General features: G+C 59.5%; 91 protein-coding genes and 8 pseudogenes (2 of these 99 cut by a window edge). 57 read left to right on the top strand and 42 right to left on the bottom strand.

Features of this window, described 5'->3' with window-relative positions; all coding sequences use genetic code 11:
* Both AB3L03_RS04900 and AB3L03_RS04895 read right to left on the bottom strand, forming a co-directional pair.
* Window positions 1-157, bottom strand: the 5' portion of a protein-coding gene (locus AB3L03_RS04900) for a glutathione S-transferase family protein (RefSeq protein ID WP_368508308.1). 521 nt of this gene lie to the left of the window's left edge; only the first 157 of its 678 coding nucleotides appear in the window; its start codon is at window positions 155-157; its stop codon lies beyond the left edge, outside the window.
* A 1-nt stretch (window position 158) separates the two neighbouring features.
* Window positions 159-902: an SDR family NAD(P)-dependent oxidoreductase gene (locus AB3L03_RS04895; protein WP_026233658.1), complete on the bottom strand. Its 744-nt coding sequence runs from the start codon at window positions 900-902 to the stop codon at window positions 159-161.
* A 229-nt stretch (window positions 903-1,131) separates the two neighbouring features.
* Between AB3L03_RS04895 and AB3L03_RS04890 the strand changes: the two genes are divergently transcribed.
* The 7 genes and pseudogenes from AB3L03_RS04890 to AB3L03_RS04860 all read left to right on the top strand — a co-directional run bounded on the left by AB3L03_RS04890 (window position 1,132) and on the right by AB3L03_RS04860 (window position 7,156).
* Window positions 1,132-1,377, top strand: a complete 246-nt coding sequence (locus tag AB3L03_RS04890; protein WP_368508307.1) for a hypothetical protein — start codon at window positions 1,132-1,134, stop codon at window positions 1,375-1,377.
* A 14-nt stretch (window positions 1,378-1,391) separates the two neighbouring features.
* Window positions 1,392-2,129 carry an SDR family oxidoreductase gene (locus AB3L03_RS04885; protein ID WP_018458774.1) on the top strand — a complete coding sequence of 246 codons (738 nt, stop codon included), beginning with the start codon at window positions 1,392-1,394 and terminating at the stop codon, window positions 2,127-2,129.
* 9 nt (window positions 2,130-2,138) lie between these two features.
* A complete protein-coding gene (locus tag AB3L03_RS04880; RefSeq protein ID WP_368508306.1) occupies window positions 2,139-3,320 on the top strand; it encodes an acyl-CoA dehydrogenase family protein in 1,182 nt (393 codons plus the stop codon).
* Between the two features lie 23 nt (window positions 3,321-3,343).
* Window positions 3,344-4,473, top strand: a pseudogene (locus AB3L03_RS04875) (acyl-CoA dehydrogenase family protein).
* 14 nt (window positions 4,474-4,487) lie between these two features.
* Window positions 4,488-5,675, top strand: coding sequence for an acetyl-CoA C-acyltransferase (locus AB3L03_RS04870; protein ID WP_085350862.1), 1,188 nt, complete (start codon window positions 4,488-4,490; stop codon window positions 5,673-5,675).
* Between the two features lie 22 nt (window positions 5,676-5,697).
* Window positions 5,698-6,707: pseudogene (locus AB3L03_RS04865) on the top strand (NAD(P)H-dependent flavin oxidoreductase).
* A gap of 152 nt (window positions 6,708-6,859) precedes the next feature.
* Window positions 6,860-7,156, top strand: coding sequence for a YciI family protein (locus AB3L03_RS04860; protein WP_018458779.1), 297 nt, complete (start codon window positions 6,860-6,862; stop codon window positions 7,154-7,156).
* Window positions 7,157-7,174: 18 nt separating this feature from the next.
* Here the strand turns inward: AB3L03_RS04860 and AB3L03_RS04855 are convergent.
* Window positions 7,175-7,348 (bottom strand): annotated as a pseudogene (locus AB3L03_RS04855) (acetyl-CoA C-acetyltransferase); the annotation flags it as partial.
* A 170-nt stretch (window positions 7,349-7,518) separates the two neighbouring features.
* On the opposite strand from AB3L03_RS04855, the gene AB3L03_RS04850 reads away from it, so the two are divergent.
* The 7 genes and pseudogenes from AB3L03_RS04850 (at window position 7,519) to AB3L03_RS04820 (ending at window position 14,521) form a co-directional block, all read left to right on the top strand.
* Window positions 7,519-8,406: an AraC family transcriptional regulator gene (locus AB3L03_RS04850; protein WP_018458780.1), complete on the top strand. Its 888-nt coding sequence runs from the start codon at window positions 7,519-7,521 to the stop codon at window positions 8,404-8,406.
* A 206-nt stretch (window positions 8,407-8,612) separates the two neighbouring features.
* Window positions 8,613-9,686 (top strand): sugar ABC transporter substrate-binding protein, encoded by a 1,074-nt coding sequence (locus AB3L03_RS04845; RefSeq protein ID WP_026233659.1) that lies wholly within the window; start codon window positions 8,613-8,615, stop codon window positions 9,684-9,686.
* Between the two features lie 60 nt (window positions 9,687-9,746).
* Window positions 9,747-10,571 (top strand): ATP-binding cassette domain-containing protein, encoded by an 825-nt coding sequence (locus AB3L03_RS04840; protein ID WP_018458782.1) that lies wholly within the window; start codon window positions 9,747-9,749, stop codon window positions 10,569-10,571.
* The gene (locus AB3L03_RS04835) at window positions 10,568-11,824 is read left to right on the top strand and encodes a sugar ABC transporter permease (RefSeq protein WP_018458783.1); all 1,257 of its coding nucleotides are present in this window, start codon (window positions 10,568-10,570) and stop codon (window positions 11,822-11,824) included. Before AB3L03_RS04840 ends, AB3L03_RS04835 begins: the two co-directional genes overlap by 4 nt.
* Window positions 11,825-11,851: 27 nt before the next feature.
* Window positions 11,852-12,580, top strand: coding sequence for an SDR family oxidoreductase (locus AB3L03_RS04830; protein ID WP_018458784.1), 729 nt, complete (start codon window positions 11,852-11,854; stop codon window positions 12,578-12,580).
* 24 nt (window positions 12,581-12,604) lie between these two features.
* Window positions 12,605-14,231: pseudogene (locus AB3L03_RS04825) on the top strand (FGGY-family carbohydrate kinase).
* A 113-nt stretch (window positions 14,232-14,344) separates the two neighbouring features.
* Window positions 14,345-14,521: a hypothetical protein gene (locus AB3L03_RS04820; RefSeq protein ID WP_158091523.1), complete on the top strand. Its 177-nt coding sequence runs from the start codon at window positions 14,345-14,347 to the stop codon at window positions 14,519-14,521.
* 23 nt (window positions 14,522-14,544) lie between these two features.
* Here AB3L03_RS04820 and AB3L03_RS04815 read toward each other — a convergent pair whose 3' ends face one another.
* Window positions 14,545-15,138: a hypothetical protein gene (locus AB3L03_RS04815; protein WP_311979540.1), complete on the bottom strand. Its 594-nt coding sequence runs from the start codon at window positions 15,136-15,138 to the stop codon at window positions 14,545-14,547.
* Here AB3L03_RS04815 and AB3L03_RS04810 point away from each other — a divergent pair.
* On the top strand, window positions 15,137-15,817 hold the full coding sequence (locus AB3L03_RS04810) for a hypothetical protein (RefSeq protein WP_311979541.1): 681 nt from the start codon (window positions 15,137-15,139) through the stop codon (window positions 15,815-15,817). The two genes, AB3L03_RS04815 and AB3L03_RS04810, sit on opposite strands and share 2 nt — an antisense overlap.
* Before the next feature lie 179 nt (window positions 15,818-15,996).
* On the opposite strand, the gene AB3L03_RS04805 is transcribed toward AB3L03_RS04810, so the two are convergent.
* Window positions 15,997-16,527: a hypothetical protein gene (locus AB3L03_RS04805; protein ID WP_368508305.1), complete on the bottom strand. Its 531-nt coding sequence runs from the start codon at window positions 16,525-16,527 to the stop codon at window positions 15,997-15,999.
* A gap of 67 nt (window positions 16,528-16,594) precedes the next feature.
* Window positions 16,595-17,017, bottom strand: a complete 423-nt coding sequence (locus tag AB3L03_RS04800; protein ID WP_247366735.1) for a hypothetical protein — start codon at window positions 17,015-17,017, stop codon at window positions 16,595-16,597.
* Between the two features lie 319 nt (window positions 17,018-17,336).
* Between AB3L03_RS04800 and AB3L03_RS04795 the strand changes: the two genes are divergently transcribed.
* Window positions 17,337-17,636, top strand: coding sequence for a hypothetical protein (locus AB3L03_RS04795; protein WP_143273925.1), 300 nt, complete (start codon window positions 17,337-17,339; stop codon window positions 17,634-17,636).
* Between the two features lie 13 nt (window positions 17,637-17,649).
* Here AB3L03_RS04795 and AB3L03_RS04790 read toward each other — a convergent pair whose 3' ends face one another.
* On the bottom strand, window positions 17,650-18,021 hold the full coding sequence (locus AB3L03_RS04790; RefSeq protein ID WP_368509128.1) for a response regulator: 372 nt from the start codon (window positions 18,019-18,021) through the stop codon (window positions 17,650-17,652).
* Window positions 18,022-18,313: 292 nt separating this feature from the next.
* Here AB3L03_RS04790 and AB3L03_RS04785 point away from each other — a divergent pair, with 292 nt between their 5' ends.
* Entirely contained in the window at window positions 18,314-18,619 is a 306-nt protein-coding gene (locus AB3L03_RS04785; RefSeq protein ID WP_085351027.1) for a hypothetical protein, read from the top strand.
* 28 nt (window positions 18,620-18,647) lie between these two features.
* Here the strand turns inward: AB3L03_RS04785 and AB3L03_RS04780 are convergent, their stop codons facing one another.
* Window positions 18,648-18,800 carry a hypothetical protein gene (locus AB3L03_RS04780; RefSeq protein ID WP_157643068.1) on the bottom strand — a complete coding sequence of 51 codons (153 nt, stop codon included), beginning with the start codon at window positions 18,798-18,800 and terminating at the stop codon, window positions 18,648-18,650.
* A 427-nt stretch (window positions 18,801-19,227) separates the two neighbouring features.
* On the opposite strand from AB3L03_RS04780, the pseudogene AB3L03_RS04775 reads away from it, so the two are divergent.
* From AB3L03_RS04775 to AB3L03_RS04765, 3 genes and pseudogenes are all read left to right on the top strand, one after another.
* A pseudogene (locus tag AB3L03_RS04775) lies at window positions 19,228-19,548 on the top strand (MBL fold metallo-hydrolase); the annotation flags it as partial.
* A 551-nt stretch (window positions 19,549-20,099) separates the two neighbouring features.
* Window positions 20,100-21,761: a cytochrome b5 domain-containing protein gene (locus AB3L03_RS04770; RefSeq protein ID WP_368508304.1), complete on the top strand. Its 1,662-nt coding sequence runs from the start codon at window positions 20,100-20,102 to the stop codon at window positions 21,759-21,761.
* Between the two features lie 1,491 nt (window positions 21,762-23,252).
* Window positions 23,253-23,567: a hypothetical protein gene (locus AB3L03_RS04765; RefSeq protein WP_368508303.1), complete on the top strand. Its 315-nt coding sequence runs from the start codon at window positions 23,253-23,255 to the stop codon at window positions 23,565-23,567.
* Between the two features lie 128 nt (window positions 23,568-23,695).
* On the opposite strand, the gene AB3L03_RS04760 is transcribed toward AB3L03_RS04765, so the two are convergent.
* The 4 genes from AB3L03_RS04760 to AB3L03_RS04745 form a co-directional block, all read right to left on the bottom strand.
* The gene (locus AB3L03_RS04760; RefSeq protein WP_085350875.1) at window positions 23,696-24,025 is read right to left on the bottom strand and encodes a GcrA family cell cycle regulator; all 330 of its coding nucleotides are present in this window, start codon (window positions 24,023-24,025) and stop codon (window positions 23,696-23,698) included.
* Between the two features lie 37 nt (window positions 24,026-24,062).
* Window positions 24,063-24,233 carry a hypothetical protein gene (locus tag AB3L03_RS04755; RefSeq protein ID WP_166517563.1) on the bottom strand — a complete coding sequence of 57 codons (171 nt, stop codon included), beginning with the start codon at window positions 24,231-24,233 and terminating at the stop codon, window positions 24,063-24,065.
* Between the two features lie 151 nt (window positions 24,234-24,384).
* Window positions 24,385-24,696 carry a hypothetical protein gene (locus AB3L03_RS04750; RefSeq protein WP_085350876.1) on the bottom strand — a complete coding sequence of 104 codons (312 nt, stop codon included), beginning with the start codon at window positions 24,694-24,696 and terminating at the stop codon, window positions 24,385-24,387.
* Between the two features lie 165 nt (window positions 24,697-24,861).
* A complete protein-coding gene (locus tag AB3L03_RS04745) occupies window positions 24,862-25,227 on the bottom strand; it encodes a dodecin family protein (protein WP_326951669.1) in 366 nt (121 codons plus the stop codon).
* 1,140 nt (window positions 25,228-26,367) lie between these two features.
* On the opposite strand from AB3L03_RS04745, the gene AB3L03_RS04740 reads away from it, so the two are divergent.
* The 3 genes from AB3L03_RS04740 to AB3L03_RS04730 all read left to right on the top strand — a co-directional run bounded on the left by AB3L03_RS04740 (window position 26,368) and on the right by AB3L03_RS04730 (window position 28,725).
* Window positions 26,368-26,736 carry a transposase gene (locus tag AB3L03_RS04740; protein WP_368508302.1) on the top strand — a complete coding sequence of 123 codons (369 nt, stop codon included), beginning with the start codon at window positions 26,368-26,370 and terminating at the stop codon, window positions 26,734-26,736.
* Window positions 26,733-27,080 carry an IS66 family insertion sequence element accessory protein TnpB gene (gene tnpB, locus AB3L03_RS04735; protein ID WP_247333956.1) on the top strand — a complete coding sequence of 116 codons (348 nt, stop codon included), beginning with the start codon at window positions 26,733-26,735 and terminating at the stop codon, window positions 27,078-27,080. Before AB3L03_RS04740 ends, tnpB begins: the two co-directional genes overlap by 4 nt.
* A gap of 73 nt (window positions 27,081-27,153) precedes the next feature.
* Window positions 27,154-28,725: an IS66 family transposase gene (locus tag AB3L03_RS04730; protein ID WP_368509026.1), complete on the top strand. Its 1,572-nt coding sequence runs from the start codon at window positions 27,154-27,156 to the stop codon at window positions 28,723-28,725.
* Window positions 28,726-29,919: 1,194 nt separating this feature from the next.
* Here the strand turns inward: AB3L03_RS04730 and AB3L03_RS04725 are convergent.
* A pseudogene (locus AB3L03_RS04725) lies at window positions 29,920-35,797 on the bottom strand (AAA family ATPase).
* Window positions 35,798-36,935: 1,138 nt separating this feature from the next.
* Between AB3L03_RS04725 and AB3L03_RS04720 the strand changes: the two are divergent.
* A complete protein-coding gene (locus AB3L03_RS04720) occupies window positions 36,936-37,199 on the top strand; it encodes a hypothetical protein (RefSeq protein ID WP_007592736.1) in 264 nt (87 codons plus the stop codon).
* Between the two features lie 248 nt (window positions 37,200-37,447).
* Here AB3L03_RS04720 and AB3L03_RS04715 read toward each other — a convergent pair whose 3' ends face one another.
* From AB3L03_RS04715 to AB3L03_RS04700, 4 genes are all read right to left on the bottom strand, one after another.
* Window positions 37,448-37,639: a hypothetical protein gene (locus AB3L03_RS04715; protein WP_026233663.1), complete on the bottom strand. Its 192-nt coding sequence runs from the start codon at window positions 37,637-37,639 to the stop codon at window positions 37,448-37,450.
* Between the two features lie 408 nt (window positions 37,640-38,047).
* Window positions 38,048-38,788, bottom strand: coding sequence for a Crp/Fnr family transcriptional regulator (locus AB3L03_RS04710; protein WP_204510833.1), 741 nt, complete (start codon window positions 38,786-38,788; stop codon window positions 38,048-38,050).
* Between the two features lie 1,417 nt (window positions 38,789-40,205).
* Window positions 40,206-40,382, bottom strand: coding sequence for a hypothetical protein (locus AB3L03_RS04705; RefSeq protein WP_231188768.1), 177 nt, complete (start codon window positions 40,380-40,382; stop codon window positions 40,206-40,208).
* 1,045 nt (window positions 40,383-41,427) lie between these two features.
* Window positions 41,428-41,766, bottom strand: coding sequence for an H-NS family nucleoid-associated regulatory protein (locus AB3L03_RS04700; protein ID WP_204510834.1), 339 nt, complete (start codon window positions 41,764-41,766; stop codon window positions 41,428-41,430).
* Window positions 41,767-42,394: 628 nt separating this feature from the next.
* Here AB3L03_RS04700 and AB3L03_RS04695 point away from each other — a divergent pair.
* The gene (locus AB3L03_RS04695) at window positions 42,395-42,874 is read left to right on the top strand and encodes a hypothetical protein (protein ID WP_231188667.1); all 480 of its coding nucleotides are present in this window, start codon (window positions 42,395-42,397) and stop codon (window positions 42,872-42,874) included.
* A 1,678-nt stretch (window positions 42,875-44,552) separates the two neighbouring features.
* Here the strand turns inward: AB3L03_RS04695 and AB3L03_RS04690 are convergent.
* Window positions 44,553-44,966: a hypothetical protein gene (locus AB3L03_RS04690; RefSeq protein WP_231188665.1), complete on the bottom strand. Its 414-nt coding sequence runs from the start codon at window positions 44,964-44,966 to the stop codon at window positions 44,553-44,555.
* A gap of 1,029 nt (window positions 44,967-45,995) precedes the next feature.
* Between AB3L03_RS04690 and AB3L03_RS04685 the strand changes: the two genes are divergently transcribed.
* Both AB3L03_RS04685 and AB3L03_RS04680 read left to right on the top strand, forming a co-directional pair.
* The gene (locus AB3L03_RS04685) at window positions 45,996-46,295 is read left to right on the top strand and encodes a hypothetical protein (protein WP_026233247.1); all 300 of its coding nucleotides are present in this window, start codon (window positions 45,996-45,998) and stop codon (window positions 46,293-46,295) included.
* A 395-nt stretch (window positions 46,296-46,690) separates the two neighbouring features.
* Window positions 46,691-46,886 (top strand): annotated as a pseudogene (locus tag AB3L03_RS04680) (cold-shock protein).
* 99 nt (window positions 46,887-46,985) lie between these two features.
* On the opposite strand, the gene AB3L03_RS04675 reads toward AB3L03_RS04680, so the two are convergent.
* From AB3L03_RS04675 to AB3L03_RS04655, 5 genes are all read right to left on the bottom strand, one after another.
* A complete protein-coding gene (locus tag AB3L03_RS04675; protein WP_018456774.1) occupies window positions 46,986-47,198 on the bottom strand; it encodes a hypothetical protein in 213 nt (70 codons plus the stop codon).
* Between the two features lie 893 nt (window positions 47,199-48,091).
* The gene (locus AB3L03_RS04670; RefSeq protein WP_162847236.1) at window positions 48,092-48,265 is read right to left on the bottom strand and encodes a hypothetical protein; all 174 of its coding nucleotides are present in this window, start codon (window positions 48,263-48,265) and stop codon (window positions 48,092-48,094) included.
* A 321-nt stretch (window positions 48,266-48,586) separates the two neighbouring features.
* Window positions 48,587-48,802, bottom strand: a complete 216-nt coding sequence (locus AB3L03_RS04665) for a hypothetical protein (protein WP_204510836.1) — start codon at window positions 48,800-48,802, stop codon at window positions 48,587-48,589.
* Window positions 48,802-49,170, bottom strand: coding sequence for a hypothetical protein (locus AB3L03_RS04660; RefSeq protein WP_143275430.1), 369 nt, complete (start codon window positions 49,168-49,170; stop codon window positions 48,802-48,804). Before AB3L03_RS04660 ends, AB3L03_RS04665 begins: the two co-directional genes overlap by 1 nt.
* 771 nt (window positions 49,171-49,941) lie before the next feature.
* Window positions 49,942-50,367, bottom strand: a complete 426-nt coding sequence (locus tag AB3L03_RS04655; protein WP_157642985.1) for a hypothetical protein — start codon at window positions 50,365-50,367, stop codon at window positions 49,942-49,944.
* Between the two features lie 80 nt (window positions 50,368-50,447).
* On the opposite strand from AB3L03_RS04655, the gene AB3L03_RS04650 reads away from it, so the two are divergent.
* A complete protein-coding gene (locus AB3L03_RS04650) occupies window positions 50,448-50,663 on the top strand; it encodes a hypothetical protein (RefSeq protein WP_018456770.1) in 216 nt (71 codons plus the stop codon).
* 671 nt (window positions 50,664-51,334) lie between these two features.
* Here AB3L03_RS04650 and AB3L03_RS04645 read toward each other — a convergent pair.
* The 8 genes from AB3L03_RS04645 to AB3L03_RS04610 all read right to left on the bottom strand — a co-directional run bounded on the left by AB3L03_RS04645 (window position 51,335) and on the right by AB3L03_RS04610 (window position 59,922).
* Window positions 51,335-51,493, bottom strand: coding sequence for a hypothetical protein (locus tag AB3L03_RS04645; protein ID WP_018456767.1), 159 nt, complete (start codon window positions 51,491-51,493; stop codon window positions 51,335-51,337).
* A gap of 690 nt (window positions 51,494-52,183) precedes the next feature.
* Window positions 52,184-52,426: a hypothetical protein gene (locus AB3L03_RS04640; protein WP_204510837.1), complete on the bottom strand. Its 243-nt coding sequence runs from the start codon at window positions 52,424-52,426 to the stop codon at window positions 52,184-52,186.
* 391 nt (window positions 52,427-52,817) lie between these two features.
* Window positions 52,818-53,114 (bottom strand): hypothetical protein, encoded by a 297-nt coding sequence (locus AB3L03_RS04635; RefSeq protein WP_085358638.1) that lies wholly within the window; start codon window positions 53,112-53,114, stop codon window positions 52,818-52,820.
* Window positions 53,115-53,596: 482 nt separating this feature from the next.
* Window positions 53,597-54,193, bottom strand: coding sequence for a DsrE family protein (locus AB3L03_RS04630; RefSeq protein ID WP_085349057.1), 597 nt, complete (start codon window positions 54,191-54,193; stop codon window positions 53,597-53,599).
* A gap of 34 nt (window positions 54,194-54,227) precedes the next feature.
* On the bottom strand, window positions 54,228-54,779 hold the full coding sequence (locus AB3L03_RS04625) for a hypothetical protein (protein ID WP_231188661.1): 552 nt from the start codon (window positions 54,777-54,779) through the stop codon (window positions 54,228-54,230).
* On the bottom strand, window positions 54,776-55,795 hold the full coding sequence (locus AB3L03_RS04620; RefSeq protein WP_085358640.1) for a TAXI family TRAP transporter solute-binding subunit: 1,020 nt from the start codon (window positions 55,793-55,795) through the stop codon (window positions 54,776-54,778). Before AB3L03_RS04620 ends, AB3L03_RS04625 begins: the two co-directional genes overlap by 4 nt.
* A gap of 119 nt (window positions 55,796-55,914) precedes the next feature.
* Window positions 55,915-57,111, bottom strand: coding sequence for a hypothetical protein (locus AB3L03_RS04615; RefSeq protein WP_368508301.1), 1,197 nt, complete (start codon window positions 57,109-57,111; stop codon window positions 55,915-55,917).
* Window positions 57,112-59,706: 2,595 nt separating this feature from the next.
* Window positions 59,707-59,922, bottom strand: coding sequence for a hypothetical protein (locus tag AB3L03_RS04610; protein ID WP_085349052.1), 216 nt, complete (start codon window positions 59,920-59,922; stop codon window positions 59,707-59,709).
* Between the two features lie 696 nt (window positions 59,923-60,618).
* Here AB3L03_RS04610 and AB3L03_RS04605 point away from each other — a divergent pair.
* The 3 genes from AB3L03_RS04605 (at window position 60,619) to AB3L03_RS04595 (ending at window position 63,254) form a co-directional block, all read left to right on the top strand.
* Window positions 60,619-60,864 carry a hypothetical protein gene (locus AB3L03_RS04605; RefSeq protein ID WP_085358644.1) on the top strand — a complete coding sequence of 82 codons (246 nt, stop codon included), beginning with the start codon at window positions 60,619-60,621 and terminating at the stop codon, window positions 60,862-60,864.
* A gap of 211 nt (window positions 60,865-61,075) precedes the next feature.
* Window positions 61,076-62,191, top strand: coding sequence for a serine/threonine protein kinase (locus tag AB3L03_RS04600; RefSeq protein ID WP_368508300.1), 1,116 nt, complete (start codon window positions 61,076-61,078; stop codon window positions 62,189-62,191).
* Window positions 62,192-62,228: 37 nt separating this feature from the next.
* Entirely contained in the window at window positions 62,229-63,254 is a 1,026-nt protein-coding gene (locus tag AB3L03_RS04595; RefSeq protein WP_231188656.1) for a nucleotidyltransferase family protein, read from the top strand.
* 69 nt (window positions 63,255-63,323) lie between these two features.
* On the opposite strand, the gene AB3L03_RS04590 is transcribed toward AB3L03_RS04595, so the two are convergent.
* Window positions 63,324-63,707 carry an H-NS family nucleoid-associated regulatory protein gene (locus tag AB3L03_RS04590; protein WP_085395796.1) on the bottom strand — a complete coding sequence of 128 codons (384 nt, stop codon included), beginning with the start codon at window positions 63,705-63,707 and terminating at the stop codon, window positions 63,324-63,326.
* Window positions 63,708-64,420: 713 nt separating this feature from the next.
* Between AB3L03_RS04590 and AB3L03_RS04585 the strand changes: the two genes are divergently transcribed.
* A complete protein-coding gene (locus tag AB3L03_RS04585) occupies window positions 64,421-64,789 on the top strand; it encodes an H-NS family nucleoid-associated regulatory protein (RefSeq protein WP_204510843.1) in 369 nt (122 codons plus the stop codon).
* 68 nt (window positions 64,790-64,857) lie between these two features.
* Here the strand turns inward: AB3L03_RS04585 and AB3L03_RS04580 are convergent, their stop codons facing one another.
* From AB3L03_RS04580 to AB3L03_RS04570, 3 genes are all read right to left on the bottom strand, one after another.
* Window positions 64,858-66,162, bottom strand: coding sequence for an exopolysaccharide biosynthesis polyprenyl glycosylphosphotransferase (locus AB3L03_RS04580; protein WP_231190908.1), 1,305 nt, complete (start codon window positions 66,160-66,162; stop codon window positions 64,858-64,860).
* A 327-nt stretch (window positions 66,163-66,489) separates the two neighbouring features.
* The gene (locus tag AB3L03_RS04575; RefSeq protein WP_204510845.1) at window positions 66,490-68,571 is read right to left on the bottom strand and encodes a hypothetical protein; all 2,082 of its coding nucleotides are present in this window, start codon (window positions 68,569-68,571) and stop codon (window positions 66,490-66,492) included.
* A gap of 99 nt (window positions 68,572-68,670) precedes the next feature.
* The gene (locus AB3L03_RS04570; RefSeq protein WP_231188655.1) at window positions 68,671-70,950 is read right to left on the bottom strand and encodes an AAA family ATPase; all 2,280 of its coding nucleotides are present in this window, start codon (window positions 70,948-70,950) and stop codon (window positions 68,671-68,673) included.
* A 348-nt stretch (window positions 70,951-71,298) separates the two neighbouring features.
* On the opposite strand from AB3L03_RS04570, the gene rfbC reads away from it, so the two are divergent.
* From rfbC to AB3L03_RS04525, 9 genes are all read left to right on the top strand, one after another.
* The gene (gene rfbC, locus AB3L03_RS04565; protein WP_231188651.1) at window positions 71,299-71,856 is read left to right on the top strand and encodes a dTDP-4-dehydrorhamnose 3,5-epimerase; all 558 of its coding nucleotides are present in this window, start codon (window positions 71,299-71,301) and stop codon (window positions 71,854-71,856) included.
* A gap of 10 nt (window positions 71,857-71,866) precedes the next feature.
* A complete protein-coding gene (rfbB, locus tag AB3L03_RS04560; RefSeq protein ID WP_204510847.1) occupies window positions 71,867-72,925 on the top strand; it encodes a dTDP-glucose 4,6-dehydratase in 1,059 nt (352 codons plus the stop codon).
* A gap of 8 nt (window positions 72,926-72,933) precedes the next feature.
* Window positions 72,934-73,923: a dTDP-4-dehydrorhamnose reductase gene (rfbD, locus tag AB3L03_RS04555; RefSeq protein ID WP_204510848.1), complete on the top strand. Its 990-nt coding sequence runs from the start codon at window positions 72,934-72,936 to the stop codon at window positions 73,921-73,923.
* Window positions 73,832-74,731: a glucose-1-phosphate thymidylyltransferase RfbA gene (gene rfbA / locus AB3L03_RS04550; RefSeq protein WP_311979544.1), complete on the top strand. Its 900-nt coding sequence runs from the start codon at window positions 73,832-73,834 to the stop codon at window positions 74,729-74,731. Before rfbD ends, rfbA begins: the two co-directional genes overlap by 92 nt.
* 88 nt (window positions 74,732-74,819) lie before the next feature.
* The gene (locus AB3L03_RS04545) at window positions 74,820-81,554 is read left to right on the top strand and encodes a DUF4082 domain-containing protein (protein WP_368508299.1); all 6,735 of its coding nucleotides are present in this window, start codon (window positions 74,820-74,822) and stop codon (window positions 81,552-81,554) included.
* 9 nt (window positions 81,555-81,563) lie between these two features.
* The gene (locus AB3L03_RS04540) at window positions 81,564-81,899 is read left to right on the top strand and encodes a hypothetical protein (protein ID WP_204510850.1); all 336 of its coding nucleotides are present in this window, start codon (window positions 81,564-81,566) and stop codon (window positions 81,897-81,899) included.
* A 49-nt stretch (window positions 81,900-81,948) separates the two neighbouring features.
* Entirely contained in the window at window positions 81,949-84,081 is a 2,133-nt protein-coding gene (locus tag AB3L03_RS04535) for a peptidase domain-containing ABC transporter (protein WP_368509127.1), read from the top strand.
* Complete coding sequence (locus tag AB3L03_RS04530; RefSeq protein WP_204510852.1) at window positions 84,078-85,505, top strand: HlyD family type I secretion periplasmic adaptor subunit; 1,428 nt, start codon at window positions 84,078-84,080, stop codon at window positions 85,503-85,505. Before AB3L03_RS04535 ends, AB3L03_RS04530 begins: the two co-directional genes overlap by 4 nt.
* Before the next feature lie 24 nt (window positions 85,506-85,529).
* On the top strand, window positions 85,530-86,573 hold the full coding sequence (locus tag AB3L03_RS04525; RefSeq protein ID WP_368508298.1) for a hypothetical protein: 1,044 nt from the start codon (window positions 85,530-85,532) through the stop codon (window positions 86,571-86,573).
* A gap of 144 nt (window positions 86,574-86,717) precedes the next feature.
* Here AB3L03_RS04525 and AB3L03_RS04520 read toward each other — a convergent pair whose 3' ends face one another.
* The gene (locus tag AB3L03_RS04520; protein WP_204510853.1) at window positions 86,718-87,605 is read right to left on the bottom strand and encodes a glycosyltransferase family 2 protein; all 888 of its coding nucleotides are present in this window, start codon (window positions 87,603-87,605) and stop codon (window positions 86,718-86,720) included.
* A 190-nt stretch (window positions 87,606-87,795) separates the two neighbouring features.
* On the opposite strand from AB3L03_RS04520, the gene AB3L03_RS04515 reads away from it, so the two are divergent.
* The 9 genes and pseudogenes from AB3L03_RS04515 to AB3L03_RS04475 all read left to right on the top strand — a co-directional run bounded on the left by AB3L03_RS04515 (window position 87,796) and on the right by AB3L03_RS04475 (window position 97,545).
* A complete protein-coding gene (locus AB3L03_RS04515; RefSeq protein ID WP_204510854.1) occupies window positions 87,796-88,590 on the top strand; it encodes a WecB/TagA/CpsF family glycosyltransferase in 795 nt (264 codons plus the stop codon).
* A gap of 3 nt (window positions 88,591-88,593) precedes the next feature.
* The gene (gene wecB, locus AB3L03_RS04510; protein ID WP_204510855.1) at window positions 88,594-89,718 is read left to right on the top strand and encodes a non-hydrolyzing UDP-N-acetylglucosamine 2-epimerase; all 1,125 of its coding nucleotides are present in this window, start codon (window positions 88,594-88,596) and stop codon (window positions 89,716-89,718) included.
* Window positions 89,711-90,973, top strand: coding sequence for a UDP-N-acetyl-D-mannosamine dehydrogenase (gene wecC, locus AB3L03_RS04505; RefSeq protein ID WP_204510856.1), 1,263 nt, complete (start codon window positions 89,711-89,713; stop codon window positions 90,971-90,973). Before wecB ends, wecC begins: the two co-directional genes overlap by 8 nt.
* Before the next feature lie 38 nt (window positions 90,974-91,011).
* The gene (locus AB3L03_RS04500; RefSeq protein ID WP_204510857.1) at window positions 91,012-92,073 is read left to right on the top strand and encodes a Gfo/Idh/MocA family protein; all 1,062 of its coding nucleotides are present in this window, start codon (window positions 91,012-91,014) and stop codon (window positions 92,071-92,073) included.
* Window positions 92,074-92,117: 44 nt separating this feature from the next.
* Window positions 92,118-93,593 (top strand): oligosaccharide flippase family protein, encoded by a 1,476-nt coding sequence (locus AB3L03_RS04495; protein ID WP_368508297.1) that lies wholly within the window; start codon window positions 92,118-92,120, stop codon window positions 93,591-93,593.
* Window positions 93,594-93,619: 26 nt separating this feature from the next.
* Entirely contained in the window at window positions 93,620-94,141 is a 522-nt protein-coding gene (locus tag AB3L03_RS04490) for an acyltransferase (protein ID WP_204510859.1), read from the top strand.
* A 93-nt stretch (window positions 94,142-94,234) separates the two neighbouring features.
* The gene (locus tag AB3L03_RS04485) at window positions 94,235-95,410 is read left to right on the top strand and encodes a DegT/DnrJ/EryC1/StrS aminotransferase family protein (protein ID WP_204510860.1); all 1,176 of its coding nucleotides are present in this window, start codon (window positions 94,235-94,237) and stop codon (window positions 95,408-95,410) included.
* Window positions 95,407-96,408, top strand: a complete 1,002-nt coding sequence (locus AB3L03_RS04480) for an NAD-dependent epimerase/dehydratase family protein (protein ID WP_204510861.1) — start codon at window positions 95,407-95,409, stop codon at window positions 96,406-96,408. Before AB3L03_RS04485 ends, AB3L03_RS04480 begins: the two co-directional genes overlap by 4 nt.
* A pseudogene (locus tag AB3L03_RS04475) lies at window positions 96,348-97,545 on the top strand (DegT/DnrJ/EryC1/StrS family aminotransferase). Before AB3L03_RS04480 ends, AB3L03_RS04475 begins: the two are co-directional and overlap by 61 nt.
* Window positions 97,546-97,570: 25 nt before the next feature.
* Here AB3L03_RS04475 and AB3L03_RS04470 read toward each other — a convergent pair.
* Window positions 97,571-98,905 carry a glycosyltransferase family 4 protein gene (locus AB3L03_RS04470; protein ID WP_368508296.1) on the bottom strand — a complete coding sequence of 445 codons (1,335 nt, stop codon included), beginning with the start codon at window positions 98,903-98,905 and terminating at the stop codon, window positions 97,571-97,573.
* Between the two features lie 192 nt (window positions 98,906-99,097).
* Here AB3L03_RS04470 and AB3L03_RS04465 point away from each other — a divergent pair, with 192 nt between their 5' ends.
* Complete coding sequence (locus tag AB3L03_RS04465; protein ID WP_368508295.1) at window positions 99,098-100,549, top strand: class I SAM-dependent methyltransferase; 1,452 nt, start codon at window positions 99,098-99,100, stop codon at window positions 100,547-100,549.
* A gap of 100 nt (window positions 100,550-100,649) precedes the next feature.
* Complete coding sequence (locus AB3L03_RS04460; protein WP_368508294.1) at window positions 100,650-101,951, top strand: O-antigen ligase family protein; 1,302 nt, start codon at window positions 100,650-100,652, stop codon at window positions 101,949-101,951.
* On the opposite strand, the gene AB3L03_RS04455 is transcribed toward AB3L03_RS04460, so the two are convergent.
* Together AB3L03_RS04455 and AB3L03_RS04450 are read right to left on the bottom strand one after the other, a co-directional pair.
* Entirely contained in the window at window positions 101,948-102,721 is a 774-nt protein-coding gene (locus AB3L03_RS04455; RefSeq protein WP_368508293.1) for an FkbM family methyltransferase, read from the bottom strand. The two genes, AB3L03_RS04460 and AB3L03_RS04455, sit on opposite strands and share 4 nt — an antisense overlap.
* A gap of 309 nt (window positions 102,722-103,030) precedes the next feature.
* Window positions 103,031-103,909 (bottom strand): right-handed parallel beta-helix repeat-containing protein, encoded by an 879-nt coding sequence (locus AB3L03_RS04450; RefSeq protein ID WP_368508292.1) that lies wholly within the window; start codon window positions 103,907-103,909, stop codon window positions 103,031-103,033.
* A gap of 64 nt (window positions 103,910-103,973) precedes the next feature.
* Between AB3L03_RS04450 and AB3L03_RS04445 the strand changes: the two genes are divergently transcribed.
* The 5 genes from AB3L03_RS04445 (at window position 103,974) to AB3L03_RS04425 (ending at window position 112,983) form a co-directional block, all read left to right on the top strand.
* Window positions 103,974-105,131, top strand: coding sequence for a glycosyltransferase family 2 protein (locus tag AB3L03_RS04445; RefSeq protein ID WP_368508291.1), 1,158 nt, complete (start codon window positions 103,974-103,976; stop codon window positions 105,129-105,131).
* A 709-nt stretch (window positions 105,132-105,840) separates the two neighbouring features.
* Complete coding sequence (locus AB3L03_RS04440; protein WP_368508290.1) at window positions 105,841-108,222, top strand: Ig-like domain-containing protein; 2,382 nt, start codon at window positions 105,841-105,843, stop codon at window positions 108,220-108,222.
* Between the two features lie 320 nt (window positions 108,223-108,542).
* Window positions 108,543-110,246, top strand: a complete 1,704-nt coding sequence (locus AB3L03_RS04435) for a type I secretion system permease/ATPase (RefSeq protein WP_368509126.1) — start codon at window positions 108,543-108,545, stop codon at window positions 110,244-110,246.
* Window positions 110,243-111,556 (top strand): HlyD family type I secretion periplasmic adaptor subunit, encoded by a 1,314-nt coding sequence (locus tag AB3L03_RS04430; RefSeq protein ID WP_368508289.1) that lies wholly within the window; start codon window positions 110,243-110,245, stop codon window positions 111,554-111,556. The genes AB3L03_RS04435 and AB3L03_RS04430 overlap by 4 nt, the downstream gene beginning before the upstream one ends.
* 812 nt (window positions 111,557-112,368) lie before the next feature.
* The gene (locus tag AB3L03_RS04425) at window positions 112,369-112,983 is read left to right on the top strand and encodes a transglutaminase-like cysteine peptidase (RefSeq protein WP_368508288.1); all 615 of its coding nucleotides are present in this window, start codon (window positions 112,369-112,371) and stop codon (window positions 112,981-112,983) included.
* 44 nt (window positions 112,984-113,027) lie between these two features.
* Here AB3L03_RS04425 and AB3L03_RS04420 read toward each other — a convergent pair whose 3' ends face one another.
* The 3 genes in view from AB3L03_RS04420 to AB3L03_RS04410 are tightly spaced (at most 1 nt apart) and all read right to left on the bottom strand, a layout consistent with a single transcriptional unit that may run on beyond the window.
* Window positions 113,028-114,029: a methionyl-tRNA formyltransferase gene (locus AB3L03_RS04420; protein WP_368508287.1), complete on the bottom strand. Its 1,002-nt coding sequence runs from the start codon at window positions 114,027-114,029 to the stop codon at window positions 113,028-113,030.
* A 1-nt stretch (window position 114,030) separates the two neighbouring features.
* On the bottom strand, window positions 114,031-115,143 hold the full coding sequence (locus AB3L03_RS04415) for a hypothetical protein (RefSeq protein WP_368508286.1): 1,113 nt from the start codon (window positions 115,141-115,143) through the stop codon (window positions 114,031-114,033).
* A protein-coding gene (locus AB3L03_RS04410) for a 2OG-Fe(II) oxygenase (protein WP_204510873.1) crosses the window boundary here: on the bottom strand, window positions 115,140-115,343 show its 3' portion. Its footprint extends 636 nt past the window's final position; 204 of the gene's 840 nt are visible here — the last part of the coding sequence; its start codon lies beyond the right edge, outside the window; the stop codon is at window positions 115,140-115,142. Before AB3L03_RS04410 ends, AB3L03_RS04415 begins: the two co-directional genes overlap by 4 nt.

Here is a 115,343-nt window from a genome sequence, read left to right as displayed (position 1 = left end):
GATTGAGCCTGGTATATTCGGCGGTCTTGGTCTCGCCGGTCCGTGGGCCGATCGGTTTGATCTCGTAGGCCAGCCCCAGCTCGTGCATCGCCCAGTGCGGCCGAACGGTGCGGCTTGTCCCGACGCCCCACAAAGTGAGGTCTGGATTGTCGCTCATGTCACCATTTCTCTACGGCGGGGCGAAGATCGAGTTCATGGGTCCAGCCGTCGCGGCTTTGCTGATGGGCAAACCAATACGCTTCGGCAATTGAGGAGGTCTTGGTCAGGCTGTCGGGCGGGATCTCACTGGCCTCGATCCCCCTGGCCGCTTTCATGCGCTGATGAATAGCCTCGCTATCGACGCCAGCGTCGATGATGAGATGGACGACGTGAATGTTCTTGGGCCCGAGCTCGCGCGCCATCGCCTGGGCCAGCGCGCGAAGGCCGAATTTTGCCGACGAGAACGCGACAAATCCCTTGCTGCCCCGGATGCTTGCGGTCGCACCGGTAAAAAGAATGGTGCCGCATCGGCGCGGCAGCATGACGCGCGCGGCTTCGCGTCCGACCAGGAAGCCGGCGTAACAGGCCAGCTCCCAGGCCTTGAAGAAGAGCTTTTCGGTAGTCTCCAGCAGGGGCTTGTTGACGTTCGAACCGGCATTGAACAGGCAGATCTCGATCGGACCGATGTCGCGCTCGACGCCCGCGAATAGCTTCTGGACTTCTGCTTCCTGACGGGCGTCGACGCTGAAGGCGTGGATGTTGTGGCCTTTCGCCCTGAGCTCGTCGACAAGCGCCTGAGATTTGGTCGGATCGCGTCTGCAGATGCAAATAGTGTAGCCGCCGCTGGCAAACCGCCGCGCAACGGCAGCGCCGATGGCATCACCCGCGCCGACCAGCATCGCGACCCCGCGACTTTCTCCCATGCTGCCTCTCCCATAAGTTCTTATTTGATACGCTAGGGGTATCGGTTGGAAGTCCGGTTGTAAACGGTGTTCTCAAGAGCGCTGGAACAGGGCAGTAAGCTTGCCGTTTTCTGATCCGATCGTGACAACAAAATAGCGATTGACGAGTTCTAAAAAAGAACGCATGTTTCGCTTCGAGGCGCAATGCTGAAAAAGGCGCCGATGTTTTTCAGTCGGGAGGCGGTTAGTCGTGGCGAAGCTGTCGCAAGCACTCGGTCTCGATCAAACCGCTTTTCGGTTTGCTGGCCGCATCGACCAATCGACAGATCGCCATCTTGCCAAAGCGGTGGGCCAGATCGGGCCGATCGAGGACTGCGCCACGACCATGGTAGCCTCGATCGGCGCGATGGCGAATCCCGATCGTTCTGGTCTCGCTCAAAAAATGTGGTCCACCAGGGCCGATAGAACTGCTTCGCACACAGCGCGCCTAACCTAACTGGGAGAAGTTCCTTGAAAAAGAGAAATGCAACCGTCGCCGTGATCGGCGCGGGCGATTTCATCGGCGGCGAGATCGCCAAGAAATTTGCCTCCGAGGGCTTTACTGTCTTCGCGGGTCGCCGCAACGGCGACAAGCTGGCGCCGCTGGTCAAGGAGATCGAGGCTGCCGGCGGCGAGATCCACGCACGTTCGCTCGACGCGCGCAAGGAGGAGGAGATCGTCTCCTTTCTGAGCGACGCCGACAAGCACGCACCATTGGATGTCTGCATCTTCAATATCGGTGCCAACGTCAACTTCCCGATCCTCGAGACGACCGAGCGCGTGTTCCGCAAGGTCTGGGAGATGGCCTGCTACTCCGGCTTCCTCGCCGGGCGCGAGGCGGCCCGGCTGATGCTGCCGCGCGGCCAGGGCAACATCTTCTTCACCGGTGCGACCGCTTCATTGCGCGGTGGCAGCGGCTATGCCGCCTTTGCCAGCGCCAAATTCGGACTGCGCGCTGTGGCGCAGGCAATGGCGCGCGAACTCGGCCCGAAGAATATCCACGTCGCGCACCTCGTTATCGATTCCGGCGTCGACACCGAATGGGTCCGCCAGCGGCGCCTGGAAGCGCTCGGGCCTAATGCGCTCGACGATCCGGATCTGCTGATGCCGCCGGCCTCGGTCGCGGCGTCCTATTGGCAGCTGTATCAGCAGCCGAAGAGCGCCTGGACCTTTGAGCTGGAAATCCGCCCCTTCGGTGAGAAGTGGTAGGAAGCGCAGATGGAACTCGCACTGTCTCCCGAAGATGCGGCCTTCCGTGATGAGGTGCGCGCTTTCATCGCCGAAAACTATCCGAAGGAAATGCGGGTCCCTAATCCGGAGACCGACCTGACCAAAGAGCAATCGTTGCTCTGGCACCAAATTCTCTACGAGAAGGGCTGGATCGCGCCGCTTTGGCCCAAGGAATTTGGCGGCCCTGGCTGGTCGATCACCCGGCGTTTCATCTTCGAGCAGGAGACCAGCCGGGCCGGGACGCTGCCGCCGTTGGCGTTCAGCGTCACCATGGTTGGTCCGGTCATTTACACCTTCGGCAATGATGCCCAGAAGCAGAAGTTCTTGCCGCGGATACTGTCGGGTGAAGACTGGTGGTGCCAAGGCTATTCCGAGCCGGGCTCAGGCTCAGACCTCGCCACCGTCCGGACCAAGGCTGTGCGCGACGGCGACCATTACATCGTCAACGGTCACAAGACCTGGACAACGTTGGCGCAGCACGCCGACTGGATCTTCTGCCTGGTGCGTACTGATTCGAGCGCCAAGCCTCAGGCGGGCATCTCGTTCCTCCTGATCGACATGAAGTCGCCAGGCGTGACCGTGCGTCCGATCATCACGATCGACGGTTCGCACGAGGTCAATGACGTCTTCCTCGAGGATGTCCGCGTTCCCGTCGAGAACCTGATCGGCGAGGAGAACACGGGCTGGACCTACGCAAAATTCCTGCTGGGCAACGAGCGCACCAGCATGGCCGGGATCGGCCGGTCGACGCGCTACCTCGACCGGTTGAAGAAGATCGTGAAAGCGGAGATCGCAGCGGACGATCCGGCGCATCTCGAATTTCGCAAGGAGATCGGCCGGCTCGAGCTCGATGTGCTCGCGCTCGAGGCCACCGAGCTGCGGGTCGTTGCCCAGATGGCGCGCGGCATCGATCCGGGGCCCGCGGCCTCGCTGTTCAAGATCCGCGGCACCGAGATCTTCCAGGGCATTACCGAGCTCACACATCGTGCCATCGGCAACTATGGCCTGGCGCTTCGCGAGCAACCGTCGGGCGCAAACCAGTTCATGCCGGGTGCCGATTACGGCCACACAGCGTCGGAGAAATACCTGAACGCGCGCAAGCTCAGCATCTACGGTGGATCAAACGAGATCCAGCGCAACATCATCGCCAAAGCGGTGCTCGGTCTCTAGCAACAGCGCAACAAGAGGATCGGATGGATATCCAGTTCACGGAAGAGCAGGAACTGTTGCGCTCCAGCGTACAGCGTATGCTACGCGACCAATACAGCTTCGAGGCGCGCCGCAAGATCGTGGCCAGCGAAGAGGGCTGGAGCCGCAAGCAATGGGGCGCTTTTGCGGAGCTCGGCCTGCTCGCCGCGCCATTCTCCGAGGAGAGCGGCGGACTTGGTGGCGGCCCGCTCTCTACTATGATCGTTGCCCAGGAGTTCGGCCGCCACCTTGTCGTGGAGCCGTACGTGGAGACGGTCGTGCTGGTCGGCGGCTTGATCGAGCAGGCAGGGACGAAAGAGCAGAAGCAGGCCTTCATTCCCGATATCATCGCCGGACACAAGATCTGGGCGCTGGCCTGGACCGAAAAAACTCGCGCTTCGATCTCGCCAATGTCGCGGCCACGGCGCGGCGAGAGGGAAAGGACTACACGCTTAGTGGTGAGAAGACCGCCGTCATAGCGGCGCCTTGGGCCGATTATCTCATCGTCTCCGCCCGGACTGCCGGCAAGCGCGACGATTGTGGCGGCGTCAGCCTGTTCGTCGTCGACGCCCGGGCGGCGAATCTCGAATTGCGGAGCTTCAAGACCATCGACGGCCGCCGTGCCGCGGAGATCACTTTCCGCGATGTTCGCGGCGAGTTGCTCGGCAGCGAGGGCGAAGGCGTCGCCCTGCTGGAAGGCTGCCGCGACAGGGCCATCGGCGCGCTCTGCGCCGAGGCGGTCGGCGCGATGGCCGAACTGAACTCTGCGACGCTGGAATACGCCAAGGCCCGAAAGCAGTTCGGCGTCACCATCGGCAGCTTCCAGGTGTTGCAGCACCGGATGGTCGACATGTTCATCGCGCATCAGGAGGCGCTTTCCCTGATGCAGCATCTCAGTCTCAGCCTCGGTGCCGGCGAAAGTGGCATCTCGCGCCTCGCCTCCGGCGCCAAGTCGAGGGTCGGCTATGCCGGCAAGTTCATCGCCGACCAGGCGGTGCAGCTCCACGGCGGCATGGGCATGACCGACGAATTGAACGTCGGTCACTACTTTAAGCGAATCTCCTCGATCAATATCCAGTTCGGCGATCCCGCTCACCACTTGCTGCGTTATGTGCAGCTCGACGCGGCAGCGTAACCAAAGAGGCAGCCATGACGACAGAGGCAGTTATCGTTTCCACCGCCCGCACCGGCGTCGGCAAGGCCTATCGCGGTGCGCTGAACAACACCGAGGGGCCGACCATGGCTGGCCATGTGATGGCCGAAGCGGTGAGGCGCGCGGGCGTTGAGCCGGACGAGGTCGAAGACGTGGTGATGGGTTGCGCGATGCAGCAGGGCACCATGGTGATGAACGTCGCACGCAAGGGGGCGGTTCGTGCCGGCCTGCCGGTCACCGTCGCCGGCACCACGATCGATCGGCAGTGCGCCTCCGGCCTGCAGGCGATCGCGGTCGCGGCCCGCTCGATCATGCTGGATGGCGTCGAGATCGCGATCGGAGGCGGCATCGAATCGATCAGCCTGGTGCAGAACGACCACATGAACAGGTTCCACGCCGTCGACGACGAGCTGATGGCGATGAAGCCCGAGATGTACATGTCGATGCTCGACACTGCCGAGATTGTCGCCGAGCGCTACAAGATCGGTCGCGACCGGCAGGACGAATACAGCCTCGAATGTCAGCGCCGCATTGGTGCCGCGATGCAGGCCGGTCGCTTCAATGACGAGATCGTCCCGATCACAACGACGATGGCCGTCGTCAACAAGGACACCAGGGAAGTCTCCTATCAGCAGGTGACGCTGTCGAAGGACGAAGGGCCGCGCCCCGAGACCACGGCGGAAGGACTGGCGAAGATCAAGCCGGTATTCGAAGGCAAGACCATCACGGCCGGCAATGCCAGCCAGCTCTCCGACGGAGCATCGGCCTGCGTGCTCATGAGCGACAAGACCGCCGCCAAGAAGGGCCTTAAGCCGCTCGGCATCTTCCGCGGCTTCGTCGCCGCCGGAGTCGAGCCGGACGAAATGGGCATCGGTCCGGTCGCGGCGATCCCGCGCCTTCTCAAGCGCCACGGCCTGAGGATCGATGACATCGATCTTTGGGAGCTGAACGAAGCCTATGCTGTCCAGGTGATCTACTGCCGCGACAAGCTCGGCATCGATCCGGACAAGCTGAACGTCAATGGCGGCTCGATCGCGATCGGCCATCCCTACGGCATGACGGGCAGCCGGCTTGCGGGCCATATCCTGATCGAGGGGCGGCGGCGCAAGGCGAAGTACGGCGTGGTGACCATGTGCATCGGCGGCGGCATGGGCGCGGCCGGCCTATTTGAACTCGTCAACTGATCGGAAAGCGGAGAAAGCGCACGTGAAGACAGCAATCACTGAACTGTTCGGCATCCAGCATCCGATCATCCAGGGCGGCATGCATTATGTCGGCTTTGCCGAGCTTGCCGCCGCGGTCTCGAATGCCGGCGGTCTCGGCATCATCACCGGCCTGACCCAGCGGACGCCGGAGCTGCTGGCGAAGGAAATCGCGCGCTGTCGCGACATGACCGACAAGCCGTTCGGTGTGAACCTGACCTTCCTGCCGAGCTTCACTGCACCGCCTTATCCGGAATATATCGCCGCCATCAAGGAAGGTGGCGTCAAGGCGGTGGAGACCGCCGGCCGCAGCCCGGAAGCGTACATGCCCGCGCTGAAGGCTGCCGGCATTAAGGTGATCCACAAATGCACTTCGGTGCGGCATTCGCTGAAAGCCGAGAAGATCGGATGCGACGCCGTCAGCGTCGACGGCTTCGAATGCGGCGGCCATCCCGGCGAGGACGATATCCCGAACATGATCCTGCTGCCGCGCGCGGCGGATGAACTGAAGATTCCGTTCGTGGCCTCGGGTGGCATGGCGGATGCGCGCAGCCTCGTTGCTGCGCTGTCGATGGGCGCCGCCGGCATGAACATGGGTACCCGCTTCGTCGCAACCAGGGAAGCTCCCGTCCACGCCAACGTCAAGCAGGCCCTCGTCAAAGCCACCGAACTCGATACCGTGCTGGTCATGCGCGCGCTGCGTAACACCGAGCGCGTGCTGAAGAACAAGGGTGTCGATCAATTGCTCGAGGTCGAGCGCGAGAAGGGGGCGAGCCTCAAGATCGAGGACATCCATGAGCAGGTCGCGGGTGTCTACCCCAGGGTGATGGTCGATGGTGACATGGATGCCGGTGCTTGAGCTGCGGCATGGTGGTCGGACTGATCCACGATATCCCGACGGTGAAGGAGCTGATCGACCGCATCATGAGGGAAGCCGAGCAGATCATCCGGCAGCGGCTGACTGGATTTCTTGACGGTACTGTCGCCGATCTGGCCACGCGCGCCGTTGCTTGACAAAGGTTTGCATGCGAGCGCTTCAGTGCCGAGATCAATGCTCGCTGATCGCATTGAGCAGCGGATCGGCGTGACCGATTGATCTCTCAAGTTGGGGGGGCGGGCCAGGCCGACAAGCAAGCTGAAATGTCGTTTTCACCGAGGAGCGGCCAATGAAGTACTATCTCTGCAAGTACATTCCGCCCCGGGCGGATTTCCTGGCGACCATGAGCGCCGCTGAGAAACAATGGATGAAGCAGCACGGTGCGTTCCTGGATGATCTGCTCGCAAAGGGGCAGATCGTCGCGCACGGTCCCGTCACGGACCCGCGTGGCGGTTATGGCGTGTCGCTCTATCAGATCCCAAACGATCTCGACATCGAGGCGGTCACCTCGGAAGATCCTGTCGTGAAGAACGGCGCCGGCCACTATGAGCATTACCCGATGATGCATTTGAAGGCGCGCGGCTGAGATCCTCCCCTGGACCAATTTGGCAGCGTGGGTGGCATGACCTTTGATCTGTGCCAGCACGGGTAGGCCATCGCGATCGGCGAGACAGCGTTTTGCAAGGATGGGAGCCGCGGCGCCGTCGGCATTGGCGGGGGAGGCGGCCGGCGTAATAGTGCCGTTGGTGCGGAACGCTGCCTTCAATCCGGGAACTTGGCCGGACGGCGTGCTGCACGTCAAAAAAGTATCAGTTCACATCTGAAATGGTGGTGGCGTGCCTAGGTACTGGTCGCTACTCTGCCAACGAGAGGAAGCGCTGAACCAATCAGCCGATAAGGGAGCGGAGGCGGATCATTACAAGCCGCACCGGCCTGAAGGGAGGGGACATGGAACCGGACCTGGAAGTTGTCCAGATACGGCGCGGCGAGTCATTCAAGGCGTGGTCGCACGGCTACCCATTCCACACCGTCCGCTGGCATTTCCATCCCGAGTACGAGCTCCATCAGGTCGTGGCCACCAGCGGACGCTATTTCGTCGGTGACTTCATCGGCGACTTCGAACCAGGTAATCTCGTGCTCACCGGCCCCAATTTGCCGCACAATTGGGTGAGCGATCTGCCGGCAGAGTGCGCCATCCCGCTACGCGGACGCATCCTTCAATTCAGCGAAGAATTCATCGGCGACCTGATGAAGGTCATGCCTGAGCTTTCGGGCCTTGCCGCACTGCTGGATTTTTCCCGGCGTGGTGCGCTGTTCACCCGCAGCACGAGCGATGCGCTCGTCCCACTCATGGAGGAGATCGTCACGGCGAACGGCGTGCGCCGGATCGAGCTGTTCTTGATGATCTTGGGGATACTCTGTCGCGCCGCGCGACAGGCGCGTCCGCTGTCCAGCCCAAACTATCTGCCCGATCCGTCTGGCTACATGTCCGTGGGAATGAACAAGGCACTCGCATTCATCCGGAAGAATCTGACGCAACCTTTCGGCGAAGCGGAGCTTGCTGCGATCGCCGGTCAATCGCAAAGCGCATTTTCGCGCTCGTTCCGCCGGCACACGGGCATGTCATTGGTGCAATACGTTAAGCGGCTGCGTATCAATCTCGCTTGTCAGATATTGATGAGCGACGAGCAGGCTTCCATCACCGACATCTGCTTCGAGGTCGGCTTCAACAATCTCTCCAATTTTAACCGGCAGTTCCTGGCCGAGAAAGGCATGCCCCCTTCGCGCTTCAGACGATTGTTGGCGCACAACATCGATGAGGCGCACGCGGCCTAGCCGCATAGGAGCAAAGAAGGAGGATCGTTACGGAAGAATGACGCGGACACGCCGACGGCGGTCCGCGACAGCAATCGTTCGACCAGAATTCTGCGCGGCTCCGAGCACCGGCGCTCATCGTGCCGTCGGAAACGGAAGCAGCGAGGGCCTGACTTCGAAGGATCAACGACGACACCCTGACACCCAGTCTGGAAAGGAAATCTGAAATGAGAAAGTTCTCTGCTAAATATGCGGGCACAATTGGCATAGCCCTCTCGCTGCTCGGCACAACAGCCATTTCTTCGCGGGCCGCAGAGGTGAAGAACGCGACCGTCGCCTTCCTGATGCCGGACCAGGCCTCCACCCGCTATGAACAACATGATTATCCGGGCTTCGTCGCAGAGATGAAGAAGCTGTGCGACAGTTGCAAGGTGATCTACCAGAACGCCAGCGCGGATGCCGCGCGGCAGCAACAGCAATTCAACTCGGTGATTTCGCAGGGCGCCAAGGTAATCGTGCTCGACCCCGTCGACTCCACTGCCGCGGCATCCCTGGTCAAGATGGCACAATCGCAAGGCATCAAGGTCATTGCCTATGACCGGCCGGTCCCCGACGCCAAGGTCGATTTTTACGTGTCCTTCGACAATCAAGCCATCGGCAAGGCTATCTCCGAATCGCTCGTCAAGCATCTTAAGGCCGCCAACGCGACGGCGAAGGAGGGCGAAGGCGTACTCGAAATCAATGGATCGCCGACCGATGCCGCTGCGGGACTCATCAAGAAGGGGATCCACGAGGGGCTTGATAAGAGCGGCTATCCAATTCTGGCCGAATACGACACGCCGGACTGGGCGCCGCCGAAGGCGCAGCAATGGGCGAGTGGCCAGATCACCCGCTTCGGCAAGAAGATCCTCGGCGTCGTAGCTGCCAATGACGGCACGGGCGGTGGCGCAATTGCCGCCTTCAAGGCCGCAGGTATCGAGCCGGTGCCGCCGGTGACGGGCAACGATGCGACGATTGCCGCGCTTCAGCTCGTCATCGCAGGCGATCAGTACAACACGATCTCCAAACCCAGTGAGATCGTGGCAGCTGCTGCGGCGCAAGCGGCGGTGAAATTCCTCTCCGGAGAGATGCCCAAGGCGGAAGCTACGCTATTCAATGCGCCATCGAAGTTGTTCGTGCCGGCCGTCGTCACTCAGGAGAACCTGAAGGCGGAGATTATCGATAAGAAGATCCAGACGGCCGATCAGCTCTGCACGGGCCGATATGCCGCGGGTTGCAAGAAGCTTGGCATCACGCAGTGACGACGTCGGTCCCGGCCGCTTCCGGCGGCCGGGACGAAGGATGAGAGGGCGAATTGGGACATGACCACGATCTCGGATGCCGATGACGCGCAGGGCGGACCGCGCAAGCCGGTCTTGAGTCTTCGCGGAATTTCCAAGCATTTCGGCGCCGTGTCCGCCCTGACCGATGTTGATCTCGATGTGCATGCCGGCGAAGTCGTGGCACTTGTGGGTGATAACGGTGCAGGAAAATCCACGCTGGTGAAGATCCTTGCCGGCGTGCACCAACCCACCTCCGGAACGATCACGTTCGGCGGTGAACATGTTGTCCTGTCCGACCCATCCATGGCACTCGGCCTCGGCATCGCCACCGTTTTCCAGGATTTGGCCCTCTGCGAGAATCTCGACGTGGTCGCAAACATCTTCCTCGGCCGCGAGCTCAACCCGCTGCGGCTCGACGAGGTCTCCATGGAGCTTCGCGCCTGTACCTTGCTCAACGAGCTGTCAGCGCGGATCCCGAGCGTGCGAGAGCCCGTGGCGTCGCTCTCCGGCGGACAGCGCCAGACCGTGGCGATCGCGCGCTCGCTGCTGACTGAGCCGAAACTCATTCTGCTCGACGAGCCGACTGCGGCGCTCGGCGTTGCCCAAACCGCTGAGGTGCTAGACCTCGTCGAACGCGTTCGCGCACGCGGTCTCGGCGTCATCATGATCAGTCACAACATGGAGGACGTCCGCGCGGTTGCCGATCGGATCGTGGTGCTGCGCCTCGGTCGCAACAACGGCGAGTTCGATCCCGACGTGTCCAATCAGGATCTCGTTACGGCGATTACCGGAGCGGACGAAAATTCTGTCTCGCGCCGCGCCAGGCGGCGCCGCGCCCATCAGTCGCCGGAGCTTGGGCGATGACCGACGACACGCAACAGGTTTCGACGGCGCGGTTGCTCGACCGCAGTGACGAACGAGTCAAGCACGCGGACACGCTTGGAAACACGATCGGCGCCTTTGTGGACCGTGTGCGGTCGGGCGATCTCGGATCGCTGCCGGTGGTCGTCGGGCTCATCGTCATCTGCGCGGCGTTCGAGACCCTCAACCCTGTTTTTCTCGCGCCGAACAATCTGGTCAATTTGCTTTTCGATTGCGCGACAGTGGGTGTGATCTCGCTGGGCATCGTCTGTATCCTGATGGTCGGCGAAATCGATCTGTCGGTCGGATCGGTGAGCGGGTTCTCTTCGGCGCTCGTCGGCGTGCTTTGGGTCGCTCAGGATTGGCCGGTCGCCGTGGCGATCGTCACGGCGTTGGTGCTGGGCGCTGCCATCGGCGCGCTCTATGCATTTTTGTTCAATCGTCTGGGTATGCCGAGCTTCGTCTCGACGCTGGCCGGCCTGCTGACGTGGCTCGGCCTGCAGCTGTATCTGCTCGGCTCCTCCGGCTCGATCAACCTTCCGTATGGATCGGCGCTGGTCAATTTCGGACAGATGCTCGTCATGCCGTCGATCGTATCCTACGTGCTGGCGGCGGTCGCGAGCGTGGTTATGTTCGTGACCGGCTACCGAACGGCCGCGCGCCGGCGGGCGGCGGGGCTATCGGCCAGTTCGCTTGGTCGCATGGTGCTGAAGGCGCTGCTGGTCACCATCGTGCTCGAATTCGTTGTCTATTATCTCAATCTCGGGCGCGGCATTCCCTGGATGTTTGGTCTGTTCGTCGGCTTGTGCGTGATCATGAATTACGCATTGACGAGAACCAAATGGGGCCGCTCGATGTCTGCCGTCGGCGGCAATCGCGAGGCGGCCCGTCGGGCTGGCATCAACGTTCGCCGGGTCTATTCGACCGCATTCATGCTGTGCTCCACGCTGGCCGCGGCCGGCGGCATTCTGGCCGCAGCGCGGCTGGCATCTTCCAGCCAGCAGGCCGGGACCGGGGATGTGAACCTCAACGCGATCGCCGCCGCGGTCATCGGTGGCACAAGCCTGTTTGGCGGCCGCGGGAGCGCCTATTCCGCGCTCCTCGGCGTCATCGTCATCCAGTCCATCGCGAGCGGCCTCACGCTGCTCGATCTCTCCTCGTCGCTGCGGTACATGATTACGGGCGCGGTCCTTGCCATTGCAGTCATCGTCGATTCGCTGGCACGGCGCTCGCGCCTTTCCCACGGCCGAGCTTGAACAACTCTCGTAGGAAAAGGACAAGCCTTGGCCCAGGAACTTGCAGAAAAAGTCGCGGCGATCACCGGCGCCGCATCGGGCATCGGTCTCGAATGCGCCAGAACATTGATCGGGGCCGGCGCGCGGGTGGTGCTGATCGATCGGGCGGAAGAGGCGCTGAGCAGCGCCTGCGTTGCGCTGGGCGATCAGGCGATTCCGTTACGTATCGACCTCACCGATCCCCTGAGCATGGAAGCGATGATGCCGCAGGTGCTGGAGAAAGCGGGTCAACTGGACATCTTCCATGCGAATGCTGGTGCCTATGTCGGCGGCGAGGTGCTTGGCGGCGATCCCGACGCGTGGGACCGCATGCTCAATTTGAACGTCAATGCGCTGTTCCGGTCGATCCATGCGGTGCTGCCGCACATGGTTGAGCGCAAGAGCGGCGACATCATCGTCACCAGTTCGATCGCAGGTCTCGTGCCTGTCGTCTGGGAACCGATCTATACCGCGTCCAAGCACGCCGTGCAGGCTTTTGTGCATACTCTGCGCCGGCAGGTCGCGAAACACGGTTTGCGCGTCGGCGCCGTTGCGCCCGGTCCAGTCGTGACCGCGCTCATCAAGGATTGGCCCAAAGAGAAGATCGAGGAGGAAATGGCGGCCGGTGGCTTGATGCAGCCGGTGGAAGTCGCGCAGGCAGTGCTCTTCATGTTGACGCGCCCGAGAAACGTCACCATCCGCGACCTCGTCATTCTGCCGCAGAGCAACGATCTGTAACATCTTCCGATCGGCGATCCTGAGATGAACAAGCAACCCGATAACCGCCATTTCCTTGGCATCGATGTCGGCACCGGCAGCGCACGGGCCGGACTCTTCGACCGCTCTGGCAGGCTCCTGGCGAGTGACAGCGCCCCTGTTGCACTTTGGCGGGAGGCTGGCGACGTCGTCGAGCAGTCGAGCGAGGATATCTGGCGTGCCGTATGCCGCAGCGTGCGTAGCGCGGTGGTGCAGGCGGGTATCGCGGCGGACAGTATCGCCGGCATAGGCTTTGACGCGACCTGCTCGCTGGTGGTGCTTGGCGAGGCGGGTGTGCCGCTGCCCGTCGGGCCGTCCGGCGATCCTGCTCGCAACGTCGTTGTATGGATGGATCACCGCGCTGCGGATCAGGCGCGCCGTATCAACCAGACGGGCGAGAAAGTTCTCGACTATGTCGGCGGAACGATCTCTCCCGAGATGGAGACGCCGAAACTGTTGTGGCTCGCCGAAAACATGCCCGAGACGTTCTCCCATGCGTGGCAGTTTATGGACTTGACTGATTTTCTCACTTGGCGTGCAACAGGGAGTTTGTCCCGCTCCATTTGTACCGTGACGTGCAAGTGGACCTATCTGGGCCACGAAGACCGCTGGGACGATCAATTCTTCCGCAGGATTGGCCTCGGCGTGCTGCCGGATGAGCAGTTCCGCAGGATCGGCACCGAGATCGTGCCCGGCGGGACCAGGCTGGCAGCGGGCCTGACGGCGAAGGCCGCGGCCGATCTCGGACTCGCGATGGGTACGCCGGTCGCCGCCGGCCTCATCGATGCACATGCCGGCGGTGTTGGTACGGTGGGGGCGCGCGGAGCGGCGGGCACGGTGCTCACGCGCATGGCCTATGTATTCGGAACGTCCGCCTGCACCATGTCGACCACACCGGACCCCTTCTTCGTCCCTGGCGTTTGGGGACCTTATTTCTCCGCCATGGTGCCTGGGCTTTGGCTCAATGAAGGCGGACAGTCGGCCGCCGGCGCTGCGATCGAGCATCTGTTGCAGATGCATCCGAATTCCGCGCAAGCGACACAGGCTGCGGGCCAGAAGCAGCAGACGCTTGCCGATTGGCTTGCCTCGGAAATCAGAATCACGCGGCGGTGCCGAAATGCTCCCGGATTTGGTCGGCCAGCTTCATGTCGTCCCCGAATTCCTCGGCAATCGAGCGCCGTTCGCCGATCCCGGCGCGCGCGCACTGATTGCGGGCCTTGATATGCGCTCGGATCTGGAGAGTCTGCTCGCGCTTTATCTTGCAGGGCTTTGCGGCCTCGGCTGCGGGGCCCGGCAGATCGTTCGCGCTCAGCAAGACAAGGGCATTGCGGTCGATACGATCGTGGTCAGCGGCGGTGCCGCAAAGAGCCGCCTCGTGCGGCAGGTCCTCGCCGATATGACGGGTTTGACGGTCGCTGCGCCAGCCTCTCCGGAGGCCGTCCTGCTCGGCTCCGCGATGCTTGGATCAGTTGCCTCGGGCGACCATTCCGACCTCAGTGAGGCGATGCAGGCGATGTCGGTCTTGGGAGACATCCATCAACCCCAGGCCGCTTTGGCAGGCTGGGTTGATCAGCGCATGGGAGCCTTCGAGGCTCTGCAGAAGGTCGGCCGGGCAATTAGAAGAGCTTCTTAGCTCTTGCCAACTGGACCCGGCACCAAGCACGGCATCTGACCGGGCCGAGGCGCGATCCTAGACCATCCGTGGTTCTGAGAGCCCATGGGGCAAGGTCGTTGCGATCGTGAACGGTGAGCGCCAATGAGGCAGGACCGCTGCATCCTGGCACGACGCATCTGGTCGCGGACCTGACGGAGAAGTTCGACGACATCAACTGGCTCGTCGCGGCCAAAGGCGGTCGCCAGCGTCAGGGGGCGGCTGAAGGGATCCTGTGGGCGGGGAGTAACCCGGGTCTCGCCCCGCTGTAGGCGGGGCGAGATGCCTGCTTTTCTCAGATGAGGAAGTCGGTCGGGTGCAGGCTCGCGGCGTGGACACCGTCGAGTGTAATGGTGTCGCTCGCCGATACATGAATCACGGCATCGCCGTCGGCATTGTCGCTGATCAGCTTCGACAGCGCCGTCCAGTCCGCAAAGCCGTAATCGTGCAGGTTGATCAGATCGTGCTCGGTCACGGTGCTGCCGACCGCCTTGTTTCCTTGATCGAAGTCGGTGATGAGGTCGTTGCCGGAGCCGGTGTTGAAGACGAAGGTGTCGCTGTTCCCGCCGCCCGAAAGCTGGTCATTTCCGGCGCCCCCGTTGAGCAAATCCTTGCCGCCGGTGATCGAGCCCGGTGTTGCGGGATCATAGACCTTTGCATCGCCATACAGAAAGTCGGTGGCCGCTCCGCCGGTGAGGATATCGTTGCCGCGATGGGCATTGCCGGACATGGTCGGAGCGTCGCCGAACAGCATATCGCGCGCATCGTCGGTGTACTCGGTGCTGATCTTGACCGTGAGGATGTCGTTGCCACCCTGTGCGTTGTCGGTCAGGGACGTGGAGGAATCTCCCGACAGCGACGCACCGGCCCAGACGTTTTCGCCGCTCATGGTCAAGATGATGTTGTCGTTGCCGCCATGCGCATCGCCGCTGATGGAGCCGATGGCATCGCCGCTGGCTCTCGCTGAACCCTCCCGGGTGTTCAAGCTGATGTCGAGCGTGTCGTTGCCGCACCTGCGCCGTGCCGCTCATGGAGCCACCGGCATCGCCGGCGTACACATTGTCGAAGCCTCGCCAGCCCACAGCGCCCGTGATGGTGTCACTGCCGCCGTGCGAATTGCCGGACATGTCGCCGGCGACATCGCCGAAAGCATGCACGTTGGTGTACATCGAGTGGTCTTGGGTATCGATCGTGTCGTTGCCGCCCCTGGCGTCGTCGGTCATCGCCTGGGCATCGCCGACCACGAGGGCGGCGTTCCAGCCGTAGTTGACGTTGACCGTGAGCGTGTCGTTGCCGCCGTGGGACTGGCCATGCAGCGTCGTGTTGTCGTCGCCAAAGATCGTGACCTCTGCTTCGGGCTGAGTGATGGTTGCGGTCACGGTGTCGTTGCCGCCCCAGGCGTCCGTGGTGGTCGGAAAGTTCGGATCTCCGATGACGGTTTCGATTTGGCCAAATTGGTCGAGCAGGATGTCGATGGTGTCGTTCGGCAGATGCTGCATGGCGTAACTCCCATTTCATTGTCGGAGGCGGGCCTGACATCGGCAAAACTCTTGCGCGACGTGCTGTGACCACGCTTCACGGAGACGAATCTAGCTTTGGTCGATGGCGGAGATTTGCTGGAATTCGGGACAGAGTTTGTTCGCGACAGGTTTCGCTGCGCCGTGCGGCGAAACTGGTCGGTGCGCACTCGCGATTGCGATGTCGCCCCGCGCGTCGGGGTACGACATCGCCGCTTTGATTTATTCCCTCAGATGATGAAGTCGGTCGGATGCAGATTCGCCGCGTGAATCCCGTCCAGCGTGATCGAGTCGTTGCCGGAGAGATGAATCACGGCATCGCCGGAAGCATTGTCGCTGATCAGACTCGACAGCGCCGCCCAGTCCGCGAAGCCGTAATCCTGCACATCGATCAGATCGTGTTCCGCTGCGGTGCTGCCGACGGCCTTGTTGCCCTGATCGAAGTCGGCGATCGTGTCGTTGCCGGAGCCGGTGCTGAAGGCGAAGAAGTCGCTGTTTCCTCCGCCCCACATCCAGTCGTCGCCCGCTCCGCCGTTCAGCGTGTCGCTGCCGCCGGTGATCGAGCCTGGCGTCGCCGGTTCATAGATTCCTGCATCGCCATACATGAAATCCCGGCCGACGCCGCCATTGAGGATATCGTTGCCACCATGAGAATGACCGGCCATGATCGGCGCGTCGCCGCACACTGACGAGACCGCATCCGCGTACTGGCCTTCGATCTTGACGGTCAGGACATCGTCGCCGCCCTCGGTAAGATCCATCAGGGACGTCGACGAGTCCCCGACAAGGTCGCGCCGGCTATGGCGCTGTCGCCGTTCAAGGTGACCGTCATATTGTCATTGCCGCCTTGCGCAAGGCCGCGCAGGGCGCCGATGGCGTCGCCACTGACGGTCGCCACGCCGTCCGTGGTGAGCACGCTGACATCGAGCGTGTCGTTGCCGCCGTGCGAGGTGTCATCATGGAACCGCCGGCATCGCCGGCGAACAGGTTGGCGCCACCGCGCCACGCGATCGAGCCGGTTATCTCGTCATGGCCGCCCTGCGCGTTGCCCGACATGTCCCCCGCGACGTCGCCGAAGGCCGAGACAGTGGTATAGACCGTGCCATGGGCATCCGCGACGATGGTGTCATTGCCGCCCTTGGCGTCGTCGATCATCGATTTGGCATCGCCCACCACGAGAGCGGTGTTCCAGCCGCCGCCGATATCGGCGAACAATGTGTCGTTTCCGCCTTGCGAGTGACCAAGCAGCATCGACTGGTCATCGCCGAAGATCGTGAGCCTCGTATTGAGCTCGGTGACGTTGCCGTCACGGTGTCGTTGCCGCCCGAGACGTCCTTGGCTGCGGGAAATCCGAGATCTCCGTACACGGTCTCGATTTGACCAAACTGGTCAAGGATGACGTCGAAGGTATCGTTCGGCAGATGCTGCATGGCGTAACTCCCATTTCATGTCGGTAGCGGGCCGGACGTGTGCACCAGTCTTGCGACACGCTTGATCGACACGGTTCACCGGAAGCAAATCTGCCCTTGGTAAATGGCAGAGAGTTGCAAGAATTCAGGAGAGAGTTTGATTGCTCGCATCGATCTGCGGTCGCGGCCGCGAGAAAGAGAATGTTGATGGAACTGTCGGCGAGGATCTACCGCCGATTGGCGCGTTCGAGTGCGAGCTTACTTCTCCTCTGGTTGGGATGAAGTGCCGCTTTCGCCGTCGTCATTTCCTCGATCAAGTCGGCGATACCGTCTCTCGCGATCTTGTCAGTGACAAGAGACAACAACCGACTATGGCGCGCGATCTTGTTGTCGATCTCATCGCATTTGCCGCACGTGAGCATACCCTGCGCTATTGCAGGCGGAGCGAACGAGGCAACTGAGACTAAAAAATGTTCATTGCCGAGCTTCGTTCCTGCCGCCATGGACGGCTGGGACGCTGGCTTGCTGTGCGAGCCAGTGACGGCGGCGGTTTTTACTTGTGCGTCGGTGGACCTCATTGAGGAGCTTCGAGACCGCAGTGACAAGCTGGGCCGGTGCAAACGGCTTCTGCAACAGGATGCTATTTGGGACGCCCTGCGAACCCCAATCGTTCGCTGCAGCGCCCGTCATGTAGACCACGGGAAACGTCGGCTCTCGTTGTCTGAGCTGTCTGGCCAATTCCCAGCCGCTGAGCGTGCCCTTGAGGTTCACATCCGCGACGACCGCCCGGTACTCCTTCATGCCGCTTCTGAAGAGAGTCAGGGCTTCCTCGGCAGACGAGAGAATGTCAGTCGCGAAGCCTGCCTCCAGCAGGGCTTCCTCGACACCGCCTGCAATGGGTATTCATCCTCCACCACCAAGATGAGAGGCGACGGCGCTGTCATGTTCACTCCGTCTCGGAACGCTGAACCTACTATGTTGCGGCGCTTTGTTCCCTGAAAATGTGTCCAAAAGTGAACATAGGCCGATCCGAGGGCCCCAGGGAGCTGGCCGGCTGCATGGCGGATATCAAGGCCGACGAGACGGAGCATGGGCGCACTCTCAATCTTCCGTGGTGGAGGACGTAGCGCCGATCCGCATGATGGTCTGCGACATGCTGGAGGAGTTGGGCGACAAGGTCATCGCCGAAGCAGGCACCCTGAAGGAAGCAATCGAAGTCGCGCGGGTGGCAGACTTCGATCTGGCCATTCTCGACCTGAGGCTTGCCGATGAAACAACTGAACTGGTGGCGGAGATCACTCGTGGTCGCGGGTTGCAATTTTTCTTCCTGACCGGCCACACATCCGATGGATTGCCGGGCGGCTTCCGCAATGCTCCCCGATTGGAGAAGCCCGTCCTCTGCTCCGCGCTCGCGGAGATGATCGAAAACTGCGCCAGGTCTTGACCAGCGAACAGGCCGCTCGCGGGGAGTTTCACGCTGCCAACTTGCCCTTCGCCAAGCTTTCAAGATGTTTCCACGCCAAAGCGGCCCTCAACCACTTCAAACGCTCGGCAGCACAGGTCGCGGCGACCGCTTTGCGCATTGCGGCGATGGCCTCTGCTTGATGGTCAAGGTCTCCGGTCATCGGAGCGATCATTCGCTCGAATTATTAAAGCCGACGAAAATTTACGGCCCGGAAAACTACCGGCTTGCCCCGCCGTGGAGCCTCCATCCAAGCCCTGTGCTCGCTCAGTCCGGCGCCATCCGCTCGCCTCGTCCTGCGAGATAGGCATCATATGTTAAAGCACGACTCAGCAATTGCAGCCCGATAACCTGGCAACAGGCTGGGGACGCGGGACGATGGCACAGTCACGCTATCCGTTGATCCGGAGGTGGACACCGGAAGAGCATCAACAGCTGCTGGTGATGGCGGCGGCTGGGCGCCGACCCGACGAGATCGCCCAGGCGCTCGGCAGGACAGAGCCGGCCGTGCGAGGCCGCGCCAACCTGCATAACATCCCGCTGCGACTGGTGACGCAAAAGCGAAACGGCCCATGATCAAGGGCGCGTTTGGACCAATGCCGATGGACTATTTCGTGTGGCTGGCGAGGGGAGGCGGCCGCATCTTCGTCATCGACACCGGGTTCAATGCCGAGGTCGCGAAGCAGCGCAGGCGAAATTACCTGCGCTGCCCGGTAGAGACGCTTGCCGCGTTCGATATCGACGCTGCCCACGTCAAGGACGTGATTCTCACGCATCTGCACTACGACCACGCCGGCAATTTCGACCGATTTACGCATGCGCGGTTTCACCCTCAGGAGCGCGAGCTTGCCTGTGCGACCGGGCGCTACATGCTTTATCCTCGGCTGTCGCATTCGTTCGAAGTCGAGGATGCCGGGAAGCGTAGCTGTGCACGTTACATCGGTGCGGTCGCTGCTCGCCGACGAGACCTCGACCAAATGGCTCGATGCTGCCGTGAATACCAGGCTGCCTTGGGCCGCAGGGTACCGGACCCGCTGCCGGGCGCCAGGGCGCCGCCATTCGTGCCGGTGCTGCCGATGATGCCTGTACCGCCGAGTATACCGCACCGTCTGGCTGCTGGCTGCGAGGGCCAATGAAAGGATCGGGTAGGTCCGACGACCTTTCGCACTGCCCGGTCGCTCCCTTCGGAAGGCGGCGCCAAATGTCGGTTCGTAGACGAGGACCGAGGTTTGCAACGCAGCGCCAAGCCGACGCGACTGGCTCATCCTCAATGGAAGTTGGCGCTCGGTCGGCGTGTTTGCTCACGGAGGCCGATGACCGAGGAACTCCAGAACTCTATTTGGCGTGCGACAAGATCCTTTATTGCCAATCAGCCCGGCGCTAGTCTCGAGCCCATTGAGGCGCCTTAAACTTATTCCAGCCGCGAGTTGAGGGGCATTCGATTGCATCGGAAGGAAGATGGATGAGGGCAGTGATCGTCGGTGCGGGAATGGGCGGGTTGATGACGGCCTTGGCGCTGCGTCGGTCGGGAGTGTTCGCATCGGTCGATGTCTACGAGCAAACGAAGGTGCCTAGCACCGCAGGCGCCGGGTTGAACATCCCGCCCAACGGGGCGCGAATATGTCGTTGGCTAGGCGTCGACCTGGATGGGGGAGATTCCAAAGGCCCCGACGGGGTCATTGACGGCGGCCGCGCGGCAATCCTGGAGTCGACACGACAGTTCAACGCAGATGGGAGCGTGACAAAGAGGCCATTCGATCATGTCACCGCCGCAGGCGACGGCGCCGGCTTTCATCACATGCACAGGCTGGACCTTTTGATGTGCCTGTACAAGCGAGTGTCCGACTTCGGTATCGACAGCGGCGCGCCATGCCCGATCGCGGTGCACATGGACTGCAGACTGACGCAGCTGCGTCAGACCGCAGGCGAGGTAATAGCGACCTTTTCGAATGGTCGAACCGCCACGGGAGAGCTTCTCGTAGGTGCGGACGGGATCAACTCTGCGACGTTACAGCTGGCGTGGCCGAATTCGCGTCCCAAGCGTTGGACGGAGGTAACCTGCTTTCGAGGACTCATTCCGCGGACGGGGGTTGCGTCCCTCCGCAAAGCGAACGGTAACCCGCTGGACCACAATCCCATCAACTCCTTCAGCATGGACCGCCATCGGGCGGATAGGAGCGGCGCGACCACGTACTGGGTACGCGGCGGCGAGTTGTTGAACGTGTGGATCGCGCATTATGAGCCTGAGTCCGCCGCGTTCGAGCAGGAGGAGGGCGACTGGTTTCCCGTCAGTCAGCAGGAGATCGTTCGCGAGGTCGGCGAGGCATTCGCGGGCCATCCCAGCAGAGACGACCTCATCGCTCTGTCGGGGGCGATCGTTCGTCCTACCAAGTGGGGTCTCTACGATCGCGATGCGCTCGAAACCTGGGTGCAGGGCCGCATCTGCCTGCTCGGTGACGCGGCGCACCCGATGCTACCCACATTCGGTCAAGGAGCTGCTCAGTCCTTCGAAGACGCCGCCGCCCTTGCCAGCGCCTTTGCGCTTCACCAGCGCGATGTGCCTACAGCCTTGTTGCACTACGAACGCGTGCGGCATTACCGCGCTACCCGCTTTCAATTGGGATCCAAATTCGCCTTCGACCATTTGCGAGCGAAGGACACCGCTGAGCAGAAGGCGCTACTGGAGAGACTCGATGAGCGTGTGAGTCCTGCCTTTGCCCATGATAAGCGCGGCGGCGAGGACGATTCCTGGATCTACGCCTACGACGCCCGCAAGATCGGCAGCGAGTTGCCTGCCAAGAGGCTAGGTCCGTGGGACTTCCGCCGAACCGCCAAGGTAAGGTACGGTGGGATCAAGCTCTGGATGCCCGCCAATCCGGCGAAGGGTACGCGCCGCGTCACGCGCGAAGAGGTCGCTCTGCACAACACACAGAACGACTGCTGGATCATCATCTCGGGAAAAGTTTATGACATCACCGAGTGGGCCCCTCATCACCCTGGCGGCGCTGGAATCGCACGAATGTACGCTGGCAAGGAGGCCACTGCCGAATTCGGTGACTATCACAGCACCGAGGCCGTCGCGCACATGGCAAATTTTTGCGTGGGCGCTCTCGTCGAGAATTGAACCACCTCGTCGTAGCCGGGCACCTGGCGGCACTGCCGTAGGCCGCATCCGAGCCGCGCCATCGACCCGCCTCGCACATCGCGAAGAGAATTCCGACAGCCGGTAGACTTCCAAATATCGTGCCGGCTCGCGACGGCTGAGGCGCACGACATTCGCGGGCCAACGCACTTACCGTCACGCGAGACGACCGCATCGGTCGCCGAGGCGAGTAATGCCATTCGAGTTCTGGTCGTGGAGGATGAAGCTCGGATCTGCAGCTTGATCGAGGACGCCTTTTCGACGGCGGTTTCGAGGTGCCTACTTGATCAATTCGGGGGACGGTCGCGCGGACGACGAACCGGCCGCGCGAGTAGCCGGCGGAAACCGAGGCTCGCAATCCTCGACCTGCGCCTCGAGGAAGCCGTTCGCGACAATGAGCGCCTTGACCGCCTCCCGGGTGTCTCGACCTCAGGCAGCGATGGCCTGGTCGGCGGCAGCCTCCAATTCGAACGGTACCGGTCGGGATGGCTCCCGATCCCGATTCACTAACCCAAGTCTACCTAAGTATGGTCACTTCATACCTGCGCGCGATGGCGCCGACCAAGGGCTAATGTTACTGATACATCCAGGCTGAAAAGTAACGGAACCGGCCCTGCGAGCCGCAGTTGCGGGACGAGACCGGCGGCGTAGCGCCCGCCGGCCCTTCTCCCGATCTAGCGGCGCTTCGCCGCTCAACTGACGCTTACGGCCGTAGTTTGTGCAGAGAGTCCGCCATGAGAAACATCGCCGACCTCCTGATGTGGTTCAGACGGGGAAGCCAACGCGTGTCCAATACTCAGGTTGTAGCTATGGCTGAAGATCGATCCAGCATGGCTGATTTTGTCCGGATCCTGCAGGCCTGCGATCAAGCCCAGTAAGACAGGGGTTTGGTGCGAGCGCGTCAGTCCGTGATGCGGACGTCCGAGCAAACCAAAGCCAAGACCTCACACCACACCGCGTCCAGCTGTTTATGCCTAGCACGTCCGTTCAGGGTCAAACAGCGACAAGAGCAGAGGACTCTGATTTGCAGCTTCGGGCAAACTGCGGAAGTCACTCGGCTCCAGCCTTGGTTCAGTTCGGCGCTGATGTCAGTCAGCCCCAACGGTTCGCGCGCCGCATACAATGAAGCTAGCGCGGGATTCTGCTAGGCCCGGGCCGGGCCCAGCAACCGCCTGCTGAGACATCCAATGACTTCGCACTCTTGATTGGCCCCGCGCCGCGCTGCCAGCAACATGAACCGCCTGCATGTCCCGTTCCTGCAGGGCACCCGCCGCATTGACAACGACATCAACGCCGGCAAGAGCGTCCTTCCATTTCGAAGCGTCGGTGGTCCGACCATATCGAGGGTGATGTGGTGCGTATTAGGTGCCGGTGGGTGGCGCGACACCAATACGCATTCGGGCCCTTCGGCAGACAGTCTGGCCTGGATTGCCGATCGAACAAGCCCCGTGCCACCAACGAGACGGATGCGCATTGACTGGTCCTTCGATCGGCGGCGGCTTTCGCAAACTGCTGATCGAACAATTAAAGGTGTGGACGGTTAAAGCACGGCTGATGCAATCGTTCCTCGCGGCGGAACAGGTGAGTTGGCCGCAAGCAGCGCCTTATCGTTGGCAAGCATCGCTTTTCGAGCGCACGACGATCGCCATCGACGTTGCGGCGTCATCGATATCGACGGCAGGTCATTCAAAGGGCCAGATCCGGCATTGCGGCTTCCACTTCGTGCCGCTTAGTCGAAGATCTCTTGAATCGGTGACATGTCGGCTTTCGGCGGCAAACCACAAGTAAGTTCAGCCTATCATCTACCGCTGCTGTTGACTCCAAGCAGATGAAGCCTTGGGATGGGTATACGACTGCCGAACCCGTCGAACTGGGCCAGGGACTTGCGGGAGCACAACCACATTCTTGGTGAGCTCTTAGCCAGTGTTTCTGACCGCCTCTGCCAGCATGGAGTAGAGCTGCTGCTTGCTGAATTCCTTGGGCGGCTGCCTCTGCACTGCGTTCCGCGACACCTTCCGTGCGACTGGACGGGCGCAGGCAGCCGACGAGGTCGGCCTCAGCTTCGGGCGCGGCCTTATCTTGGGCGTTGCTGTGGGCGGCTTGTGGCCGCGCTTCAAGCCCAGACGGGTCAGCATGCCGCACACCGCGTTACGACTGCACCCGAGACGACGCGCAATCTGCGCCGCGCTCTGTCCTGCGGACCAGAGCCTGTTGAGGAGCGCTATGTCTTTCGCATCCCAGCCCATGAGAGATATTATAGCGCCGGCTGCCGAACACGCCAGTCTAGTCTTCGTCCGGCTCGCGCACGACCGGCGGTTCGTCAGCGTCATCTTCCTCTTCGTCGTCCTCGTCGTCTTCATCGGGATCTCTTGGCGGCATCGCGGTGCCCATAAGCACAAGCGGTGTCCAGTAGATCGCGGCGGTGGAAAATGCTTCGAAGGTATGTTGCTTCATGTGGCTGCTACTCCTCGAGAATACGCGTAGTCGCATATTCATGGCGGATGGCACGCGCGTCCAGGGCGCGATCGGTGCAAACGAGATGGAAACATCAAGTCGACGACATGAGCAAAGGAGGGCAACCGGCACGCAAATGGCGGCGTTTCAGCTACTTTATGCCCGAGAACTCATTCGGCTCTATGTTCACCAAAACCTCGCCGGTGGTGATTTCGGGAACTCCAAGATCGAGGTCATGTAGACTTGCTTGAACAAACGCGAGTATCTTGTCGTTCGCTGCATTGGCGCTTTCGCGATCGTCAAATATCATCACGGCGATACCAACGCCGTCGCCCGCATCCAGAACTTGGTAAGATCTGAAGCCGTGCGATTGCCTTAGGATCTGGCCGACGCCGCTCTTGGCGCGGCGAGCGGCGTCCGCTACCGAACGAACCTTGGTGTACTTGCGAATGACCATGTACATGAGGCCACCATGCGCCACACGCCTCGACGCATCAAAGCATATCGGTCCCGGTCGGACTAGGGCCAACTTCCGAGACCGGGCCACAGTGTCCGGCTAGGCGAACAGGGCAACGCGCCTTTTCCAATGAGTCCTCCTCGCCCTGCGCATGGGGCGAGGTGCTGAGGCTCAGGAGCCCTCGAACTTGAACGATACGTTGAGCTTGGCGCGATAGGCCTCGACCTTTCCCTTGTCATCGAGCTGCATATCCAGCTTGACGACCTCTGCAATGCGAAGATCTCGGAGAGATTTTGCAGCTTGCTCGACCGCATTTGCGGCGGCCTTCTCCCACGAGTCGTTGCTGGTACCGACCAGTTCAATGACCTTGTAGACGCTATCAGGCGTGTCGTCCTCCTGTCCGGGATGACGAAGGAAATCTAGCATCAGGATCTCGACCCCGATACGGGGATGCCGTCCGGAGCCGGAAAGGGACAAAATTGCATTTGGCGGGGGCAGCTTTTGGCCGGAGCCAACCTGCCGGGCCAGCGCCATCATGTCCGCTCCTAGCGAGCAGACGGAAAAACGTCCGATTGCCTGTCACTTTCCTGTTTGACCCGGTGCCGACCATTTCAGTCTCGGGTCACTCGATCGCGGCTGCTGAGACTAACCAAAAATACGAACCGGCTAAGCCGTCCAAGCCCCTGGCTCCGGCGCTTGCCACCAGGCAGGGATTCGCATCCGTGCTGGCTTGCCCTTGTCCACCCGCTCTAGCGACGGTCTGTAGATAGCTATCGGTCAGATCTCATGATTTGCCGCGGAAGCAGGAGCACTACATTGATCTGGCGATCGAGGATCGTCGTGGCGATGATCGTCGTCTTCGAACTCATCGTGGCGGAGCATTTAACTTAGTGCTAGAGACAACCCTCGCTCAGGCCGGCAGACCGGCATCACATCCACAATCTTGCCTCCCGACCGGTTGCGCTTTCACATTGCCATGCCAGCGTGGAGATCGGTCCAAATCTTACCGCAGCGTCGCCCATCAACGGGGTGGTTGCGTCGCGGACCGAGGACAGGATCGTCGCCCGGCGAAACGTGGACGGCTCGATTAATTGAGCGCGCTGCCGCGTATTGCCGCCAAAGTGCTAGACGAGCTTATGAATTCGGGGGCCAGGCGCGCAATTAATCCATCACGCTGCCAGATTTAAGCCGCATGGGGCCCATATCGCCGCGAAGGCTTTGCCGGTGGGGACGCATTGGCGCGAATATCGGTGTTCGCAGTGCAATAGATATTGCTCACTGTCCATTCGGTCTTGAACGAGGAGCAGAAGCCCTCCGTGGCCGCGTCGTTCCTTCTTGCTCGCAATTTGCGTTCGACCTTTATGGATCACTCGGCCTCGAGCTTCATGCCTTTCGGCTCGGCCAGAGATCAAAGAGCGTCAAGATGTTCTGCCGACCCCCGCCGCCCTGGAGCAGGACAACGCGACATGCTCGCGATGCTGGCGACGCTGGAGTTCTCGATCTCTGCTCTGTCGCGCCTTGGCCCCTGTCGCTAGCGCCCCTGAAACCTGAACAGCACATCCTGCATGAGCCTCATCGTATCCGCCCGGTGAGGGCCGCCTTGCCGAATGAGGCGTATTGTTGAGAACTGTCCCTATGGACAGTGATAGGCGCAGTGCCCAAGTCGAACGGCTTGAGGTGGTGGACACGGGCCGGCGGCGACGCTGGTCCGAGGATGAGAAGCTCAAGATTGTCCTGGAGAGCTTACAGGCGCCGCGCCAGGTCGCAGCAACCGCGCGGCGGTACGGCGTTTCGCGCTCATTGCTGCTGCGATGGCGACGGTCGTTTCGGCCTGAGCCGAAGGATGCCGCCGATCAACCTGGCTTCGTACCGGCGGTGGTGGTCGCGGAATCAGGGCCGATGCCTTGTCCAGTCGCGCCGTCAAGCAGCGGCGGGTCGATCGAGATCGAGTTTTCGGCCGGGGCTCGGATGCGGATCACGGGCACGGTTGATGCGGCGACGCTGAAGGCCGCGGTGGCGGCACTGGCAGATGGACGGCCGCGGTGATCCCCATTGCGTCGGGCGTGCGGGTGTGGATTGCGACCGGCCACACCGATATGCGTCGCGGCATGAACTCGCTGGCCTTGCTGGTGCAGGAAGCGTTCACGCGAGACCCGCACGGCGGCGATCTCTATGTCTTCCGAGGCAAGAGTGGCAAGCTGATCAAGATCCTTTGGCACGATGGACTGGGCATGTCGCTTTATGCCAAGCGGCTGGAGCGCGGCCGCTTCTTGTGGCCGTCGTCGGCTGATGGCGTGGTGACAATCACCCCAGCCCAGCTTGGCTACCTGCTGGAGGGCATCGACTGGCGGATGCCGCAACAGACCTGGCGACCGCAGGCGGCTGGCTGATCGCTGGGATTTGAATCGGTGGCACGATCAGCGGTCCGGACAGAGACCGCGTCTTGTGATTCTCTGGTCGGCGATGGGCGCCGATGATTCTCTTCCCGACGATGTGACCACGCTGCAGGCGATGCTGCGCGCCGAGCGAGCGGCCCGGTTGGCCGCGGAAGCCGAGGCCCAGGCGGGGACCTTGCTGATCGAGAAGCTCAAGCTCACGATCAAGAAGCTCCGGCACGAGCAGTTCGGGCAGTCCTCCGAGCGAGGCGCATTGCTGGACCAGCTCGAGCTACAGCTCGCGGACCTGGAGGAGAACGCGGCGCAAGCTGAGACCGCGGCGCAGATGGCAGCGGAGAAGATAGCGGTGCCATCGTTCGAGCGCCGCAAGCCAGCCCGTCGGCCGCTGCCGGAGCATTTGCCGCGGGAGCGCATCGTCTATCCGGTGCCGGCCACCTGCCCGTGCTGCGGCGACAGCCGATTGCGCAAGATTGGCGAGGACGTAACCGAGACGCTGGAGCTCGTTCCGCGCCAGTGGAAGGTGATCCAGCACGTGCGCGAGAAGCTCGTCTGCCGGGCCTGCGAAGCGATCACCCAACCGCCGGCCCCCTCGCATCCGATTGCGCGCGGGCGTGCAGGGTCCAAGCTGCTGGCCCATGTCCTGTTCGCCAAGTACGGCCTGCACCTGCCGCTTCATCGTCAGAGCGATGTCTACCAGCGTGAAGGCATCGACCTCGACGTATCGACGCTCGCGGACTGGGTAGGTGCCGCAGCGGCAACCCTGATGCCTCTGGTCGATGCGATCCGGAGCCACGTCTTCGCAGCCGAGCGCATCCACGCGGATGACACCACGGTGCCGGTCCTGGCCAAGGGCAAGACCCGGACCGGCCGGCTCTGGACCTATGTCCGCGACGACCGTCCGTTTGCCGGCCCAGATCCGCCGGCGGCCGTGTTCTTCTACTCGCCCGATCGTGGCGGTGCGCATCCGGAGCAGCATCTGGCGGGCTATGCCGGACTGATGCAGGCCGACGCCTACGCCGGCTTTGGCAGGCTCTACGAGGCCAATCGCAAGGGCGGCCCGATCATCGAGGCCGCCTGCTGGGCGCACGGCAGGCGCAAGTTCTTTGATCTCGCGCGGCTCAGCAAGGCGCCGATCGCGGCCGAGGCGGTCAAGCGCGTCGATGTTCTGTTCGCCATCGAGCGCGAGATCAACGGTCTTACTGCGCAGGAGCGTTTGCGTGTGCGCCAGGAGCGTAGCCGCCCCCTGATCGTCGAGCTGGAGGCGTGGTTGCGCGAGCAGCGCGCCAAGCTCTCCAGGAACAACGACACGACCAAGGCGATCAATTACTGCCTCAGCCGCTGGGATGCGTTTAGCCGCTTCGTTGATGACGGACGGCTTTGCATGTCGAACAATGCCGCCGAGCGGAAGCTTCGGGCTGTCGCCGTGGGCAGAAGAAATTGGACCTTCGCCGGGTCCGATGAGGGCGGACGGCGCGCGGCTACCATCTACAGCCTCATCGCCACCGCCAAGCTCAATGACATCGACCCGCAGGCTTGGCTCGCCGACGTGCTGGCGCGCCTACCGGATCATCCCGCCAAGCGCATCCACGAACTCATGCCCTGGAATTGGCGACCTCAGAACGTCGCTCAGGCCGCATAAGCGCGGTCAGCCATCCGTTCAAGATGACCTAACCAGGGGCCGTCACCAGACGCGTACGCCTCATCCCGCAGGATGCGCTCTTCAGAAGCTAGAACCGACAGCTATCAGCGGCAGCCGTAGCGACCGTTAATCAGAACGCGGAGACATGCCGTCCCAACCGCGGCCGCGCCAACGGCCGCGCCGCCTACGACCGCGCGCCATGTGGTGCGCCGTGCAACGCCGGCGACTGACACGAGTGTCAAGGGGCGCCCGACGCGCAGGGCGCCAATTTCCTCTATGTGCGCCGTAATGGGCCCTAGGGTTACCGGATCAACCAATTTGCAGCGCCGCGCGCCAATCAGCGTGAGGATGATTGGGGGGCGTGCCCCGAATCGATGTGGTTTGCCATCGAAGCCGTGTGCGAGCGGACACTAATCCTTACCTCCTCGTGATCTATGGCCTTTCCATGCTCGATCTAGTGGAAGGCGGATGCACTTAGGACGAAGTGATGCACTGGCGCGAGCGGTTCAGGGCTCGCTGCGGAGCGGCCTGACGTTGCTCAGCAACAAGTCCGCTGCCAAGATCGACACGCTGGTCTATCGCATCAATCACGCCCCAACCGCGCCCTGTTTCGCCGGGGCAATTCGGAAGAGCGGAAATCGATCCATTGCCAGTGATCGTCCCCTGAGGCACGGCTTACGGGCACCGAGTCGGCCATAGGCTCGATTGCCGCAGTGGCTGACGTGACGAGCGCGAACAGAGCGATGAGAACGAGCGGCGATGTTGGATCAGCGGATCCCCGGTTCGAGCCTGGTGCGCCAACCATATCAAAACTGTTCGTATTCAATTAAATTACGGATGGGGTCGACGAGAACAAGGCGGATCTGGTGCGACGTTTTTTGCGTATCGTGCCCCGGATAGCAGTGCGACTTATGCTTTTCCTTTGTTTCTGCATCTTCGCGCAATGCGAAACGGTGTGCAGATTAAACGGCACAGGTCGATTACGCGCTCGTCGTAGAATAGGATACTAAGGCGCGCAAATGCACAACCTGTTTTGCCTAGTCGCCTCGTGATCCCTCGACCGTTTCTGCGACAGCTTGGTGATTTAATCCCCGTCGCGGCAGCCAGGATCGGCAGGGCTGCGATCGACTTGATCTTCTCGATCGCAAAGCGCGAGGTGCGTGCTCGAAGTTGGAACCAGCAATCCGGCCATAATCAAGAAGCGTCGGCAGGGTGGGCTGGTACGGTGAAGTGAAAAATTGCGCCGTGGGGCTGGTTGCGCGTCACCCACAAGCGTCCGGCATGCGCTTCGATAATCGAACGACAGATCGACAGTCCCACCCCCAAACCGCTGGGCTTCGTCGTGTAGAAGGGGGCGAAGGCGTGCTCGAAGGTTTCAGAGCTCATCCCCGGTCCCGAGTCCTTCACCTCGACGAGAACACCGTCCGGTGCACCCTGCGCGGTGGTGATCAGCACTTTCTTGGCTCCATTCGCGACCGTGCCGATTGCCTGGACAGCGTTGATAATCAGGTTGAGAACCACTTGTTGCAATTGGACGCGGTCGCCCTCGACAAGCGGTAAGCTGTCTGCAAATTCCGTCTGCACTGAGATGCCGTTCTTCATCGCTTCGCCGCGGGTAAGCTCAATAACGTCCCTGATCGCCTCATTGATGTCCAAGCGATCCTTCCGGGGCGGTGCTTTTTTTACGAGATCGCGAATTCGTTGGATGATGTCGCTGGCCCGAGCGGTATCGTTCATAAGCCAGTCCAGTGATTCCCTGACCCTCTCAAGATCCGGCGGATTTCTGTCCAGGAAGCGCGCGGCCGCACCAGCATTCATGGATGCCGCGGCAATCGGCTGGCTCACTTCATGCGCGATCGAGGCCGTGAGTTCGCCCATGGTGGCGAGGCGGTTAGCGTGCGCAAGCTCCTTCTGTATCTCGCGCAGCGCCTCTGCGGCCCGCTTCTGTTCGGTGATGTGCCGTCCAACGCCGCGATAACCGATGAAGTGGCCGGACTTGTCGAGCACCGGTAGCCCGGAGACGGACACGTAGCGCTTGCCGCCATCGGGCGTAGGGCGCGCGAGCTCGAAATCGCGGAACGGCAGGTGGGCATCGAGCGTCTCCCGATGCTTGCGCCAAGCCTCCTCGTCGGGCTCCAAGTAGGGCACTTCCCAGCGCGTCTTACCAAGTTCAGAGCCCGACGCGGGTGCGTCGACCATGCCTTCGGCGAATTCCTGGCGAATGAAACGATGCCGCGCATCGGATTCCCAGTACACGTCGAAAGAGAACTGTACGAGAGTCCGGAAACGCTCCTCGCTCTCCTGCAGAGCCACTTCCGATCGTTTGCGCTCCGTCAGGTCAACGACAAAGGAGACGCCCTGGTCTCGTTGTTCGTCGAACGCAGCCATGCCGATCAACACCGACACGCGGCTTCCGTCCTTGCGGAAATACTCTTTCTCGAACGGCTGCACGCTACCCATCTTTTTTAGTTCCGGGATCCACCATCGCTCGTGGCGGTCGAGCCATTCAGGCGGCGTCAGGTCAGTCCAGCGCAGGCGGCCCGAGACGAGATCCTCACGGTCGTATCCCGCGATGTTGAGAAACGCATCGTTGGCCTCCAGAATCGAACCTTCAAGCTCCCAGATGATGATTCCGATGATGTTGGCATCGACAAGGCGTCGGATTTTCGCTTCCCGTTCTCCGAGATCGCGGTACAAAGCCGCATTTTCCAGCGCGATTGCTGCCTGTGAGGCGAGCAGCTTCAGCACCGCAATTCGCGCCGGTGCAACAACGTTGGGCGTCAGTGTATTCTCGAGGTAAAGCACGCCGATAACTTTCGCACGGTTGATCAGGGGCATGCAGAGAATGGAACGAGCGTTGCGCTGATTAACGTAGGGGTCCGCGGCAAAGGGAGGCTGGACCGTGGCATCCTCGAGAACCGCGCACTCTCTGGTTCGCAGTACGTAATGGAGAACGGATTCGGGAAGGAGATCCGCGGTCACCGCTGTATTGCGCATTTCAACAGTAACTTCATCGCCGGTTGTGGTGGCTTCCGCTTCGATGCGCAGCTCGGTGTCGTGCGACAAGATCAGCAGACCGCGTTCAGCCCCTGCTTGTTGGATGGCAGTGCGCATGAGCGTCTCGATAAGCGTCTCCAGAACCATCTCACCTGACACCGCTTCCGACACCTTGATGACAGTGGCGAGGTCGAGATGCTCGACCGGCGCTCCAATCGTGCTCATCGGGCCTGGCTCTGATCTCGCCTCCCTGAGGTGCGGATGCATATCCTCAAGTTGCCGCACTTTGCCGTCTGCCCCCCAACGAACATAGCAGTCGCGCGCTCTCCGCAAATAGATGCCAGAAAAGTCTTCGAAACCACGCTCGCCGTAAAACCGCGCGGCCAATTCATAAGCGAGCGCCTCGTGGTGGACGAAGCCGTTGTCGCGAGCGGAGCGGATGGCTTGTTCATAGAGACGCTCCGCGTCCAGTTCTCTGCCTTGGAGACGGGCGATCTCGGCGCCGGTTAGAATAGCGCGGTCCGCGAAATTCTCCGGGCAATTCTGTGCCCACAAATCGAGCTGCGTGTGGTGCCCAGTCAGGGCCTCAAGGTGCCCTTGACGTTGTTCGGGCTGTGCCGAATTCCAGCATGCAGCGTGCGATAGCGCTGCATAGAACTCGTATTCCACCGTCTCGAGTAGCTGCGGTGGTGACCACGGCAGTCTCCGTGCCTTCGATGCGGCGTCGACGGCCGGCGAATAGTCGCCGGCAAAGAAGCACGCTTGCAGCTTGCGGATCCAATACCAGCTCTCGGGCAGCGCGAATGCCGGATCGGCGGCCAAACGCCGTTCGAACCGAAGCTCGTCGGACGGGTCGTCGTGCAGAGCGCCGAAACGCCGCGTCAGGCCGCGCAGCATACGGATTAGCCCAACCTGGGGCATTATGATGTCGGCCACCAACGCAAACTTCGCCTTCTTGCTCAACTGCAACCCGTGCTCGGCTTCGCGCTGCGCTTCTGCAAGCGCATCGCCCGCCGCAAGGAAATTTGTATTCAAGCTGGCGCAGCTGAAGGCCGCGAACGTGACATCGCCACTGCTGCTCGCGGCCTCAAATGCCCGCTGAAAGGCGTCTCGGGCATGCTGGAGCTGCTTGGTCCATGAAAGGACAAGGTTGCCGTAGTTCAGGTAGGTCCTGGCGTGCACGCGCGAAAATCCGCACCGCTCGACCAGCTCAGTGCCGATACGGCTGAATCGAAGGCCCGCCTGATAGTCGCCGAAGCGCGCGCCGGCAATGGCGCCGAACATGACGTAAGGAACGCATGAAGCATCGTTGTTCCCCCACTCGAGGCTGATCTCCACCGCTTTTAGGGCCACCAGTGAGCGAAGGTTCGCATCAGTGAAAAACGCCGGCGGCATGAGCGCCGTCAAAAGATCTATGGTCGCTAGTGCGAGTGCATCACTCATTAGCGGCAGATCCAATAGCTCCTCGACCGACCGATTCCCGAGCCGAGATCGGACGTGCTCGTATTCGCGTCGGACGTCATCATCGCTTGGGTGGACTACCCATCGAATCCCGAGTTGTTCCAGATAGCTGAGACCGGCGCTAACCGCGCGGTCCGGCTCACTGAGCGCCGTATACAGATCCACCCGGCGGCGCGCGACGACAGCAAGGTCGGCGGCGGTCGCGGTTCGCGTCGTCAGCTCCTGTAAGCGCTGTTCTGCCTCCAGGACCGAGCCGGTCACGAACTCGCATTCGGCGCGATGCAACTCGAACGCAAAGGCAAGCTGCTGGCGTTGTTCCCAGCAGTCGTCTGGTAACATTGCGGCACCGGCAGCGGCATAGTTGAGCGATGCCGCGTAGGCCGCCGCCCCCCACGCGCGCAGGCTGGCTGTCAGATTAAGCTCTGCGAGTTGCTCGCGTTCGTCTCGCGAGGTGATCAAGGACCCGCCACGGTTGAGCTGGTTAACGATCTCGAAAATAGCCTTCTCCCACTTCTCCCGGGGGGTCTGCGCCAGTAGCTCCCGACCGATTCGCAAATGCAGCGCCGCGCGTTGATCATCAGCAATCAGCGAGTAGGCGGCTTCGTGCACTCGATCGTGGACAAACCGATACACTCCTGGCTGGTGCTCGACCAATTCCTGGCGAATGGCCTCCCACAGATCCGCGTGTACCCGCTGCTCGGAGCGACCGAGGACGATCGAAATTGTCCTCGTGTCGGCGACGTTGCCGAGACAGGCCAGCCGCTGCAGCGTGATCTGCGTCTCGGCAGGCAGGCGGGTCAGCTTTGCGATCATCAGATCCACGACATTCTCGGTGTGGCCCTTGACGCGAATGCGAGCGAGATCCCAGCACCAGAACCGTGCGTCATGATCGAAGCGGACCAATCCCTCTTCGGCAAGCGCCTGAAGGAATTGAATCACAAAGAATGGGTTGCCGGCCGTCTTATCGTGAATCAACTTCGCGAGTGGCGCGGCACGCTTCGAATCGCAGCGAAGAGCATCGGAAATCAAACGCGAAATGTGTGAGCTGGCAAGCGGCTCTAAAATGATCTGCTGCACGTTAGCGCCAGCACTCTTTATGGCCTCAAGCCTGTACCACAATGGATGAGCGAAAGTGACCTCGTTGTCGCGAAAGGCGCCGATGAGCATCAGGTATTGCAGATCGGAGCGGGTTAAAGGTCCTCAACCAGATCGAGCGTGGCGGCATCGACCCACTGGAGATCATCGAGGAACAGCGCCAATGGATGCTCGGACTGTGCGAATACCCCTATGAAGCGCCGGAGCATGAGACGGAAGCGGTTCTGTGCTTGCTGCGGGGGAGCTCAGGGACGGGTGGCTGCTCTCCGACGATCAGCCGCAATTCAGGGATCAGGTCGGTAACGAGTCGTCCATTGGCGCCCAGCGCACCATGAAGCGCTTGGCGCCAGTGCGTCAGCTCGGCTTCGTTCTTGCTCAGAAGGAACCGCACGAGGCTCTGAAAAGCCTCCACTACCGTTGAATAGGGAATATCGCGTTTGTACTGGTCGAACTTGCCTGATGCGAACAGCCCGTGGGACGGAACAAGGCGACGATGGAGCTCATTGACTACCGAGGATTTACCAACGCCGGAATAGCCGGTAACCAGCATCAATTCCGGCGCGCCGCTCTTGATCATCCGGTCAAAGGCGGACAGCATGGCTTCAATCTCGCGGTCCCGTCCGTAGAGCTTCTCAGGGATCCGCAGTCGGTCGGGCGTGTCGTATTGTGCGAGCGCAAACTCTTCGACGCGGCCTCCGGTTTCCCATTCGATCAGGCAGCGGCGTAGATCATGTTCGAGGCCTGAAGCGCTCTGGTAGCGTTGCTCGGCGGATTTGGCGAGCAGCTTGAGGACTATGGTCGAGATTGTAGCCGGTACAGTGCTTACCCGCTCGCCGGGCGCCACTGGCTTTCGCGCAATGTGGCAATGCACCCACTCCATGGAATGTGCCGCTGAGAACGGCAACGAGCCGGTCAGCATCTGATAGAGCGTAACGCCAAGTGAATAGAGGTCACTGCGGAAATCGATCGAGCGGTTCATCCATCCGGTCTGTTCGGGCGCCATGTAGGGCAGCGTGCCCACGATGAATTCCGGCGGCCCAGGGGCGCGTCGCTCGCGGGCGAGGCGCGAGGCGATACCGAACCCGGTGAACCGGACCCGTTCGTCCTCGCAGTTCACCATAATATGCGCCGGCTTCACGTCCTTGTGGACGAGGCCGCGTTGGTGCACCTTGTTCAGGGCTGCGGCGATGCCGATCGCGAGCTGCAAAAAGCGTCCGATGTCCATGGGCGCACCAAGCAACTGTTCGAGCGGCTGGCCACCAGGATCCTCAAGCAGCAGCACTGGACGGTCACCATCGCACTCCAGCCCGAGCGGCCGCATTGCCCAGGTCTCATCTAATTGGTCTTTCAGCGCAAACTCGTGATCAAGACGATCGAGGAGGCCGGACGAAGCGTGTTTCGCCTTGGGAAGTACCGCCAATACAGTTCTGCATGCGCCATCGGAAGCCGGACGCAATGGCCGACAAAAGATGCGGTCATCGTCCTCCCATAGCACTTGGAACCTGCTGTCCATGCGCATCAACCCAAAACACTGGGTTCAACCCCGAAGCCTCCGCGTGACCAATGTCAGGTGAGGAGGTACTGTGTTGCGCTCTGTGGCCACATCGACACTGCCATAAAAGCGGGGTTCTGCCCAGCGTAAGCTGCGGCGCCAGGCAGATGACGGCGAGAAAGCCGAAGCGGCGCTAGCCGGACATCAACCGTGATCGCGCGCGAGCCGGCGGGCGAATTCAGCGGTGTATCGAACTCGAAATATGCTGCCCGATGCGTCGCCACAACTTCTGCTGGCCGTCCGGACCGGCTCGAATGCGAACGGCTTCTGCGGCTCAGGTGTGGTCTGGGCACCTGATTGCTGTGCGGTGCGGCCCACGAGCTGATTGGCTCATAAAGCGGACGCGCACCGCCTTTGATTTCGGTCGCCGGCCTTCATCCTACTCAGTCGTGCCAATCCGTGGTTAATGTCACCATCATTCAGAATTCAGAGCTATCGGATGTAGGCGCGCCAGCCGCTGACAGCGCCCTTTACATCTCGCGGGGTCGATTGGCTTCGGCGCTGGCGTTTCGGTTCTCATGTTGTGCGCGGATCGGCCGATCCGTCGACCGTGCAGGCCACAGCCTCAAATAGCAGATTGAGATAGTTGCAGGTCCTGATTTGCACTTATGCGGCTGTGTCGTTGGTTCGTTGGTTCGAACGTTTGTGAGATAGTACGACGTCCGAGGACACTTCCTGAAAGTAGCTCAAACTTGCCCATGATAGACCGGAGCGAGAGAGGATGATCGTACCGGTGGTCATCCGCGCAGAGGGTTGAATTGCTGGTCGGCATCGTGAGGTCCTCCCCAGGCGGCGCGGGAGACGTTTGTGCCCGTTAACAGCGGCGCCGGCCGGCGTGTCGCCCCCTTAGGTTCCTGAGATGATCAGAGCGGCCTGTCCCGTTGCGCAATGCAGCTTACATGGGGACGTCAATTGTCGCACATCTGTGTCGACGAGCCTGGATTTGTACGGGGTTCGCCAGCATAGGCGGGCCGGTGCTCACGAAGCTGGGGCATGAAAGCAACAATCCACAACACGTTGCACCAGCGCACCACTGTTAATTTGCGCGATCGGGACGATTCAGGCCTGCTCTCTGCAACGAACCTAGTAGCTGCGGGGGATGACAATGACTGTCACGCGTGCGATTGGCGCTGCTGCCTTGTTTCTGATGACGCTTAGCTCTGAAGCCTATGCTGCGCGCCAGCACAGACCGGGAGAGCGGATTTCTTGCTCAGAGGTCAAATACTACGTTGCTAAGTATTCGGCGGCCCTGGCTGAGATGTATGCCCGTAACCACGGGGCCACCGGCGCCCAGATCGAGCGGGCGCGGCGTTGCTTGGCCTCGAATGAGGCTGCCGAAACAGGGCAACGCAGGTCCTATAGCGAATGAGCATGACGCAGCCTTCGTAATAAAGCGCGCTGGCCGGGGATATCCTGCAAGGTCAGGGCTGTACGCCTACCCGCGGTCGCAGCTGACGATCGAAGTTAGCTGATTGCCTTGCACGCGCAGATAGGCCTTCCGACTAGTGGCCAGGCGAGCGCGCGATTGCACACTCGCACGCGAGGCCGCTCCGCAGTCATGTCCTCCTCCGCTCATCGCATGCTGATTCCCAATCATCGGTGTCGGGCCATATCCTCTTATCGCTCCAATTTGGTGCCAAAGGCTGTCGCAGCAATTGCACGCTCGACCTCGGAAGCCAACACGCTCAGATGATCGGCAAGCCTCGCGAACAACTCTCGCTTTTGCAGGTCGGTGGCCAGATCGCTGATCGATTTGCAGTCGGCTGCGTCTTTGAGGAGGTTCTCCAGCTGCTCTTGCATGTCTCTCATCGTCTGTGTGCCCCAAAGGCACCCTCGGCTTCATTCAGTTGAACCGATTGAGGCGTACTTGAGCTCCCGCCGATCCATTTCCGAACGGAGCGATTCAGCATAGGTGCGCAGATTGTCGCCAACAAGGCGGGAGCGTCCGCCATTTGCGCGATCAGCCAACACCTGTCGCCGCACGCTTTCCCAAAGAGACAATACGGTCTGATCTTTCGTTTGAAAAGGTCATCCACAGGCCTCCAGTACATGGCGCGCCGATAGTACGCGTACCTCATGAGCGGGATTGTTCGGTTGCGGACATTGCCGTGGAGAAGCTAGGCGCCCGTTGCACATTGGCCACATCGTCCATGTCCGGGATAACGGGCTATCACGCCGAAAGGCGCGATGGTTTGCGGCATCCCCCCGTTTCAGTTACTACGTCGGCAGAACCAAAGCGCGAGACCGGGCTGCATTCATAGAGAAGATCCCCTCGATTTCGAGACGCATGGTATCGTGGCATTCGCACGCCACCGCTGCGAGCCGCAATGGATCAATCTCGATTTCTCCTCGCCGTTCAGATCTGATCGCTCCGGAAGCGCGCAGGTTGCGCATCAGGAGCGTCACTGTCGTTCGTCGCACACCCAGTATTTGCGAAAGCGCCTCTTGGGTGAGTGCGAGGACGTCGTGGTCGGCACGGTCGCGAAGATGGAGCAGCCAGCGTGCCATGCGGGCTTGGGCCGGATGCAGCGCATTGCAGGCGCCGCCGATTTGTAGCTGTATCAGCATCGCTTTGAAATGAATCTGGACTGCGTGGCGGATCGCGGGGCTTCGGCTAAAAGCGGCGTGGAATCGCGATGCGGGGATCCGCGAGGCGATGCCCGCGGCACGAACGACGGCGGTAACGGCCGAAGGGGACGGCCCTAGCACGGAAAGAGTGCCTACTGCTCCCTCGCGCCCTATTGCGGCGCTGGCGACCGTCTGTCCGTTGGCCATGTCGATCATCACAGAAATGGCGCCACTATGAGGAAAGAGGACGTGCTCGGTCTGGTCACCCGCCTGCGAGACGACCGCATCCCGATCGAGCGCTACCATCTCTAGCTCGGGCGCCAGCAGTTCGAGGTCCGCCGCCGGCAGTGTTGCCAGAAGTCGGTTGCCAATTTCGGCGGGAAGCGTCACTGCGGCCTACCTCGAACGATCCGCCGCATCGCATTTCGAGCGTCATAGGGCGGCCAACTCGAACTTTGTTTGAATCCGCCTACGCCTCGCGCCCCGAAGTCCAATTCAGCTGCGGAAGTTCTCAATCTCAAAAACTCCAACCACACGCGTCTCGGAGGCGAATTGTTGTCTCTCAGGATGATTTAGGAGTTAGGTCCCAGCGCGCCGCTGCACAATTGCGAAATGCGCATGGGTAACACCATAGGGAGTTCCGCTTTCCGGGACGCGGCAAGCGCTGCGGCGATCTCGGAAGTGTGGGGCTCGGCTTGACCTAGAAGCTCAACAGCTACGTGATGAAGCCGGGTCATTTCCGCCAGGACAAACGAGACAGTCTGCTTAGGAAGGCCCGGCAGAACGAATTCACGTCTCAGATAACCGAGTGGCTGACCTTGTCAGTAACCGAGTGGCTGACCTTGCCAAGATGGCAGCCACCGAAATAGGGCGCCTCCGTTGGCGGCATGAGTGGCGGCTCAAACGAGCATCCACATCGTAAACGCGGCGCAGAGGCAGATCGTGCCCACGACAGTCATCCGGCAAAGAAGCGCTCGGTCCGGTCCATGTCGATCATCTTCGAGATCGATCCACGCCCATAAACGTTTAAAGCTGCACGCTGGCTCCTGCTTGCGCGCGTCGCAATCTGTCAGAGCTTACGTCCCATTAGACGGTGTGAGCGCAGTCGTGCGACGAACGAAGACGACGCCGATCCACGAGTTGGAGCGTTACATGCGGTGCAAGGATTGTTCGGACGTGCGGGGCTATTGCAGCGGGCAAAACGGACGATCTGTTCTGTCTGTCGCAGAAAGATACCGTTGATGCAGAACCAAAACCAGAATGTTCGGGTCGGGATTCGAGTCGTATCGCCACCAACATGGCAACGACTTTGTACGCTAAAGTACGATCTTCTACGATGTTGTACTCTGACGGCAGCGGTTCGAGCGCTCGTACGGATTGTCTCAGCCGCGAAAGCGCGGCGAACCTTCTGAAAGTCAGGTCGATGCCACAAGCGGGCGTTGCGGGACAGCGGGCTCGAAGAAGGGGCGGCCGAGTTCGACCGGCTCGGACGCAGGGGAACGCTTCCTCCTTCTACTGAGGCTGGTCCGGTCCCTTCAGCTTTCGCGTGGGCTGCGATCGAGGTTCACCGAGAAATAGTCGACCACTTCCGTAGCCTCGGCGCCTTGCCTGAAACCCCGCTGTTCTTCGAAATCGACGGAAGGACCATATGGATGAACTGCTGGCGGCGTACAATGACATCACCGCTTCCGGATTGGGCCCTCCCAACCGCAATGCGATGCGGCGAAGGCGGAGCAGCGTTCGCTGGCGGAGCCATGCGCAAAGTTCGGTTGTGCACGCCGATCTAGCCGGCTTGACCTCTTCCGCATCAGCCACGCGTTCGCTGAGAGGGCGGCTTAAACTCCACGACCTCGTGCTGGTCGCACGGATTAGCTCGCTCATTTTTCTTGACGATTAGCTCAAGCTCGAGAGCCTCGAAGGCGAGTTCATCCGCCAAGCGCTTAAACAGCTCGCGCTTTTCTATGTCCGTCGCTTGCTGGCTCATCAGCATAAACTCTCTGGCGTCAGCGCGGACCTTTTCCAAACGTCGTCGGAGGTCCTTCATGTGTGCCGGCTTAGCTTTTAAACTTATCCTTGGCCCGAACAAATCAGTTTGCTGGTTCGGATCCACCCGGAGTCAACTGCCGAAACTCGATACTGGTTCTATGCGGACCGCCAAATTCGCCGCTCTTCGTGCTGCGATATTTGGGCCACGCTCCATGACCCCGCCCCTGTTCAGGGATTGCGGGCTGAGGACGGCCGTCTTGGCCGATGAGCCATCCCTGTCCGGCTCTCGCCGGATGATGCATAGAACTAGCATACCTGAAGGGGGCATGAATGTTCGAAAGCGCACAGACGCGAGTGTTGCGCCGGACTAGGCTGGGAGCGATCCTGGACGCTCGCAAAGCGCTCGGGACCCAACGGCCTCGGGGAGATGCGAAAATGTGCCGGCTGCGCTGAAGCGGCTCCGTCCGCGAACGCAGTGTTGCCGGTTGCGTGCCGGGTATGAGGCAGGAGTAAGCTCGGCAGATTTAGATCAACGATGGTCGTTCTCGTGCGTACTTTTCTTCTCATTGTGGGAATATGGCTACTGGTGAACGTTCTGTTCGTTGTAGTTGTCCTGCCCTCGCGCAGACCGTCACCTACTCGGCGAGCAGGAATTCCATCTCCGGTGACGATTAACACGACGGCCGGTCGCTCGGACGATCACGACCCACCACTCCTGCAGCGCGCAATGAGGCCGGTTGCAATCAGGGTTCTTTTCATCGTGCTCATCCCTCCAGTCCTTCGAGCGTGGAATGCGGTTAGGCGGCACTTCAGAGGGCACGACAACTAGACACGGCCATCGCGTGCTTGAGATTCTCGTCGATGTCCTCACTGCGCCGCGGGCCCCCCGAGCGATTCAGCGAGACCATCAGCACAGCGCTCTCGCTATGGCCATGCCTCGAAGCATGGTTATGACCCGCGCTTCAACGATGATGTGAGGAGCTCAGAGCCCAGGGGGAACAGCCGGCGCCAGCATTTCCATCCCAAAATGCCGCAACGCGCGCTCAATTGGTCTGCCGCTTTTCGGCTGAAGCCCGATCGATTAGGAAATCGTCCAATTTTCGGCCGCCTCGAAGCTGCGGCCGCAGCCATCGAGGCAGCCTGCCGCGACCCGACCATGTCTCCGCCGGGTTCTTCGGATTGCGATATTTGGGACGAACGGGCGGGTATGGACGGCGCTCGCGATTGAACCGCGTGGCCTCGTTGGCCAGTCCAATCCTGTGGAGCCGTTCCTCCAAATGTGCTTTTTGCATCAACATTTTCTGAGTGAGTTTGGCGGCGACCTCTTGGTGAAATATCCAGAGCTCGTCAACGGAGAGCGAATTGAAATGCGCGGTGTTCATGGCTCCATCCCTAATCTTGGGCAGAAGGCCCAGGCAGACAAGTCGGGAATCCGGGAACAGACAAGCCCTCAGTTAAATATTGATCATGCAATCCACATTTAATACGAGAGGTAGCAGGGAGAAAGGCGCGACAGTGGTAATATCGTGGCGGAGTATTTAAATCGCCGCGCGGGGTAGCCACGTCTCGTGACCTCCACAAACTCACCCTTGGCCAGTTGCGCTTTCGTGCTCGGGGACGAGCGCAAAGATGGCGATCACCGGACGGCGGCGCGGACGGCTCGATGAATCGCGCTGCCTCGTGACCGGCATATTAATCAGGTAGCCAAGAGTACAATTAATTAATTCATCGCGCCGCCCGATTTAAGCCGCATGGGAGCCGTTGTCGCCGCTAAGGTTCGAGCGGGGGGTGGGGCGCACCCGGGAGTTTTCGATGTCCGGTCATTTGCGATTATACTTCGCCAGTTTGGTGCTTGTCGGAGGTTTATCGGCGGCGCCTGCGTCTTCCAACCCTCTTGCCGACTTCTTCAATACTGCTACGCCCCAACCCACGGTAACCTCTCCGCCGCAAGCCGAATGCGTCCCGCGTCCCGGTACCTCGACCACTGGTGGACAGCATTGGGTCTACCGAATGGACGGTCGCCGCAAATGCTGGTTCCTGGCCGAGGGCATCGCGACGGTGAAGAAGCCGATTCGGGCTCGCATGGCCAAAGACCGCAGCGCCAGTTTGGACGAGAACGGGACGAGGTGGAGCGCGGTCGTTGATGCGCGCGCGGAGGTGCTGCGCTCCGCACCGCCCGAGCAATCTCAGCCGCCTGTACCCGAAATGAAGGTAGCTGATGCCGCTTCCAATCTCGGCACGGGGTCGGCGGCCCCCATTGTCGATCTTCCCAACCAGATCACCTCCGAACACTCCGCACCGGGCCAAGTCGACGTTGGGCAGCTTCTCGCCGACGCACCTCAAGATATGCCGCTGGGCGCGCGCACTGCAGAGGCGCACGGCGAAGCGCGCAGCTGGACGGCCTGGTTCGGTGTACTGCTGATGACGCTTGGTGGCCTCTCGCTCTTGAGCTCGAGCCGCACGCTTCGGCATGCGTGGAGATTACGTTAGCTTAGATGCGAGGTACATCCGCCGCGCAATCAATGGATTCCACGAGCCGGTATAGCCGAACTGCCACACGTACAAAGATTCCGTGCGCCACGCCTAGTTTGGCACCGGCTTAGACGGACATTCGAGTACGATGACGGTCGCCTTTGGGATCGGACTGCATTATGCGGTACAAGGTGTTCGTGGTGGACGGCAGCCGGCAACTGATCTGCGCTGCAAAGCTCGACTGCATTGATGAGCAGACGGCGAGACGCCGAGCCGAGCAAATGCATGACGAGCACGACGTTGAGCTTTGGCAAGGCGATCGACTCGTTGCTGTGTTCCGAAGTGCAACGTCGAATGAAGGTCGGAGCTAACGCGCGATCCTGAATCGACGGCCGGTCTCGCCGCCGAGTTAGTTCGAGCATTGTGAGGCACCCCGGCCTGGCTGGTTGCCGACATGTCGCAGCGACGTCGTCACCAAGGCTCGCTACTGCGGTCCCGGCCGTCTCTAAACGGCTCTTGCTCCGCCGCTCGCTTTGGTACGCCGTCTTCTGCCCATCGTTCTTGCTTCTACATGTCGGAGCTTGCGTCGAAGCTTCTCCACCTCTCTAAGCTCCTCCAGAAGCGCCTGGTGCCGTTCATTCAGAACAGCACTAGAAAAAATCTGACGCGTACTCGACATCACATGCCTCAGAAAATGATTTGAAGTAAGAAGTCGACGAAAAGCGAAAGATAAAGAATACTCCACCGAAGCTCAATGAGCTGAAGCCGCAGCCGCCAGATGCTCCCAGTACTCTGCCTCTGCAAGCAGTTTCCAGCTTCTCTCAGGTTGGAGTGCGGCAGTCTGTCGGCATAGCAGCGCCATTGCACGCAGGCGGCGGGCAGCTTCCATTTCAACCTCCCATGTTTTCCCCCAACATATTTTTCGTTTTTGCGATGGAGTCATCATGATTATATGACATAATCAAATTTCTCATTTAATGGCGGTCAATTTGGTTCCATTTGTAAGCCGACCGGGAACTGCTTTCGGTTTAAGCTTCACATGGATTTCGAATGCTTGCTCGCCGACCCCCGCTGCGCGGTAAAGCGAACGAGACTGCACGGGACGGCAGCACGAGATGCGAAGCTTCATGCGCGAGCATCGCAATGTCAGAAATCCCAGCCGAGGACTCCTCGCCGCCCTCCAGGGCACGTGCGTCGGCTACTGAGACAGTTATCTTCTTTGGCTTTCAAGGTGATGGCAACCAAGACAGCATCAACAGGGTCAGAAGCAATAGATGTCGCGTGCCTGCTGGGCTTCGCTCCGACAGTTCTCATCATGGCGTATGTGGGCGGCCTAAGCGAAGGAGCCAACGGGTTGCGCAAGACTTTGCAGCAAACACGGTTGGGAGGATCAAGAAAGAGTATCAGGAGCGGGATTGGGTCGTGCTTCGGAACCTCTCCAGTGGGCTGCTCCTGCGTGATCTCGTGGAGAAAGAGAAATTGCAGTTCGTGCGCCATACGTGTCGTTCTCCGAAGTGAGTTCATAGGCATGGAGCCGGGGATTTATCGAGGGGTCAGTAACCTAAAACAAACGAGCCTGGATGCAGAAACCGCCCCATTAAGTCCCGAGGCCGTTTTGCTTGACTAGAAGCGAGGAAGCAATTTCTCGTCCTCGTGCTGAAAGCGCAATTGAGCCTGGTCCAGGTCGCGGCCCGCTTCAGTAGGGTTGGGCGGGGTCAGGCATCGGCAGATTCGGTGCCTTCGGGAGTATCTTCGACGGGTCGAACTGCGCGAGGATCTGCTTGCCCATAGCCACCGGATCTTTGAAAAAATCCAACGGAGACGGGAAATTGAAGCTGCCTGGCAGAGAGTGCAGGGCGTTGAAATCGGAAACGTCATCGACGCCAAGCACTACCTCCTCACCCTCGACGACGAAGTGCTTCTGGCGGTTCTTCAGAGCGGCCGCGGCAATCCATGGGTAACGCTCGATCCAATCCGTGCCATGCGCGATAGCGGGCGGCACGCGTTTGTCCGCGGATACGTCCTGCTCTCTTGCGAGGCAGCAAAGGATGGGGAACGACGGATGCGCTCGCTCCAAGGCAAGCTGGGCGATTTTAAAGCACAGGGTCATTTTTAAATGAATAAATAATATAATGCCAATTTAAATGTTGACCGATATTTAAAATAGAATTAATTTGAGAGTGCCTGGCGCCGGACGAACGCGTCTGGCCACCGAGAAACGGCTCCCGCATCCCGCCCCTGCTTACGCCATGAGATGTGAGGGGCCGTTTCTTGGCCGATGGTGAGGCGGATCATCCTCCGCATGGCTACGTTTTTATCGTCCCCACCATGACAGCAGCGGTGTTACTGGTTGAAATCGCAATTATTATTGTTCTCGTCACGATTTGACTGACGCGAGAAACTAACAGCTGATGAGAAGCGGCGCGCGATCACGCATGATCGTCTCAGTCAGCTCGCCGCATCGTGCGGTCGATTTATCTTGTCAAAGTGGAAAAATGACCCGCCGGTCACACCGGTCGTTTTAGTCGTTGCTCTCACGAGCTTAGACCGCATGCCGGCCAGTATCATGTAAGTAAGGCGCCGCCAGATCAGGTTCATAACGGCTATGAGTGCATTTAGCCGCTCGAGGCGGACTTCAGCGCGGGCGCAAAGCGTTCGGAGAATGTTGCGGCCTTGGCTCCCGGGCTGCAGAAAGAGCGGCCGAGATAATCGTTGAACACCCCACGAATGCGATCGCGAGTAAGGCCGCACCGAAAAATAGTTTCCTCATCTTACTCTCCTCGAGAGGACGTCAATGCCGTTCAGTCTTGGAGGGCGTTGTTTCGCGTCATTGCGTGTGAGGCTCGAAACGGTTTCCTGCCCGCGGTCGTGACTCAAGCTGGGGTTATGGCGGTAGGACCTGCGTTGTGCGCCGCGCAACAACATATGCTCCGAAAAGACCGATGGCGGAGAGACGGCCCCGGCTTCAGGGTTGGCTTTTGAGGTACGCCGGAGCCGCTCCGCCAGCTTGGGCAAGCTAGCGAGACAGCAACGGCGCAGTGAGGACACGGGTTCCTCGCCGCGCAGGTCAGGCGAGGTTTAATTGGCACAATGTAATCCGCCGCGCTTTATCTTCGTTTCTACCCTGCGGCAAGCCACAATGCCTCTGACACTGCGGATGATAGGCCTGGATGATTACACGGTTCACGAGGACCGGCAGCTAGTCGGGCGCATCCGCTACGCCAACGAATGCTCCCCGGGGTTTTGGTTGTGGACGTGCATCGTGACGCTTCCCGGTCCGCCGTTCGGGAAAGCTGGCTCACTCGATGAAGCGAAGGGGCGGTTCATGATCGCATGGGAGAATTTCAAGGCGAAGCATACGGCGGAAGAGTTGGGGAAGGCCTTCGCTGAGATGAATCGCGCCAACCGACCAGACCATTATCTGCGCTCAGTGCGTTAGCGCGTCGCATTTGATTGCGACAAAATTCGCCGGTTCACATTGCGGGCCATTTCCAAGCCGACGAGTTCGTCCCGGCTGTGTAGGCGCCAGCAGTGAGATTGCCCCGGCTTCAGGCCGACTTTTGGGTGGCCGCGGCCGCTCAGTTAGCTCGCGAGGAGCCGGCAAGATTCTCAAGCTCCCTATCGAGGTGTTCGTTCCCTGCTGGTCCACCGTGGGAAATTGACGGGAGGGCGCCGGTTCACGTTGGCTGCCTTCCTCATGTGGGCAACATGACGCCTGTCCCAGTACAGGCGGTCATTCATCCAACTCGCATTTTAAACTAAATCCTAAGTTGGTGGGCTTTTCGTTTTTATCAGCTTCTGTCATGTGGCGACGGTCATTTAGGAGAGACGTGCGTGGCGACAGGTGTTGTGAAGTGGCTCAACCAAAGGCTATGGCTTCATTCAGCCCGACGACCGCGGGAAGGACGTCTTTGTCCACATTTCAGCGGTGGAGAAGGCTGGCTTCAGTGGTTTGGCAGAAGGTGCAAAGGTGAGCTACGAGATCGTGAGCGATCGGGGCGAGCAGTCCGCAGGTAATCTGAGACGGTAGGCGTGGCTGGGACAGGGCCCGCCGGTTCGCACAGGCGGGCCGGGCGCTTTGACCACGTATCGAATTTAGTACTCGCTTTGGCGGCAATCTTCGGCGCGTTCACCGCTCCAGTTCCTTGATGGCGTCCTTTAGCAGCTCGAGAAGCCGGATTTCACATGCCCCCATGACGAACTGATCGGCGTCGTCAGGCACGACAATCTGCCCCTGCACGTGTCCATCATGGGACTGGATGATGAAGTCTCGGGCCTTGCACGCTTCGTTGCGGACGTTCGTTATCGCCTCAAGCGGACCCCATTCAATTCTGACAGCCATTGCTAACCCTCGCTCTTGGCGGAACGCGCGCGAGCTACTGCGGGTCATGCGAGTTGAGGAGCGGTAAAGCCGGCACATCGATCGGCTCGCATGGCGGTCGATCAACCCGGTTCGCTTTCTTTCCGCTGACGAGGACACCAATATAGCCGTCACCCCGCCCTGCGATCATCAGCCAGTGCGGGAATGCCAAGGACATGGTCGCTGGCCTCAAAATACCGCGCTCACGGGCGCCGTAGGACAAACCTATTCAATCATTTCGCGATTGAACAAGTCAAACATTTAATATATTTAATAGATGCATTGTCTATTTAATTGTGAGATATCAAGAGCGCGGGGTGCACTTATGCCCTCGATAGAGTCTATGCACTTCGGCAGCACAGCGCCTTCCGACCAGCACCCCTATGATCGCGAGCCGGGTGCGCCTCCTGCGTGGCGTCCTTCGGCAGGTGGGCCAATCGACGCCGAGCCGGAGGCCGCGAATGACACCGCGGGCGAATGGCCTCCGCTCCCGTTTCCTGATGGCTGGTACGCCACCTGCTGAGTTGTGACGCGGCGTCTGCCTATATGGTGCTGGCAACCGGCAAAGCCGGCACTTGAAAGCGTCTGCGGGCCGGCGGGGTTGCCAGTTAGCACAGTGGGCGAGGAGTCACCTAATCAGGATGATATGTAAGATACTCGACAGGCAGTGTCGGAAGAGGCGATACTCTTGAGGCGGGGTGATGGGCCTAGTCGCGTCATTTTGCATGTCTGAAGATGTACTTCGCTTCTACCAGTTAGCTGACGTGTGCAGGGAACGGACGGCGCAAGCCCGTCAGTTCCGTCGACGCGGAGCCGTGGCTAAAGCTTGCTGAGGACTGGCTCGAATTCGCACGAGCCGACCAGCAACGGCGCGCTTACGAGCCGCGCTGCATCCGATGAACAGCGACCAGAAGATCTGGCCGCTCGAGCACCTCCACCAGCTTGTCCAAGATGATGCGCTCGTTATTCCGGGGCCTCGGTTCTAAGTATTTTTCCAAAATGCGCTGGGCGTCACTCACAGCCTGAAGAGCTAGCTGTTCATCCGTCATCTGTTAGCCTCCGGTGGCCAATCAGAACGGAAGAACCTACGTGTAAGATAGTTCCAGATCCTTTATTGCCGGTTGATGATGCGGTGCTCACGATAGGTGGGGAGCCCCCGTCAATGGAAGCCATGCTACTGCTTCCGAGGCGAGGCCATTTGTCTTCAGGGGCATCCCATCCGCGTCCCAGTCTGGAATTTTGGGAGGCAATGGTGAAATCGGCTGCCCTGCCGGTGGACTGGCGCGAGGCTGCCAGGCCGAAGCATAGGGTCAGCGTCAACGCAGTCACCACTAGCAGCGCGGACATGAACTAGCTCACGCGCACCTCTCTCACGCCCGAGAGCGCGCATAGCCGAAGGCTTCGGCCGGAGCCATGCACCGCTGAAAAACACCGACAGAATGACGATCCAGGTTCAGCCCTTCCTTCCGCACCTGCAATTCAAGCCAGTCGATGCCGGACTCGGCCTGAGCCGCCTTCCGGGCGCGGGAGTGCTTCACAATGGTCTGCGCGCTTCGGTATGAATGCCCAGTGATGTCGCAGGTCATCAGCAAGTCGCAGCCAGCCCGATCGAGCAGCATGACGCAGGTATCACGTAAGTCCTGGTCGTGCTTTTGTCGAGTTCGCTGGCGCCATTGACGAACATCAGCGTGGGGCAAGGCTTCAGAACGCCATGCTGTCTCATCGCCATTGCTGTCGCGTGCGGCCTGCGCCAATCCGCCAATACACGCTTGCGCTGGTCGACCGCTCGAGCGCGCTGCGCCCTATTTCCCTCATCGAGATGAAGAGGGGCAAACAGCCGATCGATATTTTCAATCAGTTCGGCGGCCAGTCGCTCTGCGCGGATAATTGACTGGCGCGTGTTGTCGCGCGAGAAAGCCGAAGATAAATGCGGAATGCGAAGCCCCTTGCTCAAGCCTCACCACGCGAGGATCGTGAAGTTCACTCCCTTCAGGGCAGTCGAGCTGCACAGCCTCTACGCTCGTTCGCTAACGCAGGATAAATCGGGTTCCAGTCACTCCTCGGGGGTCCGCTCCCCCGCGGCTCGCCGTCGCTGCGATTGAGTGCTCGGAGGCGACTGCAATGCAGGTACAGCCGAGGCGCGTCGCTCCGCCTCTTGGACTTTAAGCCGCAGATCTTCCAGCTCTGACAGTTGACAAACGAGGTCGTTCAACCGTTGGACAAGAAGGATCGAGCTATAACCCTGCATCAACGCCCTCCTGAGTCTGCAGCTATCCAGACAGCAAAAGGACCCCAGCCTCAGGGCGGTGAAGCTGGGGCTATCGAGCCGCCTTGGTGAAGGCAGCTGCCCCTTGGGGAGGCACGGGAAAACTTGGCAATCAGTAAGTCGTTCCAAGCCGAACAAAATGAGCCTTGCTTGGGGCAATGGGGAAAGCTGGGGCCCGACTGCATCGCCCACTTGGGGAGAGGAATCGGGCAAACGCGGTAATTGGCGAGCCCGTACCAACCGCCGTGCCTCCGAAAAACGTTAGCGGCCTCTGTCGTCCTTGCCGTTGGGACAGCCATCGCCGCCGCCGTTACCCCACGGCTCGCTTTTTGCTCGCCTCCAAAAGCGCGTGTGCCGGCGAGTGGGTCGCTCGATAGGCAGTGTCGACCGATCGAAAGCGCAGCCGGACGGCTGTAAATTAGATTGAAATTGCATATTTAATATAGTTTAATATAGAAATTAAATGACGATTTTCAGAGTTTTGGGATCATGCCTCATTCTCCGTCCATCGTGCCTCATCCATATCCACGTGACGTCTATCTTGTGCTCGAGGATTATGGAGGTGGGCTCGGCCGTGCCTGGAGCGAAACCTCCGAAGACGACACTGGTCGAGCGACGCTGATGCGCCAAATAATGGAAGGTCAATACAAGCACCCTGCTCGGATCGTGGTCTTCAACACGGTTGAGGGATGGTCGCGTGATGTAACCGTAGAGATCGCAGATGAACTGCGCCGCTGCTTTGTCGAGTTCGATGACATTGCGCCAGCCGCGTTGGAATTCATCGAGAGAATCGGAAGGAACTGACTGTGGTGCGCAGTCGTGCCTTGCTTTGGTTTGCGCTAATCTCACAAACTTATCCGAGATGAGGACGATGAGCGGCAGCACGAACAAACAAGCGACGACGTGGGTGTGAGATAACCGCCTGGTGCGGCATAAGACCAACCCTTCTTGTGTTTGGAGTTGCCATGTCGGTGGGTTATGGTCGCGCTGTTGAATGGGACGGAAAGATCCTGACAGGCTCGGTGGTCGTAAATGGCGTGACGACCAAAGTGACTGCGGACCGAGCGATCATCCATGCGTATGCCGCGGGATTCAGCGATGCGCTCAGTTGGGAGATTGATCGCTTTCGGATAGAAATCTTTGAGAAGCTGATGCCATTCCTCCTTCGTCAGAATAGTTGACGGTAAGCTATGACCTCGCCGCGTGTCGGGGATTTTTCGGCAACGATGCTGATGAACTTCCGCTGCCGTGCACCTTACCTGACTTCCGGCAAGCAGATATCGTCATAGGATTAAAAGAGGCGGAGCATCAATCGATGGTCGAACGCCGCTTTCCTGGCCATCGCGGACCGGGTCCAGAATTGGCACGTGGACGATCTCGATGCCGCAGAGCCCTGTGATGCCCTGCCGCACCTGGAGCTGGCGGTCGCGAATCTGATCGCTATGTTGCGAACGGACGACCTGCGGTCCTAAAGGCCCGTCGGCGAGCCCGAGGCAGGACGGTAGGAGACGCGGGGCAGCCTCCGCTCGATGGCGAGTCGTCAAGGTCCACGTTCATAGTCGCCAGGATGTAGCCGAAGGGTGAGCGCAAGGCATTCAGTTCCTCGACCTCGATCTCCATCCGTATTCCCCATGCGGAATCGTTGCGGTGATCTCGACGTCATTGCCGGCCGACACGCGCCAGGCTGCCACCCCGAAGCACAAGGTCAGCGTCAGGGCGAGGGCAAGCAGAAGCATAGAGACGAAATGGCTCACGCGCGTGTACCCGCAAATCTGAAACCAGTTGAGAGCGTGCACAGAGGCGCGATTCGGAAAATGCAGACGATCTGACGCATCGGCCGTTTTCCCCATCCTTACACGGGGCCAAAAGCGCTCACGATCCCGATCGTGATCGGCACGAGCGCGACCATCACCCACAAAGCGGGCGAGCTGGAGGACAGGCCAACGACCAGTATCAAAACACCGATACCTACGAGGGCCGCTGAGATTGCGTAGGCGACTGCTTTTTCCATCTATCGATCCACGACAACAAGGGATCGGTCGCACAAGGACTCGAGGCAAATCGAAACGTTCCTTTCTTGATTTAACTCGGCCATAGAATCCTATTTAATGCTAGTTTTGCAACTTAATTTCGCCAAATTAAAAGGCGCTTTCTGCGCGTCGGGGCAGGGCTATTAACCCGGAGTCCTGCATGTTCATTCGAGTAGTCGTAGCTTTATTGCTCGCTTTTGCGACATCCATTTCATCTGAAGCGCGCCCCTTGCGCGCCGCTTTGCCACCTGAATGCAACGTGATTATGCCATGCGACTTTTCATCTTCGCTGGTGCAAGCGCAGAGATACACGAGACCGGCACCGCGCCTGCAGCGAGGTGCCGTTGCTAGCCTACGGATGTCTGTGGCCAGCTCAGGGGCCTTAAGTAGTGAGATCGTTAGCGGTCGTCCGGCCGGTTGCCCTCGATCGTTCTGCGGATGTGGTGCGGCGATCCGAGTGTTTGGTCGGGTAGTACCGGAACTGAACCTCGCAGCCAATTGGCTGCGCTTTCCCCGCACCTCGCCAGCACCGGGAATGGTTGCCGCGCGACGTGGACACGTCTTCGTCCTTGAACAGCACATCGCTGGTGACATCTGGAAGGCGTACGATGCCAACTCAGGTGGGCACGCAACGCGAATTCACCCGCGCTCCCTGCGAGGGTACACCATCGTCAACCCTCATGCGGCTTAAAGCCATCGCGCAGCGTTCCCGTTAGAGTTTTCTCGCCACGTTCCGGAGCATCCGGTTCGCGGCTTCCGCTCAAAAACAGGGCCGCAGCAGTTTTCGCTGCGGCCCTGAAGTTGCAACTTGATTCTGCGCCGGCTTGTTCTCGCAGTTTGTCCCGAACACCGAGGTTGATAGGTCCGCCATCATGGGAAGCTTCAATGCAGCCAGGGCGTTCCATGACGATCATTGGTGTTCACATCAGAACGATAGAATTCGACGATGCGGTGCTTCATTGAGACCCGGACACGATAACCAGCGGATATCCAGGCTCTCGCTTGAGGACCTGCTCTCTTCAGTGTGCTCCACCACGCAGTGAAGGTGTAGGCCGATCTCGGCAGAGGCTTCCCCAAGATCGCTTCAATTTCTGAAAAGGTGAGGCGGAGACTTTGACCGTTCTCCGTTCGCAGCCTTTCATGCAATGGCTGGTAAATCGACCTCGGCATGCGAGCACCATATCGACAAAATGGGCCGGCTGCCCGGCATTGGAATAGCAGACTGGTGCATATAGAGCGCGGAGGCAAAAGGCATTATCATTCAGGTCTGCAAGACCTCGCGGAGCCTGACGCAGCGACGTCTCTTCAGTGTTCCCTTAGCTCTAGGTCTCTCAGCAGCACGTGGAGAAAGTCGCTGGCGTGGTCATAGCGTTTACGACCATTCACGATCTCGCGGGTGCGCGGCTCCAGTGTGCTGGCGATGGCTTCAGCGCCGGGTAGATCAGCCTGGTGCGACCACTGCTGTAGCAGCCGATCAGGAATGCCTTTAGCGGATCCAGGCAGCTTCAACACACAATAATCGCCATTGTGCTTGTGATCAGCTTTCGCATAAAGAGCGAATAACGCTCGAAAGGCATTACGGGAAACGGCAGGTTTTGCCATTTAACATCCCCAACATAAAATCGACTCGCTTTAAGTTTAGAAATCTGACGCGTTAACAAAATAAAATCCAGTGTAATTTAATCGCTTGCCCTCGAAAAAGAGGTCATCAGAACTGACGTAAATCGAAGCACTGTGCGTCACAGCTCGCGCCGCCCTGCATCTCCGATACCCTATGCTGCTACGGGACAATCGACCTTAGCAGGCGGCCGAGTAGGATGGGAGGGGCAGGGGCTGCCCCGCAAAATTGCTACCAGACCTCGCAAGTGACTGAGACGAACCGATGTTCGCTCAACCCGCTCCCGAAGTCGCTCTCGTGCGCATGATCAGACAGTCGGTCTGGCGCTGCCCGGTCAATAGCGCGCGATAGATCTGTCCCGATCGAGGCCAGTCAATTTGCATCGGCTGCGGCGACCCACTCGATCGGGGTGTCGCGACCGCAGGCCGGCACCTAGCCGCTCGATAGGCATTGTCTGGTCGCCATTTCATGGCTTGACGTAGGTCCATCCCTGCTCCTGCAACTGCATCACCCTAACGACGCCCGACCTCACCACTTGGGCTTGGGCAACGATCGGAATGTCTTTATTTTCGGCCTTTTGCATTTTCTCTTGCGTGTTTCCACAGGCTTTGAATGATACTTCCGGCGTGCTCAGAGCCATTTCCTCAATTCGCGCTTTCACCGGCGATGTGTCATCGCGGAGCATATGGAGGCCGGGGCCGAAGGTAATCACCTCCACTTTCACTCCTTCACCAACCTCCTTGTAGTATTGCGCGACGTTGAGTGCATTGTTCAATGCAAGATTCATTGACGCGGAGTCGCTTGTGTTGACCTGAAGGATTAAGCGGTGCTCTTTCTTGGCAGCAGACGATGGCGCGATGCGCGCCAGCTCAAATTGTTTTGGCGTCGCGGCCCGCGCCGATGAATTCGCGTGCGTTCTTGCCGCGCCATGTGTTGAGGCTGCAGGCAAACTGGGCTGTGCCGAGAGCAGGCGAGTCTCCTGTGCCGCGGAACTAGACAGCCCGACCGGGAGCGAGATGATTGTCGCGATCATCGCTGTGATAATCTTCGGAAATTTGTGCATTATGTTGTTTCTCCAAGCAAGCTGAGGTTCATGATCAATTGTTGGGCTTCGCGATCGCGCGTGGCCATTTGCATGTTGCCGCCAATTTTGCACGTACGCTCTCGATACCATAGAGAGCGAACACTGCACCGGCGCTAGTCCCCGTTCGGCGTGACACATGCACGGAAAGTTCGCTGTGGCCGGGGATCGATTGCAACAGGCGAACGACATCGCCTTCAAGCGCGACACCGCGTACCGACGTAATTGTTGAGACCTGAAGAGGTGGATCATCATTGATGCGCAGGGATAGGGTGTAATCCTCGCGACGGCCCGACAGGCCGGCTCCATCAAGCAACACTTCGGTCAGGCCGCCGCGACAGCGTATCGACAGGCTCATTGCTGCGTCCCCTTGAGATGGTAGTGTCGCCTTGATGATCGATGAATAATCAACTGGCGAGGTGGTCTCGCTGACGATCCACGCCCCGGCTCCATTTGCGGGCCGATCAGAGACGCGAACCGGCGCCATAGGGTCTTCGGCGCCTCGGGCCCGAGCGAGGTCATTTGCGATCGCGAGCGTCACGACGAGAGCGATCAGGGTGAACGTCATTGCGCCGCCTGGCTCGAACGCGGCAGACGATCGAGCCAGGCCTGCGCCGCGGGAGAACGCGTCAGGCCAGGGACCGTCGCCGCCAAGTTGATCGACTTCCATTTCGGATCGAAACCGGGCTCCTGCAGTTTGTTGATCCGCGAGAACAGGCGGTCGACAAAGCGCGCCACACGATTAAAGCGATTGGATTTGATCGGCCAATTGAAAGCGACCAGCACGGTTGGAACGGCAATAGTTGTCACGCGTTCCCCCTGCCTGATCAAGTTTGGATAATCAGCTGCGTCCAGCCAAGATGGCAGATAATAATCTTCGAACTTGCTCTCGTAGGGGACCGGCAAGAACTTGAAGCCGGCATCCCAGCGACCACGTATGAATGCATCCACCGGCTTCGATGTTATGAAAACGACGGCGGCCAGCTCACCCCTGCGCATTTGTTCCATCGCAACCTGATGGGGGATGAATGCCTTATCGACCTCGATCCCCAGCCGGCTGAAGATCAGCGGGCCCGAATAAGCTGCGGCGGTACCTTGGGTGTTGAAATTGACCTTCTTTCCGACCAGATCACTCAAGCTCTGAATTTCGGGCCTGACGAATACGTGCAGTTCAGATGGAAACAGGTTGAGCACATAGGTGATCCGTCGCTGGATGTCCGGCACTTGGCTCTTGTACTCGTCAAGTGCGTCGGAATTGATGATTGCTGCATCAATGCCCCGCAAATACAGCAGCGAATTGACGTTTTCGGTTGCGCCACGGGTCACGATGGGCAGCACGTGGAGGTCCGTTCCATCATCGGCCACTCGCGCCATTTCCGCGGCAAGCCGAATGGGAGCTCCTTCCAGCAGACCTCCGGCTATTCCGACAGTCCAATCGTTCATGGCCGCAATTTCCGCCCTTGCATGATCCGCACGCGCCCGCGGAGTCTGCTGGGCCATTGCTGGGCAACAGCCCATGATCAAAAGCGGAGCGGCTATCACGATGAGGAGAAACCAAGAGCGTATTCCAACCAGCTGCTTCATCGATCCGGCTCCCCTAGGAACGTCTACTCTGTTTTGTCCGCTGCGCTCTTCACTTCGACACGTAAGTTTAAGTTCGATCTGTCGATACAGCGCACGACCATTTGTCTGCACCGATGCTGCTAATGACCAAGTGCGTCGAATCGCTCCCTTGCCTCCTTGACCCCTCCGGCTGCTGCTCTGGCGTAAAGCTCTCGCGCCTTGGACGTGTCGCCGCGCGTTCCGCTCGCGCCCCATTTTGCAAGCAGGCTCGGATCATACGTTTCCGCGAGGGCGAAACTTGCCGGTGCGCTCCCTAATTCAGCAGCACGCTCCAGGACAACTCGTGCCGCGCCAATATCGCCTTGTCGAAGCAATCCGGTTGCGCGAGCGATCAATCGCACGAGTTCGGCGGCGTTTTCGTTCCGGAAAACCGGGGATGGCGCCTTCGGCTCAGCTGCTGTGACCACGAGCTCTCGCGCGAATTGCGCGGGCGGCGCCTGCGGCGATCCCAGCAGCAGTGTTCGGAGCAGTTCCCTTGTTGGCGAATTGCCGGCTCCGCCTTCACCCGACACCCCGGCGGGTAGCCACGGTCCGATACTCGTGCGCGCTGCGGCAAGTTCTTGCTCATCTCGGCCGGATTGGTTGCATTCTCGCCGGAGCTGATTTTTCAACTGTTCGGCTCGATCATCGTTTGCCGCGGCTTGCGCTTCATAGGCGAACAGCTTGGAACGCGCCAACGAGAGCTCTTGCGCCAGCGCATCTGCTCTTTCGTGCTCCTCCTTTAATGACAGCTTCAGTTTAGCCGAGGTATTCTCCGCTGTTCGTTTGGTCTGCATCGTTTCTTCGGTTGCCTTCGCGATCTGCTGGGATCGGTTGTCGAGCTCGATTCGCGTCGTCGCGAGCGTCTCCTCCAGCTGTTTGGTACGATCGTGCTCCTGTCGGAGGCTTGCCTGTACCTGAGCCTCCGCTGCCTCTTTTGCACTGATCTCTGCGGCTTGTCTGGTTACCTCTGCGGACTGGGTCTCCAGGTCGTGATGAGCGGCTGTCAGATTCTGCTCCAGCCGGTTTGCCCGATCTTTCTCCCGCTCGACAGCCTGTTGCAGCTCCCTCGGATCGCTCTGTGCCCGGCGTTCGGGTTCGCGACCCTCTGCGCCGATTTCGCGGCTTAGCCGTGCCTGCACTTCGAAATCGTTGCGCGCCTTGACAAGTTCCCGTTCCAGACGCTGCGTGTGCAAGCGCTCCTCCCGGAGCGATTTCTGGAGCTCATCGGTTTCATTCTCGGTGGCCTCCGCAATGCTGGTCCATTGCTCGCGTGCATGCTGCAACAGCCCCAGCACGGTATCCTGCTCCCGTCGGCATGTTCGAAGGTCAGCAGCAAGGGCCCGTATCCTCTCCTGTTCTGTGGCGAGCACTTGCCGCGATCGCTCGGTATTGCTGATTGTGGCTTGTGCGAGCTTCAGGGGCGTCGTGTCGGCAGATGGTTTCAGCCGCGCCGCGGGCCACCCTCCCGAGCCGGTCGTGCCGCGCAAGTGCGTCGCCATGACATGGGCGTCGCTCGCCGGCCGATTTGGCTCCTGCGCGAGAACGGGTATGGTCAAAACCGATATTACCGTCAGGACAGTCGGTGCAACCCACGCCGACCTTGTTGCGCAGGTGCGCGCACAGCTACGAACACAATCCGAGGCAATCCACACGCCTGCGCGGCGAACGGGCGATTCAAGGCCCGACCCTGCCTGCATCGGCGCTTGTGTCCACATCCGCGACATTAATGCGTCAATCCGTTTCTCAATTTCAATTTACCCTTAGGCAAAAATAAACCATATTTTATTTTATTCAATCATTTATCGCCAATTAAATGTTCGGCCGATACTGCCGGTCGCTTGAGAAGGAGATCGTCCAATGCTCCACCGACTCCCCCGCTGATCATTGCGATTATCACGAGCGTAGCTGTGCTGGCCTGGCCCAAGCAGGCGGCGCAGTGGCGGGCTCCGCGGGTGCCGGCACTGGGACGGGCACGGGCAGCGCCAACACTGGTGGGTCAGCTCCGTCCGGCATGGGTACAAATGCGAGCAGCGCCAACCCTGGTCCATCGGCGCCTCCAGGAATAGGGACACGAGACGTTGGTACCGGTGCAAACCTGAACCGCACCAGTCAAACCAACAGCCCGGACGTTCAACCCACCACGTCGAAGTCGCGGGCGGCGGCGCAGGCCAAGAGAAATGCCGGCGCTGGCCACGCTCAAAATGGTCTGCCGATCGGAGCTATTGGCACCGGCACGAGCAACGAGGAGCAGATGATCGTTGGACCGTCACCTAACCGAAAAATACCGGCAGCGAAGGTCGACGGAAATATCGCTGGAATAGTTGGTAGGGGCTCCAGCCTTTCGGACCAAGTGAGCCGGCCGCGCGCCGCACGAACTGGGGAAAAAGTGCTGGACGCCAAAGTGCAAGTCCAACGGCGAACGACAGATTCGCACAAGCGCATTCCGGACTCAGAAAACAGAACTCGGTAGTCTGAGCGGACCGAGCCGGGCAGCCGAGCGCGCTTTGGCGTCCCTGCTCAGGTCTGCGCGCCGCCCGACGAAGGCGCCGGCAGGGCTTGGTTCTCCATGGGGCGCCTTGAAGAGGACTGACGCCCCGCACACGGCCGAGTGGGATTTGGGCTAGGCGAGAGCATTCACGCGGTTATGCGAGCGCTCGATTCCGCGGCATTCGGATCACGTCCGATCGGTCGGAGCGAGGAGCCAGCCGTGCATTGTTCGAAATGCTCGCGAAGCATGTCATTAGCCAAGTGCTCCCAGAACTCAGCTTCGGCGAGAAGCTTCCAGCTTCGATCTGGATGATGCGCAGAAGTCTGTCGGCACAGCGACGCCATCGCGCGCAAGCGGCGTACGGTCTCCATCCACTCCTCCCATTATTTTTCCCCACCTTATTTTCTGTTTTGCGTCATATTAATTATGATTATACCGGATAATCAAATTTGCCTTCCGTGGCGCGACTACCGAAACGATTTGACGCGAACGACTTTCGGCTTTGCTTTCAAATTGTCTTTCAGATGTAGCGCTGCTTCATAAGACTAAAAAGAGATAAAAAGTCAGGCTTAAACCAACTCAGGTGCGGGACATGATCCGCAGCATGCCGCTCGTGGATGATCTCGGTCAGAGCCGGAAAGGGACGCCGGATCCAAGTGCAGCACTTTTCCTGACACAGAGCCTTCACTCGCATCGGCCTGCCTTGAAACCCCGCTGTGCGCACGCCTCATTGGGGAGCGATCGGGCGGCTTGGAGCTGTGCAAGGGTTATCGGAGGCTTCAAGGTCGATCCGTGAAACGATCGTCTTCGAGTTCGCTGAAATTACGCGCGCCGCTCGCCATCATTGAATCCGCGTGCGGCAACTCGTCCCAAACCGGGGCCTACGCATCCGTGACGCCGGCCCTAGTCTCGCTCGTTCTCCGAGGCTTCGCCCTTCCGCCCTTCGCACTTGCTCTCGTAGCCTGTGCAATTGGGCAAGCAGGCTAACGAGCTCCATCGCCGTTTGACGCAGAACAGCCAAGCGGCTGCAAACCCCACTACTCACTACAATACCCCCAAACAGGCCCTTGCAGGATCAGCGATCGGAAGCGTTAGTTTGCGCCGACCTGCCGGTGTGACGCTTAACTTGCGGTTCATGAGGGCGTCAGTTCGCTTTACGACGATAGGCCAAAATATTTCGCATCCCTCCAGTAAGCCCTGGCAGAAATAGCCGCCAAGACAGGAATCTGGATGAACGCTGCGCCATGATTGAGCGCATCCAGCCCGTACCAAGACTAGTCGGTGCGGCAACCATGCCGCAACAGGTCAACTCCGCACACGGGGCGTCAAATGAGGCGGTCGGCCCAAATTCGTGTAATGCTAGTCAGTTCGGCTCCGCGTCTGTACCGAAGCCCGCTACGCATCAGCACAGCGGCGCTTCCTCGAATATCTCCCCGGGCCGCACGACCGGCTCATCGACCCAGGCCTCGCGAGCGAACCAGTTGTGATTGGCGCGACAGACCGGGCAACGAGTATTGCCATAAAACACAACGCTCCGCAGGAAAGCCTCACGGTCCGACCTAATACCAGTAGGAATCGCGCGACCGGTTTGCGGACATTTGACCATGATCATTCCCATGCGAGCCTCCCTAGGAAATTATTATTCGTTGTCGAACGAAAGAGAACCGGCCGGCTGGAGTGCGTCGTCATCTCAGTGTGGGTTACTTGGGGGGCATCGCACACTGGGAGTGCTTGTTCGAGCAGGGCGGGTTGCTCGTGACGACGTTTTTCCAACCGGCCGGATCGCTGCTTGAGCGATTCCTTGGACGCCGCCGCTCTTTGGCTCGGCAGCGCGGGCGTTGATTATGCGTCTCTCGAAAGCTCCTTAGGCGCCACTGAAAATGGGCCAATCTGAGCGGGTGGGAGTTTTGCGCGTGCTATGCCGCTCGCGACGAAGACGATCATATCGCCCGTGATGGGCAAATTGGCTAATTCGATCACCGGTTTCACTCCACTCTCGTCAGCGAAATATTTTTCGTTAGGATTTAATCCTGCAAATTAAGCCTTGCGCTGTCGGTCTGGTTTGCGACTCTCGTCGAGTTTTATTTTTCGCTGTCCCGCACGCAGGAGGTCAAGATCATCGCGGCGATTTCTGCGACGCTGTTTCTCGGTCGGCTGTTATTTCGACGGAGGGCCCGCTTCTTGGTATTTGAATGGTTGCATCCGGTTCAAACATGAAATAAATATTGATTATATTGTTATCATATAAATCTCGTTGTTAATTGTTGTCAATGACGTAAGCTGTTTTCGTCAATTTTTTTGGTCGGAGGAGACGATGCGGGAATCAGTCCAGAAGAAGCGCAACTCCACCTCGGCTGCGAAGCAGTTGGCTCAAATGCGCGAGAAGCTAGCGAGCATCAGCGAGAGGGAGCGCGTTCTAGGAGAGCGGAGTGCTGCTCGCGAAGTTTACCGCTATCTGCTGGACTCTCACCGGTTGACCGCGCCGGCGACCTTTCTCGGAGGACAAGTGTTGAATATTTCTCTATCTGGGGTGAACGAGGGTGGTCAGCTGGCGGCGTGACCGGGGCCGTATGGTCATTCGAAATGAATCCCAGTCAGGCGATGTGCATCCGCACTGAGGTGGACTTGCGCCGTTGTAGCACGGCGATCAAGCCGAATTTCCTCGGCAACTGCAGCTCGTTTGAACGCGCCGTGGACAGGACATTGCCGGATGTTGTCGCCACCGCGTCGACACGGCGGCGAAACAGATATCGTTGCTATCGGGAATAGCCATGCTGGGAAAAACATCGGCAGAGATGGTGTTGAGACCCGCCGCGGGTGCAATCTTCGCGCTGGTGGACGGTCGATCAGTGCTTTTCAGCGAGACAAGGCAGAAGCTCTATGAGTTGGACCAGCTAGGGGCATTCATTTGGTGCAAGTTGGCACAAGGTGCTTCTTTGGAAGACGTCCATCAGGAGCTCGGGCAGCTAGGCATTGGCGAGCGCGCAGCGCGCGAGTTCACGTGGCAGGCGATGAACGTCTGGATCGATCGAGGGGTGCTCGATCTCGACTGGCGAATGTCGGCCGATTGTGCCTTCTCAACGGTTCTTGGTCAGCGCAGGATCAGCGTCCGGGCTGCAAATCGGGAGCTCTCGCAACAGTTGATTTCGCTATTTTGTGTTACGGACGACAGCGGCGAGGAGGAGGATATTGCGATCGAGACAATGATGCTCGGCGATCGGGTATTCTTCCGCGGGAATGACGGGAGCATCCATAGATGTGAAGCCGCAGCTCTGGCCCCTACAATCAAAGCTCACATCACCGAGCGACTTATCCGAAGCAATCAGTGGGCTTTCGCGCTCCACGCCGCTTCTCTTGCAAAGTGCGGCATGGGCTTACTGCTGTGCGGCCAACCGGGAGCCGGCAAGTCGACTCTTGCACTAGAATTGGTAGACGCTGGATTTCAGTATGCCGGCGATGACGTTGCGCTGATTGGGGCTGACGGAACGATCTGCGGCATCCCATTTGCCCTCACCCTCAAGCAGGGATCGTGGCGGTTGCTATCCCGACTGTATGGCGATTGGAACGACGTGACGCACCGCCGGTCCGATGGCGCCGAAGTGCGGTATTTGCCGATTCCGGATGCGCACAATGGGAGCCTCTCTGCCAAGTGGATCATCTTTCTGAACCGGGTCGCAAGCGGCCCCGTCGAGCTGACCCCCCTGGATCAGCTTGATTCGATCAAGCGGCTCATTGAGGGCGCTTTTGCCGCAGACGGGAAGCTGTCGCAGTCCGGCTTTTTCGCTTTGAAGCGGATTGTTGCGGGCGCACGATCTTTCCAACTCATCTATTCGGAATCGGCGCAGGCTCGACAGCTGCTGATGGACTTGTGCGATGACAAGGCATAGTGCGGCACTGAGAAGCCTATGCAACTGCTTGCGAGGCTTGCCGCCCGTCGACGTGGAGTGGACCTCCGTCATCGGGCTCGCAAACCAGACGTTGACGACGCCTGCGCTCATTGACTTCGTTGATCAATTTGCATCGGTGTTGCCAGAGGACGTGTGCACCTATATCCGCCAGATCCATCGCCGAAACGTGCTGCGCAACGATCGGTTGGCCGGTCAACTGGAAGAGGCCGTCATTGCGATGAACGGCCAGGGAGTTACGCCGGTGTTGCTCAAGGGTGCGGCAACGCTAGCCACAGCACCTGTCGAGCGGCGAGGAGTTCGGCTGATGTGTGATCTGGATATTATGGTCGTGCCGGACGAAGCTGAAAGGGCGGTCGCCGCTCTGGGCGCAATTGGCTATGAAATTCATGATCAAGCGCGCCCCGAAAGCCGGAGATGGTATGTCGAGCTAAGTCGACCGCGGGATGTCGGAACCATCGATCTGCAACGGGCCGCTCCAGGCCCCGCGTACCTCTATGCTGGCCCCGGACATGCCCTGAACCATTGCGTCCCCGCGCTGCTGGGGCGGGGACGCGTGTACGTCCCGACGCCCACTTATCGAGCGCTGATGTTGATCATCCACGATCAGTTTCAAGACTACGGCTACTGGCTTGGCGAACTCGATCTGCGGCATCTGGTTGAGTTGCGCGACTTGAATGATTCCGAAGGGCTGGACTGGCAGGAACTTGCCTCTCATTTCTCGGGCGAACTGATGAAAAACGCGGTCGAAACCCAACTGCTCGCCCTTGCTGCGCTGCTTGGGGTCGATATCCCGCGCTCAATGCGCACCCGGCTGATTCCTCGTCTGCAGTTCATGCGACAATTAATGCAAGCGCGCCTTCCGGCCACACGTGTGCCGTTCCTCGCAATGACGGTCCTGGACCTCAGAAACTACCGGCGGGAGGCGACCTCTGGTTGCACGCAAACCGGCATGCGGCGGCCTGGATTGTGGTCCGTGCCAAGAACGGACACCTTACAGTTCCTGTTGAGGGCCGCCACCGCCGTTCGTGTCGGAAAGGTGTAAAGCCAGCAAGCTCGCACGCCTTCAAGGCCAAACAGTTTTAGCAAACGACATGTCTGCAGTTGCGCGGAGTTAATGCCCTTGTCCACCGGCATTCCGATCGGACGACTCGTCGTTCTCGCGAATCCTGAACTCTTCGAGCGTGTGCCCCGATTGGAGCGCGGCAACTAGCCAGCGAGGCTGTTTACCACGCCCCGACCAAGTCTCCGTCGGGCGGAGTGGATTGAAGTATTTTGGCACGACTTTCGGGTATTTGCGGCGCGGCGGCTCGCTCGTTCCGGCATTGGCGGCCCGGCGTTCAGCTTCACCGAATTGATCCGGCTGGTTGAGTTGCGCAAGACGCTTTTCGAGCTCTCGCTTCTCGACTGTGATCTTTTCGGCAAGTATCTTTGTTAGCTCTTCGTGAAGGAGCCAAAGTTCCTCAAAGTCCATGGCTTCGAGATCTTGCCGACGCATAGCATTCTCGTCACCGTTGGACTGACTCCTGATCCATCTGTCATCAAGCTTTCGAGCAATTATTGCCCCAGCACCCGATCAACGATGGACCAAAGTCAGTGTTTCAGATCCATACGACAATGAATAAATAATATATTATTTAATTAAATATTGCGAGGGTTATTTTATTAATGGGGATAGACAGATCAATGACTTGCTGCAGAGCAAGAAACGGGAAGATCTCGATCGAGTTCTTCTTGCGGCACAGTCGGAGCATCTTCCCCCGGCTGTACCCCTCGGACATTCGGGCCTGGAACTCAAATCGAGCACGGGCCGTTTGGGCTGACGGACATTGAGTTGGTTGGCGCCCGCTTGCGCATATCCGAACGCGTGCGATAACGAAATTGCCCAAAAACGAGGGCAGCCTACGCGTCAACCATATTCATCGAGAATGTTGTGGTGCAGATGACTTGTACCGGCGCTCGATGTGATCCCATCACATCGGTTCGCTTGAATAGTCCCACGGCTGCCCGCTGGACGTGTGAAATTTATCCGCTCCGCAATTAGATTATGCGGATAGCCCACTGTTTCGGCTTGATTGATTGTTGCGACGCAGTTATCTGGAATGCGGATTTAAGTACGGTTCCATACTTTTGTTGGGAAAACCGAGTTCACCATCTTGATTAATGTCGATCCGGGGCATATTAAGTTTGGCGCAACTACAGGGTGCGAGCATGCCAGCTAAGAAACTCGAGTTAGAATCAATGTCCCTTGACGATCTCTGGTCGCTTCATGAGGAAATTAGCGGGATCTTATCGGACCGAATTAAGGCAGAAAAGCACGAACTGGAGAAGCGCTTGGCGGTCCTCGGGGGCGGGGTGGCTGTTTTGACGGCCTCAAGCGGACCGGGCGTGTCTCCGCCTGCCAAGGCGAGACGCAAATATCCGCGTGTGCTGCCGAAATACCGGAATCCCCAGACCTCCGAGACCTGGTCGGGGCGCGGCAAGCGGCCGCGGTGGTTGGTTGCTGCCATGAAGTCTGGCCGAAGAATTGAGGACTTTCGCATAGGGGATGCAAGTCCGAAGCTTCGTCAGCGCGCGTAACCTGATCTGCACTGTTCGACGGAGGGGTGGGGTTAAATGGCCGCCGCAGTGCCCGTGATCCTGTGGGCCTAATAGGCGTTGCGTCCCCGCAGCACTTCGAGGGGAGTTCGCAGCAGGATCACGAGATCAAGCCGAAGGCTCCAGTTGTCGATGTACCAGAGATCGTATTGTACGCGTGTTTCGACCGTGATGGCTGTGGGGGTTGGACCGCGGCAGCCATGGACTTGGGCCCATCCGGTCAGTCCTGGCCTGACCCTGCGGCGTAGGGCGTAGTTCCGCACGAGCTTGTCAAATTCTCCGTCATGAGCCAAGGCATGAGGACGGGGACCGACCAGCGACATGCTGCCGTCGAGAACGTTTAACAGCTGTGGCAGTTCATCGAAGCTTGTCCGTCGCAGCCATTTGCCGACGCGCGTCACCCGTCGGTCGAGGCGATGGGCCTGAAGGATCGCCGGCCCGTCCTCGAGCACATGCATCGTCCGGAATTTGCGGATCAGGAAGATCCGGCCATTAAAACCACAGCGTTGCTGTCGAAAGAATATGGGGCCGGGCGAGTCCAGCTTGATTGCAAGTGCGGCCAGCACAAGCAGCGGGGCAAGTATCGTCAAGGCGAGCGCGGCGCCGAAAAGATCAATGATTCGTTTGGTCGCACAGTCCAGCTGCGTAAGCGGCCCACCCTGGAGTTCAACACAGACCGTACTTCCAAGGCTTCGTGTGGGGTGTCGAAGCAATTCGGATGTCGTACCGACCGGCACGAACACAACCGGTAGCGGCAAGACCCGCAAATCGGCAACGAAGGCCCGGAGTTCGGGCCATCGTTCCGGGTGCGCTTCCACAACCACCTGGTCGAGCTCGGAGCTGCGAATGTAGTCAATCACGCGAGCCGTGAGCCGCCTTCGACAGGCAGGACCGAAGCCGATTGGGGGCAAGCTGAACCGGCCTCGGACACAATAACCATGCATCGCCAGCGTTTCAGGCAGTCCGGCGTTTTTCGATGGCGGCTGGTCGCTGACCAGAACAATGTTTGTGCTGGCGAATTTTCTGCCGCTCAGGCCCTTCCCGAGAAGCGCTCTCACTCCCCACCGCTCGGCCATAAGCAAGCCCAGGCCCAGGACAGCGAAAAGTGTGCCCGCTTGGTGAGAAGAGCCCGAACCAATTGCAAAACCGTACCCGGCCCATATCAAGAACAACAATGACGCCCATGCAATCCAGACGGCGCGCATCTGACTTCGCAGGACGAGGAGCTCGGCCGGCCGATAAAGACCGTGCGTCTTCAAGAGGCAAACGAGACATGTTGCGCTGACTAGGGCCAGGCCAAGTGCGTTGCTTAAGTCGCCTGCAGCCCATCCACTCTGAGCTCGGCTCACCCACATCGAAACGACGCTCGCAAAAAGAATGGTCGCAATATCCGCACAGAGCGCCACGTATTCGATCGACTCGTAACGAAGGGGCCATTTGTGCTGGCGGGATACCGACGGCCTGGGACCGATACGGTCCCTATCTTCCTCATGGGGGAAATGTCGGTTTATGAAATTCATTGTCGGGATACCCGAGACCTACAATTTAATTATTAATAATTAAATGAATATATCAAGTAAAAAATCACAATTCGCGCTACTTTAAATGTGCCGAGGTTGATCCTTGGCGCCGGGGGCCGGCGGATTCTTGATCGCCTAGGAATTGAAAGGAATAGCCGGGCGCTAGCGCGGCTTTCTCTCTCCCGAGACCCTGTTCGGCGGTGAAAATTCGCTTCCGGTCCCGGGAACTCGGATGCCCGCATGCATACCCTGAAGATAACCGGGATCTAACTCAGAAATCAGATTGTCCGCAAAAGCCTTGCCATCAGCTCCTGCGGATTTATAGGCGGCGAGGAGGGCCGGTCTGAGGGCAGGCTGATCTGCCAAGGCAATTTTCACGTCACGCTTTATCAGCTCACGCAGTTCGGGCTCACTTGCAACCGAGCCCGTGCCGAGGACGATAGTCAGCCGTAGCGGAAGTAGCGCCAGATCATTTGGTGCGGTGTAGTACGAGAGTTTCAGCAAAGCGATGAGGTCATATCCGGTCGACTTCTGCTCCTTCGAGATCGCCGCCAGCATGAGCCAAAGATCACCTCGCAAAGGCGAGTAGTGCAGTGCATCCGCGAACGCATTTAGCGACGCGAGATGTGTTCCGTCCTCGGGCCTTGAACCAGCAGTTTCATCGACCTTGGGCTGTGCCGTGGCGGGAATTTCTGCGCCCAAGTCGCCGTGGGCGGGAAGAGACTTCGACGGCGTACTCGAAAGCGCCTGGATTGAAGTGCGGCTGAAGGCAGGTTGTCCAATCGGCAGACCGCCGAGATGCGGTCGCTGCGTGAGCAGCCAGGCTGATTGCGCAATCAGAACAACCGCGACGAAGCCCAGCCCAAGACGCACTGACGCATTGCCGAACGCGCTTGGGCGCATTGGCGGGTTCATCGGATCTCGACTGTTTACGCCATTTGCGGACCGCGATGATCGTGAATAGGAGATCTCGCTGGCAGTACTGGGTCGGCTTTGAGCGAAAGCCAACCCGAACAGCGCAGCAGCGAGCAGCGATGCACCGTATTCGAGAATTCCATCCTCAATCAGGGCCAGTACAGCTAACGAAACCGCAGCGCCTGAACCGATAGCAGCGTAGACGTAGTCGTGACCACGCAGCAAGGAACGCCTGAACAAAGTAGCGGCGCCAAGCACCGTAACGATCAGCAAGCCGCAAAGAAAGGTCCGGCCCATTTCGATAGCTATGGCCGCGGCGGCCGTGGGGCGCTCTCGCGCCGCGGCTGTGCCGATGTCTCGATGAATTGGTAGCACTACCGGGTATGCTCCTGCGCCGAGGCCGGTCGGCGCGGTGTCCTGCAGCATCCGTTCAGTCGCAGCTTGCTGATGTCGGGATAGGGCGATCGTCAGATCGGTATCCTGCCTCATTGGCACAATGGTGAAGCTCGCGAGAAACAGGACCGCAGACGTCGCAAGCACGCCTGCTGTGCCCCAAATTCCGTAGAACCAGTTGCGGATGGCGAACACGGCCAACACAATTACCATGCCAAGCAGTGCAGCAACGACAATGCTGGTCTGGCCGCCAACAAGAATTCTCGCCAGACAGATGAGCATTGCCAAAAGAGCAAGCGATAGTTTCGTCGCCCAACCTAGCGCGGAGCCTGAAGGTTGCTTAATGCGTCGGCTTTGCTCCAATGCACCGACCATCATCCCAGAGGATAGCAACAAGCCCAGCGCCGCCGGAACCGCACTATTCACAAGCAAGAGAGCGGTATCCGAGCCGCTTATCTGCCGTAACATTGCATACCCGCTGACGCCAGCTGCGACCGAGACAAGAATGTAGAGGAGCTGTGACGCGCACTGTTTGTCCAACGCGACCACTGCCGTGAGGAGCGCGAGGGCGATGACCGCGTTGTAGTGCAAAACCGCCTGCACGGTTGTGCGAACGTCAACTGTGATCCGTTCGGCAAGGGGCTCATTCAAGGCAGCTGATGCGGCTTGCCATATAGGACTACCGAGTCCATGGATCGGAAGTGGAACGAGCTGGAGAGCCATCCAAACCGCCGGCGCAGCGAGCGCAAGGATGAGAAGGGGCCGTAGACGTCGTGCTAGTCGCGCGACTGCGGAGGAGGAGATGAAGATTGCTGCTCCCAGTACAGCGACGGCGAGAAGAGCCGAGAATATGCCCTGAACGCGCGAGACTTCGGGCGTTGCAAATGCCGAGGCGATGGTCATAAGAACAGCCAGCATTAGGAATTTGACGACCATATAGCATCACCCCCTCTGTCTGACCGATCGGCAGATGCTCAGCTCGACAGGCACTCTGATCTGCCTTCTAGAATTGCAACGCACCGCGACACGGCCAGTTCAAGAGCCCGAAAGGCCGTACCGAATGTAGTGGCTGTCATCATAGTAGTCGCTGCGTCCGGCGTCGTATCGCGCCATCGCCTTAATGTCAGTCTTATTAAATACCGCGCCGATGAGCGCGTCGGAAATGGTCGGAGCGGTATGCAAAGCATGCTGAACGACGTCAATTTTAGTACGCCCCCATTCGACGACCAGTACGTAGCAATCGATCAGAGGAGCGGTCACGCGCACGTCGACAAGAGGAGTGAGCGGCGGAAGATCCACGATGATGTAGTCGTAGCTTTGCCGGAGACGATCAAATAGCTTGCATATCGATGGGTCGGACAGAATCTCGCTTGTATGAAGCAGAGGACCGCGACGAACCGCCGGAAGGAATGCAAGGTTTGTCCTTGGATCTCTCCAGATTGCGTCTTCAAGCGAACAGCAGCCGTTCGCAACTTCAATGATGCCATCTGGGGCTTTGGGCGCGACGCTCGCCGAGAGCGTCGGATTTCTGAGGTCGCAATCGACAATGATGGCTTTCTTGCCGCTGTGTCCGATGAGTTGCGCAAGCGAGGCGGAAATCGTCGTCTTCCCTTCGTTGGGAAGAGCGGATGTTATGCCAATCACCTGGTTCGGGGTCTTCGCCGGACTATGATCGATTGCAAGCTTAATCGAGCGAATTGCCTCGGTATACCGTGAGAGGGGCATGCCGACGACGGCACGATGAATGTCCGGAACGGTCGAAATTATTCGTTGGCTCAGTTCCTCTTGCGTCTGTTGGAGCCGAGCCGCTGGCCTCTGCTGTCGGGACACACTTAGGATCGGGACGAGAGACAAGCACGGGAGTTCCAGCGTGGCCTCGAGTTGGGACGTGGTGCGGAAAACACGGTCCATCACGTCCCTGACGAAGGCCAGGAGTATGCCGAGCGCAAGTCCGCTCAGAAGGCCGATGCCAAGCACCACCTTGGTCTTTGGCTTGCTCTTGGTTTGGGCGGCCGAAGCGGGGAAGATCACCCGCGTCTCTGAAATGGGGAAGGTCTCTTGTTGTGCCGAACCCATGTAGTGTTGCAGAAACGTCTCGTAGAGCGCGCGCAGGCTCTTGGACCGGCTCTCCAGATCTCGAATGGTCAGTTCCGCCGAATTTGTGAGGCGCGAATGCGACACAGCTTGGGTAAGTTGTTTCTCGAGCTCCTGTTGCCGCTGCTGGGCGGCCTCAAAGTCGTTTCGACTGGACTCGGCAAGTCTCCTGACTTCCTCAAGAATCGACGTCCGGAGATCCCGCACTCGATTCCGAAGATTGACGACCGCGAGGTGATCGCGTCCATAACGCGTCGACCATTCAGATTCGCGTCGTGCCAGGTCGAGATATTGCTGTCTAAGGCTCGTGATGATCGGGCTCTGGAGCACGTCGGCGCCCAGCGCCTCAGGTAAACCGGCCACAGGCGAGCTCTTGGAGCCGGTCTGCAGGATGGTTTCATAGCCCTTGAGTTTTACCAGCGCATCGGAGGTCTGTGCACGAGCAGCCACAAGGCGGGCATTGAGCTCATTGATTTGCTGCTCGCCAATCGGCTTACCGCCCGGCGAGACAATGTTGTTCTGAGACTTGTAAGCATTGACGGCGCGTTCAGCGGTCAACGCCTCATCGCCAAGATTGCGGAGACGGTCCTGCAGCCAGCTTGTTGCTGTCCGAGTGGCATCAAACTTTGCGCTGAGCTGGCCGTTGATATAGGTGCTTGCGACTGCATTTGCGATCTCCGCGCTCAGCACGGGATCGCTCGAGCTGAAATTCACTTCGATGACATGGCTATAGCTAATCCGGCCTGCAGAGAGGCGGTCCAGAAAAGCCGCAATGGTGGTTTCGGACGGCTGATTTGGTGCCGCAGACTGCGCATCTTTCAGAGGATCGGATCTCCACCGCTGGATCCAGCGCTGGAGGGAAGACAGGGACAGGTCCGGTGCTTTGAAGTCGGGGTGATTGGCTAGCTTCAGTTGGTTGATCACTTCGACAGCGGTTGCTCGTGATTTGATGATCTGTAGCTGCGTCTCGATTTGAGCGACATCGACGAGCGGCTCCGAGAGAAGTGACTGCTGCTGGAGGAATTGGGCTCTTGGATTTGCGAGAATGATTTGAACCTGCGCCGTGTACGTTGGCGGCACCAGCCGCAGGTAAATCAGGCTGCTCGCAGTTACGAGAGCTGCGGTCACAAGGATCACGAGATATTGGCGCCGTACAAATACGATGCCCAATTTGATCAGCTCGCCGACGCCAGCGCCATCGCGGTCGGGCTGCAGGATCATTGGAAGGCGTGTTCTTTCGGATTGGAGCGGATGGGTATGAAGCATCAAACAGGCCTCTCGGGCAGTGATGACGTCGCGCGGGGGGCGGGCGCCGCCCTCGTTTTGAAATGGGTCGCATCATTTAAAATCAATATATACTATAAAATGTCGCTTGCAAATTAAATGAATATTGAATATTTAAGACAACGGAATTAAACGGGATGGTCGGCGACCACTCACCGGAGCGCGGATTGATTGAGCCTGACCTGTTCCTCCGAGCCACCTGCTGGGCTCGGCCGGTCAGTTTGGAGGGCTTCGGGGAAGATCGGGCCGTCTCATTTGAAGGGCGGCGGCTGGCGGAGAATGCCGATGCTGGAAGTGCGAAGTTTGGCGATTCCGGACGTCAAATTGGTCCGAACAGAAAGGTTTTCTGACGCCCGCGGCTATTTTTGCGAGACGTTTCGTCGCTCCGCTTTTGCGGAAAAGGGGATTCCGAACGATTTCATCCAGGACAATCAATCATGCTCGGAGCCGGTCGGGACGGTTCGCGGATTACACTTCCAGCGACCGCCGTTCGCGCAGGCCAAGCTGATCCGGGTGCTAAAGGGAGCGATTCTCGATGTTGCGGTCGATCTTCGGCGCTCCTCCCCGACGTTCGGCAGGCACGTCTCGGTCAAGCTGGACAGCGAGAGCGACGAGCAGTTGTTCGTTCCAAAAGGGTTCGCTCACGGCTTTTGCACACTGCAGCCTCAAACCATGGTCTTCTACAAGGTTGATGAGGTCTACTCTCCCGCGCACGACGGGGGAATTCATTGGGCCGATTCCGACTTGGCGATCGAGTGGCCCGTGAAGGCCTCAGAGGTCCGGCTTTCCGCAAAGGACCGAACGCTTCCCAACTTCGACCAGCTTGTTTCAGTGTTTGAATAGAGGACGTGGCATGCGTGTCCTGGTGACGGGCGGAGCGGGATTTATCGGTTCTGCCGTCTGTCGACAGCTGGTGTCGGAGGCAGGGGTCACCGTCGTCAATGTCGATAAATTGACATATGCGGCCAATCTGGCGTCGTTGGCATCCATCGACGGCTCAAGCTCCTATCGGTTTGAGCAGCACGACATCTGCGATCAGGAGGCTGTAGATCGTCTATTTGCTCGATGGGAGCCAACTGCGGTCATTCATCTAGCCGCAGAGAGTCATGTCGACCGCTCGATTACAGGTTCGGCAAAGTTCATCACTACCAACATAATCGGCACCTACACGCTGATGGAGGCAGCCAGGCGATACCATGATCGGTTGCCAGACGAGCGGCGGAAGCAGTTCAGATTCGTCCACGTGTCGACGGACGAGGTCTACGGTTCTTTGGGATCGTTCGACCGCTTCCGGGAAGATACACCCTATCGGCCGAGTTCGCCTTATTCAGCGAGCAAGGCGGCTTCGGATCACCTCGCGCTCGCCTGGCATAAGACCTACGGCTTACCGGTTGTCGTGTCGAACTGTTCGAACAATTACGGACCGTTCCAATTCCCGGAAAAGCTCATTCCGCTGACGATTCTCAACGCGATCGAGTACAAGCCGCTGCCTCTCTATGGTGATGGCAGCAATGTGCGTGACTGGCTTTATGTAGAGGATCACGCAGCCGGTTTGATACGGCTGCTGTTCGAGGGCAGGCCGGGAGAGAAGTATAATTTCGGCGGGGACAGCGAACGGTCCAACCTGGAGGTTGTCAGCCAGATCTGTGACGTGCTTGATCGATTACGTCCCGGGCCGGCAGCGAGGCGGTCGCTTATTACGTTCGTGCCGGACCGTCCGGGACACGACGCACGTTACGCGATCGACGCGTCTAAGGCTCACCGCGAGCTGGGATGGCAGCCGACCCGAAGCTTCGAGCAAGGTCTCGCCGACACCGTGGAATGGTATCTGGCCAGCGGCGCCTGGTGGGCGGGCGCTCGCAACAGCGTCTACGACGGATCGCGTCTCGGTCTCCCAGGCACCCTACACTGAGGTCGCACATGATTGAACGATCGATTTTGATTGCTGGTCGGAATGGCCAATTGGCCAGCTGCCTTCGTGATCTTGCTAACCTTCGCGGCTTGCCTGCGGTGGCCCTCGGACGCGAGGAGCTGAACCTGGAAGTCCGGGAGGGGATCGACAGGATGGTTGCCTCGGTCGCTCCCTCTATGATCATCAACGTCGCTGCCTATACGGCTGTAGATCAGGCAGAATCCGAAACCGGAAAGGCCTTCAGCATCAACCGCGACGGTGCGGCGGCGTTGGCGGATATCGCATGGCAGAGAAATATTCCATTTGTACATTTGTCAACCGAATATGTCTTTGATGGTGCGAAGCATGAGGCTTACGACGAGTCAGACGTTCCAGCACCGTTGAACGCGTACGGCGCTTCGAAGCTAGCCGGCGAAGCGGCTGTCTTGGCGGCGCATCCGCTGGCCACCGTCGTCAGGTCCTCTTGGATTTACAGCGCGATTGGCAGCAACTTCGTTCGGACGATGTTGCGGCTGGCCGAGACGCGCCCGATTGTAAAGGTCGTTTGCGACCAGCAGGGAAGCCCAACTTCGGCCGTGGATCTGGCGGCGGCGCTCCTCCACATTGCCGAGCGGTCGCTCACCGGCGATCGCCGCACCGCGGCGGGAATTTTTCACGTGACCGGCCAAGGAACGACGACCTGGCACGGCTTTGCAGAGGCAATTTTCGACGGTTTATCCCGTCGGGGGAGGCAGCCTCCAAAGCTCGAAGCGATTACGACCGAGCAGTATCCTTGTGCTGCGCGCCGGCCACCGAACTCGCGACTGGACTCATCCAAAGCGGAACGCGTGTTTGGAATTCGGTTGCCGGCTTGGCTCGACTCTCTCGAAACCTGTCTCGACCAACTCGTCGGAGAAGGAGACACTGATGCTGAAGGGAATCGTCCTGGCTGGCGGCAGCGGAACGCGCCTTTATCCGATCACGCGCGCGGTCAGCAAGCAATTACTGCCGATCTATGACAAGCCGATGATCTACTATCCCTTGTCGGTGTTGATGCTGGCAGGGATCCGCGAGATCTTGGTCATCACCACGCCGGCAGACCGGTGCCATTTCGAGCGATTGCTCGGAGATGGAAGCCAATGGGGCATTCGCCTCAGCTATGCCGAGCAACCCCGTCCGGGAGGGCTCGCGGAGGCGTTTATCGTTGGGGCCGATTTCATCGGAACCGACCGCGTGGCAATGGTGCTCGGAGACAATATCTTTTTCGGTAGTGGCTTGCGTGAACTGCTCGCCAGGGCTGCCTCACGCGAGGAAGGCGCAACTGTCTTCGCATATCACGTGCGCGATCCCGAACGATACGGCGTCGTTACGTTTGATGATGCGGGACGTCCTGCACGAATCGAGGAGAAACCGAGCAAGCCGACGTCGAACTGGGCAATCACGGGTCTTTATTTCTTTGACAATCGTGTGGTGCGGTATGCCCGTCGCGTCGAACCGTCGGCCCGCGGAGAACTCGAAATAACCGATCTGCAAATGCGCTACCTCTCGGCGGACGCTCTCCACGTCGAACGTATGGGGCGGGGCTTCGCATGGTTGGACACCGGCACGGTCGAGTCGCTTATCGAGGCAGGGACTTTCGTGCAAACCATAGAAAAGCGGCAGGGCATGAAGGTGGCTTGCATTGAAGAGATCGCCTTGCTGCAGGGCTTCATCGATCGAAACCAGCTTCTCGCGCTGATTCAGCCGCTGGAGAAGAGCGGGTATGGGAGATACCTCAACGAAATTCTGCGCCTTTCGGCTGCTGATTCCGCTATCGAGGTCGCCTGATCCAGCTATCAAATTTAATATATAATGAATTGACCTTCGCTATCCATTTAAATTAAATGTATTTATTAGAAATTGCGAGAGGCTGGCCATGCTGAATCAAAGGTCGAGCGTCTTCTATCGAGGAGCAAGGCCTCTCCTCCCGGAAGAAAGTGACTTCAACCCGACGATCCCAAGCCTGGAGCGACCGCCCTTCTGGGCCGCGACCTGGAGCAACAATCTGCCGGTGTGGCAGCCGCTCTGGATTCCATCCCGCGCAGGCCTGCCAGTTGGGAGCTCGAACGTCGGGACCGAGGCAAGTGTGGTCGCAGGTCCGGGTGCAAGTTCCCGGCAGCTGACCGCCATCGGCGGTGTGCTCAGTTACGCTGCCGCAGCGTTGCAGACAACATTGTCTGCCCAGCTGTCGGGTGCGACTCGTTGGATCAATGCGAGCGGCGGCTATTGGAATGTTGCTGCGAACTGGAGTGCCGGCGTTCCGGATATCTCGTCCACCGCGTCCATCGATGCGCCGGGACGCTATGTTGTTGCAGCCGCAGGCAATGTCGACATAACCAGGCTGGTTGTCGATTCAGATGCGACAGTTTCGCTCGGGGCTGGAAGCTCATTCGTCGTAGAGGGCGACGCAACAAACGACGGGAACGTCAAGCTTGGATCCTTCAGCGGAGAGCGCGTTGCTGCGGCAGATTTTAAGGGAGACGTCCGTGGATCGGGGGACTTCGCGATTTCCGACAAGGCAACTCTCGAGATCGGAGGGGCGGTCTCTGGGCAAGTCTTGAGTGGATCTTTTTCCGGAATAACCGTGTCCTTCGAGACCGATGCGGGCAATCTTATCCTCGATCACTCCACCCAATTCCACGGCCTGATCGGAAGTTCATCGCCGGATCGACCGCTTTCGGCTGGCAATCTCATTGATCTCAGGGATCTTTCCTTCACGTCGACGATGTCGGCGTCGGTTCATTACGACAGCAGCTCAAATATCAGTACGGTCGATTTCGGCAACGGAGCCGACAACGTCACCTTGCTGTTCTCCGGGAATGACCCGAACTGGACCTTTGCAAGCGACGGCCAGGGCGGCACCGTCGTTGCGGACCCGACCAACCCGATCGTGCTGGAGAATCAGAAACAAGGCACGCCGCAAAGCGTCTGGCAGATCGCCGCTGGCGCAGACTCAACGAAAATCCAGGGGTTCACGACGGCGATAAGTACCAATATCGGCAGCACCGTTCAATTCAAGATCAACAACCAGACCGGCGCGCCGAACTACCATATCGATATCTACCGGCTTGGTTACTACGGCGGCAACGGTGCCCGGCTGATTACGAGCTTGCAGCATCAGGCTGCGGCCTCGGTGATTCAACCGGCCCCGTTAAAGGATACGTCCACTGGTCTCGTGGACGCCGGCAACTGGAGTGTGACTGACTCTTGGACAGTTCCGACGACCGCCGTATCAGGCGTCTACATTGCCAATGTTATTGACGGCACGCAGGTTTTCCAAATTCCGTTTGTCGTCCGCAGCGATGCGTCCACCAGCGCTATCGTGTTCCAAACGTCTGACCAAACCTGGGAAGCATATAACCCTTGGGGCGGGGCCGATCTTTACGCCGGCAACGGACCTGGTATCAACGGTTCCGCCTATGCCGTGAGCTACAACCGTCCGATCACGACGCGTGACGGCGGTCTGTTCGGCACCTCCAATGACATGGTGTTCTCGGCGGAGTATCCGGCGATCTACTGGCTCGAGCAGAATGGATACGATGTCTCCTATATCTCCGGCATCGACGCGGCGACCAGCGGATCACTCCTGCTCAACCATCAAGTCTACATGGACGTTGGCCATGACGAATATTGGACCGACAGCCAGGTTTCCAACGTCCAGGCGGCCGGCCATGCCGGCACCAACTTGATGTTCCTCAGTGGCAACGAGGTGTACTGGCAGACAAGACTCGCGGCCAGCATCGATCCCAGTCACACCGCGAACCGAACCCTGATTACGTACAAGGACACCCACGCCAATCAGTTGATCGATCCGACCGGGACGGCAACAAGCACGTTCATGGACGCGCGTTTTGCGTCAACCGGAGGCATGGCGGGGATCCCGTCCAATGCCCTCACCGGCACGGTGTTTCAGGTCGACTCCGACCGTACTGACGTGATCAAAATTCCGTATGGCATGACGAAGTTACGCTTTTGGCGCAATACGTCGGTCGCCAACACGCCGTCTGGCCAATCGGCGTCCCTTGTACAAAATTTGCTTGGTTACGAGTGGGATTCATCGCCCGACAATGGCTTCCGCCCGGCTGGACTGGTCGATGTGTCGTCGACGACGTTGCAGATCAACGGCCAATATCTGTTGGACTATGGCAACACCACGGGTAACGGAACGGCAACGCATAATCTGGTCGAGTTTCGCGACCCCGTCAGTGGTGCTTTGGTTTTCGGAGCCGGTACGGTGTTCTGGTCGTGGGGCCTTGCCTCCGACCACGATCAGGTGACGGGCTCGGCGACGCCGATTGATCCGAATGTTCAGCAGGCGACGGTCAATGTGCTCGCCGATATGGGCGTGCAGCCCGCGACGCTGCAGGCGAGTCTGGTGATCGCATCCCAATCGAGTGATCACACGGCGCCGACCTCCACCATCACGAACGTTTCGGCCAGCAGCGTCCCGGAGAGCCAGTCGGTCACCGTCACGGGAACGGCCAGTGATGTGGGTGGCGTCATCGGCGGTGTCGAAGTCTCGACCGACAGCGGAAAGACGTGGCATCCCGCCACCAGCGGTTTCGGCACCGCGAACGTGACATGGTCGTATACATTCACCGCAGGCGCTTCCGGCCAGTACAAGATCGAAAGCAGGGCGGTGGATGACAGCGTCAATCTTGAAACTCCGGGCGCGGGAGTCGGCTACACGGTTACGCCTTCGACGAACTTGTCGATGTTTAGTCCGACGGATACGCCGGCCGTCATCACCACCAATGATGCCGGCGCCGCAGAACTGGGCGTGAAATTCGTCGCCGCCGTATCGGGCGACATCACCGGCATCCGGTTCTACAAGGGGCCGCAGAACACAGGGACGCATCTTGGCGATCTCTGGACTACCAACGGCGCGCTGCTTGCAAGCGCGACGTTCACCAACGAAACCGCTAGCGGTTGGCAACAGGTGAATTTCGCGACACCAGTGCATGTGCAGGCCGGGCTCACCTACGTCGCCTCCTACCACACGAATACCGGTCAGTACTCCACGACCGACTTCTATTTCGATAACGCCGGACATACCCGCGGTCCCTTGACGGCCACAGGTAGCGGCCTCAATGGTGTCTATGCGTACGGTCCCGGACCGCTTTTCCCGAACACCGTTTCGAACATAAAGGCTGATAATTATTGGGTAGACGTCGTCTTCAGGGACACCACCCTGCAACCGCAGGCCAACAATGACAGCGGGTTTAACGTTGCGGAAAATGGTGTGCTGAGTATTCCGGCGTCGGCGCTCCTCGCCAATGATACGGATCCGGCCGGCCTGTCGTTTTCGATCACCAGCGTGAGCAGCCCGGTCAACGGGAGCGTAAGCTACAACGCACAAACTCAGACGGTGACGTTTACTCCGACCGCGAATTTCGCCGGACCGGCTCAATTCTCCTACACCATCACTGACACGAGCGAGGCCAGCGGAACCGGCCAGGTCTCCCTCAATGTCAATTACCCGGTTTCCGCTCAGAGCCTGTTCGCCACCACCGACACGCCGAGTGTGGTCAATTCGGGTGACACGAGTTCCGTCGAGGTTGGAGTCAAATTCAGCGCCTCGGTCAACGGGACGATAACCGGCCTCCGGTTCTACAAGGGTTCGTTGAATACGGGTACACACGTCGCGCATCTCTGGACTGCGACGGGAACGCTGCTGGGCACTGCGACTTTCAGCGCCGAGACCGCCAGCGGCTGGCAGCAGGTAAGCTTTTCGAGTCCGATAGCCGTTACCGCGGGCACGACATATGTCGCTTCCTACCACACCAACGGCAACTATTCAGACACTCAGAGCTATTTCACGAATTCTATTACCAATGGCCAGTTGAGCGCGCCAGCGGCCGGGAATGGAGTCTATGCCTACGGATCCGGTGCGCCGTTCCCAACCAACGTTTACAAGTCGAGCAACTACTATGTTGACGTGGTGTTCAACGGATCCTCCAACACCAACGCACCGCCGACGGCGGTCGCCGATACTGGCGACGCCACGGAGAAAGGCGGCCTCGCCAACGGCACGGGCGGCTCGCCCGCTACGGGAAACGTACTGACCAATGACACGGATCCAGACGCCGGCGACACCAAGACCGTAACTGCGGTCGCCTTCGGCTCGACCGCTGGCACGCTTGGCTCGACTTTGAATGGAGCGCATGGTGGCCTCGTGCTCAATGCGACGGGAGCTTTCACTTATACCGTCAACGAAACCGATCCCGCCGTGCAGGCCCTGCGGCTTGCGACCAACACGGTGACTGACGTCTTCAATTATACGATGCGCGACGCCGCCGGCGCGACCTCGTCCACGACACTCACGATCACCGTTCACGGCGCCAATGACGCGCCGGTGCTGGCGGTCCAGACCGGCAACCAAACGGCAACGGTTGGTTCGGCCTTCTCGCTGACGCTGCCTGCCGGCACCTTCACTGACGTTGATTCCGGCGATTTGCTCGCCTACACGGCAACCGCCGCCGATGGCTCGCCACTGCCTGGCTGGTTGAGTTTCAACGCCACCACCCGGACCTTCAGCGGCACACCGGCGTCTGGCGATGTCGGCACGGTCAGCGTAAAGGCAACCGCAACCGATCTCGGCAGTCTCGCCGCCAGCGAAACGTTCAATATAGCGGTGACGACGACGCCGAACGCACCGCCGACGGCGGTCGCCGATACTGGCGACGCCACGGAGAAAGGCGGCCTCGCCAACGGCACGGGCGGCTCGCCCGCTACGGGAAACGTACTGACCAATGACACGGATCCAGACGCCGGCGACACCAAGACCGTAACTGCGGTCGCCTTCGGCTCGACCGCTGGCACGCTTGGCTCGACTTTGAATGGAGCGCATGGTGGCCTCGTGCTCAATGCGACGGGAGCTTTCACTTATACCGTCAACGAAACCGATCCCGCCGTGCAGGCCCTGCGGCTTGCGACCAACACGGTGACTGACGTCTTCAATTATACGATGCGCGACGCCGCCGGCGCGACCTCGTCCACGACACTCACGATCACCGTTCACGGCGCCAATGACGCGCCGGTGCTGGCGGTCCAGACCGGCAACCAAACGGCAACGGTTGGTTCGGCCTTCTCGCTGACGCTGCCTGCCGGCACCTTCACTGACGTTGATTCCGGCGATCTGCTCGCCTACACGGCAACCGCCGCCGATGGCTCGCCACTGCCTGGCTGGTTGAGTTTCAACGCCACCACCCGGACCTTCAGCGGTACACCAGCGTCTGGCGATGTCGGCACGGTCAGCGTAAAGGCAACCGCAACCGATCTCGGCAGTCTCGCCGCCAGCGAAACGTTCAATGTTGCGGTGAGCACCGCGCCCTCGACGGTCAGCTTGTTCTCGAGTTCCGACACGCCATCAGTGCTATCAACGTCCGACACATCGCAAGTCAATCTTGGCGTACGGTTTACGTCCTCGGCGGCCGGAACCATCTCCGCAATCAAGTACTACAAGAGTGCGAATGACACCGGTACTCACGCCGGCTCGCTGTGGAGTAGCACAGGCACGCTCCTGGCGACCGCAACCTTCTCCAACGAGACCAGCAGCGGTTGGCAAACCGTGACGTTCAGCAGCCCAGTATCGATCGCGGCCGGCACCACCTATGTCGCGAGCTTCCACAGCAACGGCCATTATGCCGATACGCCTAACTACTTCGCCACTGCCCACGCGAATGGCCCGCTCACGGCTGCCGCAAGCAACAATGGTGTCTATAGCTATGGAACAGGAAATCTGTTTCCGACTAGCACATTCAGTGCCACCAATTACTGGGTCGACGTCGTGTTCAACAATTCCACCGGCGGCACGAACCAGCCCCCGATCGCCAATAACGACAGTGGTTTCAATGCGACCGAAAATGTACCTCTCAGTATTTCCGGTTCGACGCTTCTAGCAAACGATACCGATCTGAATGGGGATGCTCTTACGATCACGGGCGTCAGTGGCGCCGTCAACGGTACAGTCGGTTTCAGTTCTCAAAACAACACTGTGACGTTCACGCCAGTCAACGGATACACCGGACCGGCGTCGTTCAACTACGTCATCGCGGATGGCCGGGGCGGCACGGCAAGCGCGAGGGCGGATGTCACCGTCCATGCGCCGTCCGCGAGCACTGTGAGTCTGTTCAGCGCGAATCCAACGCCAAGCGTGGTTACAGTGAATGATCCAAATTCTGTCGAACTGGGTATGAAGTTTCAGGCGTCCACCTCGGGCGACATTGTTGGCGTGCGCTTCTACAAGGGACCATCCAACACGGGGACGCACGTCGCCGATCTCTGGAGCAGCACAGGCAGCTTGTTAGCCACCGCGACCTTTTCCAACGAGACGGCGAGCGGCTGGCAGCAGGTCAACTTCGCGACGCCAGTCACGATCACGGCGGGAACGACTTATATCGCTTCCTACCACACTGCGGGCAACTACTCGGACGATCCAAACCTGTTTGCCAATGCGGTGACCAACGGACCACTAACGGCTCCGTCATCCTCGTCAAGCGGGGGTAACGGCGTCTACGCGTACGGATCCGGCAGCCTCTTCCCGAGCAACACCTTTAACGCGACGAGCTACGCGGTCGACGTCGTCTTCAGGGCGCAGCTCGCAGCATAGGAGATTTGGATGCACGCAGAAATTTATACTGACGGGATTGACGAGGTTACAATTGGCGGATCGATCGTGCGGGTGGATCTGTTCAGTCTCTCGCCTACGGAACGTGACGCCAACAATGCGCCAAAGAAGGTCTTTCGGCAAAGGTTGATCTTTTCGGCGGAGTCGTTCGCGAACTCTGTCGAGGTGATGCAGACCGCGCTTCAAGGTCTCGTAGACGCCGGCGTCGTTCAACGCAATCAGCCGAGAGCGCCAGGTGCAGCGCCACAGGCTGCTGTGCGAGTCGAGCGTGCCCCATCGGTTTCGGACAGCTCACGATCTCAAAATGTCTCAACCAACTTCCGTTGAAATCGAACAATGTGAACCGGCAGCGCCCCTATCTGAGGACGAGCCGCGTTTGGCTACCCGGACGGCGCTCGAATGCCTTTCAAGGGTCGCTGCCCATCACGGTATCGATCTGCCGTCGGACCGTTTGCGTCATGCATATGCCGTCGATGATGCCGGCATCTCGACTGACCTCTTGCTGCGCATGGCGCATGAGGCCGGGCTTCGCGCCCAGGCGACGCAGCTCGATTGGAAGGCACTATGCCAGCTCGGCGAAGCCTATCCGGCTCTTGTTCAGCTCTCGAACCAGAACTGGGTGCTTGTGGTCGGCGCCGGGCCGGAACGCGATGCCATAACCGTCTTTGATCCCTTGGCTGAGCGGAGGGACGAACCGCTGCTCGTCGATGCCGAACGATTTTGTGCCAGATGGCTCGGAAAGGTTGTCCTGTTCAAGCGCGAGAGTCGTTCAACACAGGGCCCGAGGACCTTTGGATTGCGCTGGTTCGTACCCGAAATGCTCCGGGAATGGCGCTTGTTCTCTGACGTCGCGATCGCCGCCGTCTTCCTGTATGCGCTCGGCCTCGCGCTTCCAATCTTCTTTCAACTCGTGATCGACAAGGTTCTTGTCCACGAGAGTCTCACGACGCTCTACGTACTCTCGGCTGGCGCGATTATCGCGCTCTCCTTCGATGCCATATTCAGCTTCTTGCGTCGTTACCTGCTGCTTTATGCCACGAACAAGATCGACATCCGGGTTGCGACCAAAACGTTCCGGCACCTTTTGGGACTTCCCGTAACCTTCTTCGAGCATATCTCGGCCGGTGTGCTGGTGAAGCACATGCAGCAGGCCGGGCGGATTCGCGAGTTTCTGACCGGTCGACTGTTCCTGACCGCATTGGACGCGCTTTCGCTGTTCGTCTTCCTGCCTGTCCTCGCGCTCTACAGCGTTAAGCTGACATGCGTCGTCCTGGCCTTTACCGCCATCAGCGGTAGCGTGATTGTGATTTTGATGGGACCGTTCCGACGACGGCTCTACCAGCTCTACCAAGCCGAAGCCGGCCGCCAGGCTCTTCTGGTCGAGACGGTGCACGGAATGCGCACGGTGAAGTCTTTGGCCATGGAGCCCAACCAGAACAGGGCATGGGACGATCGCTGCGCGCAATCGGTATCGATGCGTTTCGGGGTTGAAAAGATCTCGGCGGGCGCCCAGGCACTGACCGGTTTTCTCGAGAAGATGATGACGCTCGGTATCGTGGCTCTGGGCGCGCTGGACGTCTTCGGTGGCGAGATGACGATCGGCGCACTGGTCGCCTTCAACATGCTGGCGGGACGCGTCTCGGGGCCGCTGGTTCAGATGGTGACCATGGTTCACGAGTATCAGGAGGTCGCGCTGGCGGTTAAGATGCTGGGCGAGGTCATGAATAGGCAGCCGGAACGGGACGGTCATCGGGACGGGCTGCGTCCCGATTTGGTCGGCCAGATCGAGTTTGAAAACGTGACCTTCCGCTATGGCGAGGGAGCGCCGGCGCTGGACGACGTCTCGTTTTCAATCGCTCCCGGTTCGGTCTTTGGGATTGTCGGTCGGAGCGGCTCAGGCAAGACGACGCTGACGCGACTGATCGCGGGAATGTATCCGGTGCAGCAGGGACTACTACGGATCGACGGCCATGATTTGCGCGAGATTGATCTTACCCACCTGCGGCGGAATCTCGGGGTCGTGCTCCAGGACAATTTCCTGTTCCGGGGCACCGTGCGCGAAAACATCGCTTGCGTGAAGCGTGACGCGACGTTCGAAGAAGTTGTCAGGGCGGCCCAGCTCGCCGGCGCCGACGAGTTCATAGAGCGGCTGCCGAGGGGATTCGATACCATGCTCGAGGAGCAGGCATCGAACCTGTCGGGCGGGCAAAAGCAGCGGCTTGCGATCGCCCGCGCCTTGATCGTCAACCCGCGCATTCTGATCCTCGATGAAGCGACCAGCGCGCTGGACTCCGAGAGCGAAGCGATCATCCGGCGCAATCTGCGGCGTATCGCCGAAGGACGGACCGTCATCATTGTATCGCATCGGCTTTCGATGCTGTCGGATGCGAGCCAGATTTTGGTCATCGACCGTGGACGAATCGTCGATGTGGATCGTCACGACGGGCTGCTGGCGAAGTGTACGATCTACAGACATCTCTGGAATCAGCAGACGAGACAGGTCGCATGACCGGTGCCGAGAAAAGCAGGGCGGAGGGGAGCTCCGGCAGATCGGGGCCTTCGACCGTTTCGCGGAAGCGGCGAGGGCTGTCGAGGCCCGCGTCGACGGCATCTCGCGTAGTTGCGGAATTTCAGTCCGACGCCGCCGAGATCGAGCAGGGAACGCCACCGCGCGGAGGACGGATCACGCTCTATTGTGTCGTCGCCCTGATCGCGACCGCGATCGCGTTCGCGTGCGTGTCGCGTGTCGACATGATTGTGACGGCACAGGGCAAACTGATTACCACACGTCCCAACCTGGTCGTCCAGCCGCTGGAAACATCGGTCATTCGGGAAATTCGCGTTAAGGCCGGCGATCCGGTTAATCGCGGCGATGTCCTTGCGATCCTCGATCCGACATTTTCTCAGGCCGACCTTGATCAACTGCGCAGCCGCCTGGCGGGTTTCGACGCCTCCATCGACCGGGTCCGGGCGGAATTGGACGGCGTTGAGTACGTTCTCGAGGAGCCTGCGAATGCCGATCAGGCGCTGCAGCGAAAGGTATTTCTCCAGAGAAGGTCGGCTTACGATCTTCAGATCCAGAACTACGACGCGCAGATTGCGTCCGCTCAGGCCAATCTGAAGACGGCCCAGGATGAGGAATTCGTTCTGACCCAGCGGCTGGAGACCATGCAGTCCATTGAGGCCATGCGAAATGTGTTGATGGCGAAGGAGGTCGGTTCAAGACTGAACTTCCTGTTGTCCCGGGACGCGCGGCTGGAGGTTGAAAGCAATCTGGCGCGTGTTCGTGGCGCCATTGTCGACAACATGCATCGTTTGGATAAGGCCCGTGCAGACCAAAAGGTCTTCGCTGCAGAGTTTCGCCGCACTGCCTATCAGGAGCTCGTGGAGACGTTGCCCAAGCGTAACAGCGCCGCGGAGGAGCTCAAGAAGACGGAGCTTCGCCGGCAATTGATCGTGCTGCACGCACCGGCTGATGCGGTGGTACTTGAAATTGCCAATCGGACGGTGGGTTCAGTAATTCGCGAGGCCGAGACATTTTTTGTATTGGTCCCTCGCGACGAGACGCTCCGGGCGGAGGTCAACGTCGAAGGTAGGGATATCGGACAGCTGACGGTCGGGCAGGCCGTACGAATCAAGTTTGAAGCATTTCCGTTCCAGAAGTACGGCACGGCAACTGGTGAGATTGGGGTCATCAGCCAGGACTCATTCTCGCCAGACGCGAAGGCCGATGGTGCGCGCCGCCCGTCAGCTCCCTTTTATCGCGTACTGATCGATTTGCGCGACATGCATCTTCGGCTGCCGCCGGAACGCGTTCAGTTCATGCCAGGTATGGCGGTCACCGCCGAAATAAAGCTCGGAAAGCGGACGGTGATTTCCTATTTCCTCTATCCCTTGCTTCGCGGATTAGATGAAAGCATCCGGGAATACTGACCCGATTGACTATGGTGTAGTGCGATGATGATCGGTCCCAATTTTGGTGTGAAGCTGGCAGTGCCGGCCGCGGCGAACACGCCGTCCCTCAACTCACCGCTGATAAACTATGCGCTCAAAGGCCTGGAACGCTGCTGGTTGCCCGGGGAGCGCCGTTGGTCGCACATTTATCACCTCGACAGACGTGCTTCCCCAAACGAGTCGATACCGCATAGTGACGTGTTTTATACCCTCAATGTCCTGCTTGGGATGTCGCGGGTCGTGGAACGTCCGATCGGTATCGATATCCCAGAGATATTCCATCGAAATGTCATGCAGCTCACCGCACTTCCAGTGCGCAAATATGCCTTTGGCATGGCCTTGTGGGCCGCCGCCGAGCTCGACCTTCCGATTCCGGAGCAGGTGACGCGCGAGCTGAAGCGGACTCTGTCGGATGAGTCACGGTGGAGCACGTTTCGGGCGCAGGATCTGGGCATGCTGCTGACGGGAGTCGTCGCTCAGGCAAGGGCAGGTAACAGGGAGTGGACGTGCTTCGCCGCCCCGCTCTTTCGCTTCCTGAAGGAGCGTTTCCATAGCGAGTCGGGACTGTTCTTCGACGCCCCGGGTGGCTTTCGACGCCGTTTCGCGTCATTTGCGACCCAGACCTATCTCTCCATCGCCTGCTATCAGTATGGCGAATTCCTTGGCGATGCGTCTGCGCTTGTCATGGCCGATACTTGTGTGCGCGATCTCATAGCGGTCCAGGGGCCACAAGGCGAATGGCCCTGGTTTTTCGACGCGCTGAGCGGCCGCGTCCTTGATTTCTACGAAGTCTATTCAGTCCATCAGTATGGAATGGCCCCGGCGCTGCTGGAATGGGCAGAGCGCTTTGGGCGGCGAGAAGCGCGGGACGCCTTGATCAAGGGATTCAACTGGGTACTTGGTCACAACCAGCTGGGCCGGACCATGCTCGTGCCTGAACTAGGCCTGACCATCCGTTCGCAGGTACGCAAGCATGAATTGAAGACCAAGGCGCCGCGGGTGTTGCGCGCGGTCAAGAACGTCTGGCGCGACAAGGGGGGACGCTGATCGACAACGCGAACGTGGGTGTTCGGCTTGAGTGTCGCAGCTACGAGCTCGGCTGGATCCTGTGGTCATTCGGCCGACGTTCCGATTTGCTGCAACTGACGCACGACCACGTCTTTGGTGCGGGACCTGCTGAACTGGCGTGAACTAACGGTTCCAAGCCATTGCTCGCCGCCCGCCCAGGTGCGAAAGCATCGTCATGGCACGATGTGCTCGGACAGCACACAGAACGGCGATAGCCTTGAGACGGGGGCTGCCGCCATGTAGACGGTCGCTGGTTAGTATCGTAACAGCGCCTGGCGCAAGTGATGCCAGGACCAGCAAAGCCTGCGCAATCCAACGCAATTGCCATGCTGGATTACCTTCAGCCATGTTGCGATAGTGTGCGATTTGTCGATCCCATTTTGCATAGAGCTCCCGAAGGGAGCTTCGCGCTGGATGGAAGACGACCATGTCGGGGATGTACCGAAATCGGAGTCCGGCACGTAGTGCACGCTGCCCCCACTCCATGTCTTCCGCAACATCGACGCCAGCGAATGGGCCGACGCGATCGAAATCGCGACGAAGCACTGCCATATTTCCTGTGCCGGAATAACCGTGGCGCTCGATATAAAGCTTGAAGCGGTAAGCGAAGACGGTCTCATAAGCTGCAACGGCACTAAGACTCTCATTTTCCGCCGTCCAGATGCGAACGTCGCCCCCGAGGACCGTGTCAGGCGGCGACGAGCGCGACCATTGCACTATGATGTGAAGCCAATCCGGATGCGCCCTGCAATCCGCATCGATGAAGGCGAGCATCTCACCTCTCGCGATCGTCACGCCGGCATTGCGCGCTGGACCGGGACCGGGCTCCGATTCATGCAGCAAAGACACCCCGGGATGTCGAGCAACGACGTCCGTTGGGGACGTTGCCGATCCGTTGTCTACCACGATGACCTCGAACGAATGCCGACTCAGGGTCTGTGCGTCAAGGCTACGCAAACAGGCTTCCAGCGCATCAGGCTGGTTGAGGTGGGGAATAATGACGGAAATCATCGTTTAATTTCCCATTTAATTTCTGTTCCGTTCGCCGCCTGCCCTCATCTGCCCGGCAGCTTTCATTCTCCGCAGCGTGTGGCCAAGTTCGATCATTTAAACCTTGCAATTAAATATCCGCTGCGTATTATCTCTATAATAATCTTAAATGCAAACTTAAATGGGGTCTGGTTTTCTGGGAGTAGTTCCAATGCGCGCATCATTTCTGGGATGCCCCGTCGACTTCCTGACAATGGCTGAAACCGTCGAATTGGCGCGCGGGGCCATGCGCAGCCGTCAGCGGTTGCAACATGTGGCGCTGAACGTCGCCAAATTCGTCAATATGCGATCCGATCCCGTGCTTGCGGCCGATGTCGCCAACAGCGATGTCGTTGGCATCGACGGCATGGGAATTCTCTGGGGCGCCCGAGCGCTCGGGCTTCCGGCGACGTCGCGGGTCGCGGGCGTGGATCTCCTTGCCGAGTTGCTTGCGGTATGTGCGCACGAGGGCTTCAAGCCCTATTTCCTGGGAGCCACTCCCGTCGTACTACAACAAGCTGTGCAAGTGGCGCGCGGGAGGTATCCTTCACTTGCCTTTGCGGGCTGGCACGACGGCTACTTCAAACCCGAGCAAGAGAATGACGTCGTCCGGGACATCCAATCCAGCGCGGCTGATTGTCTTTTCATCGGCATGCCGACACCCCGGAAAGAGCGCTTTCTCGCCGCCCATCGCGATGATCTCGGCGTACCCTTCATCATGGGCGTGGGTGGTGCGTTCGATGTTCTAGCAGGCATTGTTCGGCGCGCGCCGGTACAGATGCAGCGGCTCGGGCTCGAATGGCTGTACCGCATCTATCAGGAGCCTGGACGGATGTGGTGGCGATACGCCACGACGAACACGCTGTTTGCAGGCGTCTTGGCGCAGGCCCTCATCAAGCAGGCCCTTCGGTATCGGCTTGGTGCGCCCGGCGTCGTTCCGCCGGGTCCCAGCCGGATCGGAGGGTAAGGCGTGCGCAAGCATTTTTTTATCCTTCTGGGAACCCGGCCGGAAGCAATCAAGCTTTTTCCAGTCATTAATCTGCTCAAGGCTGAGAGGAGCAAGGACATTTCCGTGACGATCTGTGCGACCGCACAGCACCGGCAACTGCTTGATCAGGTCCTCAAGCTGGCAAAAGTGGTCCCGGATTTCGATCTAAACGTCATGACGACCAATCAGACGCTGGATCATCTGACCGCGCGGCTGCTCGGACAAATTGGCGAGCTCCTAGAAAAGTTGAAGCCCACCAGGGTCATTGTCCAAGGCGACACGGCGACGGCAATGACGGGCGCACTGGCATCCTATTATCACCGCATACCGCTCTCCCACATCGAGGCCGGACTGCGCAGCGGTGATATCTTCGCTCCGTGGCCGGAGGAGGTGAACCGCAAGATCGTCGGCTCGATCGCCGATCAACATTTTGCTCCAACAGAGCGCGCAGCATGCGCGTTGCGTTCTGAAAACGTCGCGGATAACCGCATTCACGTTACCGGAAACACGGTGGTAGATGCTCTCATCCTCGCGAAAGCCATGGTCGACTCCGATCCGGGACTGTCGTGCCGCTGGGATGGCATCAAGAAGCGTCACGGCAATCGGCGCATCATCCTGGTGACCTGCCATCGCAGGGAAAATTTCGGCGGAGGCGTCCTCAACATCGCTAACGCGTTGGAGACTATCCTGCGCAGGGAGGACGTTGCCGTCGTGCTCCCCGTGCATCCGAATCCGAATGTCCGTGACCTGTTTGCGTCTCGGTTTTCGGACCACCCGCGGGTCGTGCTTACTTCTCCCCAGGAATACACTGATTTTGTAAGCCTGCTCTCGCTATCTTATCTGGTCCTGACAGACTCAGGCGGCGTACAGGAGGAGGCACCGACTTTTGGAAAGCCGGTCCTGGTGATGCGCGAGACAACCGAGCGTCCTGAGGGGGTGGAAGCGGGAACGGCACGCCTGGTCGGTACGAACTACGAGCGGATCGTTGCTGAGACATTTCGCCTGCTCGACGATGACGAGACCTATGCTGCCATGTCGCGTTCGCACAATCCGTTCGGTGACGGGCACGCGAGCGAGCGGATCGTGAAGGTCCTTCTCGATGCATGAATTCCAAAAAATCAATGTCCTGGGACTTGGCTATATCGGTCTGCCGACCGCAGCGCTTATTGCGAGCCGAGGTTTTCAGGTGGTTGGCATCGACACCAATGAGCGCATCGTCGACACCGTTGCGTCTGGCAAAATTCATATCGCCGAGCCCGATCTGGACGGTCTCGTCTCGAAGGTCGTGTCGAGTGGCACGCTCACCACGTCCAAAACGCCGCAGCCGGCCGACGTTTTCATCATCGCAGTGCCGACGCCCATCGATCGCGAGAACCGTCCGGACCTGTCGAGCGTGAATGCGGCCGTCGACAATATCATAGATCTCCTCGCGCCAGGCAATCTTGTTATTCTCGAATCGACATCGCCGATCGGAACCACCGAAGCCATCGCGAAGCGGATCGTTGAACGCAGGCCAGAGCTGCACATAGGGATCAACGGCAAGGAGGATGGCGCGATTTACGTGGCCTATTGTCCCGAACGCGTGTTGCCGGGACGGATTTTGACCGAGCTTATCAACAATGACAGGTGCATCGGCGGGATTACGCCAACCTGCACGCGGCGTGCTCAACGGTTCTACAAAATGTTCGTTCGCGGTGCTTGCGTCGGCACAACGGCGCGGGCGGCCGAGCTGGTCAAGCTGACGGAGAATGCCTTCCGCGATACCAACATAGCATTTGCTAATGAACTCTCGCTGATCTGCGACAGGTTCGACATCAACGTCTGGGAGGTGATTGACATCGCCAACCGTCACCCTCGCGTAAACGTATTGCGGCCCGGGCCAGGTGTTGGCGGGCACTGTATTGCGGTAGACCCCTGGTTCATCATTGATTCCGCGCCGGATCTCGCCCGTGTGATGCGAACAAGTCGGGAAGTGAACAATGCCAAGACACAGAAGATCATCGAGCGCGCAGAGGCGCTGATCGACGATCATCCCTACGCAAACATTGCTTGTTGCGGATTGACCTTCAAGGCCAATGTCGACGACCTGCGTGAAAGCCCGGCCATGGAAATAGCTACGCATCTCGCTGCGAAATACGGCGAGCGGATCAAAGTTGTCGAGCCGAACTTGCGCCGTCTGCCACCTCAGCTGGCGGATCATCGTGTTGCATTCGTGAGTATCGAGGAAGCCCTGCGCAGTTGCGAAATCGCGCTTCTCCTCGTCGATCATGATGAATTCAAGATGGTGCCGCTGGCAGAGCGGCGGCACCTCGACGTCATCGATACGCGAGGCATATGGCAGGATATGCCGGCGCGGACATAGCGCATACAGTCGTAACTCCCGAATGGGTCGAGGTTAGCATGCGAGATAGCCAGCTGGGAATCGGCGTCGTTGGATACGGCTATTGGGGCCCCAATCTCGTTCGTAATTTCTCGATCAATCCCGCCACCCGCGTTGTCAGCGTGAGCGACCTTGATCCAGCTAGACTCGGCGCCATGGGGCAGGTCTACCCCGGGGTCACAACGACCACTCGCTATGATGATTTGCTGAAGGATAGCTCTATTGATGCAATCGCCATCGCTACGCCGGTGCACACACATTACGAGCTGGCAATTGCGGCGTTGAAGGCTGGCAAGCACGTGTTGGTCGAGAAGCCCCTAGCGCCGAGCGCCGAGCTGGTGACCCGCTTGATCGACGAAGCGGACCGGCGCGGGTTGACGCTGATGGTCGATCACACCTTTCTCTATACGCCAGCGGTGCAGAAGATTCGTGAGCTCTTGCTGAAGAATGAGCTTGGAGACATCTACTATTACGATAGTACACGCTCGAGTCTCGGACTCTTTCAAAAAGATGTAAATGTGATCTGGGATCTGGCGGTGCACGATATCTCGATCATCCATCATATCTTCAATGAGGAGCCGGTCGCGGTTTCGGCAACGGGGTCCTGCCACGTAGCCGGTTCGCCGGAAAACATGGCCCACATCACATTGTTCTTTGCCAACGCGTGTGTGGCCCATGTCAGCGTCAACTGGCTCTCGCCTGTCAAGGTGCGCCAGACGTTCATCGGCGGAAGCAAGAAGATGATCGTTTACGACGATCTCGAGCCAACCGAAAAGGTCAAGGTCTATGATAAGGGAATTACGCTCGATACGCCTCCGGAGGATGCGCATCAATTTCGGATTGGATATCGTGCCGGCGACATGTGGGCTCCGCATATCTCGCCAAAGGAGGCACTACAAACGGAAGTCGAGCATTTTGTCGACTGCGTGCGTACCGGCGGGCAGCCGATTTCGAGCGGCATGTCTGGGCTGCGCGTAATCGAGGTGCTGGAAGCGGCATCGTTTTCGATCGCAAAACAGGGGGCGCCGGTGCTCCTGAGGGAGCCTTACGGGGTTCAGCAACGCGCCAGGGCAACAGCTTGACGTGCGGGAAATCTAGCTGATCTGATAGTCTGGCAGAAGACCCGATGGACCAGGTGCAACGTTCGATCTTGTTCTCCGCGCTCGATCGTTACGGCACCCTTGTGCTGCTCTTTGTCGCAACCGCGGTGCTTGCCCGTTTGTTGTCGCCGGAAGAATTTGGCATCTATGCGGTCGTGACCGCGGTCACGTCGATCATTGCGGCCTGCTTCCAGGAGTTCGCAGGTGCAAGCTATTTGATCCAGAAGCGAGATCTGTCGCGCGCGAGTGTGCAGACCACGTTCACAATCACCCTCGCAATCTCGGCAGTCACCGCTTTGGTCCTGTTCACGTTTGCGCGGTTTGTCGCTCGTATGTTCGAGCTGGACAGCTTGCGTCAAGGCATCGAAGTTTCCGCGATCAATCTACTCCTATTGCCGTTTTCTGGGACTATTGCCGCTTTGTTCCGTCGTGAGATGCAGTTTGGAACACTGGCAATCTGCAACCTTGCCTCCGGTGCAGCAGCCGCGATCGTTTCGACCGGTCTCGCAATGGCCCACTTCAGCTACATGGCGCCGGTGTGGGGAGGCGTTGCCGGCAACGCGGTGCTGGCCCTGATGCTGCTGATTTGGCGGAGAGATCTCGACGCGATGCGGCCGTCGCTGGTCGACTGGCGGGAGATCGTCGGCTTCGGCCTCTATTCAGGAGCTGTTAGCGTTGTCAATGTGTTCTATGGCCTCGCGCCGCAGCTGTTCCTGGCAAGAATCCTCGATTTTGCCTCGGTCGGCCTCTACAGCCGAGCAACCGCATCGACACAGATCTTTGACAAGTTGGTCACGCAAGTCTTGAGTCCGGTCGTCATGCCTGCGGTTGTTGCGCGAAGCAACGCCGGAGGTGATCTCAAGGCCGTCTATCTTGCTGCTATTCGGTTGCTCTCGGTTGTGCAGTGGCCGTTCTTGATTTCGATTGCGATCATGGCCCGGCCAATCATTGTGATCTGGCTCGGCCCGGCGTGGCTGGAGATCGTCCCGCTTGTACAATTACTGTGTATTGCCAACCTCGCCCTTTTCGCGGCCTGCCTGACTTACCCTGTGTTTGTCGCGGTAGGAAGGGTGCAAGATGCACTGATCTCGTCGCTGGTTTCGCTGCCGCCGTCGCTCCTCGTCATCTTCGTCGCCTCGTTCTTCGGCGTGCACGCCGTCGCAGCGTCTGCGCTCCTGACATTGCCCTTCCAGGCTGCGGTCGCGGTGCATTTTCTAGGACGCCATCTCCGCCTTCGGCCGAGCGAATTTGCGCGTAGCCTGCAGATGAGTGCAACCGTAACGGCCCTCGTAGCTTCGGCAGTATTCATGTGCGCGACGCTGACCGAGGCGGAAGGCCTTTCGCCTCTTGTTGGATTGTTACTAACGTTCTCTGTTGCTGTGCTGTGTTGGTGGCTGGGACTAATGATGACGGGGCACCCGCTGTTGCAGCATCTTCATCATGCACTAATGGGTCTTGCGCGTATGGTACCGGCGCGGTGGCCCTCGCGTACGGCGCTCTAGCGGATCGCATAGCTTGGAGATCGAAGATGCCTATTGCGCAAGACGTCGTGCTCGGTCGCAATGTCCGTATCCTGCATCCAGACCTGGTGAACCTGTATGGTTGCGCCATTGGTGACGAGAGCAGGATCGGAACCTTCGTCGAAATCCAGGCGGGGGCGAAGGTCGGTGCACGTTGCAAGATATCGTCGCACAGCTTCATCTGCGAGGGAGTCACGATCGAGGATGAAGTGTTCGTCGGTCATGGCGTAATGTTCACGAACGACAAACACCCGAAGGCAACGACGGCGGATGGTCGTCCTCAGCAAGCGTCGGACTGGACGCTGCAGCGCACTCGCGTCGGTAGGGGAGCTTCGATCGGCTCGAACTCCACGATTCTGTGCGGAGTGACGATTGGAGAGGGGGCCTCCATAGGTGCGGGTGCGGTGGTGACGAGAGACGTTCCGCCTGGGGCTGTCGTCGCGGGAGTGCCCGCTCGGGTATTGTCTGCGGCTGAAACGGCGGTCTTGGGCGATCGCGGCTCAGCGAAGGCGCTTCGTAAACCATTTTAAATTCCCATATAAACGGTAAGATTTAAAGATTGATTAAATATAATAATGCGGGTTAAATGTATTATAATGTTGGTCCAATAGAGGACTTGAATCTTGATACCCTTCCTGGATCTGAAAGCCCAATATAGCCAGATCAAGCCGGAAATCGATGCGGCGGTCGCGAGAGTCGTCGGCAGCGGGCACTTTGTGCTCGGCCCAGAGGTCACTGCGTTTGAGGGTCGCTTCGCGGAATATTGCCGGACCGCCCATTGCCGCGCGGTGAACAGCGGAACCTCGGCACTTCATCTTGCCTTGCTGGCGGCGGGCGTCGGAACCGGTGACGAAGTCATCACGGTATCCATGACCTTCGTCGCGACAACCGCAGCGATCCTCTACAGCGGAGCCAGACCGGTGTTTGTCGACGTTGACCCGGTAACATGGACGATGCATCCCGGTTCGATCGAGGCTGCGATAACACCGCGAACGAAGGCGATCCTGCCGGTTCATCTCCACGGGCAGATGGCCGACATGGACTCCATTATGGAGATCGCGCGTCGTCACGGTCTGGTAGTCATCGAGGACGCCGCGCAGGCGCATGGCGCGGAATACCGCGGACGTCGCGCGGGCTCGATTGGCGATCTGGGATGCTTCAGCTTTTACCCCGGCAAGAATCTTGGAGCCTTTGGCGAGGGCGGGGCCGTCGTAACCGATCGGGCTGAATTGGCACGCCGCGTGTCATTGCTGCGGGATTGGGGACAGGAGACGAAATACAATCACGTCATTCCCGGATACAACTATCGCATGGACGAAATTCAGAGCGCGATACTGAACGTCAAGCTGAACTACATTGAGCGCTGGACGGAAGCTCGTCGTTCGCTCGCTGAGCGATACAATGCACTGCTGTCTGATCTTTTATGCCCGCGTCCCCAGCCGCCCCCGTACGCCCGTCACGTGTATCACGTCTATGCGGTCAGATTGCCGTGGCGCGACGAAGCGCTGACGCTATTGCGTGAAGCCGGTATCGGCGCCGGGATCCACTATCCCGTTCCGGTGCATCTGCAGACTGCCTATGCAGAACTCGGTTATCGTGCCGGTGATCTTCCCGTCACCGAGATGTTGGCGAACGATTTCCTCTCTCTTCCCATTTATCCAGAGTTGCTGCCGGAACAGGTGGTCGAGGTTGCCTCCACACTCAGGAACGCGGCACTGCGGCCCAGCGAAGTGACAAGCGACCGAGCAGAGCATCCAGAGAGTCTCGTGACAAGGTTCCACAACAGGAGAGCGTCTTGATTGATCTCAAGGGAAAACGCGTTCTGGTCACCGGCGGCGCAGGTTTCATCGGCTCCCACATCATTGATCTGCTCTGCGATGAGGGCTGCATCGAGATCGTTGCCATCGACAACATGATAAGAGGCCGGCCGGAAAATCTCGGGCGCGCGCTCGGACGTGGCCCGGTGAGAGTGGTTCATGGCGACATACGCGATCGCAAGCTGATGGAGGCGTTGCTCAAGGCTGCTGATATTGTATTTCACCAGGCGGCGCTCCGAATCACTCATTGTGCGGCCGAACCACGCCTTGCCAAGGAGGTCATGGTGGACGCCACCTACGACCTGCTGGAGTTGTGCATCAAGCACGATGTTGAGAAGATCATCGCGGCGTCGTCGGCATCCGTATACGGCATGGCAGAGGAATTTCCCACCACCGAGCGCCAGAATGCGTACAACAACCGAACTCTCTATGGAGCCGCTAAGGCCTTTAATGAGGCTTTGCTGCGTACCTTCAACGATGCGTACGGGATCGACTACGTCGCACTTCGATATTTCAACGTCTACGGCGGGCGGATGGACATCCACGGCCGGTATACCGAGGTCTTGATCCGCTGGATGGAGCGGCTGGAAGCCGGATTACCTCCGATCATTTTTGGTGACGGTCATCAAACCATGGATTTCGTCCACGTCCGCGACATCGCGCGTGCCAATATCCTTGCGGCCAGGGCAAAGATCACTGATGAGGTGTTCAACGTCGGGAGCGGCACGGAAACCAGCCTGACGGAGCTGGCTACGGTGCTTGCCTCCGTGATGGGACGCCGCGGCCTGGCACCCGAATTCGCGCCGGAACGCTCCGTTAATCCGGTGCCTCGACGGCTGGCATCAACCGGCAAAGCAGAGCGTTTGCTGGGGTTCCGCACCACGGTTTCGCTGGAACAGGGGCTCGCCGAGCTCGTGAAATGGTGGCGATCCGAACGCGAACTTGCTTCCGGCTCCCAGCGGCAGGCGGCGGCATCGTGATTCCGATCGCGGCGCCGCTGCTTGCGGATGAAGAAGCCGATGCTGCGCGCGCGGTCGTGCTGTCGGGCTGGGTGTCGCAAGGCCCGGAGGTGGCCGCGTTTGAGGGTGAGTTCGCCGCACTTGTTGGCGCGCCGCACGCCTGTGCCGTCGCCAATTGTACGACCGCACTTCAGCTTGCTTTGGCAGCGTTGGGTATCGGCACCGGCGACGAGGTGATCACGGTTAGCCACTCCTTCATTGCGACGGCGAACGTCATCCGATACCAGGGCGCCACTCCGGTTTTCATCGATATCGACCCGGAGACCTACAATTTGGATTGCGCTCGGCTGGCCGAAGCCATCACCGAGCGCACGCGTGCGATCATCGCGGTCCATCAGATGGGCATGCCGTGTGATATGGCAGCGCTCATCGCGGTGGCGCGACGCCACGGCATCGTGGTGATTGAGGACGCGGCCTGTGCCGCCGGATCGCAGATCCGGATGAACGGCGAATGGGAGCCGATCGGCAAGCCGCATGGAGACATTGCCTGCTTTTCCTTTCATCCGCGAAAGGTAATCACGACAGGCGAGGGCGGAATGCTCACCACCGCTGACGCCGAGCTTGATCGCAAGTTCAGGCTGTTGCGGCAACACGGCATGAGCGTTCCGGATATTGTGCGTCACGGGTCGCAGCGCGTCATTTTCGAGGAGTACGTCCTTCTCGGTTACAATTGTCGAATGACGGATATGCAGGCTGCGATCGGGCGCAAACAGCTCGAGCGGCTTCCGCAGCTGATCGCGCGGCGGCGCAGGCTGGCATTCCGTTACGCCGAACTGCTTGGGAATATAGAGGGGCTGCGGTTACCTTTGGAGCCGGGGTGGGCGCGATCCAACTGGCAGAGCTACTGTGTACGCTTGCCTGATCGCATCGAGCAGAGGGCGACGATGCAATCGCTGCTAGACCAGGGAATCGCCACCCGTCGGGGCATCATGTGCTCGCATCGGGAGCTGCCCTATGCCGGCGCGAGATCCGGGCCACGATCTGCGACAATCTGAGCTCGCTCAGGATCACGCGATCCTGCTTCCGCTTTACGCGCAGATGCAGGATGCGGATCAGGAGCGTATCGCGAATGCGCTGAAGGATGAGCTCGCCCGCTGAATTTGCAGCCCCGATTCACGGTGAGTCAGGAATCGGGCTGCCGGGATATCCCAGCAGCCGGATTCGGCACGCTCCTGTCTGATCGCGGACCGATCGCTTTCGTTGCCGGGTGGGTGGCAGACAGCACCGCCGAGATTCGGGCTCGATCGTTGTCGTCTTCGGCGGAAGCCAGACCCATCCAACGCTGGTATTTCCGTTGGACCTTGTAGCTGGCTAGGCTGACGACGCATCGACCGGCATCTGTCAATCGTCTTCCGGTTGACATCTTGGTGCGCACCGCGTGCAGATAGGTTTGCTCTATCGTTTTCGCGGCGTGCACGAGGCTGAAGCGGTGCTCCACCAGCCGTCGGCCGAACTTCCCAAGCTCGTAACGGAGCGATGCAGAGGCGAGAGCGGTCTCGAGAGCCGATCGAAGGGCATCTGCGCCGGCGCCGCGCGAGCCGTTGCCCAATCCGTACCAGCCTTGTCGCAGGAAGGTCGGCGCACTCTCGGGCGTCAACAGCTCACTGAATCCGTCCTCGCCAACGACCACCAGCGGTTTCCCAAAAGCCATCCCACGCAGCGCCGAACCGCCTTGGCCGATAATAATATCCGCGGCTGCATAGCCGGGGCGCGGATCGGACATCTCGCCCACCAGTACTACGGCATTCCGGCCGACCAGGGAGTTGGTCCGGGCAGCGCGCTCTTCAACCGTGGGGCGCGCGGGTCCGTCGCCTATAATCAGCAGCCGCACCGGCCGACCTTCGAGCGCCATCTCGCCAACGGCATCGCACGCCGATAGCAGACCCTCCAATTTCAAGTTCGGCACCAGCCGACAGACCATCGCGATGACGACCTGGTCAGGTCCGATACCTTGAGCAACGCGAAAACTGGTGCCGTCGACCAGGGGATGATCGGATATCGTATCGACCGGAGGCTCTAGCAGGGTAACCTCCCGGTGTCCTGCTACGACCGCCGCGCGAAGGATCATCTCTGTACCTACGGTCAGAGGAATGGCACGCGGAAGGAAGGAGGGTACGGACATGGACATGACCGTCCCCACCACAGCAGCCCGGGTCGACAGACCGACGCTCAGAAAAGCCTCGACGATGGGTGGCCATTCATGGCCGTGCACCACGTCTATCGCGCCGTCCTTTACAATACTGCGCAGCATCTGACTGACCCGCGGCGAGGGGCGGGCTCGATGCCGTGGAATTCCGATGTGTCTAAGCCCTGCCTCTCTTACCTTGTCCAAAAGGGGGCCGGTCTCCGACGCCACGATCACGTCATGACCGAGGTCTCGAACGCCCTCGGCGAGCTGCAAAGCATTGAGTTGCGATCCTCCCAGTTCCATGGAATGCGGATAGATCAGCACCTTCATGCGGGCAGAAGCCTCCAAGGTGCTGCACAGGCTAGCGGACCAGCGGCCGTCACGAGCACCGTAATCAAATGCTGGAATAATATTTAATTTAAATCAATATAATATCGACACTGAAATGCAAATAATTTATCTTGTGGTGATCTTTTTACGATTGCGGGCCGCAGAGCTCGTGGATTGGGATTGTCGCACACAATGAACGAGCATGTCGTGATGGATGTGGCGCGCCGGGTCAATTCCGCACACCCTCGTGTGCTGGTAGCTATCGCGAGCTACGGGAGCTCGAACGATCGCTATCTTGAGCAGATCATCAAGGAATACAGGTCGATGGCATTCGCGGTTGACGTCGTGATGCTGTCGAACATCGACAAGAGCACTGCGTTCGAAACGGAGTGTCTTGTTGGCCTGCCCACCAGCGATCCGTGGTCGCTGCCCTTTGCGCATAAGAAGCTGTTCGCGGAGCGCCGCGACCAATACGATCTCTTCATCTACTCGGAAGACGACATTTTGATCAGCGAGCGGAACGTGCGCGCGTGGCTCAACGTGACGCCGTTGCTGCCTGATAACGAGATCGCGGGTTTCATACGGGTTGAAATCGGGGACGATGGCATCCGAAGTTACCCGGATGTTCACGCTTATTTCCATTGGGATACGTCTTCGGTGCGGCGTCGGGGCGATCACGTTCTGGCGCACTTTACCAATGAGCACGCCGCCTGCTTTGTGCTAACCCGCGAACAGCTGCGCAACGCGCTGAATTCGGGTCGCTTCGATGTCCTGCCTTACGATGGGAAGTATGACCTGCCTTGTACGGCAGCGACCGATCCTTATACGCAGTGCGGGCTCAAAAAATTAATCCCAGTATCGCATCTGGAGGAATTCACCGTCCACCACATGTCCAACAAATACGTGGGAAAGGTCGGAACCACGGCGGAGGAGTTTGACAGGCAGGTGGAGGCCTTGCTGCAGATCGCCCAACGTGCCTGCCCTCCTCAGTCGCTCCTCGCGAGCGAAACCAAGCTGCGGCGTGGCGTTTATTCGAAGGATTACTACGAACCTCTGGTGCAGCAGGTTGTGCAACTGATTCCCGGTGCATCACGCAGCGTGCTTTCAATCGGTTGTGGCTCGGGAATTACCGAAACTTGGCTAGTCCAGCAGGGAATCTCTGTAACGGCAATTCCCCTGGATCCGGCCATCTGTCGTGGCGCCGCGGAAAACGGCGTCGACATCATTGAAGGCGATTTCAGGGCGGCAAGAGCCTGCCTTGACGGCCGCCGGTTCGACTGCATCCTCATGCTGAACGTGCTTCATCTTGTTCCCAAGCCAGTTGACGTTCTGTCATCGTTCGGCGATCTGCTCACACGGGATGCTCCGATCATCATTCAGAGTCCAAACATGGCGGGTCTGCCGGTGATTTGGAGACAATTGCGCGACTGCCGCATCCAGGTGCCCCGAACGTTTCAGGCCGCGTGCGCTCATTTCAGCTACAGCGGCAGCGTCGAGAAGTGGTGCAGGAAGGCCGGTTTGAGCACCGTGCGAACAGTGGGGGTGCCCCACCGGCGCGCGGCGGTATTCTATGACATTGCACCCGCTATCGCAAAGCTCGCTCTCTCTTCGGACCTGATTTGTATCGCCAGGAGAGGCCAGTGAACCAGAGGCTGCAGCGTGCCTGCTGGCGAGAGCAAAGGGCAACACTGTTTGCAGCATCCACCCTGTCTCGCGGAGGCGTCCCAACTTGAACCGAACGCGATTGGCAGGTCTCGAGGCGATCAGCACCGCGACATCCCAGGACTGGGAGGCCTCAGATCTTACATCACCGCGCGAGGCTTTGGCTGGCCGGCGGCACCAGTTCGCCGCTTGGTTCGTCCTCGCCGGCTTGATCATTCCGGCCTGGGAAGCGCAGGTCTCGATCGCGGGCGCAAAGTTTACCGCAGGGCGTCTGGCCGTGACGGTATTGGTCGGGCCCGCGCTCGTGCTTCTTACTCGGCGCGGGCGGCATGCGGTGACTTGCGATCTTCTTGCCTTCCTGACCGCTGCCTGGATGCTTCTGGCCGCAGCGTCAACTGCAGGTTTTGCGGCCTTATCCTCGCCTGCAGCGGAGAGTCTGCAATTTCTCTTCAGCTATGTCGTCGCCAGGGGCTATTTTTCCTCTCCGGCTGCGCTCGACACCTTCGTGCGGGCTTTGAAGATCCTGACGGTTGCGGTTGTCCTTGTCGGGGTGGCCGAATATATGACCGGACGCTGGATCGCGCACGAAGCTGCTGCGGCGATCTTCGGTACTTCGCCCTTGGGTTCGGTAACTCGAGGCGGCACGATCCGCGCGACTTCCACCCTTGATCATCCAATCCTGTTCGGCGTCTTCTGTGCGCTCGTCAACCCGATAATCCTGCTATCGGAACGGACGGGTCGAAAGCTCCTGCTCTCGCTGGTCTGCCTATTGGGATGCATTCTCTCGCAGTCCTCGGCCGCGCTGATGGCTTATTTTTTGGGGGTGGCAGCCTATTCGTATGACCACCTTATGCGGCGGCTTCCGGGTCGATGGGCAATCTTCTGGACAGTTCTTGCCGTCGCGATCGGCGCCCTCATGACGGTCGCGCAACACCCGATCGGCTGGATAATCTCGCATCTCACTCTGGACCCTGAGACGGGTTACTATCGCATTCTGATCTGGGATGCGGCGTTTTACCGAATCGCGCAGAGCCCGCTGACGGGGTTCTCTTTCGAGCTGTTTGATGAAAACATCCTGGATTCGACTGTCGATTGCGTTTGGCTTGTTGAGGCGCTCCGTTTCGGCATTCCGGCGACGGTGTTGTTGCTCGCGACGAATTTGACGGCGGTCTGGCCTGTCACGAGACACGTTCAGGTGAAATCTGATGATTTTCAGGAGCGGATGAACTTTGCGTTCACAATCGTCGTCCTGTTATTCTCATTCAGCGGCATCACCGTCCACTTTTGGAACTATATGTGGATTTTCTGGGGACTAGCCATTGGCATAAAGGCCTCGCTTCACGAAAGCCTTTATTACCGATGTTATGCTACCCGAGGGCCCTAGAGATCCTCAAGGTGGGTTTTGGATAGGAACCACGTGAAGGTAGTGTCTGGCCCGGCCAGACCCTGTGCAAAATCACCGCGATCATCGAAATAAGGATCGTAGCCGAACCGCCTCAAGAAATCGATCAGTTCACGTATCGGGTAAGCACACATCAGTGCGGGCGCGCATTGGCGCAGGGTCTCCTGAGCGCCCTTCAGGATTTCGAGTTCGGCACCCTGCGCGTGAAGCTTGATCAGCATCGGGAACATACGGAAGGAGTCGAGGGTCCTGCATTTCACTGTATGCTCCGCGACCGTTAGCCTGGTCTCATCGAAGCGAAACATGCGGCCGCGGTCGCGTAGCCATTGCGTGGCTTCGTCCCGGCTTATCGCGGCCATGCCATCGCAATCCCATCTTCCATATCGCGGGATAAAGAAGGTCAGCTCGCCCATGTGCTGTCCCAGCGCGTAGTCGTGAATCGTGACCCTGCGGTCGTCCTGATATCGCGAGATCAGGCGCGCGGCCGAACCGGGCTCCGGTTCGAAGGCAACAATATCGCAATCTGGTCGCAGTCGCCTGAAAGCAGCGATGCTTTGTCCGCGGTTGGCGCCCACGTCAATGACCAGCCCGCCACGGTGGCCCAACCGGGAAACACCGCCGAACTCGGGTTTCGAGACGTAGCGGGCGACGAGATCTTTGACGGTGAATCTAAGCGGCGCCGCACCCGGAATGTGGGCGTAAAGGAAGCGTGCAAACGCCTTGGTACTCGCGGGCTTCAGCTCAATCGCCATGCTTGTTCACGACCCCTACGATGACCGGCTGGGGGAGTTAAAACCTACAGTGATATTTAATTTCAGTTGCGATTAAATATCTCTCGAATAGATTATATCTAATAAATAGTCACGTGACGCAAGAATTATGCGCACCGCAAGGGCGTCGGACTGATGAACAAGGGGTTTCTCCTATTCCTCGAGGATCTTGGCCGGCGCGCACCGGTCAGGAGGTGTCGCTATGGATATACATGCACCTCGGCTTGCATCCTTCCGCCGACCGCGCGATCTTGCAATGCAGCATTCTGGTTAGTGGTTGCGGTCCTTATGTCAGATCGCGCGCCCGGTTACATCGTCCACATTGCCACGCCAGACCGGCCTATTCTTGCGGAATGTTGCGTAGCCCCAACGCCCTTTGCCCATTCGATTGTTCGTGAAGGATACGCCGGTAATCGAGCCGCCGCTGAACTGAGCGTCCGAATAGACGGTAAAGCCGCCACCGACCAGCCGGTTATTGTCGACGACGACGTTGGAGATCGCGTTGAACCAGTTGTCGATCATGATCGCCGACGTCTGGGCGTGGCTGTTAATAATCGTGTTGTGACGGACGTTGATGTCGTGTCCGCCATCGATCTGCACCCCGTCGTAGTGTGGCGATCCAGGAGCGACAAGATCATGCACATAGTTGTCTTCGAACAGAAGAGGGGCCGTGACATTAATGCCATTTTCAACGCCATGGATATTACACCGACGGATCGTTCCGTATCCATTGATGCCGTTCGAACCCTCAGCGCCTTTCACGCCGAGCCCGTCGATCTCGCAGTCCTGGATGATTGGCGGCACACTCAAATTCTCCGCCACATTGACGACGGCGAGAACTGCAGCCGTAATCCTGCAGTGCTCGAGCGTGACCGCGCTATGGTTGATCTGGACTGCTCCTGAAATATCGAGCCCGCGAATAAGCTGTCCGTCACCGGTCGTGGTGACCGGGCCTGAGGGAGGCAGGTTCGTCGTCTCCATAACGCCCGTGCTGGTTTCGTCCGGATATTTCAGAGCAGCATTGCGCGAGTCGGCGGCGAGCGTCGCTCTCTCGGAAAAGACGCGAAGGCCCACGTCTTCCCAGGGAGGGCGGACTTGATCGCGTTGAGCTCTTTGAGCATCGATCGCGGCGATCATCATGAGGAAGGAACGTCGCGAGACCAGCACCATGGCCAAATCCTTCGCCCCACGTCCGCACGACCCTCGAGATCGGGGAATAGCCGATCGGCGTTCCATGGAAGCATTCGGCGGACAGTTTTCGCAAACCAGCGTAGTTCCGCGCTTGGGCGCGGTCAATCAAGGACTAGAGGCATTCATGTGCGATTCATTGCGGTCGACGCGCGACGGACGCCCCGGCGTCGTCAGCCCCAGATGCCGGTTCGATATCGCCATCTTGATAGTTGGCTTCCGCAATTCTGAGGACATTCTAACTTGCCTGGCAGCTCTTTCCCGCATGGAATGTGAAGCAGCCTTTGACGTGTTCATCTGCGAGAATGGCGGACGAGAGGCCTACCGCGAACTCGTCGAGCGGCTGAATTGTCCGTCGTGTTTACTCGCAGAATGTGATCCTGCGGACGGACGTGTAGATCGGGCGGCTTCCTTCATGGAGGTGCGACGGCTGCAATTCAAGAATCGGGCTTCGAATGTTTGGGTAGGTTGCGCTGAAGAAAATCTTGGCTACGCGGGAGGGATCAACGCGTGGCTCAAGCCTCTGACGTTGATTGCCGGGTGGAAGGGAATATGGATACTTAATCCGGATGCCGAGCCGAGGCCGAATGCGCTTGCGGCCCTGATCGAGCGGGCGGAGAAAGGCCGAAAGGCCATGGTCGGGAGCACCATCCTGGAATCTGGAAGCGAGGACCTAATCCGCTTTCGGGGAGGGCTCCACTGGCAGACGCTCGCGGCGAGAGGCACGGCGGTCGGGTTGCATGACAGGATCGGAGATCCGTTCGATCTGTTTGCAATCGAGGAGGGTCTCGACGCTCCATCCGGCGCGTCGACATACGCAACACGCCAATGTGTCGAACAGATCGGCTTCATGGAAGACAGCTACTTCCTTTTCTTCGAGGATCTAGAGTGGGGCGCGCGAGCAAAGAAACTCGGTTTGGGCTACGCGAGCGATTCGATCGTGGCGCATCGGGGCGGAACGACGACTGGATCGTCCGGCACGCTGCGTGGACTATCGAAGCTGTCTGTCTATCTGGAGCATCGAAATGCGATCCATTTTGTCCGGAAACACCGCCCGTGGACACTGCCGATCCGCATCGTCCTTTCGTTGCTTTACGCGCTTCGCTTCTTAATGCACGGTGCACCTCGTAACTCCGTTGCGACCTTGGAAGGCCTATTCGCCGGTCTTTGCGGAGAGACAGGGCGGCCGGCTTGGCATCGATAACGGCCCCTAGTTGTGGTTTGCGCGCTCGGTCTCAGTCGAAAGCCGAGAGTGCGCGCGCAAACGGAGCTTGTGATCTGCATACACAAGTATAGACGAACAAACGATGGTGTTAAATGTACCGTCGCAATTTCGAGGATTGAGCTCACAGTCTTCAGCGACACGGATGTCGCCTGTCGATAAAATCAAAAGCACGCTTTTGATCGTGCCGGACGAACTGGGCTGAACTTAAAATGCACGTCCGATTAAGACTTTAGAGCTCCGCATGCGAAGTGCTAGCTCGCATCTGTTGTGTCCCGAGAGTTTTTGGGTTGATGCCTATTTAAATCGACGGAATATTAGAGGCTTAAAACGCTAATAATCGAATCGGGCGCTCATTGCAGAAAAATGACCTCGGCGAGGCCGTCGTCTCGTCCCAAAAAAGCCGCGCCGGATCAGCCATTACGTTTCGGTGAATGGGACCTACCACGCCTGAGCGCATGGGGGTGAAGGCTTCGGATTTTGCATGTCGCATTGTTCGAGGGCAATTAAACTGAATCACACAGGAGACTTTGATTTGGCGACGACAACAACTGGATGGCCGGACGCAACAAACACAGGTGTACCTGCAGGTGTAACTCTTACGCCATCGGGCGACTTGGTCATTACTCAGGCGGGGACGGTAATCTCTGGGCTTAACATTAGTGGGACGGTCTATATCAACGCTCCCAATGTGACGATCGAAAACTGCAAAATCACTGCGGCGAGTTTTGCGGTCGTGCAAATCAAGCAAGGTGTGACGGGAGCCGTCGTCCAGAACTGCGAGATCAATGGCGTCGGCAGCAATAACGACGGATCGAACGGCATCAGCGGCCAGGGCACATTCACCGGCAACAATATCTATAATGTCGAAAACGGCATCAATGTGCAGGGAAGCTCGACAATCACGGGCAACTACATCCATGACCTGAAGGCATCCGGATCGCCGCACTATGACGGCATCCAGGTCGATGGCGGCGTATCAAACGTGACCATCAGTCACAACACGGTTATCAACGACTACAGCCAGACCTCGGCGGTCATGGTGGACAATTATTTCGGCCCCATTTCGAATGTTAGCGTCAGCAACAACCTGCTCGTCGGCGGCGGCTTCACCGTCTATTCCGATGCGCAGTTCAACGGTGGCTCGATTACCGGCGTGTCCTTCACAAACAATCACATGGGATCTGGCTATTGGGGTGTCACCGATTTCAATCTGAATTCGCCGACCTATACCGGAAACGTCAATGATGGCGCGACGCTCGCGTCGGCGCTGAATACATCGGCGAACCAGGGTCCGACGACTTCACCGAGCCCCGCACCTAGCGCGCCGGTGATCGCGTCCTGGTCGCCGGACACCGGTGCGACCGGCGACGGCGTCACCGACGCCAACAAGATCTCCCTGCACGGAACGGCCGCTGCAGGCAGCACCGTAAAGGTTTACGACGGCTCGACCCAGATCGGTACGGCGACGACCAACTCGAGCGGCAGCTGGGACTACATTACCTCAGTCCTGACTGACGCCAAGCACGCACTGACGGCGACCGCGACCAACGCGTCGGGCCAGACCGGCGTGGCGTCGGCCGCGCTGGCCGTCACGGTCGACACCAAAGCGCCGACTGCGCCGACCATTGCCAGCCATAGCGTGAACAGCGCCAATCAGGTGGTGCTGTCGGGCAATGCCGAAGTGAGCAGCGTCGTAAAGGTGTTCGACGGCACGACCCAGATCGGGACCGCGATGGCCAACAGCAGTGGCGTGTGGGGCTACACCAGCGCCGCCCTTGCGGCCGGTTCGCACAGCTTCACCGCGAAGGCAATGGACGTAGCAGGCAACACCGGCGCGGCGTCCACCGTGTTCGCGGCTAACATCGGGACTTCGACGTCCCCAACCACACCGACGTCGCCAACGCCAACTCCTGATAAAGTAATCGAGTCGGCTGGTGCGACAAGTCTCGTTGAGAGTGGCGGCAAATTTTACCTCAACGGCAGCAGCGGATCGGGCCCCTCGCTGAAGAACCACGGCGTCGACTTTGTGGGCGGGTCAGATTACACCTGGGCACCGATTGGTGCGGAGAAGACGGCGACGGGCTATCTGGTTGCCTGGAAGGAGGCGAGCACCGGTCAGTACACGGCCTGGAACACCGACAACAACGGCAACTACGTTTCCCATGTCAGCGCCCTGACCGGCTCCACGTCGGGCGGCTCCGTGTCGGGTACGAACTCTGGCCTCAAATCGCTTGAGACGAGCTTCCATCAGGATCTCAACGGTGACGGGCAGATCGGTACTTCCAGTGCTTCCACACCGACGTCGCCAACGCCAACTCCTGATAAAGTAATCGAGTCGGCTGGTGCGACAAGTCTCGTTGAGACTGGCGGCAAATTTTACCTCAACGGCAGCAGCGGATCGGGCCCCTCGCTAAAGAATCACGGCGTCGATTTTGTAGACGGGTCAGATTACACCTGGGCACCGATTGGTGCGGAGAAGACGGCGACGGGCTATCTGGTTGCCTGGAAGGAGGCGAGTACCGGTCAGTACACGGCCTGGAACACCGACAACAACGGCAACTACGTTTCCCATGTCAGCACCCTGACTGGCTCAACGTCGGGCGGCTCTGTGTCGGGTACTGACTCTGGCCTTAAATCGCTCGAGACGAGCTTCCATCAGGATCTGAACAGTGACGGGCACATCGGTACTTCCACCGCAACTGCGTCGTCCACCGTATCCGACAGCACCAGTCAGGTCGCTGCGACTTCGGGCAGTACGCTCGTCGCCTCGACCGGCAACACGACCTTGAAGGGGACGTCAGGCAATGACATCTTCGTTGGCAGCAGCCAGGCCGACACTTTCGTGTTCGGCGCGAACTTCGGCCACGACGTCATCAAGGACTTCGTTGCCCGAGGTCCTGCTCACGACACGATCGAGTTCAGCAAGACTGTGTTCGACAGTTTCGCGAGCGTTCTCTCCCACGCGGCCCAGTCGGGCGGCGACGTCGTCCTCGCGACGGGGAGCGACACGCTCACACTGAAGAACACCAAGCTGGATGCGTTGACCAGCCACGACTTCCACTTCGCGTAAGGGGCAAGTCAACCACACAGACGAGTACTCAACAACTGCCTCGGGGATCTCTTGGGGGATCTCCGAGGCTTGTTTCAAGGGCGGGTGTCATGACTGACTCTGGACGGCGGGGGGTGATCTCCCCGCTCGTGAATTCTTATCGTATCCCACTTATGCATTTGTCAGGACTATGGTCCGTCGGACGACAGTGGGCGGATGACGCCGAACTGCGGACGCCGCAACTGATCGGCTGGGCAAAGCGCCCGGTCGAGGCCCTGCGGCAACGGATATTTGCTGGTCGATCCCGACCGGCGGAGGACTATGACGAGCCGCACTCCGAGATGTCGGCTTTCCTGCGGTCGTGCCGCCGGATTTTCTGGGCTCTCGCCGCCTTCAGTGGGATGAGCAATCTCCTTATGCTCACCGGCTCGTTTTTCATGCTGCAAGTCTATGATCGGGTGCTGCCCGGGCGCAGCATACCGACGCTGATCGCCTTGATGGTTCTGGCCACGGTTCTTTACCTGTTCCAGGGTGGACTCGACCTCGTCAGGAGCAGGATCAGCTCCCGGGTGGGCCGGTATTTCGATGAAAAACTCAGCATTCGCATATTCGACTCGCTTGTTCGCCTGCCTCTAAAGACCAGAGCGGATGGCGATGGCTTGCAGCCGGTGCGGGATCTCGATCAGGTCCGCAGCTTCCTGTCGAGTGGAGGGCCGACGGCGCTCTTCGATCTCCCGTGGATGCCGATCTATCTCGGCATCTGCTTCCTCTTTCACTTCTGGATTGGCGTGACTGCGCTGGCCGGCGCGCTGGTCCTGGTCGGCATTACGATCCTTACGGAAACACGTACGCGAGGGCCGGCAAAGGCATCCTCGCGTCTCGCCGTCTCGCGGACCGCACTGGCGCTCGAAGGGCGGCGAAATGCCGAGGTCCTGCAGGCCATGGGCATGCGGCAACAGGCGGGCTTACGTTGGCGGGATGTCAACGCGAAGTACCTCGCGGCCCATGAGCAGGCAAGCGATGTCGCAAACGGACTCGGTGGCGCCTCCAAGCTCTTCCGGGCGATCTTGCAATCGCTGGTTCTTGCCGTGGGCGCCGTCCTCGTTATCAACCAGGAATCCACGGCCGGCATCATCATTGCCGGATCGATCCTCACCGCGCGGGCACTGGCGCCCGTCGAAATGGCCATCGCGAACTGGAAAGGATTCGTCGCCGCGCGACAATCGGGGCAAAGGCTTGATCGCTTGCTGAAGCTTCTGCCTCGCGAGGAGGAGCGGTTGGCATTGCCTGCACCCGTTGAAACCCTCACTGCCGAGCACCTCTATATTGGCGCCCCGAACTCGGAGAGGCCCACCGTCAGTGAAGTGTCGTTCCAGCTGCGGAGCGGGCAAGCCGTTGGAATCATCGGTCCGAGCGGCTCCGGCAAATCGACGTTGGCACGCGCGCTGGTGGGAGTGTGGCCGTGCATTCGAGGCAGGATCCGGCTCGACAACGCTTCGCTCGATCACTGGTCTTCGGACGCCCTCGGCAAGCACATCGGTTATCTGCCTCAGGACGTCGAATTGTTCGACGGCAGCATTGCAATGAACATTGCACGGTTCGATCCGCAGGCAACGGCCGCCGCAGTTCTGGAAGCTTCGCATGCCGCGGGCGCGCACGATCTCATCCTGTCGCTTCCAGACGGCTACGGCACGAAGATCGGCGAAGGAGGGTTAGCGCTGTCGGCAGGGCAGCGGCAGCGTATCGGGCTCGCGCGCGCCTTTTACGGCAAGCCGTTCCTGGTCGTACTTGATGAACCCTCTTCCAATCTCGATGCCGAGGGCGAGGACGCCTTGACCGAGGCGATCTTGAATGTGCGCCGTCGTGGCGGAATTGTCGCCGTTGTTGCGCATCGTCCGAAGGCGTTGGAAGGTGTGGACCATGTCTTGTGCCTCGGGGAAGGCAGGGTGCAGTCCTTCGGCAAAAGAGAGGAGGTCCTTAAGAGAGTGTTGCGAAATCCCACACCGCTCAAGGTCGTCGCGGAAGCTCAAGGAGGCGGCCGATGAGTGGCCAGGTGACACCGGCGATGCAATCCATCCAGCGTTACATGATCGTGGGTATGATCATGTTTGGTTTGGTAACCTTTGGGGTCGGCGGTTGGGCGACAACGACCCAATTGTCGGGCGCGGTGGTCGCCCAAGGCGTGGTCGTGGTGGATTCGAGCGTCAAGAAGGTTCAGCACTCCACTGGTGGAATCGTGGGAGAGTTGCGCGTGCGGGAGGGCGCGCGGGTTAATGCAGGGGATATTTTGATCCGCCTCGACGAGACGCAGACGCTCGCGAATGCCACCATCGTCACGAACAGCCTCGATGAGCTGTTCGCGCGGCAGGCTCGTCTGGAGGCCGAGCGGGATGGCGCCGATCAGGCTGCCTTTCCCAAGGTGCTGCTCGACCGGGCCAAGGAGAGCAACTCGGAGGCGAGCCGTGCGATTACTGCGGAGCGAAAGCTGTTCGAGCTGCGTCGTCAGGCGCGGAGCGGCCAAAAAGCGCAGTTGCAGGAGAAAAGTGCGCAGCTGGAAAACGAGATCAAAGGCCTAACGGGGCAGACCGAGGCCAAGCAGAAGGAAGTTGAATTTATCCGGCAGGAGCTGGAGGGCGTGCGCAGTCTGTGGCAAAAAAATCTGGTGCCGATCACGCGGCTCAATTCCCTCGAGCGTGATTCCGCTCGCCTCGAGGGCGAGCGCAGCCAGCTGGCAGGAATGATTGCGCAGTCGAAGGGCAAGATCGCCGAAATCGGACTCCAGATCATTCAGATCGACCAGGACCTGCGGACGGAAGTGGGCAAGGATCTGATCGAAACGCGATCGAAGCTCTCCGAGCTGAGCGAGCGCAAGACTGCGGCGGTCGATCAATTGAATCGGATCGATATCAGGGCACCGCAAACCGGTCGCGTCCACGAGCTGAGCGTCCACACGGTCGGAGGTGTGATCTCTCCCGGCGAGCAGATCATGCTGATCGTGCCCGATGCGGACTCGCTTGCGGTTGAGGTCAAGATCGCGCCGCGCGATATCGACCAGGTCTATATGGGGCAGACCGCGACAATGCGCTTCGCGGCGTTCAACCAGAAGACCACGCCCGAAATCGACGGAGAGGTCAGCATGGTCTCGGCAGACATTACACAGGATCAGCGTGCCGGCACCAGTTACTACACGGGCCGCGTCCTGCTGAAGCCGGAAGAGCTGGCGAAACTCGGGTCGGCCAAGCTGTTGCCCGGCATGCCGGTCGAGGTCTTTATCAAGACGGCAGGTCGGACCGCGTTATCCTACCTGCTCAAGCCGCTGCACGATCAGGCGGAGCGAGCATTCAAGGAGCGCTGACTCTTCGCGAGAAAATAGCAGAGCTCGACTGCCCGAATTCGGGCCTGGCACCCGATCCGTGGGCGCCAGCCGTTGCGATCAGCCGCTGCTGCCGGGCGGCCGGAAAGCATCGGTGGCGGGCCGCGGCTGGCCGAAGAGTGCGCCTTACAAGTCGCGGCGGAATCTGCGGTCTGGTCTGAAGGCTCCACCGCGGCGTTCTGGTAATGTCGGGGCGTCGCAAGAGATAGCGAGATCGATAAACCTCCTGATCAATCGCGACAGATCGCGCGGCTTTCGACGGAAGGGTCGTAGCGGATGTCTGTCGTCCGTGGGCGAGACCACGGATCGCTCGAACGACCGTCCGCTCAGCACATCCATTCGCTTAGCGTACAGGGTCATCGCGGCCAGGAAGACAGGTTCAGCCCCCAGGATGACGAGTAGCCCATCTGGCAGATGAAACTGTCCCGATCGATTTGGGCCCGGCGAAAATTAGACCAACGCTTCAAATCGTATGGGGCGTTAAATGGTTGCGCCGGCTCTAGACGCGCGAAGCACGTTCCGTGGGTGCTTGAGCGGCCTTTTCAGCGGGACACCCGAGCCTCCAAGAGCTTCTGCCCCCTCATCTCCCCCGTTCTTCCTTCGGCAGGATTGTGAGCGCAATGGCGGCTCATTCGCAGGCGGTTGTCATCGTATATTTAATTGTTGATTTTATTCTTGCGAATTATATATTTAAATATGATTTAATATTATAAATGCCGCTATTGTTCTTGCGACAAGGCGGCCGCGCTCTGGGTGAATCCGGGCCTCACTTGGCGTTCGCGGGGGATCGGCAGATGCAACGTATCTCGGGGCCAATCGTCACGGCAGCCGTAGCCGTCATGATCGGAGGCGTCCACTGGGCGCGTGCGGCACCGTTGACCGTGCAGACGGCCCCGCGAGCGGCTCTTGCGCATATCGAGCTGGGACGCCCGACGCTTCCGCCCCTCACTTACACGTTGTTTTGCCTCCGCTATCAGGGCGAATGCCGCCTGCGGCGCTTCTTCCGGGGCGGGCCGATCCGGCTGACCGAGAAGCGATGGGCGGATCTGCGGGAGATCAATCGCGTGGTCAACTTGGCGATAGCGCCAGCTCGCAACGAGCTCGGTCTTGCGGGTGAGAACTGGATCATCAACCCCGCTCGCGGCGATTGCAACGACTACGCGGTGAGCAAGCGCCACGAGCTGCTTCAGCGCGGCTGGCCGGCGCGAGTGCTGTTATTGAGCGAGGTCGTTGTCGATTCCGGAGAACATCATTTGGTGCTTCTGGTGCGTACCGAGAGCGGCGATGTCGTCCTCGATAATCTCACGCCGCAGATCGTGCCGTGGTCGCGGACGCCCTATCGCTGGGTTCGCGTGCAGAGCCCGGGTCGCGATGGGCTGTGGGCGGCGGTTGGGCGGGAAGGGGCATGAAACGCTGGCGCCCGGAGCCTTGCTTGGCAAGAACGGGCCAAGAGCTACTCCTGAGTGCATTTGAGTTGCTCGAGCGAAGCGAGCCTGTCCTCAAGCGCAACGATCCGGCGGAGAAGGTCAAGGCGTGACAGCCCAAGGGTAGCTCGCGTCGATCCAATGACGAAAGCGGCAGCACATGGCCGTTCGGAATTGGCAGTGAGGACGCTGGACACGCGCAGGACGCCGTCGCCGGTCAGCACATCCACCCAACCTTCGGAGGGTGACCGGCCCACGATCCGGCCCGGCACGCGGCCGATATAAGAGGGAGCATCAAGCCGCGGCGAAGCGTTGGCGATGATAAGCCGCTGAGCGTCAAGATGGGTGAAGGCACCAGGAAAAGGCGGAGTTAATCCGCGGATCATTCGATCAATGACGTCGGTTGGCTGTCGCCAATCAATCTCGCCATCGTCCGGCACGCGGGTGCAGCCATAGGAGGCCTGATCGGTATTCTGGCCGGTGCCCTGATAGCCGGCGACGACTCGCAGAACTACCCCGCCGAGCTCACGCTCCTGGATGGCGTTGAGACGATTGTACAGGCACGCGACCGTGTCGTTCGAGCCGATCGGGATCGCCTGCTGAAACAGCAGATTGCCGCCATCGAGCTCCGGGACGACAAGGTGAATGCTGATTCCGGCGGTCGTCTCGCCATTGATGATTGCCCAGTTCACGTTGGCGCGGCCGCGATAATGAGGCAGAAGCGAATAGTGCACGTTAACAAAGCGACACAATGCAAGAATTTGCGGCGGGATTATCCGATCGAAGGAAGAGATCACGACGGCAGCGGGACGCAAGTCGGCGATCGCTTTCCGAAGCTGGTTCAATTCCTGCAACTCCGCGACCAGGATGCCTTGGGCTTTCGCAAATGCCCTTAGCGCGCTGGCTTCGGGTTGGTCCGGCTTCCGGAAGACCTGGACCACGCGGCACTGCGCAGCCAACGACCGAAGGGCAGTGAAGCCTGTCGGTCCGTCCGCGAGAAGGAGGACATCGGGCTGCAGCCGCTCGGTCATGTCATTCCTGCCATGGTACGAGCTGGGCAAAGCCGTCCCGTGTCACGGCACCGCCGCGCCACACCCATTCGGCTGCCCGCAATCCTCCAGTCTGCAATCGTACGATCGGCTCGGGGCCAATCTCCGACAGCAGGATACCCATATGGCCCTGCCCGACCGGCTGCGTGGGCCAGAGGGAAAAACCATTTCGGGCCAGCGCCGCTCGATCGACGTCGCCCCAGAACTGTACCACGACGGCGCCGGCGGGCGCGCATGCAGCCAGATGCGCAGCTTCCGCTTGGCCGATACGCGGCGCTGCCGCTGGCTGCAACGCGACAACGAACGCTTCCCATCCTTCGAGATGGACCGCCGCAGCACTGTCGAACGTCGTGACGCTCGCCCCCGAGCTTGCTAGTCCAGTGCGCAACGGGACAAGGAAGTCATTGTCGCAGAGCAGACCGATTCTGTTGCCGAGCACCGCCAAACCGCAGTCGTGCAGCTGTTTCACGGCGAGCGGTCCGAGGAATGAGAAGACGTCCACGGCGGGGTGTCGCTCGTTGACACCGACCACCGGGATTTTGCGCCTTGCACACGCTTCGATATCCAGGTCCTCACGACGAAATTCCCACGCCTCGAACATCAAGGCGATCACGGCGTCGTTGCGCAAATGGGCAATCAGCGGAGCCGTCAGGGGGCGAAGGTGGCCACTGTTGGTTATGATGTCGACATTGCAAAGCACTTCGGGGCTGATCTTCTCCAGGATTTCGATGCGATCAGCGACGCCCAAGGGGGCAGCGAGCTCCAGAGTCTCTTGTTTGGCATCGGCCACGGTCCCGTGGCGGCCAGCTTTTGCAAGCGCGTAGACGTGCTTGGCTCCGGACATCGCGGCGAGGACGGCAGTCACGGCGTAGGCGCCAGTCGCCGCTTCGGTCAGCACGGTCAATTCCGAAAGGTCCAGCCCTGTTCGCTCAACGGCGAGCTTCATCAATGTTCGCAGCCGAACAGGCGAGAAGCCCGGCCTCGAAGGAATTCGCTTGTCGGTATCGGCTGGTCGCGGTTGGGTGAAGGCTGTTCCGGCCTCAATTCCGGTCGTGGAATGGGATCCCGCCATTGCCGCTGCAAATACTGGATTCATGATGCCCTCGACCGGCGCGCTCTGGATATCCGATCGCGTGCCGCCCGGAGCACGTTATAGAGCGGATCGGGTATGAGGGCGCGGAGATGATCCTGCCAACTCATTCGCTCAATGCAGTGGTCTTCGCCGGGACGCGCGGCCCAATACCGGACGCGGCGTTCGCCCGGCGCCGGGACGCGGCGCGTCGTCGTGTAGTAATA

This window comes from Bradyrhizobium lupini, assembly GCF_040939785.1.
Lineage (GTDB): Bacteria > Pseudomonadota > Alphaproteobacteria > Rhizobiales > Xanthobacteraceae > Bradyrhizobium > Bradyrhizobium canariense_D.
This window is presented reverse-complemented; position numbering and strand designations above follow the sequence as displayed.

Excerpts from the sequence above, each read along its gene's own strand:
- AB3L03_RS04895 (WP_026233658.1), bottom strand. The coding sequence starts at position 902 with ATGGGAGAAAGTCGCGGGGTCGCGATGCTGGTCGGCGCGGGTGATGCC.
- AB3L03_RS04880 (WP_368508306.1), top strand. The coding sequence starts at position 2,139 with ATGGAACTCGCACTGTCTCCCGAAGATGCGGCCTTCCGTGATGAGGTG.
- AB3L03_RS04870 (WP_085350862.1), top strand. The coding sequence starts at position 4,488 with ATGACGACAGAGGCAGTTATCGTTTCCACCGCCCGCACCGGCGTCGGC.
- AB3L03_RS04860 (WP_018458779.1), top strand. The coding sequence starts at position 6,860 with ATGAAGTACTATCTCTGCAAGTACATTCCGCCCCGGGCGGATTTCCTG.
- AB3L03_RS04850 (WP_018458780.1), top strand. The coding sequence starts at position 7,519 with ATGGAACCGGACCTGGAAGTTGTCCAGATACGGCGCGGCGAGTCATTC.
- AB3L03_RS04845 (WP_026233659.1), top strand. The coding sequence starts at position 8,613 with ATGAGAAAGTTCTCTGCTAAATATGCGGGCACAATTGGCATAGCCCTC.
- AB3L03_RS04840 (WP_018458782.1), top strand. The coding sequence starts at position 9,747 with ATGACCACGATCTCGGATGCCGATGACGCGCAGGGCGGACCGCGCAAG.
- AB3L03_RS04835 (WP_018458783.1), top strand. The coding sequence starts at position 10,568 with ATGACCGACGACACGCAACAGGTTTCGACGGCGCGGTTGCTCGACCGC.
- AB3L03_RS04810 (WP_311979541.1), top strand. The coding sequence starts at position 15,137 with ATGGTCAAGATGATGTTGTCGTTGCCGCCATGCGCATCGCCGCTGATG.
- AB3L03_RS04815 (WP_311979540.1), bottom strand. The coding sequence starts at position 15,138 with ATGAGCGGCGAAAACGTCTGGGCCGGTGCGTCGCTGTCGGGAGATTCC.
- AB3L03_RS04805 (WP_368508305.1), bottom strand. The coding sequence starts at position 16,527 with ATGGATCTTACCGAGGGCGGCGACGATGTCCTGACCGTCAAGATCGAA.
- AB3L03_RS04800 (WP_247366735.1), bottom strand. The coding sequence starts at position 17,017 with ATGCTGCTTGGTCACTCGCAAGGCGGAAACGACACATTGTTCGCCGAT.
- AB3L03_RS04785 (WP_085351027.1), top strand. The coding sequence starts at position 18,314 with ATGATGGTCTGCGACATGCTGGAGGAGTTGGGCGACAAGGTCATCGCC.
- AB3L03_RS04780 (WP_157643068.1), bottom strand. The coding sequence starts at position 18,800 with ATGACCGGAGACCTTGACCATCAAGCAGAGGCCATCGCCGCAATGCGC.
- AB3L03_RS04770 (WP_368508304.1), top strand. The coding sequence starts at position 20,100 with ATGAGGGCAGTGATCGTCGGTGCGGGAATGGGCGGGTTGATGACGGCC.
- AB3L03_RS04760 (WP_085350875.1), bottom strand. The coding sequence starts at position 24,025 with ATGGGCTGGGATGCGAAAGACATAGCGCTCCTCAACAGGCTCTGGTCC.
- AB3L03_RS04755 (WP_166517563.1), bottom strand. The coding sequence starts at position 24,233 with ATGAAGCAACATACCTTCGAAGCATTTTCCACCGCCGCGATCTACTGG.
- AB3L03_RS04750 (WP_085350876.1), bottom strand. The coding sequence starts at position 24,696 with ATGTACATGGTCATTCGCAAGTACACCAAGGTTCGTTCGGTAGCGGAC.
- AB3L03_RS04745 (WP_326951669.1), bottom strand. The coding sequence starts at position 25,227 with ATGATGGCGCTGGCCCGGCAGGTTGGCTCCGGCCAAAAGCTGCCCCCG.
- AB3L03_RS04730 (WP_368509026.1), top strand. The coding sequence starts at position 27,154 with ATGGGCGCCGATGATTCTCTTCCCGACGATGTGACCACGCTGCAGGCG.
- AB3L03_RS04720 (WP_007592736.1), top strand. The coding sequence starts at position 36,936 with ATGACTGTCACGCGTGCGATTGGCGCTGCTGCCTTGTTTCTGATGACG.
- AB3L03_RS04715 (WP_026233663.1), bottom strand. The coding sequence starts at position 37,639 with ATGAGAGACATGCAAGAGCAGCTGGAGAACCTCCTCAAAGACGCAGCC.
- AB3L03_RS04705 (WP_231188768.1), bottom strand. The coding sequence starts at position 40,382 with ATGAGCCAGCAAGCGACGGACATAGAAAAGCGCGAGCTGTTTAAGCGC.
- AB3L03_RS04700 (WP_204510834.1), bottom strand. The coding sequence starts at position 41,766 with ATGAACACCGCGCATTTCAATTCGCTCTCCGTTGACGAGCTCTGGATA.
- AB3L03_RS04695 (WP_231188667.1), top strand. The coding sequence starts at position 42,395 with ATGGACGGTCGCCGCAAATGCTGGTTCCTGGCCGAGGGCATCGCGACG.
- AB3L03_RS04690 (WP_231188665.1), bottom strand. The coding sequence starts at position 44,966 with ATGACCCTGTGCTTTAAAATCGCCCAGCTTGCCTTGGAGCGAGCGCAT.
- AB3L03_RS04685 (WP_026233247.1), top strand. The coding sequence starts at position 45,996 with ATGCCTCTGACACTGCGGATGATAGGCCTGGATGATTACACGGTTCAC.
- AB3L03_RS04675 (WP_018456774.1), bottom strand. The coding sequence starts at position 47,198 with ATGGCTGTCAGAATTGAATGGGGTCCGCTTGAGGCGATAACGAACGTC.
- AB3L03_RS04670 (WP_162847236.1), bottom strand. The coding sequence starts at position 48,265 with ATGACGGATGAACAGCTAGCTCTTCAGGCTGTGAGTGACGCCCAGCGC.
- AB3L03_RS04665 (WP_204510836.1), bottom strand. The coding sequence starts at position 48,802 with ATGACCTGCGACATCACTGGGCATTCATACCGAAGCGCGCAGACCATT.
- AB3L03_RS04650 (WP_018456770.1), top strand. The coding sequence starts at position 50,448 with ATGTCGGTGGGTTATGGTCGCGCTGTTGAATGGGACGGAAAGATCCTG.
- AB3L03_RS04645 (WP_018456767.1), bottom strand. The coding sequence starts at position 51,493 with ATGGAAAAAGCAGTCGCCTACGCAATCTCAGCGGCCCTCGTAGGTATC.
- AB3L03_RS04640 (WP_204510837.1), bottom strand. The coding sequence starts at position 52,426 with ATGATCGTCATGGAACGCCCTGGCTGCATTGAAGCTTCCCATGATGGC.
- AB3L03_RS04635 (WP_085358638.1), bottom strand. The coding sequence starts at position 53,114 with ATGGCAAAACCTGCCGTTTCCCGTAATGCCTTTCGAGCGTTATTCGCT.
- AB3L03_RS04630 (WP_085349057.1), bottom strand. The coding sequence starts at position 54,193 with ATGCACAAATTTCCGAAGATTATCACAGCGATGATCGCGACAATCATC.
- AB3L03_RS04625 (WP_231188661.1), bottom strand. The coding sequence starts at position 54,779 with ATGACGTTCACCCTGATCGCTCTCGTCGTGACGCTCGCGATCGCAAAT.
- AB3L03_RS04620 (WP_085358640.1), bottom strand. The coding sequence starts at position 55,795 with ATGAAGCAGCTGGTTGGAATACGCTCTTGGTTTCTCCTCATCGTGATA.
- AB3L03_RS04610 (WP_085349052.1), bottom strand. The coding sequence starts at position 59,922 with ATGGGAATGATCATGGTCAAATGTCCGCAAACCGGTCGCGCGATTCCT.
- AB3L03_RS04605 (WP_085358644.1), top strand. The coding sequence starts at position 60,619 with ATGCGGGAATCAGTCCAGAAGAAGCGCAACTCCACCTCGGCTGCGAAG.
- AB3L03_RS04600 (WP_368508300.1), top strand. The coding sequence starts at position 61,076 with ATGCTGGGAAAAACATCGGCAGAGATGGTGTTGAGACCCGCCGCGGGT.
- AB3L03_RS04590 (WP_085395796.1), bottom strand. The coding sequence starts at position 63,707 with ATGCGTCGGCAAGATCTCGAAGCCATGGACTTTGAGGAACTTTGGCTC.
- AB3L03_RS04585 (WP_204510843.1), top strand. The coding sequence starts at position 64,421 with ATGCCAGCTAAGAAACTCGAGTTAGAATCAATGTCCCTTGACGATCTC.
- AB3L03_RS04580 (WP_231190908.1), bottom strand. The coding sequence starts at position 66,162 with ATGTGGGTGAGCCGAGCTCAGAGTGGATGGGCTGCAGGCGACTTAAGC.
- AB3L03_RS04575 (WP_204510845.1), bottom strand. The coding sequence starts at position 68,571 with ATGGTCGTCAAATTCCTAATGCTGGCTGTTCTTATGACCATCGCCTCG.
- AB3L03_RS04570 (WP_231188655.1), bottom strand. The coding sequence starts at position 70,950 with ATGATCCTGCAGCCCGACCGCGATGGCGCTGGCGTCGGCGAGCTGATC.
- rfbC (WP_231188651.1), top strand. The coding sequence starts at position 71,299 with ATGCTGGAAGTGCGAAGTTTGGCGATTCCGGACGTCAAATTGGTCCGA.
- rfbB (WP_204510847.1), top strand. The coding sequence starts at position 71,867 with ATGCGTGTCCTGGTGACGGGCGGAGCGGGATTTATCGGTTCTGCCGTC.
- rfbD (WP_204510848.1), top strand. The coding sequence starts at position 72,934 with ATGATTGAACGATCGATTTTGATTGCTGGTCGGAATGGCCAATTGGCC.
- rfbA (WP_311979544.1), top strand. The coding sequence starts at position 73,832 with ATGCTGAAGGGAATCGTCCTGGCTGGCGGCAGCGGAACGCGCCTTTAT.
- AB3L03_RS04545 (WP_368508299.1), top strand. The coding sequence starts at position 74,820 with ATGCTGAATCAAAGGTCGAGCGTCTTCTATCGAGGAGCAAGGCCTCTC.
- AB3L03_RS04540 (WP_204510850.1), top strand. The coding sequence starts at position 81,564 with ATGCACGCAGAAATTTATACTGACGGGATTGACGAGGTTACAATTGGC.
- AB3L03_RS04530 (WP_204510852.1), top strand. The coding sequence starts at position 84,078 with ATGACCGGTGCCGAGAAAAGCAGGGCGGAGGGGAGCTCCGGCAGATCG.
- AB3L03_RS04525 (WP_368508298.1), top strand. The coding sequence starts at position 85,530 with ATGATGATCGGTCCCAATTTTGGTGTGAAGCTGGCAGTGCCGGCCGCG.
- AB3L03_RS04520 (WP_204510853.1), bottom strand. The coding sequence starts at position 87,605 with ATGATTTCCGTCATTATTCCCCACCTCAACCAGCCTGATGCGCTGGAA.
- AB3L03_RS04515 (WP_204510854.1), top strand. The coding sequence starts at position 87,796 with ATGCGCGCATCATTTCTGGGATGCCCCGTCGACTTCCTGACAATGGCT.
- wecC (WP_204510856.1), top strand. The coding sequence starts at position 89,711 with ATGCATGAATTCCAAAAAATCAATGTCCTGGGACTTGGCTATATCGGT.
- AB3L03_RS04500 (WP_204510857.1), top strand. The coding sequence starts at position 91,012 with ATGCGAGATAGCCAGCTGGGAATCGGCGTCGTTGGATACGGCTATTGG.
- AB3L03_RS04495 (WP_368508297.1), top strand. The coding sequence starts at position 92,118 with ATGGACCAGGTGCAACGTTCGATCTTGTTCTCCGCGCTCGATCGTTAC.
- AB3L03_RS04490 (WP_204510859.1), top strand. The coding sequence starts at position 93,620 with ATGCCTATTGCGCAAGACGTCGTGCTCGGTCGCAATGTCCGTATCCTG.
- AB3L03_RS04470 (WP_368508296.1), bottom strand. The coding sequence starts at position 98,905 with ATGAAGGTGCTGATCTATCCGCATTCCATGGAACTGGGAGGATCGCAA.
- AB3L03_RS04465 (WP_368508295.1), top strand. The coding sequence starts at position 99,098 with ATGAACGAGCATGTCGTGATGGATGTGGCGCGCCGGGTCAATTCCGCA.
- AB3L03_RS04455 (WP_368508293.1), bottom strand. The coding sequence starts at position 102,721 with ATGGCGATTGAGCTGAAGCCCGCGAGTACCAAGGCGTTTGCACGCTTC.
- AB3L03_RS04450 (WP_368508292.1), bottom strand. The coding sequence starts at position 103,909 with ATGGTGCTGGTCTCGCGACGTTCCTTCCTCATGATGATCGCCGCGATC.
- AB3L03_RS04445 (WP_368508291.1), top strand. The coding sequence starts at position 103,974 with ATGGAAGCATTCGGCGGACAGTTTTCGCAAACCAGCGTAGTTCCGCGC.
- AB3L03_RS04435 (WP_368509126.1), top strand. The coding sequence starts at position 108,543 with ATGTCGGCTTTCCTGCGGTCGTGCCGCCGGATTTTCTGGGCTCTCGCC.
- AB3L03_RS04430 (WP_368508289.1), top strand. The coding sequence starts at position 110,243 with ATGAGTGGCCAGGTGACACCGGCGATGCAATCCATCCAGCGTTACATG.
- AB3L03_RS04425 (WP_368508288.1), top strand. The coding sequence starts at position 112,369 with ATGCAACGTATCTCGGGGCCAATCGTCACGGCAGCCGTAGCCGTCATG.
- AB3L03_RS04420 (WP_368508287.1), bottom strand. The coding sequence starts at position 114,029 with ATGACCGAGCGGCTGCAGCCCGATGTCCTCCTTCTCGCGGACGGACCG.
- AB3L03_RS04415 (WP_368508286.1), bottom strand. The coding sequence starts at position 115,143 with ATGAATCCAGTATTTGCAGCGGCAATGGCGGGATCCCATTCCACGACC.